Below are 115,343 nucleotides of genomic sequence, written 5' to 3' on the forward strand. Positions count from 1 at the left end.
CAAGATTTAGCTGCAAATGTTTAAGAAATTTACCAAGCAGAAAAAAAAGACAAAGAATCCCCGAGTTAGCTAGTCCTTTACTATCTCTGTCGAGTATTGGCATTTTTTGATGTCTTGTAACGCTTTATAAGCGCGTTCAGCTTATTTAGATAAAAATCTAGATGTAGATGAAGTTTTGTAAAGACATACAGTATCTATATACTGCAAAAAATTGAACATAAGACGCCGATACATTAAGTAATCCTTACCTTTTAATCTGCAGATTGGCGAAAGCAAATACAATAGCTTCAGTTTCATGATAAGGGGGCTGGCGGAGTTTGTCAAGGAAGTTTTTCGTTTCTGTGAACCACCTGCTAACCGACAGCTAACATTAACTACCGATATCGTATCTGAAGAAGCCCCCTGGCCATTCTAAAAAATTTAATGCTGAGTACACCTTACTTTTGGCTTCCTCTATAGTGCTCCCTTCTGCTACTATATTTAGCACTCTTCCGCCATCGGAAACTAAGTTACCACTTTCATCGAATTTAGTACCAGCATGAAACACCAACACACCAGGAATGCTTTCAATCTTATCTAATCCTTTAATTACTTCTCCCTTTTGATAATCACCCGGATAGCCTTTACTTGCAACAACTACACAAACTGTAGATTTGTTGTTAAGTTCCACCATTTTGACATTTAACTTTCCTTCTGCAACTGACAACATCAATTTTAACAAATCGCAATTTGAATCAAATCTAGGTAATATAGATTGCGTTTCTGGATCACCGAATCTAACGTTATACTCGAGAAGTTTTGGGCTATCTTTGCAAATCATTAAACCAGCAAAGAGTACTCCTTTATAAGACGTACCCATGTTAACCAATGCTTGAGCTGTAGGGTATATTATTTTTTGGATAATTTTTTGCTCCATGTCCTTACTTATAATTGAAGGTGATGAGTACGACCCCATACCTCCAGTATTTTGGCTTTCATTACTTTCATCAACTCTCTTATAATCTTTTGCACACCCAAGAGTTACTACTTTCAACCCATCAATAAGAGCAAAAAAACTTACTTCTTCTCCAATTAAAAATTCTTCTATGATTATTTCTTCACCTGATTCACCAAATTTTTTCTCCACTAGCATTGAATCTATTGCTGAAAAAGCTTCGCTTTCTGTATTACATATAACCACCCCTTTTCCTGCTGCAATTCCATTTGCTTTCACTACAAGTGGAAACTTTATTTTATTGCTACGTACAAAATCTTTAGCTAACCCTTCATCAACAAAACACTCGTACTTGGCAGTTGGTATACCATATCGTTTACATAGTCCCTTGGTGAAAGACTTCGATCCCTCAAGTTTTGCAGTTGCTTGACTTGGAGCAAAAACATTTATTCCCTCTGCAACTAAATCATCAGCAAGCCCATCAATTATTGGTTGTTCTGGACCAATAACAACCAACTCTATATTTTCTCTCTTGCAAAATTGTGTAACATCCACTGAATTTTGAATATTTACATCCACAAGAGCCCCAAGATCTTTCATAGCTTGGCGACCAGGAGTTACATATAACTCAGTCAAGATAGGAGATTTTTTTAGAGCCCAAAGTAGAGCGTGCTCACGCCCACCAGAACCTATAACCAGAACCTTCATCTTTATTTCCTCGCTTTTCTATATGTCAAAATTATTATTTGCTTATAACAGTATCATTACTCATGTATTTTTGCAACACGTTTGGTATTGCAATCGACCCGTCAGAATTTTGATAATTCTCCATTATGGCAATAATCGTTCTTCCTATAGCTAAAGCTGAGCCGTTTAAAGTGTGAATATATTTTTTCATCTTTTTATCAGTTTCTGAAGAGTATTTAGCGTTCATCCTTCTTGCTTGAAATGCACCACAATTTGAGCAGCTTGATATTTCTCTATATTTATTTTGCCCAGGTAACCATACCTCTATGTCATAAGTCCTTTGTGCAGCAAAACCCATATCGCCACTGCAAAGCAGCATTACTCTGTATGGCAATTCTAATTTTTTTAATATCTCTTCAGCAACACTCGTCATACGCTCAAGCTCATCATTTGATTGGTCTTCAGTTGTGATGCTTACCAACTCCACTTTACCAAATTGGTGTTGCCTTATCATGCCCCTGGTATCGCGACCTGCACTACCTGCTTCTTTACGAAAGCACTCCGAATATGCAGTAAAGCGAATAGGCAGTTCTTTTTCTTCCATTATTTTGTCAGCAACTAAATTTGTTAAAAACACTTCACTTGTGGGAATCAACCTCAATTCGTCGGTAGTTAAATACGAATCGTCAGAAAATTTCGGTAGCTGACCAACATTATACATAGCTTCGTTTTTCACCAAAGCCGGGTGGTACACCTCAGTATAGCCAAATTCATTAACATGCATTTCAAGCATACAATTTATTAGCGCTCGTCCAAGCTTAGCTAACTGTCCTTTTAATATCGTAAATCTTGATCCGGAAATTCTCGCCGCTTGTTCGAAGTCCATTAAACCTAATTTTTCTCCGAGTTCATAATGAGATTCTGGTACAAAATCAAACTGTCTTTTTCCTCCATATCTTCTCACCTCTAAATTAGAGTTCTCATCTGCGCCTATTGGCACATCTTGCGCAGGAATATTCGGCAAGTTAGATAAAACATTCACTAACTTATCCTTTTCTGCTTGTTCTTTTAAGCTGATTGCCTCTATCTCATTTGTGATGCTTTTTGACAACTCTATTTGCTCTTCACAGGGGCTCTTGCTCATTTTAAGCTTTTTTATTTCCTCTGTGATTTCATTGCGCTGCCTATTCAAATCCTGCAGTTTAGTGGTTAATGATCTTTTCTCGTGATCGATTTCTAATATCTCTTCCGCAGTAGATTCTCTAATTCCCCTGCTTTTCATTGCCTTTTCAAATCCTTCAGGGTTTTTGCGCATATATTCTATATCGTGCATATATTGTGCTATTACTAACATTGTTACTGTACTCCAAAAGCTCTTAATATTCAATATATTCTCATACTACTAAAATTATTATGGTTGATTTTTTTGTTAGAATTTGTTTAAATTTAATTAACTTAGCGTTCATAGGGTGTAGTATGTTGGGCATTACAAAAAATAATCAGAAAGAGAGCACTTACTTTGCTGGTGAGGAATTCGTTATCTACGCTACTTGTGTATGCCTAGCAGCCACATTCGCTGCTGGCTGTTTAGGGGCGGTAATAGGATCCCCTCTATTGACCTTTCCACTTGCTATGCTCATCTCTAACCCCGTAGTTTGGGTTTTAATGGGAACAATTCTTACAGTAGCATACAAAATGGTTGTTGAACCTTTATTTTACTTAGCGAAGGGTTATATTAATGGAAAAAGAGCAAGTCAAGGTGAGCAAAAAACTCCAGATGAGGATAGTGGTATTTTTCCTGGACCAGATAATGAAGATGGGTCAACTGTTTCAGAGAACAGTAGTCGCAGAAGTTCTATTGCTTCAAAAGATAGTGGTTTGGGTGGTAAAGAGTTTCATGAAAATTTGGACACTCTTGTGCATCAGACAAACAGAGGAAATTATGCTTACTGGTTATGTGATGATGACATTACACATATTGCAAGAGTTGTGTATGGGTACTCACAAAGTGAACATAGTAATAATAATGTCTATTTTCTTGCTCCTAGCTATTCTAATGGTTGGGACGAACTCACAAAAGAATTTCTTCAGAATTATAGAGGTGAATTAAAACAAAATTCTAAATTGATATTTACTTCGGTTCTTCATATTAACAACAATCATTGGGTAACTTTGGTTATTAAACCTGATGCAGGTGATAAAAAATTTAGAGCTTATTACTGTGACTCATTTGGTAATCAATTGCCAGATAATGTGCTAAATATTGTTAAAAGAGAACTGCAAAAAGAGGAATGGGTATTAGACATAAGAATTTCCCCAACTAAGCAGCAAAGTGACGGGTATAACTGTGGAATATTTGCGTTAGAAAATGCTCATAAAATTACACAAATGCTTAACGAAGACAAATCATTTGACGAAATTGACAAAAAGTTATCAGAATATAAATTTGATTTGAATGAGAAAAGAGAAGAATTTACAAGAGCGCTTATGGAAGATGAGAAATGTAAGGAAGATCTAAGAAATCGTAAGCGTCCGCCAAGGACGAAAACATCTCAGTCTTCTATTTCAAGGGAGAATGCAAGTTTGTATTGCATTATGTAATCAATGAAAAATTACCATTGACCTTATGCCCCTCCAAATAGGAAATTTGACAATTGATTCTCCAGTTATTTTAGCTCCAATGTCTGGAGTGACTGATTATCCGTTTAGAAGTATTGTGAAGAAACTTGGTGCAAGTTTGTTAGTTTCAGAGATGATCGCAAGCAGAGCTATGATTATGCAAACTCGCCAGAGTTTGCAAAAAGCAAAAGTCGATGCATTAACTGCTGTGCAGCTTGCTGGGTGTGAGCCAGATGTTATGGCGGAGGCTGCAAAATTAAACGAGGACATGGGAGCAAAAATTATAGACATAAACTTTGGTTGCCCTGTTAAAAAAGTTGTAAACGGTTATGCAGGATCAGCGCTAATGCGTGATGAGAAAAAAGCCGCTGAGATAATTGAAGCTGTGGTCAAAGCAGTGAATATGCCAGTTACGGTGAAAATGCGCACTGGATGGAACGATGAAAATCGCAATGCCCCGAGACTTGCGAAAATTGCCGAAGACTTAGGAGCAAAAATGATCACTGTGCATGGAAGAACAAGAGCGCAGCTTTATAATGGTCAAGCAGATTGGAAATTCGTTAGAAATGTTAAAGAGCAAGTGAAAATTCCAGTTATAGTAAATGGCGATATTAAAAATTTAAATGATATTCAGAATGCTCTCAAAGAATCTGGAGCAGACGGAGTGATGATAGGTCGTGGTGCCTACGGTAAACCTTGGCTGATTAATCAAGCAATGAACTTTCTCAGTGGAAGTGAAACTTCTGAGCCAACAGCTTCAGAGAGATTAAGCATCATACTCGAGCATTACGACAATATTCTTGAGTACTATGGAAATGACACAGGAATAAAGATGGCCCGCAAACACATAGGTTGGTACAGTAGCGGGCTTCAAGGCTCATCTGAATTTCGTGTGAGAGTAAATAACATGACAGATAGCACAGAAGTGAAAGAAAATATTATTGGCTTTTTTGGTCAAGAGACACACTAGCTGTACTCAATTCGACTGATCGTATGCCACTACGCTCTCTTCCTCACCAGAGTGTAAATGACAACCATTATCCATCAACCATTCCTCGTCATAAGTTTCAATATCAAAATATTTTTCATATTTATCCACATTATCACAAAGTGAAAGTGCTCTGATCTTATTCATAATCAAACCTGTACCAGCAGGAATTAATCTTCCTACTATAACATTTTCTTTTAATCCACTTAAAGGATCACTCTTCCCGCAGAATGCTGCTTCTGTAAGTACTTTTGTTGTCTCTTGGAAAGAGGCAGCAGAAATAAAGGAGCTAGTTTCAAGACTTGCCCTAGTAATCCCCTGCAGAATAGGAAGATAATGAGTAGGCCGTTTGCCAGAGTTACTCATAGCATCATTTTCCCTATCAACTTCCAGCTTGTCAATGCTTTCGCCAACCAAGTACATAGTATCACCAGGATCAGTAATTTCCACTTTTTGTAGCATTTGTTTTAAGATCACCTCTAAATGCTTATTGTCTATACGAACACCCTGCAATCTATAAACTTGCTGTATTTCAGAAATCATATAGTGCGCTAAAGCTTCTAACCCAAGCACACGTAAAATATCATGGAGATCAGGGTCACCATCCATCAATAGATCACCTTTACGTACAAAATCACCTTCATTGACTATTACATGCTTACTTCTTGATACCAAATATTCAACTGGAGAAATTTGTTCATCTACAGGTTTAATTAATATACTGCGTTTTCCTCTACGGTCTTTTTCAGAAAACGCTACATAGCCATCTATCTCACTAACAATAGCATGCTCTTTAGGACGACGTGCTTCAAATAACTCTATAACCCTCGGTAAACCACCAGTAATATCACGAGTTTTAACTGACTCTCTTGGTGTTCTTGTAATAACATCACCTGCATGAACCTTCTGGCCATCTTGTACATTGAGCACTGCACCGATTGGTATAAAATAACATGCTTCAACGCCACTTGCGAGTGTCATTACTTTACCATTATCGTCAAGCAGCACAATACGAGGACGTAAATTAGCTCCACCAGAATGCAATTTCCAGTCTTTTACTACTTTGCTTGATATTCCTGTAGATTCATCCATCACTTCAGTGATCGAAATTCCATCTCTTAATTCCTGATAAGACACTGTACCAGTCTTCTCCGTGATAATAGGCAATGTATAAGGATCCCATTCCGCAACTTTATCGCCAATTTTTACTGACCCACTCTCATCTACATAAAGCTTAGCGCCGTAAGGTACACTGTGCTTCAACTTCTCACTACCAAGGCTATCAATCAACACGACTTCACAGGAACGGCTTATCACAATTTTATTTCCGTTTCTATCTATAATTATATTACTATTGTTTAACTTTATTTTAGCATTAATAGAAGCTATAATATTCGAGGATTCAACGCCTCTAGTCATTACTCCACCTATATGAAAAGTACGCATCGTTAACTGAGTACCTGGCTCTCCAACAGATTGAGCAGCTATAACACCAACTGCTTCACCTATTGAAACAATTTTACCAGTTGCAAGGTCTCTTCCATAACATAAAGAACATACACCAGGACTTATTTCACAAGTTAAAGGCGATCTAATTTTTACAACATCAAGACCTGCAATGCTGATTTGCTTTACTTTATCCTCATCAATTAATTCCCCTGCTTTTACTAATAATTCTTTTGTCACTGGGTTATATATATCATTTGCAGCTGTTCTACCCAGCACAACACTCTCTAGAGATGCAACTATAGTACTTCCTTCAACTGTAGCTCTCACAACAAGACCATTTTTTGTTTTACAGTCATGCTTTGTAACTATGCAATTTTGAGATACATCAACTAAACGACGAGTTAAGTATCCAGAGTTTGCAGTTTTAAGTGCAGTGTCAGCTAAACCTTTACGCGCACCGTGAGTAGAATTAAAGTATTCAAATACGTTCAATCCTTCACGGAAATTAGAAATTATAGGTGTTTCTATAATCTCACCAGAAGGTTTGGTCATGAGCCCTCGCATTCCTGCTAGCTGTTTCATCTGTGAAGTAGAACCCCTTGCACCAGAGTTAACCATCATATACACTGAGTTGTACTTACTATTTCCATCATATATAGATATTGCTTTTAACATATCATTAGCTATCATATCCGTACACTTAGACCATTCATCTATAACCTTGTTATACCTCTCACTTCTAGTTATTAGCCCATCTTGATATTGCATAGAGAATTTCTTAATTTCACCCCTCGCGTGATCAACATGTGTAGCTTTAGTTTCAGGTATAACCATATCACAACGACCAAAAGAGACACCAGAAAATGTGGCATACTCAAAGCCAAGTACCATTAATTTATCAGAAAATGCCACTGTAGCACTTTGACCACAGTTACGATATACCAAATCAACTATACCAGTTATTTCCTTGACTGTTAATATCTGATTTATTAGATCGAAGCCTAGATTCTCATGCTTAGGAAAAATTTGCCATAATATTAAACGGCCAGGAGTTGTACAAACAGTTTTATAGTGAGTTTCACCGCTGCTATTAATATACTCCATCCTATACTTTATACTAGAATGAATATGTAAAGTACCATCACTCAAGGAATGCTCAACTTCACAAAAAGCACCAAAAGATGGTAAATTATCTTCCTTAGGTTCTTGTAAAGTCAGATAATATATACCAAGTACTATATCTTTACTAGGAACTATAATCGGTCTGCCATTAGAAGGACTTAAAACGTTATTAGTGGACATCATCAACACCCTAGCTTCAAGCTGAGCTTCCAATGAAATTGGCACATGCACTGCCATTTGATCACCATCAAAATCAGCATTAAACGCCGTACAGACAAGCGGATGAAGCTGTATTGCTTTGCCTTCAATAAGGATTGGCTCAAAAGCCTGAATACCAAGTCTATGTAGCGTAGGCGCTCTATTCAACAAAACAGGATGCTCTTTTATTACCTCTTCAAGCATATCCCAAACTTCTGGTTTTTCTGCTCTTATCAACTTACTAGCAAACTTAATAGTTGGAGCCATACCATACATCTTAAGCTTTGAGTAAACAAAAGGTTTGAATAGTTCAAGAGCCATTCTTTTTGGTAATCCACACTGATTTAGTTTCAAAGTTGGACCAACAACTATTACAGAACGTCCAGAGTAGTCTACCCTTTTTCCTAAGAGGTTCTGGCGAAAACGACCCTGTTTTCCTTTTAACATATCACTAATGGACTTTTTATATCCAACAGCACCAGCTTTATTTACCAAAGTATTACGACGACTATTATCAAAAAGAGAATCAACTGCTTCTTGTAACATCCTTTTTTCATTACGAATCATAATCTCAGGAGGATTTAAGCTCAACAATTTCCTCAACCTGTTATTTCTATTAATAATATTCCTATAATGATGATTCAGATCAGAAACTGCAGGACGACCACTCTCAAGCGATACCAAAGGACGCAAATCAGGTGGTAAAATAGGTATAGTTGTAAGTATCATCCACTCAGGCCTATTTCCAGATTTAATGAAGTTTTCAACAATACGCAATCTCTTTATAATTTTCTTTCTTCTTATCTCAGAAGCAACAGATTCTAATTCTAGTCTTAAATCCTTCCTAATTTCATGTAAATCAAGGCGCGTTAGCAACTCTCTTATAGCTTCAACACCTTGCATAGCTACAAAACTATCGATCCCATAGCTATCTTTAGCTTCATTATAAGCTTTTTCACTAATAATCTCACCTTTTTCAAAAGGCGAAACAAGAGGATCTATTACGATATAATTATCGCTATATAAAATATTCTCAATATCTCTGAGAGACATATCCAATAATGCTCCAATTCTTGAAGGAAGCGATTTCAAAAACCATATATGAGCAACAGGAGATGCAAGCTCTATATGACCCATCCTTTCTCTTCTTACTTTAGAAGATGTAACTTCTACTCCGCATTTTTCGCATATGCGACCTCTGTGTCTTCTTTTTTTGTATTTTCCACATAAACATTCATCGTCATTGACAGGGCCAAAAACCTTAGGGCAAAATAATCCACCTTTCTCAACTTTGAACGTACGATAATTTGCAGTTGAAACATCTTCTATCTCACCACAAGATATACGCTTAATACTTTCAGGGCTAGCAATCGATATGCTAACCTCATTAAAAGGTTGTGCAATGTTAGTGTGAGATATATCTTCAATCACTACATCATTTTGCTTTAAATCTACATTTAAACATAAAGAACGTAGTTCTTTTATCATCACATTAAAGGATTCAGGAATTCCACATTCAAAATTACTGTCACCTTTTATTATCGATTCATAAATCTTAACTCTACCATTAATATCATCAGACTTCACAGTTAACATTTCCTGCAAAGTATAAGCAGCACCATAGGCTTGTAATGCCCAACATTCCATTTCACCAAAACGCTGACCACCAAAATGAGATTTTCCTCCAAGAGGTTGTTGAGTAACCAAACTATAAGGCCCTACTGAACGCGCATGAATTTTACCATCAACCAAGTGGTGCAACTTAAGCATGTACATGTAACCAACTGTAACCTTGCGGTCGAATTTTTCACCACTGCAACCGTCATATAATACAGCTTGTCCAGAGTTATCTAAACCAGCAAGTTCAAATAATTTTGCTATTTGTTCATCTTTTGGACCCTCAAATACAGGTGCAGCAACAGGAACGCCATCACGTAATTTGCGTGCAAATTCAATGAGATTATTATCACTAATATTACGAATATCATTACAGATAGATACGTTACTGCCATAGCTATAAACCTCAATCAGGAAGTTACGTAAATTGCTGTATGAACTTTTACAAGAGTTCAAATAGTTCTCTACTAACTCATTCAACTCGTCATTTAGTGCATTCTTATTAGGTGTATTTAAAACAGAAGCCGTTATTTCATCATCATCAATATTTTCAATTTTTTTATTATCAAGGTATGCTACTGCAAATTGTGTAAAATTATCATCGTTAAGGGACCTAATTCCCTTGCAAAAAGCACTTTTGATCTTATTGATCTCATCGAGAATATTACTTACCTTTTCCCCTAATTTTCTACAAGCCCAACCTACATGCGTTTCCAGTATTTGCCCTACATTCATTCGTGAAGGAACACCAAGAGGGTTAAGAATAATATCAACAGGAGTACCATCTTCCAAATAAGGCATATCTTCCACTGGCACAACTCGAGAAATCACACCTTTATTTCCATGTCTACCAGCCATTTTATCCCCTGGTTGCAGACTATGTTTCACAGCAATGAAAACTTTTACTGACATCGACACACCTTGAGGCAGGTCATAACCTTCATGTAATTTTTCTACTTTTCGCTTAAACTGTGCTATTGCATGTGATACTTTTTCATCAAAATCTTTTTTTAAGCTCTTAACTTGCTCAGAAATGGATTGGTTTTTTAATCCTATACCCCACCATTGCTCACGTTCAATAGAGTCAAATTTTTCTCGATCTTGAGAACCAGAATTAATAAGAAGTTTCTTCAGTTCATCATAGAAATATTCACTAGTAACATTGATTATATAATCTCGCTCTTCCTCAAAGTCATTTATCTCTTCTTGTTTGATGAGTAATGCCCTTTCATTTTCTTCAACCCCCCTGCGTGTAAAGACTTGTACATCAATTACTGTCCCTTCAACATCTGGAGATGTATATAAAGAGGAATCCGCACAATCGAATGACTTTTCACCAAAAATTGTCATTAATAACTTCGTTTCAGGAGGCAATGAAAGAGAAGGTTTAGGTGTAACTTTACCTACCAGAATATAGCCTGGACCAACTCTTGTACCAATTTTCACTATACCACTATCATCCAAGTGATATAGATTTTCTTCATTAACACCAGGTATAGCACGAGTTATTTTTTCTGATCCTAAAGGGGTATCATGTACAACACAGTCAAATTCTTCTATATGAATAGAAGTAAAGAGATCTTTTTTAACAACTTCACTAGAAATAATAATAGAGTCTTCAAAATTATAACCTTGCCAAGACATAAAAGCGACTAGCAAATTTTTACCAAGCGCCAACTCACCACTGTTAATTGCAGGACCATCAGCTATTACATCACCCTTTTTAACATAATCACCTACGCACACTAGCGGTCTTTGATTAATACAAGTATTATGGTTAGAACGCTGAAATTTCCTTAGATGATAAATATCTACGTCCAAGTAGTTAACCCTTTCTTTATCAAAAGCACGTATAACTATAGAGTTACTATCAGAACTATCAACTATGCCATCGCGTTTTGCTAAAACTACAGCACCAGAGCCAGAAGCTACAAAAGACTCCATACCAGTAGCAACCAGAGGAGCGGTAGGCTTCAATAAAGGTACGGCCTGACGTTGCATATTTGAGCCCATTAATGCTCTATTAGCATCATCATTTTCTAAAAATGGAATCAAGGAAGCTGCAACTGATATTACCTGCTTAGGAGATACGTCAATGTAACTAACTTGGTCGCTACTTACCATGACGAAGCTACCAGCATATCTACAGTATAGCATGTCATCAACAAAGCAATTATTTTCATCAAGCTTTACGCTAGTGTCAGCTATATGATGTGAGCCTTCGTCTATAGCAGAAAGATACTCAATTTGATCAGTAACAACCCTATTGACTACTTTTCTATAAGGGCTTTCAATGAAACCATATTTATTAATACGCGCGTATATAGCTAAGCTGTTGATTAACCCTATATTTTGCCCTTCAGGAGTCTCAATAGGGCAAATTCTTCCATAATGAGTTGGATGAACATCACGCACCTCAAATCCTGCCCGTTCTCTTGTTAAACCGCCAGGACCTAACGCGGATAACCTTCTTTTATGTGTTATTTCAGATAACGGATTAGTCTGATCCATAAATTGAGATAATTGAGAAGAATTGAAGAAATCTCTTAAGACATTAGTTAACACTTTTGGATTAATAAAATCAGATGGAGAAACTTTATCTAAACTAGAAGTGGACATAGAATCAACTATTGCGCGTTCCAATTTCAACAACCCAGTTCTAAATTGATTTTCTATAAACTCTCCAACTGATCTTACTCTTCTGTTTCCTAAATGATCAATATCATCTACAGATCCTTGACCGTCACGTAACAATACTATTTTTTTCACAATTTCAATAATATCTTCATGCGTTAAAACAGTTAAATCCTCATCATAATTTAATCCAAGGTAAGAGTTAAGCTTCAACCTACCAATGTTAGACAAATCATAATATTCCGGACTGAAGAAAAGATTACGGAAAAACTCTTCTACTATCTCTAAAACAGGAACTTCACCAGGACGCAAAACTCTATATATTTCATATAGTGCATCCTGATAAGACATGTTTTCATCTAAGAAAAGCGTATTTAATATATAAGGTCCAACAAACAAATTATCTATGTTCAACACTGATATTTCATCTACAGATAATAACTCAAGCTTCTTTATGTCTTCCAGCTTTATAGATTCACCAGCAGATAAAATTTTCGTAGAGCTAGCACTATCCATTAAATCTTCTGCGAGGAATAAACCACATATAGAATTAAACGGAACCAGATACTCTTTCAATTCATTATCATATAGCTTTTTAGCTAGTCTTGAGGTAATACGAACGTTAGCTTTAAGCAGCACATTACCTTCAATATCCATTAAGTCGAAAGGCAGCCTCACTCCTTTAAATTTATCAGGAACAAAAGGCACTTTCCAACCATCTTTATGTTTTACATACTTTATTTTCTCATAAAATCTATCGAGTATATCATTATTTGATAGACCCAACGCCTTTAATAAAACTGAAATTGGCAATTTTCTTTTTCTATCAACACGAAAATACAAATGGTCTTTAACATCAAATTCAATATCAAGCCAAGAACCCCTATAAGGAATAATTCTAGCAGAATAGATCAATTTACCAGAATTGTAAGTTTTTCCCTTATCGCTATCAAAAAATACACCAGGAGACCTATGCATTTGTGAGACGATAACTTTTTCCACACCATTAATGATGAAAGTGCCCTTATCAGTCATCATAGGCAACCCACAAAAGTGGACTTTCTGCTCTTCTATAGATTTTACAACGGTTGCAAGTTTAGAATGATCTCCACTCTCTTTAATCGATTTATATTCATCAAGAGAAATACCATCCTGCATAACAACAAGACGTATAGAAGCAATAACCTGAGCAGAAAAAGTTACACCACGCTTTATACACTCAGATTCATCATACTTAGGATCATCTACCCTACAACTTATAAACTCAATAGTAGCCCTACGCAAAGGATCATTTATTGGAAAGATTGTATGAAAGATAACTTCAAGTCTTTCATTACCCTTATTCTTAGGAGTAAAAGAATCATATGATTCTTTTTGAACCTTAACCAAATCCAATAAAGAATCTTTTAAATCAATCGACCTAGAATAAGAAACTCTAGGAACAAAAGCACCAGAAGCGTACATATAAGAAGAATCAACCATTAAAATACCCCAAACTAATTAAAAGAGCTATATCAATATAAAATTAATACATTAAATATTATTCAAGCTCCACTTTAGTTGCTCCTGCTTCAATAAGTTTTTGCTTGATTTTTTCTGCTTCGTCTTTAGGAACATTAGCAGTCAAATCTTTAGGTAAAGATTCAACCAACTCTTTTGCTTCTTTTAAACCCAATGTAGAATTAACCTCTCTCACAGCTTTAATAACTCCTATTTTTTTACTCGCATCAATTTCTTTAATCACAACTTTATACTCAGCTTTTTCTTGAGCAGCAGGAGCAGCAGCATTATCACCAATAGGCGCCCCAGCACCAACAGCTCCACCAAGAAAAGAACCAGCAGGCAACCCTATTTTCTCTTCTAAAACTTTTACAAGTTCAGAAGCCTCTAATAGGTTTAAAGATAATATTTTATCAACCAAATCACTTGTTACATTACTCATAATTACCACCTTACTTAACAACAAATTTATTTTTTAGAACTATAATAATCCAAAACTCTCATAAGCCTCATAGAAGATGAATTAATAGACAACGCTAACCGAGCAGGAATATCATAAGATATTAAACGCATAATTTTAACACGCAATTCATCCAGAGAAGGCAACTTAGCCAGTTTATTAACATCTTCCACTGTTAACAATTCATTTAAATGAGCTGCGCAAATCACAGACATTTTTTCTTTGTTAGCATTAGTAAAATCAACTATTAATTTTGCAGCTTCTACTATGCCACTAGAGTATATAATAGCAACAGGACCGGAAAATTTGCCTGATAAATAAGAGAATTTACCAGTCCTTTCCAAAGCCAAGCGCGCTAGAGTGTTTTTAACTACTAATACCCCACCTGCTATAGACTTCAGACTATTCCTCAGAGTTAATGAATCATTAGCATTTATAGATTTAAAATTTACTAATATCAAGAAATCATTATTTACAAATACGTTTATTGTGCTCTGTATAAATTCATCCTTATCTTTACGCTTCACGGTATCACTCCCTTAAATTATATCTTCCACTTTGCCTATCTTATAAGCTTTACCCATAGTTGAATTTAAAAAAACACCCTTAAAGTAAATTCCTTTCGCAGAAATAGGTTTATTATCTTTAATTACTTTAAGAAAGGCTTTTAAATTTTCTAGCAAGTCATCAATATCAAATTTAATATTTCCTAATTTACCATGAATAACACCATTTTTATCTGTTCTAAATTTTACCTGACCAGACTTAATGGTTTTAATAGCTTCTGCAATGTTAGAAGTCACAGTACCAAATTTAGGGTTAGGCATCAGCCCTTTAGCACCCAATACTTTTGCAATAGGAGTGATTTTTGCCATAAAATCAGGAGTAGTAATGCACCAATCAACATCTAACTTTCTACCTTTTTTTATTTCTTCAACTAAATCCTCTCCTCCTGCAATATCAGCACCAGCTTTTTCAGCTTCTAATAAATGTTTATCTTGAGCGAAAACAGCTACTTTAATATTCTTCCCGATACCTTTAGGCAAAACTACTGTACCACGCACCTGCTCTTCAGATTTACGTGAATCTACGCCTAAATTGACTGCAATATCAACTGATTCATTAAATTTTGCTGAAGCAGACTCAACAATCTTCTTCAAACACTGCTTAGGATTATCATTATATGTATTCATTTACCTAACCTTCCACAACTTCTATACCCATAGATTTTGCAGTGCCTACAACCATTTTCACTGCTGAATCTTCATTATCCACTTTCATATCAACCATCTTGCACTTTGCTACTTTAATTATAGCAGACATAGGTAATTTAGCCACTAATTCTTTACCAGGATTACCAGAACTTTTACTTAATTTAGCCTCCTGCTTAAGTAAATAAGCCACAGGCGGACCGCTGACAGTAAAATCATGAGAGCGATCATCCTTTATGGAAATTCGCACTGTTACTAAATCGCCTACTTTATAATTAGCGTTAGCAGCACTAGTAACTTTATTAAAAGCTTCACAAAACTTAGGAACAGGTATACCACGTGGACCAAGTACTGAAGCAATTTTCGGTCCTGGAACTGCTTTCCCAGCTTCCATAAGTAAGTTAATCTTAGCAACTATAACACTCATAATTAATCCTCTATTTTCTCTACTTGAGCCAGATCAAGCTCTATTATTGTCGGCTTACCTAAAATCGATACTTCCACATTAATAATTTTTTTCTCATCGTTTACCATATTTACCTTACCAGTAAAATTTTGAAAAAGACCATCATTAATTTTCACTTTTTCACCTTTTTCATAACCATAACCTAACTTCTTTGTCTCTTGAGCATTATAAAGTGCATTACACATTGAGTGAATCTCATCATCCAAAATCACCCTTGGAATATTACCGTTTTTCAAAAATCCATAAACCTTAAGAGATTTTGGTATATTATTGATAAAATTCAATACTTCATCGCATAAATTCACGTATAAAAAGACATAACCAGGAAAGCATTTCCTTCGTGTAGCAATTTTCTTAGATTTCAACTCTACTTCACTTAGCTCTTCATATGGAATAAAAACTTCCTTAAAGTAATCATTAACACCCAATCTCATAGAATTTTCCAATATATGTTGGCGCACTTTCTCTTCACAATTGGAAGCAACTCTCAAGATATACCATTTATATCTATTAAATTCTTTACACTTTAAACTTATCTCATCATCTGAAATCATCTCAAAATCACCAGATTCGCCACTGCAGAATCCAGGCGTTTGATTCAAAATATTTTTGCTTTCATCACACAGATGCATATATACATACACTTCACATAATTCTTTTATATCAGACTTTGAATTACATACCGTTTGATAAGGAATAAACACTTCCTTAAAATAAACAGCATTACTTACCAATTCGCGTATGTTTTGCTCATATCCATAATCAACTTTAATGATATACCATTTATATTCACATTCCATAAATAATTCCAAATAAAGCCTTAATTACGTAAAGAGACATAAAATCCACAAAACAGAAGAAAATCGAAAAGCATAATATAACAATCATTACAACAAATAGAGATGACAACACCTCCTGTTTCTTTACCCAAGCAATTCTTCGTATTTCTTGCTTTATATCACAGAAAAAACCACACAAACTTTTTAACATTTCCACCACAACATTAATGCAGGAGCGATAGGAATTGAACCTACAACCTCTGGTTTTGGAGACCAGCGCTCTACCAATTGAGCTACACTCCTATAACTCAAACTCTCACTCCAAAATTTCAGAAACAACACCAGAACCAACAGTTCTACCGCCTTCTCTTATCGCAAAACGCAATCCCTTATCCATTGCTATCGGTACTTGCAATTCTACTTCTACACTCACATTATCTCCTGGCATTACCATCTCCTTCCCATCTAGCAATTTTATGCTCCCAGTTACATCCGTTGTCCTTAAATAAAACTGTGGCTGGTAATTCGCAAAAAATGGTGTATGCCTTCCTCCTTCCTCTTTCTTTAATATATAAACCTCCGCCTTAAACTTTCTATGCGGTGTTATCGTCCCCGGTTTCGCTAATACTTGCCCTCTCTCCACTTCTTCTCTTTTTGTTCCTCTTAACAATATTCCTACATTGAGTCCTGCACTTCCCTTATCCAGCAACTTCTTAAACATCTCAACACCTGTGCATATCGTCTTTTGCGTCGCTTTCAGACCTATTATCTCTATCTCTTCTCCCGTCTTTATCTCTCCCTTCTCTATTCTTCCTGTTACCACTGTTCCTCGCCCCGATATCGAAAATACATCTTCGATTGGCAATAAAAATGGTAAATCCACAGGCCTTGGTGGAACCGCTACATATTCATCTAACTTTTCCATCAATTTATCTATTGATTTCTTTCCATATTCGCTGCTGTCATCCTCCAGCGCCTTGAGCGCTGAACCAACCACCACAGGCACTTCATCCCCTGGAAATCCGTATTTACTCAGTAATTCCCTCACTTCCATTTCTACTAAATCTATCATATCAGCATCAGCAACATCAGCTTTATTTATATACACCACGATATATCCAACACCTACCTGCTTCGCCAGCAATATATGCTCTCTCGTTTGTGGCATTGGCCCATCAACCCCCGACACTACCAATATCGCCGCATCCATCTGTGCTGCACCTACTATCATGTTCTTTACATAGTCAGCGTGTCCAGGACAATCAACGTGTGCATAATGCCTTTTTTCCGTCTGATACTCAACATGCGCTGTTGCTATCGTTATCCCCCTCTTCCTTTCTTCTGGCGCTTTATCTATCTGATCGTACGCTACAAAATTTCCATAATGCTTCGTTATCGCCGCTGTTAACGTCGTCTTCCCATGATCCACATGTCCTATTGTTCCCACATTTACATGCGGCTTTCCAAATGCTTCCACTACTGCTGTCATAATTATTACCCTTAATTATACTCTAACTTTAACTCATCAACCACATATTGTGGCACTTGCTCATAACAAGAAAAATGCATACTATACTGCGCCCTTCCCTGAGACATAGAACGCAAAACGTTGATATAACCAAACATATTTGCAAGAGGTACCGAAGCAGTAATTATTTTACTATTATTACCTAAATCGAGCATATCAGCAACATTTCCTCTTCTACTATTTATATCACCCATAACATCACCCATATATTCTTCAGGAGTAATGATTTCAACTTTCATTATAGGCTCCAGCATTTTTGGACCAGCTTTATTTGCCATCTCTTTAAAAGCACCTTTAGCAGCAAGTTCAAAAGCTAAAGGACTAGAATCAACCTCATGAAAAGCACCATCAAGAAGGGTAGCCTTAAAATCAATCAACGGAAATCCCGAAATTATACCACCTTCTTTTATCAACTCCAAGCCATTTTCTACCCCAGGAATATACTCTTTTGGAATAGCACCACCTACAATTTTACTTTCAAATTGAAACCCAGAACCAGGCTCAAGAGGTTCAAATTTTATTTTAACCTTAGCAAACTGACCAGCTCCACCAGATTGTTTTTTATGAGTGTAATCAATTTCAACAGATTTAGTGATAGTTTCACGATATGCAACCTGAGGAGCACCGACGTTAGCCTCAACGTTAAATTCGCGCTTCATTCTATCAACAATAATCTCAAGATGGAGCTCACCCATGCCTTTCAATATAGTCTGGCCACTTTCCGCATTTACTGACATTCTCAAAGAAGGATCTTCTGCAACCAACCTATTTAGAGCAATACCTAATTTTTCCTGATCTGAAGTGGTTTTAGGTTCTACAGCAATTTCAATAACAGGCTCAGGAAATTCCATACGCTCCAATAATATAGGAAAATCAACAGAACATAAAGTATCTCCGGTGGTTGTTTTCTTTAGCCCAACTAAAGCAACTATATCTCCAGCCCTAGCCTCAGTTATATCTTCTCGGTTATTTGCATGCATAAGTAACATTCTGCCAATCCCTTCAGTTTCGTTTTTTAACGCATTTGAAACGGTAGATTTAGACTTTAATTTACCAGAATAAATACGGATAAACGTCAAGCTGCCTACAAATTTATCCGTCATCACTTTAAATGCAAGAGCAACAAATTTCTCTTTTTCTGAAGGTTTGACCTCAATTTTCTTTTCTGAATCTTTAGGATCAATTCCAACAATTACATCAACATCAATAGGAGAAGGTAAAAAGTCAACCACAGCATCTAAAAGTGGTTGTACGCCTTTATTTTTAAAAGCTGATCCACATAACACAGGAACAAATTTTCCTTTAATGGTCCCATTTCTCACGCATTTTTTCAGTAAATCCACTGGCAGATCATTAGACTCAAAGTAAGTATTCATCGCTTCATCATCCATCTCAGCTGCAGCATCTAATAAAAGATTTCGATATTCTTGAGCCTTATCAAGCAAATCAGAAGGAATATCTTCATAAGAAAATTTAGCGCCCAACGTTTCTTCTTGCCATATAATGGCTTTCATAGAAATAAGGTCAATTATACCTTTGAAATCTTTCTCACTCCCTATTGGTAAATGAATAACTAAAGGTGCTGCACCAAGCTTCGTCTTTATCATATCAACACATCGATAAAAATTTGCCCCTATTCTATCCATCTTATTAACAAAGCAGATACGAGGAACGCTATATTTATCAGCTTGACGCCACACTGTCTCAGATTGAGGTTCAACTCCAGCAACTCCATCAAATACAGCAACTGCACCATCCAAAACCCTTAAAGATCTCTCAACTTCAATAGTGAAATCAACGTGACCAGGAGTGTCTATTATATTGACCCTATGATCATTCCAAAAACATGTTGTTGCAGCAGATGTGATTGTAATACCACGCTCTTTTTCCTGCTCCATCCAATCCATAGAAGCTGCACCATCGTGCACTTCACCAATTCTATTTTGCTTACCAGTATAAAATAAAATACGCTCTGTTGTGGTAGTCTTACCAGCATCTATGTGAGCCATTATCCCTATATTTCTGTATTTAGATATTCCAATTTCCATATCACAATTAATTAGCTAACATTAAAAACGAAGATGAGAAAATGCCTTATTAGCTTCAGCCATTTTATATTTTTCTTCGCACATCTTAAACGCACCACCGCGTTTATTATAAGCATCCAGTATTTCAGATTGCAAACAATCAACAGTGGTTTTTCCACTCTTTTTTCGAGCAGCAGAAGTTGCTTTAGCAATCCACCTTAACGCTAAAGAAACCGCTCTATCTTGTCGAACTTCAACAGGTACTTGATAAGTTGCACCACCAATGCGTCGAGAACGCACTTCTATAGAAGGAGTAACATTTCCTACTGCTGTCTCAAAAATTGATAACCCACCTTCGCCTATTTTCTTTTCAGCTAAAGACAAAGCGTCATAGATAATCTTTTCTGCAGTAGATTTTTTACCACATTTCATGATTGTATTAATGAAACGCATCAGCAAAACACTGCCATAACGCGAATCAGGACTTATTTCTCTTTTTTTTGCTTTATTCCGACGAGCCATAAACTTTAACCAGATTTCTTTACACCATATTTTGAACGAGCTTTCTTTCGATTTTGCACACCACGCAGATCAAGGGCACCTCTTATTATGTGATAACGCACACCTGGCAAATCTTTAACCCGCCCACCACGTATCAAAACAACAGAGTGTTCTTGTAAATTATGACCTTCACCAGGTATATAAGCCGTCACTTCACCATACCCACTAATTTTTACTCTGGCTACTTTACGGAGTGCTGAGTTAGGCTTTCTAGGAGTTGTAGTATACACCTTAGTGCAAACACCTCTCCTTTGAGGGTTGCTTTCTCCCAAAGCTGGTACCTTTTTCTTATGGGTCAATCCTAATCTACCCTTACGTATTAATTGATTTATCGTAGGCATATGTTATAAACTCAAGCTCATTAAAATAACTAAGTTTTTAGTTATAAAATAATAAACCTCAATAGTCAATATAAAAATAAACATTACTACTCTAATAATTAAGCTCAACTGCCTTGAAAGCCATCAGTAGACTTCTTGCACTACCTCCCAAGCCACAACTTTCATTCAGTAGAAACGAAAAAACTTACTTGACACCCTTCGCCAGCCCCATTATCATGGTACTGAAGGTATTCATTTATCTTCAATCTGTGCAGATTAAATGACAACAGTATTACGTAATTGGCGTCTTATTTTTAATTTTTTGCACTATGCACACTTTACTTCTTCACAACATTTCTGGGTTTTTACCTATATAAGCTGAAACGCGCTTATAAAGCGTTTAAGACAGTATAGTACGCCAATTTGCAGGATTAGAGAGTGACAACTAGCTAATACGGGATATCTTTTGCCTTTTTTTTGCTTGGTAAATTTCTTAATATTTATGGCAACATGAACTGGGCAGGAAGGTGTCATTCCAGTGCTTGACACTGGAATCCAGTTTTCCATATAATCTCATCGAAAATGTTGTAACCACTTTCTGTGCTAGTTTGCTTGCTAAGAGGTTGTCCGGAAACAAGTAAAAGGCTATAATATCTGAAATTTTAGTACGGGGTAAAGATGAGAAAAAAGTATCCAACAGATCTAAGCGAAAGGGAATGGGCAAGAATAGAAAAACACTTCAGAGTATCATACAAGAAAGGAGGAAGGCCGCCAAAGTATAGCAAAAAAGAAATATTAGAAGCAATTTTCTATGTATTGCGTACAGGGTGTCAATGGCGGTATTTACCAAATGATTTTCCGCTATGGAAGACTGTGTATGAGCAGTTCAGGCAATGGAAGAAGCAGGGAATTTTTGAGAAAATGAATTATGAAATTACAAAATATAGTAGAAGAAAAATAGGAAGGAATGAGCAGCCGAGTGCCTGTATAGTAGATAGTCAATCTGTAAAGACTACAGAAAAGGGGGGATCAAAGGCTATGATGGAAGTAAAAAAGTAAAGGGTAGAAAAAGGCATATAATTACAGACACTCAGGGTTTTATACTAGGTTGTTACGTAGGCGCTGCTAACGAAAATGATAGAGATGGTATTAAAATAGCATTAAACAATATGAGAACAAAATATACTAAAGTTAAAAAAATGTGGGCTGACATGGGATACCAAGGAAGAAATTTAAAGAATCACATAAAGGAAGAATATGACATAGATATTGAAATTGTTAAAAGGCCTCCATGTAGATTTTGGGTGCACAAAGATACGCCACCTGAGCTACTACCAACAAGAGAACAAGGGTTTAAAGTACAGCCAAGAAGATGGGTTGTAGAAAGGACTTTTGCTTGGGTTAATAGGAATAGAAGGCTATCGAAGGAGTATGATTTACTCACAACATCCACTGAGAATTTCATATACCTAGCTATGAGTAGGGTTATGTTAAAGAGGGAATATGCTTGAATTTACTAGTTTCCGGACAACCTCTAAGACGAAAATTCTTCCAGTTCATATTCTTCTCACATGCATATTATGTGAGATAATGTGATAAAAGTCAATAGTAAACTTTATATGCACAGCAGAGCTAACTACAAAAATTATACATTTTCAAGTGATCCTAACCATATCAAAAACTACAGGGCAAAGCTGTTAGAGAAAGGCTTAATTAGTTAAAAATTTCAATCTTATGTAAAATATTGTCTTATTTTGTAATTTTCTTGTTGACTAACGAGACGATATCTACTTTTCAATAAACTCCATTTGCATTTCTTGTATACTGCTTTCTATTTGCTTTATTTGTTCTATCAACCTTTCCTCTAAGTCAAGATTACCGCTCAGCCTCGCTTCGGTTCTTTCTTTTCGTAATGCATTTAACTCTTTTAGTAACACTATATTATTCCACACAATTTCTGCAGATTTTCTCTCGTTCAGTTGGCTATTTAGTACACTAGTTTTTTCAAATACATACTTTATAACGTTAAACTGTTTCAATTCTTGTAACAAAGCCTCTTTATCGAGTTTGCTTTTGTTACTTATTACATCAATTATACGCTGTTGTAATCTTTTCATCTCATTAGTAAATTCAAAATGAGAAAATTGCTCAAAAAATATAGGACGGTTCAAGATTTCAGGAAATTCTACGGCTATACGCAAAATTACGGCCTGATTTTGCTCTGCTTCAATTAGCTCTGGAGACTTGTTATGAAGATACTCACCTTTTGTTGCTCTAGTTTTACTATTAAAAATCTGTTTTTTGAAGCTACTTCTTAGTTCACTAGCCTTATTGTAAAAATAATCTCTGTAATACCTTCTAATACTGCTGTTGCTAATAGTATTTACATATTCCATGAACTTGTGCTCAAGAATTGAATATTTTTCCGGAGCAAATTTTTCATAATTTTGCAAATTGCTATCGATTATGTGATGCCATAAATATTCAGAATGCAGTTTTGTTGAATGGTCAAGAGCAGTCAACACGTCTTCTTTCTTGTATGCCAGTTCGTTACATATATCGTATGGATCTTTATTACTTGGCAAAGTCACAAACTTTAACGTGTATCCAGGCTCTAATATTGGCAGAGCAAGTTCTGCAACTCGAGTAGCAGCATGACGTCCAGCACTATCGCCATCCATACAGATGGAGATTTCTTTAGCAAATCTCCATAGATTTTTTATCTGTTCTGCAGAAATTGCGGTACCAAGCGGAGCAACTGCATTACTAATTCCTGCTTGATGTAGCGCTATAGCGTCCATATATCCTTCAACAACGAGTATGTGCTGTTTTTTACGTATTTCGCTTAAAGCAAAGTTTAATCCGTATAAATTCTCCCTCTTCTTGAAGAGCTGACTCTCTGGACTGTTTAAATATTTCGGCTGTTGCTCAGAACTTAGCGCACGTCCGCCAAAACCAATAACTCTCCCTGCAATGCTCTGTATAGGAAATATCAGCCGGTCATAAAAATAATCATGAAAATTTTTGTTTACTAATCCAATATCAATCAAAATTCTGTCTTCAATACCTGAAGAGTTTAAATACTCTTTCAAACCAGAGCTTGGTGCATAACCTATCTTAAATTTATCTATGATTTTAGGTAAAATCTTACGCTGCTTTAAATAATCTACAACACCTTGATTTTTTTGTGCAAACCAATTTGCAGCTAAATCAAGCGCTAAAAATAGTTTATTGTCCTCTTTTGTAATACTAAGATTTTTGGGCAGTTCAACACCTGTAACCGATGCTAATTTTTCCAATGCTTCTTTAAAGCTTAATCCTTCAGTTTGTGAAATAAATTCAAATGCATCACCACTAGCCAAGCAACCAAAACAGTAATATAACCCCTTAGTATTGCTCACCGAAAAAGATGGGGTTTTTTCGTTATGAAATGGACAGAGCCCAACAAAACTATCTCCTCTTTTTATTAATCTGACTTTTTTACCTACTATGTCGGATAATAATAATTTTGATTTTATAATATCTATATGATCCATCTTGTTAAATTAGTAGTAGGATAAAAATTATATAGAATTTATACACATCTGACTCGAAATTTATTTCTATAACTAAAGCAATTTAGATTTACCGACAATGTAGCTATACAAATTCAAGAGCAATCCTGTCATCCAGGTAGCCCACAGAAACAAAAAACTTACTTGACAAACTCCGCCAGCCCCCTTATCATGAAACTGAAGCTATTTATTTATCTTCTCTGTACAGATTAAATGACAAAAAAACTCACGTATCTGGCGTCCCATGTTTAATTTTTTGCACTATGTGCACCTTATGTCTTTATAAAATTTCTAGGTTTTTACCTAATATAAGCTGAAATGCGCTTATAAAGCATTTAAAACATCAAAAAACGCCGATTTAAAAAATGGATAGTGAATAACTAGCTACCCTAGGGTTTCTTTTGCCTTTTTTTCTGTTTAGTAAATTTCTTAATGTTTATAATTTAGATTAGTTGCGGCTTAAAAGCAACTGAATCGCGGTTATTAAACGTTTAGAATAAAAAAACGCCATACTTGAAAGTATAATGTAAGTAATTAGCCAACCACGGGGCTTCTTTTGCCTTTTTTTTTCGTTTGGTAAATTTCTTAATATTTATACAGAAGGTGTCATTCCAGTGCTTGACACTGGAATCCAGTTCTTATTATACAGCTATCTGGTGTACTTATTTAAAATTAAGTTTTCTGGATCTCAGTGCCAAAGCACTGGGATGACACCCTTCCTGGCGGAGATTATTCTCAAATCACAATGTTCGTACAGTTGTGGAATGAATTGCGGTATGACGTAGGAAAACCTTAGCTATAGCTTTAGAACTCCCAAAAGGTCAGAAGCATTGAATGACTTGACAGAAAGTTCAAACCCATATAAAATGTCCTTATTTCTTATATGTTAGGTATAGTATCAATTGCCTCAGATCATGCTGGTTATGAATTAAAATCAGAAATAAAACCTTACCTGGAAGCCCTAGGTTACAGAGTAGTAGATCAAGGCTGCACTGCTAAGCAAAAGTGTGTAGATTACCCAAACTATGCTGTTAAAGTTGTAGAAGATATAACAAGCAAAAAAGCAAATTATGGGATATTAATTTGTGGTACAGGTTTGGGCATGAGTACTGTGGCAAATCGTTTTGAAGGAATCTACGCTGCTTTATGTAACAGTGTTGAGATCGCAAAATTAGCTCGCGAGCATGGCAACGCAAATGTACTGTGTCTTGGTGCAGGGTTTACTGCGAGTGGATTAGCAAAAGACATAGTCAAACAATTCCTCGAAACAGAATTTTCAAAAGAAAGCAGACATAAAAAACGCCTTGATAAACTCAGCAATATAACCTCTAAGAAAAAAAAAACAAAAACTTATAACGAAGATGAAATATCAAAATTCGCTAAAATGGCAGGCCAGTGGTGGGATGAGAACGGCAAATTCAAACCATTGCACATGATGAATCCTGTTAGAGTATCTTACATTATTGAGAAAATAAAAGAGTTAAAAAAATGCAATTTGAAAGAATTATCATTGCTTGATGTTGGATGCGGTGGTGGCATTTTGTCAGAGTCAATGGCACGCGTTGGCATTAACGTTGTGGGAATAGATGTATGTGAAGAAAACATAAAAGTAGCGCATTCACATGCAAAAAAAGTAGGGTTAAATATAGAATATATACACACCAGCATTGAAGAGCTAAGCAATGACAAGAAGTACGACGTGGTTCTGCTGATGGAAGTAGTTGAACATGTGGATAATTTAGAGCTTTTCATGAAAAAAGCGATAGAACTGCTAAAACCGGAGGGGTTAATCTTTATATCCACAATAAATAGAACTATTAAATCCTTTTGTCTTGCAATAATTGGTGCAGAGTACATATTAAATTGGCTGCCAAAAGGTACACATAACTGGAATAAATTTCTCAAGCCGTCAGAAATTGCAAATCACTTAAGAGAAAATAATGTAACGCTGCAAAACATGGCTGGCATGGAGTACAACGTAATAAAGCGTGAGTGGAATCTAACTAAAGGCGTGGATGTTAATTATATACTCTGCGGTTTGTTAGATTTAACTCTATAAAAGCACCATTTTCACTTCCAATACTTTGAAGGATCTTGGCCAGCTTTTATACAGTAGCCTTTATTAGTTAGCGCCCAACCGGAACGACAAGCATAACCTGTACCTACACGTTCATATCCAGGAGCAGCAACACACTTTCCATTCTCCAAGGTTTGACCTTTAAAAAGACAACAAACTTCTTTTTCTGTTACCTTTGTTACAATTTGAGGAGCACCAAAAAACACAGCAACAAATATACCTAGTGCGAAAAGTGCAGGCCAAGGCATTCTGCCAAATATTGCAAGTAAGCTTGAACCAATTATTACCACTGTAATCATTGGTCCACCTATTCCATGAACGTAACCTATTACATTACACATTACATCTGTTGCTCCATCAGCGTGTGCATCAAATGCATAGAAAACTATAAATAGAATTACAAGAAAATTTCTCATTGTTCTTTCAATAATCATGCCTGATTGTTTCTTATTTTAATAAAATTTCAGTAAATAGCTTTTTTCAAAAATTATGCTTAACCCAATCAATATTTATTTATTACTGCCTTTTTAATACTATAATTAACTCAGTTGATTTTTATCAAAATGCTAAACCATGGAACAATTCGAGAACTTTTACATCACCACGCCAGTATATTACGTAAACGATAAGCCGCATATTGGTCATGCATACACTTCTCTCTTGTGTGACGTGGTGGCAAGGTTCATGAAACTAGCTGGGAAAAATGTCAAATTTACCACCGGTACAGATGAACATGGACAAAAAATAGAAAAAGCAGCTAAAGCAAAGGAAATGCAGCCAAAAGAATTTACAGATGAAGTGAGCGTTTCATTTAAAGAATTGGCTAAGTTCATGAATTTTGAGTATGACGATTTTATTCGCACTACGGAGGAACGTCACAAAAAAGCAGTTATAGCTTTATGGAATAGACTTGAAGAGAGAGGGCAAATATATTTGGATTCCTATTCGGGTTGGTATTCAGTTCGTGATGAAGCATTTTATCAGGAGTCAGAGCTGATAGATGGCAAAGCACCAACAGGTGCTGAGGTCCAGTGGATAAAAGAAGAGAGTTACTTTTTTCGCTTATCAAACTGGCAAGAAAAATTACTGGAACTCTATAAAAATCAGCCAAGTTTTATCTTTCCTGAGAGCAGAAGAAATGAAGTGATATCGTTTGTAAGATCAGGGCTCATTGACCTCTCAATCTCTCGCACTAGTTTTAACTGGGGAATAAAAGTACCAGGTAATGACAAACACGTAATCTATGTCTGGATAGATGCATTAACCAATTATCTTACATCAATAGGTTTCCCTAGTACTGAAGGTGAGGAATATAAGAGGTTTTGGGCAGAACCAGAAACACAGATTCCAGTGTCAAGCACTGGAATGACACCAAACCAAGGGAAAACGCAGATTCCAGTGTCAAGCGCTGCAAACCTAGCTGACAACTCTTTCAACGTTCATGTAATCGGTAAAGACATATTGCGCTTTCATGCTGTATATTGGCCAGCGATTCTCCTTGCAGCAGACCTGCCACTGCCAAAACAAATTGCAGTTCATGGTTGGTGGTTGAACGAGGGAGAGAAAATATCCAAGTCCCTTGGTAATGTCATAGATCCAATTGGCCTCGCTCAAGAGTTTGGTGTTGATCAGCTACGCTATTTTCTCCTCAGGGAAGCAAGCTTCGGCCAGGATGGTAACTTTAGTAAGAAAAATATGATCAGCCGGATAAATTCAGAACTGGCAAACAACATAGGCAATTTAGTACAAAGAACAATTTCATTTTTACACAAGCAATGTTCTGGAATTGTACCAACAATCGATCAAAGCCTACTTAAAGGTGAAGAAAGTTTGCCAAATTGCAAAGCTATACTAGGTCAAGTGATAGACCATTTATCAAAGTATGAATTTAACCATATCATACTTCTAATCATCAACATCTCTTCTGAAGCAAATGCCTACATAGACAAAAGTGCACCCTGGACACTAAGCAAAACTGACAGAGAGCGCATGAATTTAGTAATTTACAAGTTACTGGAATATATCAGGATAATAGGCATTTTATTGCAGCCAATTGTCCCGAGGTCAGCGGAAATGATACTTGATCAACTGCAAATCCCGAAAGAGCAACAAGATTTAAAATCTCTGTGCAACGCATGCGTAAGCTTAGGCATTACGCTGCCTAAACCTACGCCGGTTTTTTTGAGGGTTGATGCTAAAGAGGAGAAATAGTGTAAAAACTATTTCTCCTGGATGGGATTATCTTTAGTTAACAACGGTGCACACCGCTGTCTACATATTCAAGTTAGGTGGCAAGTGCCTTAGTTACTTTAGCAAAATATGGTTTAGTAACATCAGCATCTATCACTACTACTTCAGTCATTGCCGACTTAACCTTTCCTAGGCTCCATGCAAACCAGCCTTGACCATTTTCTTCTTTAAGTTGGCTGACTTTCTGGGCTAGAAATCTCAGTACCTTTTTCATCACCAGATTCTGCATCATAAAATACATCCTGATCCTCAGAAAGACTCATTAAATAACTTTTAGCAGCATCAACATTTAAATGATCAGGTTGCTTAGGAACGTTATCAATATTTAAATAATCCAAACTATTAGCTCGTTGCTTTTGCTCACTGGAAAGAACCTCAAGATTTAAATAATCCAAACGAGTTAGTTCTTGCATGCTAGGTTTAGATCCATCTTCACGCTTAAACTGCTCTTCCGGACTAGAAACCTTAGTACCATAAATCCTACTGTACAAGCTGCTTCCAACGCTGTTAAGTGCTCCTCTTACAGATGCAATTGACGCATCATAAGTATTTTTCAAGCCACCTCCAATACCACTAAGTGTTCCTTTTGTAGACTCAGTTGATGGCACATAATTATCGTAAGCATATTTGCCAGAATACAAGACACCATTAACTGCTTCTTTTGCAAGCCAAACAGCGCTATTAACTGTTCCTTTTGCAAGCTGAACAGTGCCATCAGCAATTGCCACTTTTAATTTGTCTTCTTCTATCTTTTTATTTTTTTCAGCTAGTTGAGTTTTTTGCTCAGAACTTTTCTGCTTTTGAGTGCGTACTTGATCTTTTAACTTAGAATTTTCTTCCTCTTGAGCTTCTACTTTATTTTTTAACTTAGAATTTTCTTCCTCTTTAGCTTTTACTTCCGCTTCTTTTTTAGCTAGTTGAGTTTTTTGCCCAGAAATTGTTTGCTCTTGAGCTTTCATTTTATTTTTTAACTCAGAATTTGTTTTGTTCTCACTAATTGCTTTATACGAAAGTGCAATAGTTACAACAGAAAACACAGCATAACCAATAATAAATGGCAGGCCAACACTTAATGCTGCAACTGGAGCTAAGAAACCAATATAAGGAGCTGCAGCAAACACTCCCGATGCTAACAAAGTTGCAGTAGCCAGAGCACCAGCTATAAGATAGGGTACATTGTTTTTATTCATCATCTCACGTATTATAAAATATAATACCATTATAAAAGGATTTTTAAGAAGTTGTCAAGCTATCTTTACATAAAAAAATAATTGATAAACTTGGGAACAAGAAGATTGCTGCCAAGCTATGAACTATGCCTTTCCGTGTAATCTTTAAATGCACCTCTGTTAGAGTCAAAATATAGCTTCACACTGCCAATTGGTCCATTTCTCTGCTTTGCAATAATGAGCTCTGCAATGTTTCTAATTTTTTCCATTTTCTCTTGCCATTCCCGATGTTTATTGTTTCCTTCATTTGGCTGTTTTCTTAGTTCATAATACTCTTCTCTATAGAGAAACATTACTATATCTGCGTCTTGCTCTATGCTCCCTGAATCACGTAAATCAGAAAGTTGTGGTTTTTTATCATCCCTCTGCTCAACAGAACGAGAGAGCTGAGATAGTGCAACAATGGGAATATTTAGCTGCTTTGCAATTGCTTTCAAACCCTGCGTCACTTCCGAGATTTCTTGCACTCTATTTTCATTACTCCTTTTTGTTGTTCCTCTGATTAGCTGCAAATAATCAATGAATACCACTTCTACATTATATAATTGATACAGCAAGCGTATTCTGGTGCGAAGGGCACTAATTGATAGCGCAGGGGTGTCATCTATGATGAAAGGCAGTTCAGATAATTCTGTACTAGTATTGATAAATTCATGCAATTCAAAATCACTAATTCTCCCGGTTAATGCCTTATAATAACTAATTCCTGAATCTATAGTGATCAGCCTTGCAGTTAATTGCTCTGCTGACATTTCAAGCGAGAAAAACGCTACATAGTGTTGCTTATCTGCTCTTTTTTGCAACATCTTACAAGCATTAAGTGCGATGTTTAGCGCCAATGCTGTTTTACCCATAGAAGGCCTTGCAGCTAAAATTAATAAATCAGATTTTTGTAGACCACCAAGAAGCTGATTTAGATCTTGAAGTCCGGTTGTAACGCCTAGCGCTTCTGGATTATTTTTCAGTGTGCTGATCTTCTCAACTACATCTTTAATTGAACTTGCAAGTTTTATATATGTTTTCTCACCTTGTTTTTTTACTGCCAAATTGAACAATTTTGTCATTGCTTGTTCAATTTGCGCCTGTGCAGGATTTTCAATATCGTAGTTGTAGCTATCACCAACTATTTCTTGCCCGAGCTTAATTAAACATCTCCTTAAGTAAGTATCACGGATTATTCTAGTCAAACTATAAATATCAAGTGCAATACTTGCCTTCGCTGCAAGCTTTGCTAAGTACTCTACCCCACCACACTCGGTAAATGCTTGGTCGTTTTCAAAAAACATTTTAAGGCTCAGTTCATTGGCAACTATGCCATGTTTTCTGGTTTTAGATATTTGCGTAAAAATACTTTGATGCAGTGGATCATAGAAATTTTCTGCTGTAATTGTGTCTTCAACTGCATCACAGATTCTATTATCACGAATCATTGCACCAATAAGCATCTGTTCAGCTTCTAAATTATGCGGTAATTTACATATTTCCTTGTCTACACTTCTTGAACTGAGGAGATTGGCTAATTCATTCATTTTAAGTTTTGAGAGTAACTGTTGATTATTGTAGAATATTTAGTCCTCATTTGAAAGATGTAAAGGCAAAAAAATTTGACTAATTCCGTGTTGCCTATAGCATTAAAACTTAATGCCCCTGTGGTGGAATGGTAGACACGGCAGACTCAAAATCTGTTGCTTGCAAAAGCATGCTGGTTCAAGTCCGGCCAGGGGCACGTTAAATATTGGAAAGTATATATATGTTACATAAATTTTTTAATCGTTTATTTTCTATTTTTTCTTCTATAAATGTTATTCAAAAGGTAAAGAAAGATGAAAATGGGATATGTTATGTAACGGGCCTCAGGCGCTATATATCAGTATTGCTTGATTTAATTATTATCGTTTTGTTCTTGCAGTTTTGCAGCCAAGCCTTTAATCAGCTCTTTACAAACTCAGAGGATAGCAAAATATTCAGCCAAGTTGCTGCAAAATCCCCAATGCAAGTGCCACTTTCTATAGAAGAAAAGGCAATGCAGAGTAGACTTGTAAAATTAATGATTCTAAATCAAATAGTCCAGTTTATTATGCTCTTTTGCTATGTAATATATATGTGGGTAAAGTTTGCTACTACACCTGGAAAACTATTATTTGGGCTTAGAGTTGTGGATGCACAAACTTTCGAAAAGATGACCCTAAAACAAGCAACAAAGAGATTTTTTTCCTTTATATTGTCAGTTGCACCATTGTTCTTGGGCTTTTTATGGTCAAATTTCAACAAACGCTGTCAAACTTGGCACGATAAGATCGCAGGCACAGTGGTTGTCACGAGTAAAAGCCTTAGAAGGCAGAGCTAAAAACTACTTGACACCCTTCGCCAGCCCCTTTATCATGATAGTGAAGGTATTCAGTTATCTTCATCTGTGCAGATTAAACAGCAAGAAAACAACGTAGTTGGCGTCTTATTTTTAATTTTTTGCACTATGTGCACCTTATGTCTTCACAACATTTCTGGGTTTTTACCTATATAAGCTGAAACGCGCTTATAAGTCGTTTAAGACAGTATAGTACGCCAATTTGCAGGATTAGAGAGTGACAACTAGCTAACGCGGGGTTTCTTTTGCCTTTTTTTCTGCTTAGTAAATTTCTTAAACATTTAAACTAAGGTGAGTTGCATTCAAAAGCAGCTAAATTGCAGTGTTTAAGATTTAAAAAACGCCAAATACTGAAAATAGACAATGACTAGGGCTTCTTTTGCCTTTTTTTTCATTTGGTAAATTTCTTAATGTTTGTAGCTAAACGACAACCGTCATCCCTGTAAAGATCAAGTATCCCGCTACTTGTTAGCGGGACCTAGAGATACCGCGAATGAATCGCGGTATGACGGTTCACGGTGGCATGACGGTTAAGTAATTCGTCATCCCGCTACTTGTTAGCGGGATCTCTTGTTAGCGGATGAGATACCGCGAATGAATCGCGGTATGACGGTCTGCGGCGGTATGATGGTCTGCGGCGGTATGACGTAGAGCTCGCGTCAGCTACTTTCATGACACCATTTGCTGTCTTTAAAAATGAATGTTCTTACAATTGTGCGTCATGCGCTTTATTAAATATTTTACTTAAAAATCTAATTTCTTATCATACAAGAGATAAGCAATTCATTGATGATGAAAAATTACAAAAAGGGGCATAGAAAGCGCCTAAGAGAGAAAATTATTTTAGATAATGGACAATCATTACTTGATTATGAAGTTTTAGAGCACATTTTATATTCAGCATATAGTAGAATTGATGTAAAACCGGTGGCAAAGAGTTTGATAGAAAGTTTTGGCAGCTTAAATAAAGTTTTTAATGCTGACCTGGAAGCGCTGCAAAACGTTGATGATGTCAGCAATGCAGCGATATCTGCCATCTTTTGTGTAAAACAAGCCTTTGTTCGTTCTGCAAGAGAAGAAATAAAAAACCTGCCTGTAATCGATAACTGGGAAAAATTGCTTGATTATTTAAGAATAAGTATAGGAAGCCTCAATAAGGAAAATTTTCGTGTCATCTATATGAATAAAAAGTATCGTCTAATAGCGGAAGACTTGCAAAATATTGGTACAGTAGATCAAACTCCTCTTTATGTCAGAGAGATCATCAAGCGCGCACTTTTGATTGGTTCAACATCCATTGTAATATCTCACAATCATCCAAGCGGAGATACACAACCTTCAAATAGCGATATATCTCTCACTAGACAACTAGCAGAAGCTTGCCAAAGTATAGGAATAGAATTAATAGACCACATTATTATTACATTCAGTAGCTATTTTAGTTTCAAGGAAAATAGGTTGTTGTGAAAGCCTTTATAGCTACAGTAACTTAGATTTACCGACAATCGTCATTCCGCTACGTGTTAGCGGCTAAGAGATACCGCGAATGAATCGCGGTATGACGTAGATTGCTGTCATCCCGCTGCTTGTTAGCGGCTGAGATACCGCCGCGGTATAGTAACTCGTCATCCCGCTACGTGTTAGCGGGATCTATCCGCGGTGGTATGACGGTAAGTTTTATTGTGGTATGATGGTGTAGTATAATGTTGGTAAACCTCAGTTACTTTAGCTATAAACGATTAAGATGAAGTTATCATATATCTATATACTTACAAATAAAGCTAATAGCACATTATATATTGGTGTAACTGCAAATTTGATCAAGAGGATTTGGGAACACAAAAACAAAATTGTTTCAGGTTTTACATCAAGATATAATGTAAATAAACTTGTATATTTTGAAGAGTTTGAAGATATAAGTTTAGCTATTGCAAGAGAAAGGCGCCTGAAAGAATGGCCAAGGCAGTGGAAAATTAATTTGATCAATCAAAAGAATCCTAGCTGGATTGACTTATATTACTTAGCTTTAAGATAGCTATGCTGAGATCCCGCTACTTGTTAGCGGGATCTATCCGCAGCGGTATGACGTAGGACTGCTGTCATTCCGCTACGTGTTAGCGGCTGAGATACCGCGAATGAATCGCGGTATGACGGTCTGCGGCGGGATGACGGTTCGCGGTGGTATGACGTAGCAGCTATTTCTTGCAATCAAGTTTCGTTAAAAGTCAGATTGAATGGTTAAATCTTCCACCCAAATAACCACGCACTCTACTTGCTTGTTTGGATATATTTCTTGTACTAAGGTTTTATAGATTAACATCTGTTTTTTTATTTCATTTAATAAGGAAACAGAAACGTTACGGTGTGATTTGTAGTCAATTATGATTGCTTTATCTTGCGTTATGCATAGCCTATCTAGTCGTACTAATACTGACTTGCCATCAATTGTTCCACTCAGTGTAATCTCTGATTTGCCTTCCAAGTCAAACAAATAGCCATATTTTTCATTAAAGGCTAATATTTTACTGTAAATTTCATCCTTATCTTCGCTGATGTTATCAAGGTATTTTCTGACCCAATTTTTTCTCCTTTCTTTTTCTATCTTGGGCATATACTGCAATATGCTGTGAATAATCAGGCCTCTTGCATAACCATCTGTCATCCAAGTAGCTGACACTGGGATCCATTCTGCTCCTTCTTTTTCACTGGATTCCAGCGTCACGCGCTGGGATGACACCGAAGAGTGGGCTAAAGCTGGTGGAAGGGAAATGACCGGAACGTCAAAGTAATCACGTTTTTTATAAATGTAAGGGTAGTTTGCATTCACGCATAATACTTCAACTTTTTCTTTAAATATTGGCCGTAAACCCCTTTGTTTCTTTTCATATGGTTCTCCATACTTAGTGATTAGATCATACCAAGAGCCCTTTTGCACTGGCTCTTTACTTAAGATGTATAACTCATCTTCAGCACGCGTGAGTGCTACGTATAATAAACGCAAATATTCATTATAATCCTCTAGTTTTTTCTCTCTTTTTACTTGATCGCAATAAGCGTTGTTGTTTTTTCCACACCAAAATGGCACTTCTGTTCCATCAAAGATAATGCTTTCACTGTTTCTTGGCACTGTGTTTGTATCAACCAAAAATACTATGGGAGCTTGCAGACCTTTTGATTTGTGAATTGTCATTATTCGCACAGCATTGCGTTCTGATTGCATATCATTCTTAATCTCCGGATTATTCTCCTTGATCCATTGAACAAACGCTTGAAGAGATGGGTTTTCAAATTGCAACACGAGGTTCATAAATTCGTCTAGGACCTCAAAGCACTCAAGACCTAGCCTTGCAGCAAATTTCTTCTTACCTGTACGCAATATATGTGTAAATAGTGCAAGAGGAGACTCTATGCGAGATAAGTTAATGAGATAGTTTAATTCACTATAGATAACCACAGAATAATCCTGAATTCTTTCCCATAGTGAATGCTCTTTACGGTCGTATGCAATGTTAAATAAATCATCCTCGGTAAAATTAAATAGCGGTGATTTTAAAGCATTTGCAAGAGCTAAATCATTTGCCTGGAGGAGTAAAAATTCGGCCAAAGCTATTAAGTCCTGCACGGCTATATAGTCCATAATTCTAAAATAATCCCGGCCTACAACTGGCACATTTGCTTTTTTAAGTTCGCTTATTATGTAATCAACTAACACGTTTCGTTGTCGCACCAAAATCATAATGTCTCTTGGCTCTATATGGCGATCTTTAGCGACTAAAATTCGCCCTTCATTTAACCAATTGTGAATTCTGTTAGCTATTGTTTGAGCAAGTAATCGATCTGCTATTGTATAACCTTCCTTGCATGTCAGAGGAATTTGTAAAGCTCGCTGTTCTTTCTCTTTGCGCCTTGGTAACGCTGGCCAAATTTCAATATATCCTTGGTCATTTTCTCTATGTGGAACATGTTTTATTTCATTATCATTAAAAGATATTTCTGCGCGGAAGTTATTAAATATTCTATCTACAAGCATCAAAACTTCTGGAGTTGAGCGAAATGACTTTTCAAGTTGGCATGATATCCAATCTCTACCACCAGTTTTCGTATGAAAGTATTGTTGCATATAGTTGAATAGATGGGGATTTGCTCCTTGAAATCTGTATATGGATTGTTTTACGTCACCAACAACAAATAAGGTTCGCTTTTCATCATTACCGGCAAAAAATTCATCGCAGAGATTTGTTATAATTTTCCACTGGCTGATGCTATTGTCTTGTGCCTCGTCAATAAGGATGTGATCTATTTTTTGATCCAAGTTAAACAATATCCAATCTTTATAGTTTGGATTGCTAAGAAGATTTGTTGCTAAGTTGATTATATCATTGTAGTCAAGCAGTGCATTTTTTGATTTTTCACTATTATACAAATCAACATATACTTTAAATACACCAAGTAAGCTACTGGTTCTCTTGAATATTTGATAAGAGTTCATGTCTCTTATATGGGTAAATACTACATTCTGAACGCTCTCTATTATTTGCTCTGCATCTTTGAATTTCTCCAAAATACTTTTTGTTGCAATGGATGATATGCTCTTTTTTTCGTGCGATTCTGATTTTAAAAAGACCTTGGCTAGGTTTTCTACTTTAGTGTCATTCCAGCGCGTGACGCTGGTTCTTTTCTTCTGGATCCCAGCTGGGATGACAGTAGAATAAAGTATTTCACTATAACTCTGATCTCTTTTACTGCCTTCACTTAATATCTCGGCTAGTCTTTCCACGTGCTCAATTGTTTCACTCTGTAAGTCATGAATTTCATCTGGGGCGCTCAATTTATCTTTGATATATTTCGAATCATTTGCTGACGCTGATCTTTTTACACATAAAGTATAAAGCAAATCGCGTAGTTTATTTTCATCAATTTCAGTTGCAATAAGGTTGATATCATCCTGCACAGTTTCGTTATGAAGCACTTTATTGAATATGATGGAATGTAATTCTTTACATTCACTCAGCGTGCAATTTGGAGCAATGCCAGCTTCTATAGGAAAGCTGGAGATTAATTTGTAACAGAAAGCGTGTATGGTTTGTATAGTTAGACCAAGATTTTCCAGTTCAGAGAAAAGCCTTCTTGCTCTTGTTAAATAATCTTTATTTTTTCTGGATCCCAGTGTCACGCACTGGGATGACATTGGAAAGAAATCTAGTTGTTCTAGATCTGCTGCCAACACACTATCTGAACATATTGCCCACTTACTGAGTATGCTGTGAATGCGATTCTCCATTTCGTTTGCTGCAGCATTGGTGAATGTTAAGCAAAGAATATTTCTTTTGTTTTCTAATAAAAGTCTCAATACTCTGTCTATTAAGATTTTTGTTTTGCCTGTACCAGCGGACGCATTTACCCACACAGAGAAATTAGGATTTATGGCATTTGATCTCATCAGAAGTGCGAGAACCTTATAAAAGTTGACTAGAATAGCATTATACATATAATGTAAAAATAGTGTTAGTGAAGATATATAATGAAAAGTTTTTGTGTAAAGGCGCCTGCAAAAATCAATCTTTTTTTGCATGTTGTAGACAAAAAAGAAACAGGGTATCACTTGATTGAAGGTTTATTTGTCTTTGCTAATCTCTCTAATTTTTTGGAAATAAAAGTAGGTGAGAAGGATTCTAGATACGATAACTCTACAGTTGAATTTATAAACTCCGAGTCTAGAATAAATAACCAGTATAACACTGTAATGAAAGCGGTTAATCTGCTGCTTAGGCATGCTCCTGTACGCACTAAAGTCACTGTAAAGGTTGTAAAAAACATACCAATTGCTGCAGGACTTGGTAGCGGATCCTCAGATGCTGGAGCTGTGGTACGTACGCTAGGGAAGCTGTGGGAGATTGATAGGACGATTTTAAATGAAATAGCCTTAAACGTTGGTGCTGATGTTCCCGCAAGCGTAGATAGCAAGCCAGTTTTTGTTAGAGGTATTGGCGAAGAATTATGCCACATTAAAAAATTCTCTTTACCTACAAATGTGGTGCTTGTGAAACCGAAAAAAAGGTTTTTGAGTACACCAGAGGTATTTTCCAAACATGAAGGAAAATTTTCTGAGCCAATTAAATGGAGCGATGACGCTGAAAAGGATTTGTTGAAGTTTCTTAAAGAGACGAGAAACGATCTTCAAGAAATAGCAATAAGCTTTGTACCTGAAATTAAGGATGTGATATCAACACTTGAGTCACAAGAAGGCTCTATACTTTCTCGCATGTCAGGCAGTGGTGTATCATGTTTTGGAATATTCGATAGTGAGGAAAATGCAAAAGCTGCTGCAGTTAATATCGGAAAAAAGCAACCAGAATGGTGGGTATGTGACACTCAATTAATAGTTTGACTTATGCCCTTAATTTCCGAGAATAAAAATCTTATAAATGGTTACAGGGAAGGAAAATTTTTGGTGAATAATAGAGAATATTGCGGCTCAATTATAATTTTTCCTGAAAAGGTGATAAAATTGAAAGAAAGTGATATAAACAGCAAGGAGTATTTTGAATCTTTTTTAACAGAGGAAATAGAAATTTTGTTAATAGGTACTGGTAAAACACGCAATATACTAAGTTCTTCAGTGAAGTCCTATCTTATGGAACAAAAAGGTTTAAATTTTGAATTTATGACAACAGGTTCTGCATGCAGAACCCATAATATTCTGATATCCGAAGATAGATTTGTTGTCAGTTATCTAATAGCCATATAGCATGCTTACCCAGGACTTTTTCATCAATAGTCTAGTTGCAGTAGTTGTAATTAGCCTAGTAACAGGCGCTTTAGGATCGTTTATGATATGGCAAAGGTTATCTTATCTTGGTGATAGTTTGTCCCATTCTTCGTTGCTTGGTGTTGCACTTGCTTTAATCTTTAAGATTAGCCCATCGCTTAGCATAATGCTCATTGCAATTACATTTGCTATACTACTTTCTCTTAATTTTAACAGATTATATTCTGCTGATACGATATTGAACATTGTTACCAATGTAGTTTTATCATCGAGTTTAATACTTATGTCTTTTCTTCCATCTGGCAATAATAGTATTATTAGCTCACTGTTTGGTGATATATTAACGCTCGATCAAAGTGATATAGTATTGATTTTTTTAACCTCTGCAGTAGTTACTTTGATATTAATATTTAGATGGCGTTATTGGTTAATGATTTCAATTAATCAAGATTTAGCAGTAGTTGAAAAAATTAATGTTACCTTTGTTAGACTAGAATTTTTAATCACTCTTGCTATATTTATAGCAATTGCTGCCCAACTAATAGGAATATTACTCATTGCTGCATTTTTGCTAATACCAGCAGCATCTGCAAGGCTCATTTCGAAAACTCCAATGCAGATGATTATTGTTGCAACAGTTTTTTCTGTGATCTCTGGGATATCAGGTCTCATGTTATCTGCAAGTTTTGATTTGTTAACTGGACCTGCAATTATACTTGTTGCAGCGGTATATTTAATTATCGCTTATTTTATAAGGCTAGTATTAAGCAGGTTGGCTTAATTTTGATCTCGAATGTTAATAATTTTGTAATATACTCATTATAAAACATCACTATCTTAGCACAAAATAGTTTTTGCTATACTATTATTTATATGCTAATGATAAGTTGTTAATTTTATGGAGTAAGCAATATGAGCGAAGAAGGATTTTTTTCCAAATATATATCTCAACCTGTGAAAAAATTTTATAATTATATTACAGGAAAAACAGAAGAGTCAGATGATGTAGCAGGTGATGTGCATAATATTGCACAAGGAGACTCAGAGTCTTTGGATACTCATGTACAGTCAAATGAGAATGATATCATATAGATAGCATGAGGGTCACACCATCCAAAGTTAAAAAATTCCTAGAGAAACCTGATGCTTTACGTGGTGTGTTAATTCATGGAAGTGATAACAGTAGGGTTGATTTTTATGTACAAGAAATAATTGCTAATTTGGGTGAGTATTCAGTTCAGGTGATGGATTTTGCAATAGTGCATAAGTCACCCAGTTTACTGTTTTCTGAATTGGCAAACGTTTCGATGTTTACCAGCAAAAAATTAATTAAGCTGATAAATGTGAGTGGAGGTATATCCAAGGAGTTAAAAAATGTATTGGATTATAACGCAAGTGGTCATTATGTAATGATGGTAGCAAATGATCTTCCATATAATTCTGCGACTAAAAGTTATATGGAGAGTTCAAAAATTTTTGGTGTGATTGCTTGCTATAAGGACAGCAACAGCAATCTTTATGACATTATATCAAGTTACTTAAAACAAAATGATATAAAATGCACAAATGAGATAATCTACCATTTGCAATCTTACTTTAATCATAGCAAGCTGCCTATATGTTCAGAACTTGAGAAGTTAGTTTTATACTTAGGGGAGAGAAAAGACCTAAAACTTACTGATATAGAATTATGCTTTTCAACTTCCGGCAACGACTATGCTACACTTGATGATCTATGCTCTGCCATAGCAAGTAAAGATATGTCGCGTTTCATTAGAATTTCTGATGCATTGATATCGCAAGAAAATTTTTCACCGATAGCACTAATTCGCATTATATCAAATTATTTCCTACGCCTTGAAAACGTTTTGCTGTCAGTGCAAGGTGGAATGAGTGAGCAGGCTGCGATTGATCAGCTAAGCCCTCCATTGTTTTTTAAACAATTGCAGAGTTTTAAATCTCATTTGAAAAGTTTGCAACTTTCAGAACTTAAGAAGATCTTGGAAAAATTGATAAGCTTAGAAGTTACCTGTAAAAAAACTGATTTAGATCATAAAATGATTTTTCAACATGCACTGACGGGTAGCTGACTACTCGGATCCAGCCTTTCTTATAATTTCATCAAAATGTTGTATTTTAACATAAAATAGCTGCTTTTATGCCTACCAAAATTCATTCTTTAGTGTGTGTCTCACAAGTATTCTTTGCTAATAGGATATTTTCGAATATAATTGAATATAACTAGATAAAAATACAGATATGTTTGACATTTCAAAAATTGTAATAACACCTAAAATGTTAAAATTAGTTGCTGAAATTGATGAATTTAAAGGAGCATGGCAATTGTTTGGTAATTTAGCTCCAGAACGTTTACAAATGCTCAAGAAAATTGCAACAATTGAAAGTATTGGTTCTTCTACTCGTATTGAAGGGGCAAGATTATCAGACCGTGAAGTTGAGCAATTACTATCCAAACTTGATACACGTTCATTTCGTTCTCTAGATGAACGAGAAATAGCCGGATATGCGTATGTGTGTGAAGAAGTATTTCAAAACTTTAACAAGATGCCATTTACAGAAAACACTATAAAACAGTTTCACATCTGGCTTTTACAATTTTCATATAAAGATCAAAGGCACATGGGAGAATATAAAAAATTCCCCAATCATGTTGAAGCGTTTGATGAATCTGGAAAAAGCTTGGGCATAGTTTTTGAAACAGCCTCTCCATTTGAGACAGCAACACAAATGCAAGAACTTATTTATTGGACTAGCCAGCAATTAGAGGTGAAATCGTTACACCCTCTATTAATTATTGGCATTTTTATAGTTACTTTTTTAGCTATTCATCCCTTCCAGGATGGAAATGGCAGATTATCACGCATTCTCACAACTTTCTTGTTACTAAAGTTAGGGTATATCTATGTACCTTACAGTTCCCTTGAAAGTATAATTGAAAGTAATAAGGAGAGTTACTACTTAGCTTTGCGTCGTACTCAACAATCCTTGAAGACGAGCAGCTATGATTTTAATCCATGGCTTATATTCTTTTTAAGGTCACTACAAAAGCAAAAATTTCATCTTGAACAAAAGGTGTCACATGAAAAAGTGTTAAATCTCTATTTACCACCACTTTCTGCTAAAGTATTAGCACTACTCAGCAAACATGGACGTCTTACAATTAAGGATTTGGAAAATATTACTAAAGCAAACTGCAATACCTTAAAGAAGCACGTATCTAATCTCGTAAAGAGTAATCACATCACTCAGCATGGAAAAGGCAAAGCAACCTGGTATGTAATATAGAGCTCAATAGGATATGTATTCATTTTGAATTGTTAAATTATTCAGCTATAGAATATAGATCACAGCTGTACAAACATTGTAGTTTGAGCCCACTAGATCCCAGTGCCCTATTCTTGTCATCCCAGTGCCCAGACACTGGGATCCAGCATTTCACGCAATCCCATCAAGAACGTTGTATTTTACATAACACTTTTATGCTTACCAACTTAATAAAATTCCTGGATCCCAGTGTCAAGCACTGGGATGACACCATAGGGGCACTGCCGTCATAAAGGAACCAGTGTCAGCTACTTGATGACATCATAGGGGCGCTGGCCTGACAACCGTCATCCCGCTGCTTGTTAGCGGAATCTGCTGTGGCGACATAAACTCAAATCATTTCAAATTTCAATCCAAAGAGGTATCATTATGTCAAACAACTTCAATTTTAAAGAATTTTTTAACCACTATGAAACAAATAGTACGTCAGATGATATACAAAGGTATTATTTGCTGTGGAAATCAGTAATAGCGCAGGCAATGATTGATGCAGCAAGTCACTGCAAAAAAACAGAAAGCTTGGTAGAAAAACGTAAGGCAATTTCTTGGTTATCAGACTTTAGTCAAGATTTTGTGCACACATGTATATTGGCTGATTGTGATCCGGTATACGTAAAAAATAAAATACAGCCAACCTTAAAAAGCCTTACTAGATAAAGCCTTTTTATATACTTAATGAGGTTTACTCCTTTTACCGAAAAAAATATAATTCAATCTCCTATCTATAGTTGCCTCTATATCTTTGATTAATAGCTGCTTTATCATGTTTACTTTTCGCTTTGCATCTTGAGCTTGACGCTCATTGTTACCACTGTTATTGCTGTAATTATTCTTATCACTATAACTACTGCCACTTGGTTTGCTACTGTTACTGAACTCACTACCCTTTTTTCTTCTTGTGTTGAGTATCTGTATTATCTTTTCCTTTAAAAAGGACTTCCAGCCTGTGCCAAGTAATAATTTATAGAGAAAATGCGGAGTAAGAAACGCCACTAATATTCGAATAGAAATTCCGTAACCGAGATCTTCCCTATTTTCATAATACCACTTGCAATATTGAAACAAACGGTAAAACGCATTTTTGAAAGAGCAAAATTCTACAGCATACCAAAAACCATTGCTGAGAAACATGAGCACAATGCTGAATGTGTAAAGATACATTGTGAAGAGAAACAGTTTCACAATTATATCTTTGAGACTACCTAATATATAATTCAATAATCTTAATTTATAGAAAAGTGATATCATTTCACACCCACTTCAATATGGCTGGGGTGGAAGGATTCGAACCTTCGCGTGGCGGTATCAAAAACCGCTGCCTTACCACTTGGCTACACCCCAATACTACTTACATCAATAACACTATTAGCCCAATTAGTAAAAGATTTATTTGCTTTTTCTATGGGCATCACAGCAATAGCTGGCTGATCATAAGAATGCATTGCTTCGATTTTTTCTACAATTTTATCAACTTGATCATTCCTGCTCTTCATAATTGCCACTACTTCACAACTATTACTAATTTTACCTTCCCATAAATACAGAGAATTCACTTCGGGAAATATATTTACACATACAATTAATTTCTCGTTTAACAATTCTTCAGAAACAGTTTTAGCCTCCTCAAAATTTGAAAAAGTTGTATAAACCAAAACTAAATTATTCATTAGTAGCTACATAAATGCATTGCTACTATACTCTACCGAGATTTATTCATCAAGAGAAAATAACGCCAGCGCGTACTGTATGAACATTTGTTTGCAAAGGTAGTATGTTAAGTGTTATAGCTAGTTTGCCTCAAACGTAAAGGTGTCATCCCAGTGCCCCTGTGATGTCATTCCAGTGCTTGACACTGGAATCCAGTTTTCCATATAATCTCATCGAAAACGTTGTAACCACTTTCTATGCTAGTTTGCTTGTAAACAAGCAAACTTTCCTGGATCCCAGTGGGCTTTGTTGCATCGCTAGCTATGATGGATTAAAGATAAAAAAGATAGGGAATATCAGTAGCTTATTATTCTGGTATTTATAACAAGAACGGTCAATGAATACCTAAATTTGAGTAAAAGAAATTTCACTACCATTTACCAATCCGGCTAAAATTCAAGAATTTCAATGCTTTAGCTATTTTCAATAGAATTAAATTTATTAATATAAATAACAAATTACTATTCTTAAATTTGATCAGATTGATTGCAAAAAAACAAGATTTTCAATAGGTTGCTTATAATCCTAACTATAGTTAGCCTTTCATAAGTAGCGATGCAACAAAGCCATCCCAGTGTCAGCTACTCGGATGACACCTTTCCTAGCAGAGAAATCACAATGTTCATACGGTTGTACGCATACCGCTGGGATCTAGGATTTTTCTATAGTTTAAAAACAAAAAAAGGACGTTACTCATTGAGTAACATCCTTTTGGAGAAGGTAGAAGTTTTACTTATTACACTGTTCCTGGAGTTGCTGTAGCTCTTGAGTTGACAGGTTCTGCACTAGGTTGATCTAGAGATGCGCGTCGTTTTGCCAACTTTTCTTCGAGTTCTCTGTCAAATTCTTCTTTTAAAGGAAGAACTTGTTTTCTTGTTAGCGTAGAAGAACCAGAACCCATTCCACTATCAGTAGAATTACTGTGAGTGAGAGTTCTGTTACTCAAACTATCCAGGTTTTGCTCCACAATAGGATCACTGAGAACATCTTCACTGAAAGAACTTTGTCCATTTAAGTTAGTCAATGAGGCGCTTCTAGGTAGTTCTGGTGGAGCAACTGGAGTAAGCTTAGGAGTTAAGCTACTAGATGAATTGCTTCTACGGACTGTTGCAAAGTTCTGAGAATCTGAATCAGAGACAGTAGCAGTACTTTCAGTTCCTATAGAATTTAGTGAATTGCTTTTTGACAAGCTGTTAGATTGTTCAGAGCCTTTTCTTCCCAGTGAAGAGAATGATGATGACACAGACCTAGTTAAACTTTTGACAGAAGGCCTGTTAGCTTTTTTCTCTGCTCTGTCAAACATATTGCTTACGCTTGAGTACAAATGATTTTCTCTACATTCTTTAATAACCTTCTTAATTTCATCGTGATGTTCAGAGAAAACACTGTCGATGAAATAACTACCTTTAGGTAATGACCTTTGTGTTAACAAGTTATGCAAGCTTTTTTCATTTAAATTATTAATGAATTCTTTCTGTACTTGCCATCCAGAAGTATGTTCAATCTCCCCTGATTTTGCCTTCTCTGCCATTTTTAAATCAATTTCTGACGATATTCCAGAAAGTATATTTTTCACTAACCCAGAATTATTTCCTTTATCAGCAAAAATTGCTTTCATATCATTTCTTATTTCGTCAGATTTCTTAATTGCATCTGGAGTAAACCTTTTTACCTTATCTAAATAGTCCGTCTCACCAGATGCCTTATGGAACTTATTTGCCACTCCTTCGCCTACAAAACTAGCGCCTTTTTTCAGTGAATCTACTGAATGTTCATAACCTTCTTTCACCTTATCTTTAACATGCATAGCACCATCTCTAACTTTTCCGGCAGCGTATGTTGATGCGTCCTTAACTTTCCCAGCAGTATATTTCGCCCCATCAACTGTTTTTTCTGCTGACCACTTGAGCCCTTTATATCCAGATTGAACTGCTTTTACAGCGACTTTTACAGCGAAATATAAAGCAAGACCAACTATAGCACCCGGTATAGCAAGTGTTGCACCAACTGCCAAAAGTGGTAGTACTGCCGTAAATAACCCACTTGCTGTACTTACTACAAGAATCTTATCTCCTTGTTTCATCTTAGAGAATTCTGTATCTCCTTTTAACAGGTCAGTCATTCTTTCTTTTAGCTTCTTGTGATCATTAGCAATATCTGAATTTGGTAGATTTTGCATCGTTTTATTCAAATCAAAACTATCTTCTGGTTGGTTTTGTTGAGTTCCAACAGAATTTGAATTTTTTTCATTATGTAACATTTTAAACCTCACTATTAATTAAATATATTATATTGTACACCCTCGATTCTTAAGTTAGTGTTAAATTGATTGCCAGTATTTATTTGTCTTCAAATAATTTCGCTTGACGTGTTTTGTGGTAACATAGAAAATTAGGTCAAGAAGCTGCAGCATTTATGAAGTATAGAAAAAGAACACTCATCTTTTTGGCTGTTATAACTTTAATAATAATAGCTTTACTATTTAGGTATAATTCCCATTTTCACAAAGACGTAGTGCACTTAAAGAGTGACAACAAAGAATTCAAAAAAAAGCCAGAAAATTCCATAGAGTCGACCATATTACATAGAGAAAAGGAAGTGTACGATCATGTTTTCCATCCTGATGATTAATTTGTAAATAAAATAGCAATTTATGTTTGCATTTTCTTATTAAAGAAGTAATATTAGCGTATTAATTATAGAATCAATCATTATGTTTGATGATAATAATCCTTGGAATCTGGGAAAGAAACCGGTAGGGAACAAAACTCCTAATAATGAAGATATTTTAAGTAAAGCTGTATCTGATATAAGGTTCTTTCTTAATGGATTAACCAGAAACAGGGGCAAAAAACCTTATTTCATCATTTTCATTATTTTGCTGTTCTATGCTTGCACTGGCTTTTATATTGTCCATCCTAGTGAAGAAAGTATAGAACTTACCTTTGGTAAATATTCTAATACAGAAACACCTGGTTTGCGTTATCACTTCCCCTACCCTATTGGCAAGGTTTTTAAAGTGAACGTTAAGGAAGTAAATCGTGAAGAAATTGGGGTAAGTAGTTCTTATGGGCGAGATACAGATCGCGGTGAAGGCGTGATGCTAACTGGAGATGAAAATATAGTCAACGTTAACTTCGAGGTTCAGTGGCGCGTTAGAGATGCTAAGGACTATTTATTCAAAGTGCGGGATTACAAACCCGGTTTCAGTGTTAAAAATGCTGCTGAAAGTGCCATGAGAGAAATAATAGGTAAAAATACGATCTCTTTTGCACTTGGTCAAGGCAGACCAGAAATTTCTAGAGATACTAGAATTCTATTGCAGCAGATTCTTGATGGATACCAAATGGGTATAGAGATTTTATCTGTTCAAATGAAAAAAATTGATCCACCAGAAAAAGTAATCAGTTCGTTTAGAGATGTACAAAGTGCTCGTGCAGACAAAGAGCGTACTATAAACGAAGCATATGCTTATAATAATGATATTATACCTCGAGCAAAGGGTGAAGCGATAAAGATAAAATTAGATGCACAAGCATATGAAAATGAAATAATAAATGAAGCAAAAGGTAATGCAAATCGCTTTTTATCTCTTTATGAGGAATATAGACAGAATCCTTCTCTCGTTAAGAATCGTATTTATCTTGAAACTATGGAAAATATTTTCAGTAAGGTAGACAAAGTTGTTGTAACTGATGATCTGAAAGGTATGTTTTCTTATTTACCTCTTACAAATTTAGGAAAATAACCATGAGTAGTAATATTAAAATTGTTTTTGTTTCTGTATTTGTTGTTTTATTGATTGTTTTATTTAATTCAATATTTGTTGTGCAAGAAACAAAGCAAGCGATAGTTATACAACTCGGTAAAGTTGTAAGGGATGTTAGGGAAAGTGGCTTATATTTTAAGTTGCCATTCATAAATAGTGTAGAGTTTCTTGATAAAAGAGTTTTAGATTTAAGTCCTGATAAGATCCCAAGGGAAGTGATAACAGCGGATCAAAAACGTATTATAGTAGATGCATATGCAAAATATAAAATAACAAATCCTGTTATTTTTTACCAGGCTGTGAGGAATGAATCAGGGCTGGTTAGAAGATTATATCCGGTTATAGAAGCACACATAAGAGAAAATATAGGCAGATTTTCGTTGATTAGCTTGTTGAATGAAAAAAGATCAGAGGTTATGCAATTGATTCAGCGTGGAGTTTATTCTGAAGCTGAAAAATTTGGCATAGAAATAATAGATGTAAGAATTAAGAGAGCAGACTTACCAGAAGAAAATAGTTCTGCAATATTTCGCCGTATGCAAACTGAAAGGGAAAAAGAAGCAAAAGAAATTAGAGCAGAAGGAGAGCAAGCTGGGCAGGAAGTTAGATCAAAAGCTGATAAATTAAAAAGGGAAATTATCTCTAGTGCAGTAAAAGAATCGTACGAAATAAGGGGCCGTGGTTATGCTGAAGCAACTAGAATTTATAATGAGGCATTTAAGGTCGATGAAGAGTTCTTTAACTTTTATCGCTCTATGAGCGCTTACAGTAAATCATTTGCCGAAAATAATACTAAATTTGTACTTTCACCAAACAATAACTTTTTAGATATTTTAAATAAGGGGTGGAAATAGTCTATGAAAAGTAAGGCATTTATTTTATCTATATTTGCATATTTTCTAATTGCGTTTTCTTCGTATGCTAATATGTTTGATTGGAATGCAAAAAAGGTCGTTGATGCTAGCACTACTGCATGCAACTGTAATCAAGGACTTGCCGATTTAGTGGAAGAACTCATTCCTGCGGTTGTAAATATTTCAAGCGAACAAATCATCAAACAAGAAAATAACAGCAGAACTAGAGTTCCATCTATGCCAGGAAATAATTTTTTTGATGATTTTAGAGAGTTTTTTGAGCATTTTGATCAGTTTTTTATGGATAGGGGCCCTAGTGTTAACAAAGAGGTGGTGTTGCTTGGTTCTGGGTTTATTATAGATAAAGGTGGAACTATAGTAACCAATTATCACGTTATTAAAAACGCCAAAGATATCACAGTTACTATGAACGATAATACTTATTTCAAAGCAGAAGTTTTAGGCTATGATGCAAGAACTGATCTTGCTGTGCTTAAGATTAATTCTGATAAAGATCTTTCTTCTGTTGCATTTGGTGATTCTGATAAAGCAAGGGTTGGTGATACGGTTATGGCAATAGGTAACCCATTTGGTTTGGGTGGCTCTGTAAGCACAGGAATTATATCTGCAAGGTCCAGGGACATTAGTATTGGCACTATGAATGAATTTATTCAAACTGATGCTGCAATTAATAGGGGTAATTCTGGAGGACCGTTATTTGATTTAAATGGAAAAGTTATAGGTATTAATACTGCTATCTATTCTCCATCTGAGTCTGGCGGCAACGTGGGTATAGGTTTTGCCATACCATCTAATTTAGCTATGTCAATTATTGACACATTAAAAAGTGGCAAAAAAATAAAACATGGTTGGCTTGGTGTGCAAGTTCAGCCTATAACGAAAGAATTTGCTGAGTCCTTGGGTTTAAAAGATATAAAAGGCGCATTGGTTGCAAGTATAGTAAAGGATAGTCCTGCAGAAAAAGGTGGGATTAAAGTAGGTGATATATTATTAGAATTTGACGGTAAAAAAATCGATAGAATGACACAATTACCTCAAATGGTTTCAAGAGCTGGACCTGAGAAAAAAGTGCAAGTTAAGTTACTTAGAAAGAGCAAAGAGGTTAATATTAAAGTTGTGATCGGAGAATCTACAAATGATGGCCAAGATAACAATCAAGAAGAAAATAAATCAACATCTGATTATGTAACCGGTTTAACTGTTTCAAATCTGCCAAAAGAATCAAAAGAAAGTAAAAATAATGTACCTACAAAAGGTGTGATAGTTACCAATGTAGATAGTAACAGTAATGCCACGTTGCGTGGTATTAAAAAAGGAGACATTATTATCCAATTAGATGGAACCGATATAGAAAATACTAATGATTTTCAAAAACAAGTTGATTCAGCAGTAAAGAAAAACGGTAAAGATTCAATAATGTTGCTCATTTACCGCAATGGAAATCAATTCTTTACTTCGATAAAGTTGAAGAAATAGCACTCGTAGGTTATTTACTAAATTAGCAGCATTGTAAGCCTGTCACTGTAACACCTCAATCTTACAAGACAAATCAAAACTATTAAAGTCTACATTCCATTCACTAAAATACACATATGGATAATATAAATTTTCTAAAATTCATTGAACTGTGCTTTCAAACAGTGGTGCCGGGATGTGAGTATAATGATTATCAGTACATAAAAGTCATAGCAGACAGGCTGGAAGCAGCGAATGCTGGCGAAGTAAGGCGCATAATATTCAATATGCCTCCGCGTTCAATGAAGTCCATATGTATGAGTGTTGCGTGGCCCGCATGGATACTGGGAAATCAGCCAACTGCAAGAATAATAGTTGCAAGTTATTCTAAGTTGCTTAGTGAAAAACATTCGCTTGATACCAGGTGCATAATGCAATCTGATTGGTATAAAGAACTATTTCCAGAGGTAGAACTATCCAAAGACCAGAACACTAAATATAAATTCCAAACAGTGCAGAGAGGATACAGAATCGCAACATCAGTTGGAGGAACATTAACCGGTGAAGGTGGTGACTCTATTATTGTGGATGATCCGCTTAACCCTGCTCAAGCTTTGAGTGAAACATTTAGAAAACGTGCCACAAACTGGTTCGATCAGACTTTAGTAACGAGACTCAACAATAGAAAAAAAGGAGTAATTGTGCTTGTGATGCATAGGCTCCACCTGGAAGACTTAACTGGGCACCTCTTATCTAAGCCAAAAAACATATGGCATCACATTTGTTTGCCAATGATTTCTGAAAATAAGGAGGTTATTTATTCAATTAATAACCATACTGGTGTCATTCCACCCCCCCCTCCTGTCATCCCAGTGCCCAGACACTTGTATCTGGGATCTCGTTCCTTAACTTTATAGTGTAAATTATTTCAAATTGTGTCTAGCTGCAAGTATAATAATTTCCATTTATAGATAAAGTATGTTGCAAATGTTATGCCAAAGAGTATAATAAAATCTATATCAAATACTTTACAAGAAAAAGTGGGATAGAGGCAAAAGCAAATATTAATAAGGATAATTTAAGAAAAGCGCATGCTAGAGTTTGAAGAAGCAGTAAAAATAAAAAATATTATTGAAAGGTTAAATAGCACATGATATAATATATATATAGTGTAAAAATGTAAATAATTTTATTGACATCTTTACATTAATAGTTCTTAAATATTTAGTACTGTAGAATTAAATTATTAAGTTTTATGAAGGAAGTAAAAATGGTGGAAGGCTTTTCAGGTAATAATAAAGATAGTAATTTTATTGAGGGGGCAAAAATAATGGAAAATTTTTCAGATAATAACGGAAACGGTAGCTCGATCTTCCAAGGAAAAATCAGGGAGCAAGATTTCTCTGCAGAGCAGAAGCTAAATGAACTAAAAGCAGCCATAGAGGAGCTCACCAGACAAGATTTGCTCAGGAGGCTCGAGTGTGAGCGTCAGGCTTCTAGTTGTATCGATGAAATATCATCTCAAGCAGAGCTACATATCGGAGAAGGTGATGATGAGAATTACTTCACTGGTGAAAAAGGAAGAGTACTCGGAGATTTCTGGAATTTCTTTGAATCTCTCTTCAACCTTTTTGAAGTAGATGTAGATGATCCGAAAATCTACCAAATGCTCAAAGAGAAGAAAGAAAAAAATTGGCTTCTTTCGATAATTGAATTTATGTGTGACAAGCTTAAGGAGTTAATCAAGAAGATTTTTGCACGCGATTTAAGTTTCAATCAGAGGTTGGACAAAGAGATAAAAGAATTGCAGGAAAAATTAGGCAGTGGTGAGTTATCAGAAGAAGAGTTTGCAAGGGCGTTAGAAAGATTAACTGCATTGCAAGATCTGAAACTCAGGTTACAAATGGCCGTTGTCGGATGGATTGTTACAATGTTCGCAGAGATGTTTGGAGTTGAGTTGGCGGCTGCGGTAGAGGCATCTACAGAAAAAGAAGATAAAAAAGCAGAAAAAACATCATTAGAAGCAATTAAAGAAGTTCATAAAGACGTAGAAATCAAGGTAGATGAAAGAGAAAAACCTAAAGTGCCAGTTTTCCTTTTTGAAGTTTCACCAGGATTTGTAAGACCGGTTGTTCTGAGCAAACCAGAACTTGAAATTGCGTCAGATCCTTTGAAACATCTATTGCGTCTTACTGAGCTTGAAAGAAAATATCATGAAAATTCACAAAAACCAAAAGTGGAAGAAGAGAAAAAAGCGAAGCAGGAGGAACCGAAGAAAGAGGTGTGTCCACCTGCTCCAAAAACTGCAACGAATACGACGGGGACGGGGCAGAGGAGACAGGATGTTCAAGGATGCGATAGTAGTAAGGAAAGAAAGAAAAACCACGATGAAAATAATAATAAGCAAGCTCCAAACCAACCTACTCAAGGCTCTGTTCCTAACGGAAAAGCTTCGAACCAACCTATCCCAAAATCTATGTCTGACAGAAAGGCTTCAGAGCAATTTGTTAAAAATCCTGTTGCTGATTGTAAATATGATCTTACAGTTGGTTTTTGGAATGGTCCTGAGAATGAAGGTTCTGTGAGTAATGCTCAACCACCAAAAGAATTGACTAATGATGTAAAAGTTGAGAAATGTGCAGAAGGTCAGTCAGTAGGAAAGACACCATAGTGGGGATAGCTAATACTTAGATGACAAAAAAGGGTGTCATTCCAGTACTGGAATCCAGGGGCATATAGATAGATGTCGACAGTTCGTCATTCCGCTACGTGTTAGCGGAATCTATGCTTGAGATACCGCGAATGAATCGCGGTATGACGTAGGGAACTTAGGGTTGCCAATGACTTGTCATTCCAGCGCGTGACGCTGGAATCTTGAAATTTGTGTTTTATGAAAAAGAGTGAATAAAATTTTTTGAAAAAAAATATAAAAAACTGCTTGCACTTAATTTTATTTTTAGTATACTAATTACATAATATTTTTACTGGAGGGTAATATGCCGAATGATAATGGTAAGGAAAGTTTTAAGGGAGAAAAAGAGTGGGATCTCCGGAACAAGGGGCTAGGTGGTGGAATAGTGACGTATGTTAAAGGAGCAAGGATTGATGATCATCGTGATGCACTTAAGGACGTGCGAGAGAAGCTACGTCAGCCTAGCAGTTCTATGAGCGGGTCAAGCTCTAGTGGAGTTGGTAGCGGTAATAAAAGGTAGTAATAAAAAATAGTTGTTGTAATTTAAAAATGGGGAGGTTGGTATGCCTAATATAGAAACAGTAAGGGCGTTGATTAACGCTTTTAATGTACATAATTATTTTTCTAATACAGTTAAAACTAATTTTAAGCTGCAAAGCGAGGGCAAGAAGAACTATATCGTAGTCTCATTTGATAAGAGTATGGATACGTATCAGTGTAGAAGATATCTGGACAGTATAAAAAGGAAGATAATACGTGAATTCTACGGCATTGAGGAAAGTAATGATGCAGAAATATTGGATACAGCTAAGCTAATTTTTGATGTTAATTCTTTTCCGTTTGATATCAATGATAGAGACTGGTCTTGGGATAAACAGCATGGGTTTAAGTTTGTAACACCTGTAGATAAAGGTGTAATTTTTAATCTAAAGTCTCACTTAGCTTCTTCACTTAAAAAAGATGTTCTAGAAGGTATGCCAACTTGTAGCATATTCACTAATGCATTTGACAAGAAAAAATATTTATGGTGCGGTGAATTTGATAATGAAGAATTAAGTCAGCAATTTAAGAGTAAGTTTTTATCAAGGATGAGAAAAAGATATAAAAATGTTCCTAAGAGCCCTCTGAAGGTTGAAGGTAATGATGTATATATCAAAGATGTTTTTGATGACGCTCGTTTTATTGATAGTGTAACACGGTATAAGGCATGGCTTATAGGTATGGACCTTGGAGTTGGCAATGATGTTGATCATAGTGTGAAGTCATTTAAAAATATGATAATAAGATCTACTTATTCGGCGACAAAAGTGATGGTAGATGGTTTTATACTTGCTCCTCCTTTAAATGGGAGAGTAGTTTCAATTCTTACACCTATTACACAAAATGGTAAGGGGATTAAATTGTTAACAAAAGAAGAGGTACGTGCTATAAATCGTGCATTTAATCATGCTGTACTTGATGATATTAGTGGTAGAACTCAAGCAAAATTATCAGTGAATGGAAGCAGTGGAATATATGGCATAGACTTTTCCAATCCGTACATTTCTCACTGTGTGATAACCAAAATAATAAAAAACTCTGTAATCAACAAAGACCATGAACTGGCCATTGACCCTGAGCTTCGTTTTCGAGCATTGTCGCGATCACCATCGACTGAACTGTCAGATATGAAATGGGAGTCTCCCACGCGGAGTCAGGGTGGAGTAAAGGATTCTCCCAGGCAAGGATCAGAAAGAGAGAAAGAAACAGAGCCTTTTCGGGGGGTGCTGGGGGAAGAGATAGGTCAGGCTAGTACTTCTTCTCAGCAAACGGACATGCCATCCAGTTCATACACGTACATAGATAAACGAGATGAAAGTATGCCAGAGGATTCGTACTTTTTGCCATCAACGTTAACTTCTTTTCCACGTGTTATAACTCCTCCAGTTCATTACACAATATCGACGAAACCAATTCTACTTACGACAAAGAATGATCAAAAGTCCTCAAGTCTTGAGTTTTCTGCACGTTCTCCATGTTTGAAAGATGTGAACATTTTGGGTATGAAATCTGAAGAACATGATAAAAGCGAGCAAGGGGCTTGCTCACAGGTGGGTGTGAGAGCATTGGAAGGTGATCAGGCAGATGATGAAAGTATGCTAATAAAGATTCAGGGTCAGCAAGTGAGCTATAGGCCATCATTGACTCCTTTTCCTACAGCATGGGATAATTCAACATTCTTAAATCTTGAGGTTTCTAATGAGGAATCTGAAAAACAGCAAGTTACTGATAAAAGTGATCGAAAAAGTAGTAATGAGTGTTTTAAAGCGAAGCCACAAAAGAATGAATCTTCGAAGAAACATGGGGGTGGTGTTCAAAAAATGAAAAAATGGCTCTCTTCAACTTTTAGTAAGCAATATGACGTAAACCTTAAGCGACATGATGAAGGGCGTGGTACAACGCGAAGTACTCCTGTAAGTTCTCTAGATGGTGATCCAGGCCCGTCACAAGGTACTATTTCGGGGAAAGGGGAGGTACTACCTGTAGAGTATAGATCTGATAACTCTAGTTCTAAAACAGCAGTTGATAGAGATAGTGGTTTTTGTCCTACGGGTTCTCCTGCTGCGCAACATAAGGGAAGTGTCTCTTCAGAGCTTAAATATCTGCAACAGGTAAAGAATATATCAGAAGCTTTGAGGAAATAAATTTAGGTTTTTAGATATATCTTAACCATCTAAATGGTTTATTAGGGTTGGGGCCAAAGTCCCTGACCCTGAAAGCACTGGTGTTAGTTTTTCTCATCCATTGCAGATATTGCGCGGTACTAAATGTTTAAAAAGTATTAATATAAAGATATCAATAAAATTATTTACACTTTCATGCTATGCTCATAGCATCATATATTACTTAACCTTACAATAATTTTTTTATTCTTGCTGCTTCTTCAAACTCCAAATTTTTAGCATGCTCTATCATTTGCTTTCTCAAATCATCCTTATTAGTATTTACTTTCGGTTCTGCTATTGCCCTCTCTTGTAAGGTGTTTGATATAGGTTTTATTATAGTCTTCGGGATAATATTGTGCAATATATTATGTTCTTCTTGTTTTTTTCTTCTTCTTTCGGTCTCTCTTAATGCACGGTCCAGAGAACCAGTGATTTTATCTGCATACAAAATTACTCTACCTTCAGCATTACGCGCAGCACGACCGATCGTTTGAATTAATGAAGTTTCCGATCGCAAAAATCCTTCTTTATCAGCATCCAAAATTGCAACCAACCCACACTCTGGAATATCAAGACCTTCCCTCAGCAAGTTAACACCTACTAAAACATCGATTTCTTTAGATCTCAATTTGTATATAATTTCTATTCTCTCCAGCGCAGCAATATCAGAATGCAAATAACTCACTCTCATATTCAATTCACTCATATATTCAGCTAAATTTTCAGCCATTTTTTTCGTCAATGTAGTGATTAAAACACAAAATCCCTTCCCTATTGTCACTTGTGCCTCATGAATTACATCATCAATTTGACTCTCTATTGGTTTTACAATGCAGATTGGGTCTATAAGCCCTGTTGGACGGATAACTTGCTCTATAAATACATTACTGGTCTTTGCCAACTCATACTTTCCGGGAGTGGCTGAAATGTAAACAGTCTGCGGCCTAACTCCCTCCCACTCTTCAAATTTTAATGGACGATTATCAAAAGCGGAAGGGAGCCTGAAGCCATAGTCGATCAATTTCTTTTTACGCGCCTCATTACCACTGTACATCGCACCAACCTGAGGAACGGTGACATGACTCTCATCAACAAATAAAATTACGTCTTTGGGTAAATATTCAAACAAAGTAGGCGGTGGATCCCCAGCTTCCATTCCATAGAGATAACGCGAATAATTTTCAATACCTTTACATATTCCTGTTGTTCTCATCATTTCGATATCAAAATTAGTGCGTTGCTCGAGGCGCTTTGCTTCAACAATTTTTTTCTGTGAATAGTAATAATCCAAGCGTTCATGCAGCTCTTTTTTGACTAGTTCAATTGCCTGCAACAAAGCCTCACGCGGGGTTATGTAATAGCTATTTGGAAAAATGGTGATTTTATTTACGCCTTTGGTAACATTGCCCGTTATAGCATCAACTTCAGAAATTTCTTCTATTTCATCGCCAAATAACGATAAACGCCAAGCTTTATTTTCATAATGGGAAGGAAATATATCAACAATATCGCCGCGCACTCTGAAATACCCTCTCTCAAACCTGGCATCAGAGCGCTTGTATTGAAGATCAGTTAAGTTGCTCAGGAAATCATTAATACGAATTTTATTTCCAACACTAAGCGGTATGATCATGCTGCGGTAGCTCTCAGGCGAACCAAGACCGTATATGCAGGAAACACTGGCAACTACGATCGTATCCCTGCGCTCCAAAAGGGAGCAGACGGTGGAATAACGCAGCATCTCAATTCTTTCGTTAATTGCAGAATCTTTTTCGATATAAGTATCAGTTTGTGGTAAATAGGCTTCAGGTTGATAATAATCATAATAAGAAATGAAGTATTCAACAGCATTATGGGGAAACAATCCTTTCATTTCCTCATAAAGCTGTGCTGCTAAAGTTTTATTGTGTGCCATAATTAATGCAGGCCTGTTTGTCCTTGCAATAACATTTGCCATAGTAAAAGTTTTCCCAGAACCAGTAACTCCAAGCAAAACCTGATCTCTTTTATTGATATTTAGCCCTGCAATTAAGCTATCGATTGCCTGTGGTTGATCCCCAGCCGGTTGAAAATGTGTAGCGATTTGAAATTCCATAGACTTTACTTACTATCTTTGATTCATTGTATAGTAAACACTATATTGCTTTTAAGATAAGTTGTATAGCTATCGTAAAGCCATAAAACATTAACCAACAATGTCATGCAAGTAGCTGACACTGGAATCTTGTTTCAATGTTAAACAAAATACCATAGAATTCAAGAAGACAATTCCTAAAAAATCCCTACATCCAAAAAAAGGCAAAATGCTGCTTGAATAAGCTAAATTTTTTTAGATGCAAAAACAATAAAACATAGTTGATACTAAAGTTATAGTACTCCTATGACAACGTTACAAAAATTAAGGAAATGGATAGCTCTGATCAATTGGAATAGTATTTTCAGGTACCGGTGGTCAATATGACATTTTTAAAATAAAGATTTAGAACCTGTTTAAAATCTTCTCAATAGAAGAGAAATGAAGGAAAGAACGACCATTTGTAGGCTAGTGTTAAGTTTTCGCTCGCAATTTTTCCACAATCGTCTGCATTTTTCTAACCAAGCGAAAGATCGCTCTACAACCCATCTTTGTGGCAATACAGCAAAGGAATGTAATTCACTTCGTTTTATTACTTCTACAGTTGCTCCAATAATCGTTTTTATTTGAGTTGCAAAATTTTCTCCTGTATAACCTGCATCAACCAGTATATTTTTAACTTCCGAGAGGTTTTCTTTTGCGCTTTCAACCATTCTCACAGCACTGCTAACCCCAGTTGTAAATTAGAAAAAATAGAAAAGGTAAGGAAATAGGGTAAACTCCGAGGTATTTGATATTCATTCCTAAAATAGGAGGTTACCAATGAAAGAGAAAGTAACAGAAATCTTTTGTATAGTCGATGATTTTTGCAATACAGTCGATGAAAATTTTGCAGAAAAACTTCTACCAAGTGGCAAAAAACCAACCAGGACGCCAGAGATTACGCATTCAGAGATTTTTACCATAATATTGCTATATCAAGTGCGACAATTTTAAAATTTTCTATGTGCATTATTTGAAATTATTATACGAATCAGCGTTTCCAAAATTGCCATCCTATAGTAGGTTTATCAGGCTAAAATCGCGGGTTTTATGGTATTTAGCGCTCTTAATGCAATGGTTTTGCGAACAGTCAAAAGTGACAGGGATTTCGTACATAATCTATCGCTGTTTGCCATCCAAAAAGGACCTCGAGAAACAAAGTTTTCAAAGGGTTGGCAAAGATTGGAAAGACTACTTATGGGTGGTTTTTCGGTACATCTAGTAATCAATGAAACTGGCGAAATTCAAGGGGTTACGGTGATAAAAGGCAACGTTGATACCTGTGCCAAATTTAACTAAGAAATTGACTGGATTATTGTTTGGAGATAAAGGATATATCAAAAAAGATCTTTTTCACGAATTATTCGATAGAGGGTTAAAGCTTGTAACCAGTATAAAAAAGGGTATGAAAAACTCATTAATGGCGCTAAATGAGAAGATTTTGTTAAGAAAAAGATCGATTATTGAGACAGTTTTTGGCTCTCTGAAAAACAAATTTGAGATTGAGCATACTCGCCACAGATCACCGATAAATTTTTTGGTACACATTTTTTCTACGCTTGTTTCATATTCCATGCAGCCGCTGCATTTCTAAGCTTTACTTCGTTGGCTAATCCGCAACTGGGGTATATAGGGTTGACACCAAGGCAATATTCTTCTGGAGAAGTTGATCGGCATGGCAGCATATCAAAGATGGGACCAGCGGAATGTAGAAGTATGTTATATGAAGCTGCACAAACAATGCTTACAGTTACCAAGAGGACATTTAAATTAAAAAACTGTGGTTGCGAAGAAAAAAGGAATGAAAAAAGCAATTGTAGCAGTAGCAAGAAAATTAGCTGTAATTATGCATAGGATGTTGGTTGATAAAACAGAATTTTATTATCAATAAACATCAAAAGAGCATAGGACAATAATTTTATTGAAAATAAAGATAGCAATGCCGATGGAAGGGACAAGCAAGAACTTAGTTAGACTTCGTGGTAAACATGTTGCCGTCCACTTCCGCCTAACAAGTATAATGCGGCTTGACAAATTTATTGTCATCTCAGACCGCGGAGAGAACCATATGCTACTTTTAACTTATGTAAAATTACCAAGGATTATGGAGAAGATATGCTGTTTTGATTTGTGTGAAAATTATTGTTGACTTATGTGCAATTAGAGAACCTAAGTCACTTTAGCTATATATAAAAGGTTTAAGTGGTTGTATTGATGTATCTTTGTATTAAAAAACACCCAATAAGCAGAGTTGTAAGTGGAATAAACCACAAAATGTAAGTGCTAGATTTTATAGGCGGTACGATTATAATTGAATTGCCGTAAGAATTTTTTAACTCTGAGATTATCTCTTCATCTGTGTATCCATCATTGATTTTTTTACGAATTGCTTCTCGCATATCATACGCGATCTGAGATCCAGATTCAGACAATGATTCGCCAGAACATATTGGACACCTTATTATTTCAAATAAACTTGTTGCTCGTTTTTCCATGCTTTTATCTCTGAGTTTATTATCCAGAGTAAAAGCATTTACGCCTGAGTGAAATATCAATATGAAAAGTAAACTAACTACTGCTCTCATCCTTGGTTAATTGGGTTGAGTTGGTTCATAAAATCAGTGATGGATAACTTTCCAATAAAGCTTGACCCTACATCATCATCGTACTTTATTGAAAATTGAACGCTGTCATCAGTTGTTTTTTCCGATAAGGAAGATATTAATTTTTCGAACGCATCTGAAATTTTTGAGTCATCAGTCATAACCGAGATTAATTCTTTATAATTTGATATGGCCACGTTAATCTTGTCTTGAAATGAAGACGTAACCAAATTGTAATTTTGCACTCCACCATCTGCAGCAAGAGAAAAATTATTACTTTGAATTAAAAATTTTTCTATATTGAAATTAATTCTGGAAGCTGAGATGTGGTTTACAAATTCAAAATCAAATTTAGTGTTGATACAACTTTCAGGACTTGCAGTACTTTTATACCGATAAGTATAAAAATCAAATCCTAGCTTAATATTTCCATTCAGTTCTTTATTGAGATGAAATTGAATGTAATTACTTTTATCATTCACCTCGGTTATAACACTTTGCTGATTTTCTGAAACATCACATTGTAATCCATAATCTTCGTAACGAAGTGTATCTATATAGTCTATTATTGTACTATTTCTATCAAACCTTAGCGAAGATGGTAAATCATTTAGTCTAACAACAAAGTGGCTGCTATCGTTTGTGTGGCATTTTATATTCTTTTTCTCATCACCATGAACAGTAATATCAACTTCATTACTTGGTGTATAAATATATACTGATTTATCAAATAATCTATTTTTTATCAATAAAGCATCAGATGAGATGGTTAATTGCTCATTGGAAAATTTTGGGTTTGTCACACGAAAAATTAGGTTAGAAGGAAATCCACTAAAATCATGTGAAATATCAAATTTTTCGTCGTTAATGTATAGTATTGTTTCAGCTAAAAGATTTTTTACCTTACATGCAGAAAAATACCAAAAACCACTATACGCTACAGGAATAAACAAAAGTAAAGAGATGATAATATAGATAAAAATCTTACGCATAGCTAATCACTCCCCTGTTTATCCAATGATATATTTCTTGTACCCCTTGGTATGGTTACACACAAGCCGTCGATATCTTTTGTGATTTTTATTTGGCACCCAAGTCTTGATGTCTCTGTTAAGCCGAAAGCTAGGTCTAACATATCATTTTCCTCATCAGATATGGGATTATGCGTTTCTACAGCATCATAAGATTTTGGATCAACAATCACGTGGCATGTAGAACAAGCAAGAGAGCCTTCACATGCACCTTCAAGCAGATCTGGATCACTTCTATGGGCTAAATTGAGCAGAGTTTCTCCCTCTGCAGCTTCATAGCTTTTCTTACTCCCATCAGGTAAAATAAAAGTAACAGATGGCATATTATTCCTATTAAAATCCTTACTAATTTCTCTATATCCTACAGGTAATAACTAATATTTGCAAACTCTTTACAATTCCAGTGCCTATTTTTTGTTATCCAAGTAGCCGACACTGGTTTCCAGAAAAAAGGGTGTTATGCAAGTAGCTGACACTGGTTTCCATCCAAGACGGCAGTGCCCTCTTCTTGTCATCCTAGTGCCTTCTTCTTGTCATCCCAGTGCCCAGACACTGGGATCCAGGAATTTTATTAAGTTAGTAAGCATAAAAGTATAGCTAACGCGAGCTCTACGTCATACCGCCGCGGTATCTCTAGATCCCGCTAACACGTAGCGGGATGACGAACTGCTATACCGCCACGAACCGTCATACCGCGATTCATTCGCGGTATCTCAGCCGCTAACAAGAGATCCCGCTAACAAGTAGCGGGATGACGGTTGTTGTTTAGCTACAAACGTTAAGAAATTTACTAAGCGAAAAAAAAGGCAAAAGAAGCCCCGTGGTTGGCTAATTACTTACATTATACTTTCAAGTATGGCGTTTTTTTATTCTAAACGTTTAATAACCGCGATTCAGTTGCTTTTAAGCCGCAACTAATCTAAATTATAAACATTAAGAAATTTACTAAACAGAAAAAAAGGCAAAAGAAACCCTAGGGTAGCTAGTTATTCACTATCCATTTTTTAAATCGGCGTTTTTTGATGTTTTAAATGCTTTATAAGCGCATTTCAGCTTATATTAGGTAAAAACCTAGAAATTTTATAAAGACATAAGGTGCACATAGTGCAAAAAATTAAACATGGGACGCCAGATACGTGAGTTTTTTTGTCATTTAATCTGTACAGAGAAGATAAATAAATAGCTTCAGTTTCATGATAAGGGGGCTGGCGGAGTTTGTCAAGTAAGTTTTTTGTTTCTATTGAATGACAGTTGTAACCTACGAAAGAAGTCTGTTGTAATTTGTACGATATCTTTATAAAATGGTTCGCATAAGTTATCTAGCAGTGCAACTAAACAAATACAAAAATCAAAACGTCGCGGTTTTTGGTCTTGGTAAAACTGGTTTATCCGCCATTAACGCTCTAACAAAGAGTGGTGCAAGAATATATGCATGGGATGATCATGAAGAGCAAATAGCAAATGCAAAAATGATGTATAAAAAATGTAATTTTATTCATCCCAAGGAATACAATTGGCATGAGATCAGTGCATTGGTTTTAAGCCCTGGAGTGCCAACAGAGCCACATTGGATAGTAAAACTTGCAAGGAGATTTGATTGCAAAATAAAATCAGACATTGAGCTATTTCTTGAAGCTAAAACTACGAACCAGAAGGTAATAGGCGTCACAGGAACAAATGGTAAATCAACCACTACATCACTAATAGGGCACATATTAAAATCTGCAGGGAAAAAAGTAGCTATTGGTGGAAATTTAGGCGTTCCTGTTTTGGATCTAGAAAGAGATGCAGAAATTTATGTAATCGAACTCTCCTCTTTTCAATTGGAGTTGATGAATGAAATTAACGTGGACATTTCAGCACTGCTCAATATTACACCAGATCACATAGATAGGCATGGAAGTATGGAGAACTACATAGCAACTAAATTAAAACTGATAAACGGTAGTGAGGTTGCCGTAATAGGATGTGACAATGAGATTACTGCTGATATATTCAACAAATTCACTGGAGACAAAATTCCAATCTCAGTAACATATTCCCCGATGTCATTCCAGCGCGTGACGCTGGAATCCAGAAAAGAAAAACCATTGCCAACTACTCAGATGACAGAGGGTGGTGCAAGAGATCTAATATCATTGGCAGGTAACAATTTGCTTGATTATAGTGAACAGATTACTGGTATAGATCGAAATTATCTGGATCCCAGTGTCAGCTACTTGGATGACAAAAGGGGCACTGGGATCCAGAAGATCTCGTTAAAACTAGAGAATCATAGCTTATCAGTAAGCGACGTGAAAATAAACCTAATATCCAACGCAGAAAACATAGCAGCCACATATGCCGTATGTAAGGTACTTGGAGTAGATAGCAACACTATTATCAATGGAATCAAGTCCTTTTCAGGACTGAGGCATAGGAATGAACTGCTTGGCAAAATAAGAAATGTGTTTTTCGTGAACGATAGCAAAGCAACTAATGCAAAATCGAGCGAAAAGGCGATCTTATCTTATGAAAACATAAATTGGATCGCTGGTGGAAGAAGCAAAAAAGGTGGAATAGAATCATTAAGCAAGCATTTTACAAGGGTTAGAAAAGCTTTTCTTATTGGAGAATCAACCGAAGCTTTTGCAAATGTTATGGAGAATAAAGTAGATTATGTTAAATGTTGCAATCTAGAAGATGCATTCAGATTGGCTTTTGAAGAGGCCTTAAATAGCGCAGAAGAAGTAACAATATTACTTTCTCCCGCGTGTGCTTCTTTTGATCAATGGAAAAATTTCGAGGAACGTGGTGAAGCATTTTGTAGAATGTTTGAAAATCTCAGGTACAATCACACATGCTGTTTAGTATGATGTTGCGTGGAACAAAAGTTAATAATAGATAAGCTAATTAGGGTTATTCCATTTGAAGGGATAAGCGATGAAACCCTATTAAAGGTGTGCACTGACCTTAATCTAGCTAATAGCTTTTGCAAATTTCAGAATGGAATATATAGCGCTTTGGAGCACATAGCAGAGGACTTAAATAGCTCAATGGAAGCTGAATTAAGAAATTCTAATTTAGAAGATATGAAAGTGCGAGAGCGAGTAAAGTTAGCTATTCAAATACACCTTTCAAACTATGCTAAGCTACCGAATTATAGAGAACTTTTAAAAAATGTTTTATCATTCTCCGTATCACCAAAAAATACATATTTTTCTAGTAAACTTTTATACAGAACTATTAGTGCGATTTGGTATGGCATTCATGACCAATCAACAGATTTTAACTACTATACAAAAAGAGCAATATTAGCTGGAGTGTACTTAAGTACGATACTTTTTTTTATCAATGATTATTCAGAAGATTTTGTGGATACTTTATCGTTTCTTGATAACCGTATCAACAATGTCATGACATTTCACAAATTCAAAACTCGCTTAAAAGGAATCATAGGAAATTTCTTATAAGCTATTGATTGTTGGTAGAAAAGTACTTGAGCACGATCCTGAAAAGGTTTGTGAAAATAAAAATATTCATGCTGATCATAAAGAACATTTAGTTTATTGTGAGGATAATAATGGTACAACAAAATACACCAGTTACGAAGAAAAAGAAAATAAATTTATTGAAGAAGCACATGAATATTTAATAGACTCTGAATTTAATAAAAATTTTGATCTAGGGCAGTACAGAATAAGTAATTTCTCCGGAAACTTGACGAAAATAGAACTGGAACTCATCAATGAAAAGTATATGCAAGTTTAAGTTGATAGAGAAAGAAAAATTATTCTTGCTATACCGTAAATACGTTCCAAGATTATACTAAAGTCTTTATTGCACTCAAAACCTTCGTTTTTCCTAATCTCTAGAATTATCAATGCATCATCACTTAACCAGCCTGAGTTAGCTAGTCCATTCAACGTTGATTCAACTAGATTGCTATTGTAAGGTGGGTCTATAAAAACTATGTCGCATTTTGAAATAGGTTTTGGTAAGCAGTTAGCACTGCAGCAAATTAGCGTAACATTGTCCGTAATTCCAAAATCTTCTGCTGTTTTTTTAGGCAGTTGCAAATTGTAATAATCTGAATCCACCATGAATGCATGTTTAGCGCCGCGAGAAAGCGCTTCAAATGAAAAAGAGCCACTTCCGCAGAACAAATCAAGTACATTCAAGTTATAAATAGGTTTTCTTGAGGAAAGTATACTAAATATTGCTTCTCGAACAATACTCATAGTTGGTCGTGCAGCTAAATGCTTACCTGTAGTTATTTTTCTTCCGCGATATTTGCCTGCAATGATGCGTAGCATATTAAATAAGCTCCAAAATAATTAATTATTTATACTATATGATTAATGTCAATATGGCTTTAGCAGTTTAATAGAGAGAAGCTATCGAGTCGCTTGTAAGAAAAACACAAACACAAGACTCATCAGTTATCTTTTTCTGATTTGCCTGCTGCATTAATTGCTTGACCAATCTCATCTTGTAAATCATCATGATCATTTTTTTCATCATGATTTAGCCCTTCAATTCTGCTTTCTAACTCTAACTTAATTATAGTATTGATTTTATCTATATTATCAAGAAAGCCTCTACATTCTTCTTCACTATACTCTTCACCAGATGCTTTTTTTTCAATAAATAGGTTTTTAAATCCTGCTAGATCAGAATTCTGATCGGTATTTAGTACAACATTTCTCTCTATGAAGCTAAGATCTGACAGCAGTAAGCTAACCTCTAACAGATCTTCACTTTTCACGCTTTTAAGGTCTTCAAGACTTTCTAAAATACTAAACACCTTAATCCTTTCTTGTACAATCTCTTTGTCTTCCTTATCAAATTCAGACAATAAACTATGATTATCTACAAATTTCTCACTCAAAGCTTTATTCAATTTAGCAAAATTGACATCCTTGTCAAGTGATGTGTTATCCCGCAACAAGTCTACCCTTGCCCTACGCGCATTTAAAATGTCGTCGTAGTCATTTAACTTTATGTTGCCATCTTTGTCTTGCTGCAATTTATAATAATCAAGGCCTTTGAAATTTTTATTAGTCTTCATCTTCAATCCTCTTCTCATCTCCTTTTGCATCTGGTTTCCTCATTGGTTCCGGTAATTTCCTTTTACTGTCTTCTCGATTTCTTTTTTCCTCTCTTTCAGCACGTTTTTTTATAGCTTCCTGGGTATTCATTTCAAAAAGTGCCTTAACGTACTCTTCTGGATTTTTTGGTTCTTTAAATAAAGGCTTAAGATTATAAACTTCGTCTTTTCGATCTCTTTCTTCTTTTCTTCTAGCTCTTTCAGCACGTTTTTCTACAGCTTCTGGAGTGTTCATTTCAAAAAGTGGTGAGAGGTTGTAAACTTTATCTTGATTTCTTCTGCCTTCTCTTTCAGCACGTTTTTCCATACCTTCAAAAGCAGATCCAAAATCATCAATTTCATCTGAACCTTTTGGTTCCGTGCCTAAATTTCGTGTCACTTCATTTGATTGATCAGGCTTATCTTCTTCTGTTGGCTGATCATGCTGTAGTTGATTAGGCTTGTCTTCTTGTTCTGTGCTTAGTTCTCGTACTACCTTATCTGGCTGACCTCCCCCTCGTAGTCGAAGAGGGTCGCCTTCTTCTAGTGGCTGATCATGGTTATCTCTTACTAGTTCCGTGCCTAACTCTCGTTCTACCTTATTTGATTGATCAGGATTGTCTTTTTCTGGTTCTCTCTTACGGCCGATAGTGTAATCATGAAGCTTCTCTAAGAAATCTCGCCTATATTCTTTTGCTCTATAGAGTAGGTTATGATCATAGCCATGCTTTCCTATAGAGTCAAGACCATGCTCCCAAGTAAACTTCATAGCATCTTCTATTGTATAGCCCAAATGTGATCCTACGTATCCTTTATAATAATCTAAATATTTACCGATCCTTCTGTGTGTAATATCTTCCTTATCAACTCCAAATGCCCTGTAAATTTTTTCCTCGAGCTTATCAACATCATTTTCAGGCGATGTTGCAAACTTCGTTGCTTCAATAGTAGCACCTACAAATTTACGTGGCACATCAATAGCGTATTTCAGCACTCCTCCAACTCTTGGTACTCTCCCCAGCAGATTAGCTGCACCTCCGGCTAATCTATCCGGTAAATGAGTAGCCCAACTGCCTAAAGACTCAAGTCCTCTACCAGCAAAATTTTGCCACTGCTGTTTGAATCCTTCCATTATGCCAGTCAAAGGCGATGCCTGATACATACTAGATATATTGTAAACGCTGAATCCACCACCAGCGATACTTGAGCCCATTTGTTGTACGAACGTGCGTAAGGAGAACATTAAAAATGAAAGCAAGAATAGTATAAAGATTTCCCCTGCATTGATTAAATAACCTCTCTGTATGTCTTGCACCCTTTGGTAATCGCTATTTTCTTGATAATTTTTGCAATCCTCACAATCTTTACATTTCTGACAGTATTCACTGTTGGGATCCTTATATAAATCATGAAGTTTCAGTATTCTACAACCTTGTTTTTCTACCGCACTCCGCACTAAAGATCTTATTTCATTAATTATTTCCCTATAACTATTGCATTTATTTATATCTTGACAGTAGCGTTTTATTATTTCACTAACATCACCTATCCTTTTCTCTATATTGTTGATCAGTAATATAATGTCAGCCCTCTCTGATGCATGAGATAAACTATTTGTTAAGCGCACTAGATCTTTTTCACTACAGCCATTACTAACTACCATATCACTTTCTGCAATATAATGGTCTGCTGGATTCTCTTTAGTACCAGGAATTGGGTTAAAGAAAGGATAATCTATATAACGAAACCCTTTTTCAATGTAATCCGGTGGAAGAGGAATATACCCAGCACCGCCAGTAAATTTTATTGTACCACCTTCTCTGCTTATCTTTTCTATACCTTCTATGTTCTTATCTACGTTCAGCGGAGAAGCTTCTCCAAGAGTGTAAGGTACGAAAATTTGCCCTGGGGTCCAACCAAAGTACTGCTTATCAACGATACAAAAACCACCAAACACCCATTTTGGAGCACATAACCTTACCTCAAACCATTTATTGTAGCATACAGTAAAACCTAACTGCCTATAAAAGGTATTCATTATAATGGAAGCCAGTAATGACAAGAGAGCAAATATCATAATCGACTGTAAACAAAAGCTGATGCAGAATTTTATCCAACCTTCAAATAGACTTTTCAGCGGTGAAAATAAAATAGAAATTAGAAACAGTGGCATAATGGCTATAAGAAAAGCTATACCCATAAAACCAGAGAGAAATATTATGTAAGCATATAAGCACAGCAAGAAGTATAGCACAATCCCTATGAAAATTGCCGGTATCATAAGAAGGCTTGCCCACATTTGGTAATGTAAAAACGCTGCAAACTTTTTCCAAACAGAATAAGCAAAAAACTTATTGAACATGTCCTCCATGAAGCTAAACAACTTAGCTTCATCTCCTTGAGCAATACTTCCGGTGTTCATGTTGGGAGCAAAATTAGTAATTATACTTATCAATTGTTCAAGACCTTTAACGAATAAAACAAGAAAATGATCATAGAAAAACCTAAAACTTCCAGGAGATATAAGCACTATTACTAGAGTGATTTTCATCATTCTGATGAGCATATCATGCTTAGTTTCTTGTATCATGCCAAAAAGATAAAGAAGCGATGAAATCATTACAAATAGAACAAGCAAGGAAAGAACAAAATTGTGAAAGCTCGTACTTTTTTCAGCTATATTTTCGAACATAGCTTGTGCAACTGCAGGATCATTGCTATTAAAATGTTCTTTGCAATTTTCGTTAATCAATAATACACATTTTAGATAGTTATAAATGTAATCAAAAAACCCAAAACTACTTGGCTGCTGCACTCCACTTAAGAACTCAAAAGAGTAGCCACCTACATTATCTAAGTAATATCTATCTAATATTTTTACATATATTTTCCATCCCTTTTTTAACTTCAACTCATTACAATTTCTGTCCTTTAATTTAGTGTTATCTCTGTCTAAAGTAAAAAATCCATTGTCGCCCTCTGCTGTGGAGTTATAACCTAGATGTACAGTAGGATATTGAGGATCGCGCATTAACTTTAGATTTTCGTTAGGATCATCTTTCCCCGTTTGAAACAAAAGATAAGCACCATGACCATTGGTAAACCAACATGGAGCACCACGTGATACTGTATTTGCGCTATCATCTTCATTAATGCACTTGCAATTTACAGTGCAACTTGTATCAGACTTACTTGAAAATTTTTGTATGCTAGGTTTATAATCATTACAAACTAAGTGAAAATTAGGTAAACTATTATCACTTTGTTTACCTTCAAATTTAGTTGCATATTTTAACTGCTCCAAGCTTTGTAAGGTATAACTGCCTTTTTTAGATTCCTTCTTGTTATTATTACTCCAAGATGTCCATGCACCATTAACTCGCACTTTTAAACTATCTCCATTGGTTTCGAGTCCGGTATCCTCCCACTTCACCACTTGGTTATGGTGAAAACCATAATTAATTTCGCCAGTTTCAGGATCAATAACTTCTCCATCTCCTGGAATAAACGCATCGTGGTCGCTTGAAAAATGAGCGCTTACTGCAATAGGTTTAGGACCAAAATAGTCAGCAGATATACACCTTGGAAAAGGCATATCGTTTTTACTACAACCTGTGATCAGCACATAAGCTGCAAGAAGTAATACCCTAAACCAACATTTGCCTAAACGTGATTGCATATCTAAACTTTTTCCAAATACAGAATAAATTTCTAAAACTTTACTTAAAATATCTTTTTAATTAGTTACTCCATAATATCATTTATATCTTACTCCTCTCCATTTTCTTCCTTGTTTTTAGCTTTAGCACTAGGATCACTTCTTATTGTTTCATCAGAATTTTTTTGCTGATCTGATTGTTTTAATGTTTTAGGTCTATCACTCGTTGTTTTATCAGAACTTCCTTTAGAATCTTCTTTTTTGTCTGGTTGCTTTGGTGTGTTAGGTAATTTAGCCTCAATTTTTCCCCGATCTTTACTCATTTTCTGCTTGATACTCTGTATCATACTTTGGGTCTTATCATCAAGGCCAACGGTTGACAGCATAGCTTGCGATGCGCTCTTAGCAACTGTACCAACACCGCCAGTAACTCCATAACCAGAGCTAAATAGTGTTTGTACCATAGTTTCCGATATAGAAACAAAAGCTTCCATTGCACCGGCAATAATGAGGTATATAAACGCCTGGATTAGGTCTATAGGTAATGCTGCAAAGTGTCCACCAGCCCTTTCTCCGGTACTGAGTGCAACATCAACGCTAGTGCCAGGACTGTATCCAAGAGGCAGTATTGATTTCATCAAGCACAGATCATACGATAAGAAATTTACGCTAATTAAACATTGATAGCATGCAGAAAAATTTGTGAGGTTATATAAAACTGAATACATCAACTGATTTAAAAGAGATAAAAATGAAAATAAAATGACTGGTTCTAATGAAACATGAGCCAACGTTTTTATCCAATTATCAAACAAGGGTTTAGTCTTTTGAAATAGAATAAATACGATAAATAAAGGTGTTAATGACAGTAAAAACGCCACTAGAACAGTAGATATTACATATTTAAACGTAGCGCTAATAATGCATTTTAAGAACATAAAAGTAGCATAGAGTATTGCCAAAAATGCAATAAAGCCAAAAGGACCAGAGAGCATCAACGATAAAAACTTTAGCCAAGTTTCTGTTGTGAATAATACTCCTGCTGTCAAGTCTAAGAATGCAAATTTTCTCCCCCCTTCCCCTATATAGCCAGAAAAGCTATCAACTAAATAAGTGCTACCATCTACAAAAAGTCTGGATAAAGTTGTACCAAAGAGTTCCCAGCTTCTATCGCTAAAGGCAAAAGCTATAAATGCTATCTTGAACATCCTTACAATGAAATCAAATTTACTTAGCTGTATTGTTCCAAGCATATAGCCAATGACAGTAAATATAACGTATAGAGTAAGTAAAGCTCTTACCCCCTGAAGAAGACCTCTTGCATATCCTTTGTATGAATCTTTAACGCTGTCCCCAATTACTTCTTCTTTTATAAATTTAAATACCCCGTTTACATTCGATGAAATAAAATCATTAATTTTTCTTTTGACAAATAAAGTTACACTATACTTATTGTTTTCGTAATATTTGCCATTTTTGTCCGTAATGTCATCTTTCTCTACGTTGCTTACATTGATGCCGAAATATATCTTCTTAGGTTTGCATTCATCTGTTATAGGTTTTTTGTCTTTGCATTCATCTGTTAAAAGACCTCCATCTATTATATAATATACCTTATCCTTTGTTTTATCTAAGTGCTCTACTTTTTTGAAATCATTAGTCTTTGGAGCAGATGGATCCCCTGGCGGGTTATCACCCAAATACACATACAGTTTTTCACCATTGATATATTCACACGATCTAGTCACTTTAACATGGTACCCGCCCCTATTAGCTCCATAGTAACCATAATCTGCTATAGCAAGCATCACACTACTACCATATTTTACATTGTCATTTACTGCATAGTCACTATTTAATTTCAGAGAAAAATCCTCGAAATTGTCACTAATTTGCGAACACACATTATCCTTTCTTGCACCTACTTCATTATCTGGAAGACATTGCATACCTTTATCAGTATCTTGATCACCAAGATCACCAATTTTTGCAACAAGAGCCTCAGCCCAAGATTTATCATCTTCAGTAAAACTACCTGCTTTAACATTCCCTTCCATTTTTTCTAGATAAGAATACATATCACATTTATTTCCTTTATCGTACTTCTTATACCTTATAGAGGAGACACAGTTCCGTTCTCCTGCTCGACCTGAATCATAGCTCCATATACCTTTTCTAGTATAGCATATATTCTGATAGTAACAATTAAGCTCATAAGAACTGTACTTTTTTTTCTCATCCAAACTACAGTTTTTTCCATCACATAACTCATTCAATCCTATTTTAGCTCGGCGTAAATCGAACAGCGAGCCATGTATCCATGGTTCGTTGTTTTTAACATAACCTTTATTAAAATGTACCTTATTATCATATGGAGTGTACCCATTGCCAACTAGCACTTTGCTTTCCTTTGCTTTTGTTTTATCAAGAGGTAAAAATTTTATTTTATTTCTCTTTCCATCCTTGCCCTCACAAAAAAATTCCTCTCCCTCTTGCTTGCTAACATTCAATATTTCACTTGCTGACACTTTTTCACCTCCTTCTTCAGCTCTATAACAATTGTCATCAAAGCTGATACCTTTCCCTCCTGGATTGTCATAATCAATTGTTATTTTTCTGGGAACTAAGCTAAAGCTTAACTTATCACCAGGATTTACTTTAATTCCAGTGTCTACATAACGTCTATTGCTGCCAAATCCTTTACCACCGCACAATTCGTTTTTATTTACGCCTTTTTCATCAACGCCATAATTATTAGGCACATCGTTAATATTTGCAGCTTTACTATAATTTGGTTCTGAGCCATCAGCACAAAAGCTAGCTGGCACAAGTACTTTCCTTGGATTTTTGTCTTCTTTAAAAGGGCAAAAATTTACTGATCCATCGAGGGTGAATTTGATTTCCTCACCCTTACTAATTACTTGACCAGAATCAACCCAATGAATTTTAACTTCTTCACCAGCTTTATGAACTGGAACATCCACGTTAACACTAGTGTTTCTGCTCTGCAACCCAGGTTCGACACAATCCATGTTACAACCAGTGATTGCAAGACACAGTATCAACAATAGTGATCTTTTACTTATCATTGCTGTCTTCCTGGTGGTGGTATCTGAGGCGTTGACCTTTGAGTCCCTTGTGGTATTTGAGGTCTTGACGTACCTGACTGTTGAGAAGCACCTCCTCTTTCTCTTCTTTGAACGCTTTGTTCATCTAACCCTACTGTTCCCATTAAGCTTTGTTGATACTGTCTTCCAGGTTCGCTTGCTACATAAGCACCAAACAACGAGTCAGATATTGTCGAAGAAGCTTCAACTAAAGCTTTCATAGCGTGTCCCAAAATAACAAAAGCCATCATAGCGGTAATATTAGGTGTATATTTGGAAGCATAACCATAAAAAATACAAGGGTTAAAAATCTTTAAGTTAATATTAAGTATACATGTAGAGCAGACCTCAAAATCAAATACTGAATACACAATATAATCCATAACCTGGCTTATCAGTGATATAAAAATTAAAAGCACTACTGGATGAATCGCAAATCTTGCTAAATTTTTAACCCAGTTGTGAAACATCTGCCTAGTATACGCAAATAAAAGACAAATAATAAAAATAGGTGCTAAAGAAAGCAATAACGCAACTATTGCTATAGATGTAATAAAAGAAAATAAGGCATTAAAAATAGATAAGCTCACTGTGATTAAACCCCAAATCACCAAGCAAAAAGATACAATGCCCAAAGGGCCAGAAAATATAAGAGATACTATTAACAATACTGAATGCGATGACAAGAACCTATTGAGCGGCAAATCAAGAAACTCAAAAACATTTGAAGTAGTGCCTCTAAAATTTGCTATTTCTATTAGTTGTTTTGGAGTGTTAATAAATATAGAGAATGCGTTGTTATAAAAAAAGTCCCAGCTATTATCCTGCAATAGCTGGGCGATGATTCCTATCTTTACGCATATAATTAAAAACTTATATATAGAAATATGAGTTAATCCAAAAAAGTAATAAAGAGTATATAAGATTATATATAGTACTAATAGTGATATTATAGTAGATCTAATGGTATTTGTTCTGCTTGATTTTATAAAACTTTCGTAAAGAGACTTTACAGGACTAGTATCAGAGTGAATTGCGTTAGGGTCTTTATAATTAGAGCCGAAAAATGCAGTTTTCACTTTTTCATCAAAGAAATTATATATTGCACTAAAAGTTTTTGTAGGTGGCTCTTTAGTTGTTAGGTTAATACTAAATTGACCTTCATTTTTGTAATCGCAGCCATGGTCTCTTATTCCGTAATATATGGTGCCTGTTTTGTCTTTTAATTTTCCTTTCAAGTTTTCCATGTCATGAACTTTGCTGATATCTACAGATATATCCGCTTGATTTTCACCAGGCTTATGCTCAGGGAATTTATCGGAAACACTTATATACAAGCTATTTTCCAGACTATGGTTCTTCGTTACTCTTATGTTGAACCCGCCTTTGTCATTTGTATTGTAGCAGCTCTTGTCATTTCTGCTACATAGACTAAAAGTTAAACTTGGTATTTGATGGTCATTCTCCATCTTATGATCACAACTAGTACATAAACCACCACCTGGAATGTGTTCAAGAGTTTCATTATCCATACCAACTTTTAGAAATGTAATGTCAGTTTTTACCTGCTTTCCCTTTAATACGTTACTAATAATTTCAGCAACAACAGATTCACCACTAGAATTTAAAGCATTGAATAGCTCAATTTCTATATTATTATATTCAATATACACGCAATCCTCGCCTCTACGACCAGAAGAAAATTTACATATACGTCTACAGAGTGAATTTAAAATGTGCGTATCTATCTTACTTGCACTGCTCTCTGAAAGCTTACTGCAATCTATATTCTCTCCTTGTTTTATAGAGTTAATAATATTTTCAATTTCCTTTTTTCTTTCATCTTGATCTAACTTCGAAAACCAGTACTCTCTTCCACTCAACCATTGCGCATCGCCTATTATATATTTATTAGGACATATCCCATCCTTGCCACCTTGGCATTTCTCTTGATTTAAAACATGTGCAAAATGTTCCGTTTCTTGCTCGCTACACTTTTCGTCGATTTTCAAATACCTGATTTTTGTCTCACTCTCTTTATCTTTACACACTTTACTTCCAATCACACTAAAGCTTATCGTATCGCCTTTTTTAAGTGCAAATGGTAATGCAACGTCATTTCTCCCAGGCCCAATTGCAAAATCTGCATACTGCTTAGGACAAAAATTAACCTTACTAGGCACTATATCAATCTCTGTTACTCTTATTCTATCTGAGATATTAACACCAGAATCAACCCATTTCTGCTCTGTTGACACTATATCTAGTTTTTCACGCAAACCTGATAAATTTTCTGGCTTAATACAGTGATGTTCCCCGCAGCCTGACAGAAAAAAAAACGGTATTATCAGCAAAAATTTTAGCATAAATCCAACTCATTCAGTGCTTTTGTTAACACTCTCGGAGCTACTAGAACCAGAACCTCGAGATTTACTCTTGTCTCCACCACTCAACTTCTTAGCAGCAGCACCAGCAACTCCAGCAACACCCCCAGCAGCAGCTTTGGCAGCAGATAAAGCTTTGCCCACCATTTGTCCAGGTGTCTGACCTGAGCCAAGTGCTGCTCTATGGTTACCAGCAAGTTCAGCAGCCATGCCAGGAAGAATGTTTAAAAAGTGGTAAAAGAGGAATAATACTAAACACAATTTTAATAATTCTCCGATGAGAGAGCTGCCAAACTCCATGTATGTAAAGTCGAATAGACCAAGTATGCTGCTCTTTTTAAAGCTATAATTTTGCATCATACATGCAAGAGTAGTTTCATTTTTATCACATTCCCCATCTTTCAATTTAAACCACTGTTTTTTCTTACTATATGAGATTTCTGCTTGTTTCTTTTCATATGACTTGTCCGGTTGTTCATTTTTATATGACTCGTCCAGTTCAAAATTTAAATTTTTAAAATAGATTTTATCACATGCTATGAACATAAAGGACAAAAACGCAAAAAGGATAACCGGGTATAAGCTATAGGTAATCAACTCTTTCACCCAGCCTTCAAAATATCCTTTGGTGTGTTGGAATAAAACCATAGGAATGAACAAAGGTGATAAAATGATGATTACACTTAAAGCAACTAGAGATAAAATAAATACATAGCACAGCCACAAAATAACCATCATCATCAGAACGGCCATAAATATACAGACAAGAGCTACTAAAATTTGTCCACCAGCAAAAATAATACCGATTACCGAACCTGCAACTAATAAGACAGGAGCAGCACCAAGCAAGACTGCTAACGTTGCAACACCTCCAGTACCAATTTTGCCACCAATTCCATCTAAAGGGGCACCTAAATAAAATAAAATTCTACAATCAAGCCTATCCCAAGGTGCAAGATAACTGTAAGATACCCTCTTTCCTGCACGAGTATATTCATAATCTGTACCTGCTTTATAATTACATATGCCTTTACTTTCAGATGATGCTTTTAGCACTATCTCTGACAAACCATTTGAGAGACGAGTTAATTCTCCATAATAATGAGACATGGTACTGCCTGTTGTGAAGTAAATCACTAAAGCGAATTTTATGATCAACATATACATTTCTTGAGGCCTCTGAACTCCACCAGACATGGCTTTTATAGAGAACAGTATTAAAGCTAAAACTAAAACAGCAGTTACAGTGTTTTTCAGCCTTTTCTGTGCTACAGATATAAAACTCTCACCATTTGGTGCACCTTTACCTGCAACTAAATTATCTAACGATTCCTTAATGCATTGCACTATCATAGAAGTTACGGGAATAGGAGCTAATGATTTACTCCCTGCCTGGTTATAACAAGCTTCAGAAACATACGAGCTAAAACAGCCAGCATTATCATAACCTACAAAAATTTTCCCCCCTTGTCCGTTGAGTCTTTTTTCTTTAGATCTGATAATAGTTTTATAGTCATCATTATTACCAATAGGAACTTTTTCCTCTCCTGTACCATCTTTATTTTTGAATATCATCACAGATTTTTCACACATAGGAGCAAGTGGGTCAGGTGGCAATTCCGTGCACCCCATATCAACCCCTTGCGGCCAAGGAGTCATTTCGATACCAAGCATGCTAACACTGGCTAACTCCACACATAATCTGCCCGTTTTTCTCACTGCTTTGAATGTAGCTCCATGTATGGGTTCGCTCTGTCCTGCTTTGAGAACTCTACATTCCAGACCACCATCAACCTTCGAGGACCATGACCCATCTACGTATCCAGTGTCTTTCTCCCTGACATCAAAGTCTATGTATCCAGGTTTTCCTCTGGAATTAAAGTCTACCTTATTAAAAAGATTACCAAAAGTTAAAGGGTTTCGATGACATACTTCTATATATTCACTGTATTGCACACCATTTTTTGGCCAGTAATAACTCTCTGTACTCTCCTGAACGTTAGAATTTAAGGCTTCTTTTTCTGCTCTTTTCCCGTCATAATCTTTTTTGTTCACGTCTTCCCGAGCTTTATTTTGCAAACAAGAAAAATATTCCTCTTCTGTTTGGTAATTTTCATTGGTGCAGCCACTATAACCTGTGTCTTCTAATTTAAAATTTTTGTATTTTCCATCATGATCACATGCAACTGGGTGTTTAACAAAACTATGTTCACAAACAACAAGCCCTCCTATCGCTTTCCAGACTCCAACAATTGCAGCTATCATTCCAACAATAACAAGAGCGGTAAACAAACCAGCAGAAGAAACGATCAAAACAATGCCAGTAAATATTGCGCCAACAGCAATCGCTATTCCAGCAAGTGCTGCAGCTGTTTTAAACGCTCCACAATCAGGATTAGAGGCACGACTAAAACTGCCAGTGGAATTAAATCTGCTAACAAATTCTGTCTTGTCAGTACCACTTACTCCATCTGCAAGCACTGGATATGAGAGTAAAAAGTCTATATTTAGTAAAAATATCGCAATTAATAGCAATGACAGCTTAGTCTTAAACATTTTTTACCTTCTGATAAAATATAGGCAACCATACTTTTGGGTTGTCCCCAACTTCATTTAATATATCGTGTAACAATAGAACACTTTCTGCACGTCCGGATAATACGTTGATTATATCATCCAGGCCTTTTAAGTCTATTCTAGCTACTACAGCATTGACTCCTTGTTTCACCAAAAAGAATCTAGTACTCGGATCTGTGTGCTTAATTAATATATATTCACGTTCAGTTAACATAAAAACATCCCGATAGACACTAGTAGCTTTCAGATTTGGTAAAAAAATCTGTGTCGCTGTTTGTTGTACAAGCGTATCGCTAATAGTACTTTTACTTGCATCCTCAACACTCTGAGTAGCAAAAATCACAAAAGCATTTAGTTTTCTCAGTACCTTCAACCAGTCTTTTATCTTGGGTGCAAAAACTGGATTATCTATTAACGCCCATGCCTCATCAAGAACGATAATAGATGGAGTGCCATCAAGAGATATACTAATCCTATGAAATAAATAAATCAAGACCGGTCCAAGAGCAACAGGATCTTTGAGCAAGCTAGCCATCTCAAAACCAAATACTCTTGCTCGTGAAAAATCTAGCAAATCTTCTTTATTGTCAAATATTGCAGCATGAGAACCATTATCATGCCACATAGATATTGCCCCAGCTAGAGTATCAGGACCTGCAAGCCCTAAAAACGGTACGAGGTTTCTCAAGAATCTGTCTTCTTTTCTTAATTTAAAATTTCCTTCAATTGCATCATTAATTCGTGCAATATCTTCTGAAGTAAATTTATCATTATATACCGAAATTAAAGACTTTATCCACTCCATTAAAAATGTTCTATTATCAGAGGTATCATCAAGTTGTAAAGGATTAAAATTTGTTTTAGTTCTTGGTTCTATTACAGTATAGATACCACTAAGTGCTCTTAAGAAAATCTCTGCACCGCGATCTTTATCAAAAAAGAATATCCTTGGAGAAAACTTCATCGCTTGGGCACACAGGAAATTCATTAAAACAGTTTTACCAGCACCAGTTGGGCCAATTATCATAGTGTGTCCAACATCCCTTATATGAAAGTTGAAAAAAAATGGAGTACCAGATGTCGTGTCAAAAACTGTAACGGCATCTCCCCAGTGGTTATTGAATTTATTACCAGTAGGATAATTATGTTGAGATGCAAATCCAGCCAAATTAAGACTACTTATTGTAGCTTTTCTCACTATATAATCGAAATTACCAGGAATTTGCGCCCAAAATGCTGGTTCAAGGTTAACTCTCTCACGTATAGGGTAAACACCGCAATTAGAAAGCTCTGATTCTACCAACGACAGAGCGTTATCCAATGATTTAGGACTTTTTTCTATACATAAAATAGTCAGGTGATGTTGACCAAACGCAATCTTACCACTCATTGCGTCATCAAGCGCTTGAGAAATTTCTGCTATTTGAGAAATAGCTTTATCTGCAGACTGTATCATTCGATTTTGCTGTATCTGCATTTTTCCAATCGCCATTTGCCTGTTTATAAATTGAAAAGATTGCGTAATTATAAACTCGTAAGGAAGTTGTAAAAACGAATCAAGCATTCCTGCAGAAGTATGATTTCCATATTCTTTGATACTAATTATTCCAGCATATTTACTCTCATTATGAGTCACAACCTGTATCATCTTACGGCCAAAGAATAACCTATGTACTGGTAAGTATCTTGATATTTCAGTTCTTAGCGGAAAAAGCGTATTTGTAACGAAGCCACAATTTACGATTCTAGATAGAAACTCCATTATTTCGCAGAACAAACCATCTGGAGTTTCTTTTACTCCAAGAATTTTAGGCGAATAATTTCTAAGGCTTGTCACTACACGATTTGTCGTTTCCTCTAAATCTTCATACGTGGCACGTATATCACTTTCCCAAGCATGTTTTGAAGTTACATGTCCGAATTTTTTTAGTAGATGTGACAAAAATTCTACTCCTTTTGTGTCCGCTCTACGGATAATCGTAATGTATAGGTCATTAATAAATGATTGCCTTGTTGCGTGTTTTTCTCTCCATTTTAGATTTACGTGATTAGCGAAAAAATTCGGCAAACCTTGACTTGCAAATTCATCAGAAAAAATATTTTTCTTACGTCTGATAGTATGAAAATACAAACTAAATGCCGGAGATGAAATGCTTCTTAGCATCTGATTCCTGATGTTGTTCTGTATGACTAAATCCTCGTCATCGGCAGTTTCAAATGCAAAACCACTTAATTTTATAACCTTAACCAACCAATTTTCTTTTGTCATCAAGGTTGTGCTATTCCAATAGCAAGAATAAGGAATAAATTCAGCAGCGTGAACTTCCCTGTTCAGAGTAGATTTATTCTTTGATTGAATAGCCCTAAACCTCAGCATCACACAACGTTAAGCAATATCATAAGAATTGGCTCCATGGTAAAAACGATTTAAACATTTCGAGCACTTTCCCAATTTTACCATAAATAATTCAATAAACAACGGTTCTTTTGCAGAAGCTATATAACCAAGTCCATGTATACCTGGTAACATTAAGAGAATCACTCTTAAATCATTTGAATTAATGAAAATTAGCATGCAAATCAGGACGTTTAATATTGCAAACATATAACTCACACCAAAGAGCATTGCAGGTCTTGTAAGACCTTTAAATAATTGATCTGTTTGTATACTACCTGTGGACATATCTTTAACCTTCTAATAATAGCTCTAACACTAATACTATATCATTATATTAAAAATCCATTGAAACTAGTAGCACTTTAAGTTAAGATACATTATTTAATCCCGATAATGACAAATTGGCCATTTCAAGAAGCAGAAAAAATATTGCAAGAGTTTCCTAATAAAAAAGAAATAATATTTGAAACTGGTTATGGACCCTCTGGTTTACCCCACATAGGAACCTTTGGAGAGGTTTTCCGCACTACAGTTATTGTAAATGCATTAAAAAAAATAGCTCCTGGTATAAAAACCAAAATCATTGCAGTTTCAGATGATATGGATGGTTTGCGAAAAATACCAGATAATGTGCCAAATCAAGAGATGCTAAGAGAGCACTTAAATAAACCATTGACTATGATACCTGATCCATTTGGCACTCATCAGAGTTATGGTCATCATATGAATTCATTGTTGTGTAAATTTCTTGATATGTTTGAATTTGAATACGAGTTCAGGAGTGCAACAGAGTGTTATAAATCTGGCGTTTACGATGAAAAACTTTTACTCTTACTGAAAAATTATGATAAAGTGATGGACGTAATGCTTCCATCATTTCGGGAAGAAAGACAGCAGACTTATAGTCCATTCTTGCCAATATGCCCAAAAACTTCTCAAGTTTTACAAGTTCCAGTAATTGAAACAAATACAGAGAAAGGAACAATCACATATGAAGACCCAAACGGGGAAAAAATAGAAGTTCCAGTGACAAAAGGAAAATGTAAACTGCAATGGAAACCTGATTGGGGAATGAGGTGGGCCGCATTTGGAGTAAATTACGAAGCTCACGGAAAAGATTTAACTCCATCTGCTGTGCTTTCAAGTCAAATATGTGAAATACTTGGAGAAAAGCCACCACTTCTGTTTTGCTACGAGCTTTTCCTTGATAAAGAAGGAAAGAAAATATCAAAATCAAAAGGAAATGGCATTTCAATTGAAGAGTGGCTAACTTACGCACCAACAGAGAGCTTAGCATTGTACATTTTTCAGAGTCCTAAAAAAGCTAAACGTTTATATTTTGATGTGATACCAAAATCAACTGATGAATATTTAGAATTTGTAAAGCGTTATCATGAGAACAAAGAAAAGGATATAAATAATCCTGCTTGGCACATTCACCAGGGCAATGTTCCCAGTATAGAAACTTCAGGCATAAATTTCTCACTACTTTTAAACCTAGCAGCAGCTTGTAATGCTGAAAACAAAGAGATCCTATGGGGTTTTATATCCTCTTATGCACCAAACGTTACACCAGAAAATAATAAAATGCTTGATAGACTTTCAGACTTTGCAGTAAAGTATTATCACGATTTTATCAAGCCAACAAAATCATATAAAACTCCAAATGAAAAAGAAAAAGCAGCGTTACTAGATTTGAAGGACACTTTACATTCTCTATCTACAACTGCTACTGCTGAAGAAATTCAATCTCAGGTATTTTCTATTGGAAAAAAATACGATTACACCAACTTACGTGACTGGTTTCAGCTATTATATGAAACGTTACTTGGCCAAAAAACCGGTCCAAGAATGGGATCTTTCATAAAGCTTTACGGAATAGGTAATACGATTTCTCTCATAGAAAGCGCTACTAAATGTATACTTTAGAGTTTACCTCCTTTCATTTGAGCTCTTTAGTTTTAATAAGAATTCCTTGACAAACTCCGCCAGCCCACTTATCATGAAACTGAAGCTATTGTATTTGCTTTCGCCAATCTGCAGATTAAAAGGTAAGGATTACTTAATGTATCGGCGTCTTATGTTTAATTTTTTGCAGTATATAGATACTGTATGTCTTTACAAAACTTCATCTACATCTAGATTTTTATCTAAATAAGCTGAACGCGCTTATAAAGCGTTACAAGACATCAAAAAATGCCAATACTCGACAGAGATAGTAAAGGACTAGCTAACTCGGGGATTCTTTGTCTTTTTTTCTGCTTAGTAAATTTCTTAAACATTTGCAGCATAGGTTAGTTGCAATTAAAAGCAGCTAAATCTTGCTTGTCAAGCGTTTAAAACATAAAAAACGCCAATATTTTAAAGCAGATAATAACCCCAGGGCTTCTTTTGCCTTTTTTTTCGTTTGGTAAATTTCTTAATGTTTGTGGCTGAACGACAACCGTCATCCCGCTACTTGTTAGCGGGATCTCTTGTTAGCGGGATCTCTTGTTAGCGGCTGAGATACCGCGAATGAATCGCGGTATGACGGTTCGCGGCGGCATGACGATAAGGTTTATACCTTGTCATCCCAGTGCTTGACACTGGGATCCAGCTTTCTTTATAAATTCACCAAAAGTGCTTCATTCTATAACGCAAAACCCATACTCACCAAATCCAATGCATTACTTGCAATTAAGTTTCCTGGATCCCAGTGTCTGGGCACTGGGATGACACCATAGGAGGCTGCTTGGATGACAAAAAAAGGAGCACTGGAATGACAGCAATCTACGTCATACCGCGATTCATTCGCGGTATCTCTAGATCCCGCTAACAAGTAGCGGGATGACGGTTGTCGTTCAGCCACAAACATTAAGAAATTTACCAAATGAAAAAAAAGGCAAAAGAAACCCTGGGGTTATTATCCGCTTTAAAATATTGGCGTTTTTTATGTTTTAAACGCTTGACAAGCGAAATTCAGCTGCTTTTAATTGCAACTAACTTACGCTGCAAACGTTTAAGAAATTTACTAAGCAGAAAAAAAGACAAAGAATCCCCGAGTTAGCTAGTCTTTTACTATCTCTGTCGAGTATTGGCATTTTTTGATGTCTTGTAACGCTTTATAAGCGCGTTCAGCTTATTTAGATAAAAATCTAGATGTAGATGAAGTTTTGTAAAGACATACAGTATCTATATACTGCAAAAAATTGAACATAAGACGCCGATACATTAAGTAATCCTTACCTTTTAATCTGCAGATTGGCGAAAGCAAATACAATAGCTTCAGTTTCATGATAAGGGGGCTGGCGAAGGGTGTCAAGTAAGTTTCTATATAATATTTTCTAAAATAAATAGACTTCTCGCATCCAATTTTGGCAGCGCGCGACACACAACTGCAATGACAAGGTGTCGCAAGATAAACATCATATTCACACGAAGTACTTGACTTCACTTGTACTAAGAAGCATTTTATATATGTTGTGTGCCCGTAGCTCAGCTGGATAGAGCAACAGCCTTCTAAGCTGTGGGTCGTAGGTTCGAATCCCACCGGGCACACTCTTTTATCAATACTTTCTATAAATCTTCAAGTACTCTGGCACCACATTTTCAATTGCTAATGGTCGAACCTTCATTGTTTCAAGGTCAACTGACTTTTCGATTGAACTATTCATCATAACTTTCACCTGATCTTGAGTAAGCATAGGGTTCGTATCTCCGGTTATTGGTTTTAGCAGCATAGAAATAATTTTATTTTCTAAAAAGAAAGCTATTAACTTTGCCATTGGAAAAGATACATTGATCAACAAACACTTTCTGTTAGTAACATTCAGAATAAACTTCAATAAGCTTTTGAAAGAGTAAACCTTTGGTCCACCCATGTTATAAATTTTCTTGTCTTGCTTATTAAAACTGATAATACGATATACCACTTCAGCTAAGTCTGTTACACATATTGGCTGAAATTTAGTTGTTCCATTGCCAATTAGTGGTAAGAAAGGAAGAATAGTTGCTAATCTTGCAAATTTATTAAAGAAGTTGTCTTCTTTACCAAATACAAGGCTTGGCCTAATTATTATTGCTTTTTGAAATGCTGAAGTTACAGCTTTTTCACCTTCCAATTTACTTTTGGCATATTTTGACAACTTGCTATTTTCTATTCCCATAGCAGAAAAATGTATCATCATAGGTACATTTTTCATTTTTGCAGCTTTTGCTATCCTTTCAGCTATTTTAACGTGAACAGCGTAAAAATCGTGCTTTTTTGCTTCATATAATATTCCCACTAAGTTTATAGCTACATCACATTCTTCCATACCATCCAGAACTGATTTTTCATCAAAAAAATCGCCTTTAAATATTGATATTTGTCCTAAATTGCCACACAATTTTAAACAAGCAGCTTTTTCCTGATTACGAGTGAATATCTTTATTAAATATCCTTCTGCTGCCAAGCGTCTTACGATGTGTTTCCCTATAAACCCCGTTCCACCAAAAATAATTACACGTTTTGTCACAATTAAAGTTCCTAATAATTTGTTACTGTAAATTAATACAATGATTTCGCTTAATATTTTATTACGAATTCCCGTACAATAAGATCCATTTTCATTCCTCGTGAGCCTTTAACTAGAATTGCGTCATTATTCTGAATAATGTTAGCTAAATCACTTTTCAATTGATTAGAATCATTAAAATGCGTGCCTCTTATATTATCTGGCAAAAGCTCATGCAATTCTAACATAAATTTACCAACTGTATAAACTTTATCTATATTATTTTCTGTGATAATCTTAACCAAATCTGTATGAAACTCTATGCTTTCATCACCAAGTTCCAACATATCACCAAGCAAAGCTACTTTTCTCTGATTAGAATATGTACTCAAAGTTTTTATTGCAGTTTTCATCGAAGCAGGGCTGGCGTTATAGGAGTCATCAATTAAATGTATATATTTTTTATTGCATTTGACCTTATGAATATTGCCTCTACCTTTCGCTACACTAAAATTCTTAAGTGCAAGTGGTAATTTTGATAAATCAAGTCCGAGGCTTTGCACAACTGCTGCAACAGCAAGTAGCGAATAAGCAAAATGCTCACCTTGTACACGTAAATTACAGTTTATAATTTGATTATCACTCAGCCTGATTTTTAAACTTAATCTATTAGCAACTCGGTTTGATGTCATTCCAGCGCGTGACGCTGGAATCCAGTCTTTATTATACAACCGTCTGATATGCTCATTTGCAATTGAACTTCCTGGATCCAAGTAGTCAAGCACTGGGATGACAGAAGATAGTGCTGAAATGACAGAAGATTCATCGTTTCTTATTAAGTTTAGTAAACAAACTTCAGCATTTTTATCTTTACCGAAGCTTATTACATTTCTATTGGCGTGTGATGAGAGATAATCATAATATTTATTATCTCTGCTTAAAACCAAAGTACCGTTATTTTTCATACCATACAGAATTTCTAACTTCGCTTGTGCAACGTCAAATAGTGATGAAAAATTTTCAGTATGTGCAGGTTCGATGTTGGTAATAACTGCAATATTCGGATTACTAATTTTTGATAATTCTTTTATTTCACCAGCTTTATTCATTCCCATTTCAAGAATTAAGTACTGGCAGTTTTTTGGAGCTTTCAGAATTGTCAAAGGCAATCCTATATTATTATTTAAGTTACCTTCGTTTGCATGGGACACTCCATATTGCGATAAAACAGTATGCAGCATATCCTTTGTAGTGGTTTTCCCGACACTGCCTGTAACTGCAATAACTTTAGCATCAATAAGAACATTTCTAATGTAGTATGATGCCATATCGTGCAAAGCTTTCAGGGTATCTTGTACAATCATGAGAGGGAAACTTTTATATTTACCCTCACTCACTATTGCAGCGACAGCCCCTTTTAAAAACGCTTCATGCAAAAAATTATGGCCATCAAAATTCTTTCCCTTGAGGGCAATAAATAAATCACCTTTTTTTATGCTTCTTGTGTCCGTTGAAATATTTGAGCTATGTATCGAATTACAACCATTTACGTCTCTTCCGCCAGTTGCATCAATGATATTATTTGTGTTCCATTTAAACATAATTTAGAGTATTCTTTATAATAAATTGAACAATAAAAGTAGCGAAAATACTACATGTTTTAGACAATGTGCAAATAATGGTTGCAATCCCTATAATTCTATCTTATAATGGATATAGAAGTTTAAATTTTTTCGTCTATAATTAAAATGTATTTAGTTATAGAAACTACCTTGGAGGTATGTATGGCAGAATCTATTTGGGCTAAGATAGGCGGAGCAGTTAAAACAGGTGTAGAAGCTACAGGTCGGGTGTTTGCTCTTGTGCCTAAAGCACTTATTTACCCTATAAAGAAGCCGTTTGCTTCAACGGGTGAAATGAAACATGATGCTACAGTTTCGTTAAAGAAAGCTGTTGGTATAGATGTACCTGAAGAAGAAAGGGAATATGATCCACCTATAGAAACCACACAGGCTAGTAAGGATCTTGGTGTACAAATAACAGAGCAAAAGAAAGGGATAGGAAAGGTAAGTTTTTTAGTGTCAAGAACTCTGACGGGAGATATACCTTATTTGAATGATGAACAATTGAATAAAATAAAAGCACTAAAAAGTGAGTATTCAAACATCACTATACATAGAGAAGAAAATAAAATTGTAATTGAAGTTGATGTTAAAAAAATAATTGAAGACATTAAAACTGACTATAAAGGAAAGAGTCCAGAGGAGATAAAAAAGCTTGCTATTGAAGAAATTAAACAAAAAGTTGACGGTAACCTTAAAGATCTAGCAAAAATTACTGGTGGAGAATTTAAAGTTCACACAGACTTAAAATTGCTGTATGGTATTGCAGAAAAATTGTATAAGGAATATGATAATCAAAAGCAGTCATCAGACAAAGTTGTGAAGTCTGATGTTGGTCAGCCTTCAGAAACTATAGCTTCAGGTGAGAAAAAATGGGCGCAAGAAGCTATAAAAGCAGGTAAGTCGCAAAGTTGTGGAATGCAAAAATAAGTTATAGGGGAGTATTATGAGTGAAGCTAAAAAAATAGAGGAAAGACATCATAGTCTAACTGTTCCTGGGGATATGTATCACTTACAACCAGGAGTTATTACTGGAAAAAGGGTAAGTGGAATAGAACCCTTTTTGAAAGAACAGCAGGACATGGTAAAAGTAAGGGAACTTGTAAGCTCTTTAAATCTTGAAGATGCTTCTGGTGAAGCGATAAAACCACTATCTACACCTAATGTAGAGAAAAACGAAGAAAGAGGGAAAGGTCGCTCTTAAAATATGAGCAATGAAGTTTATGATAGCGATAACATCTTTGCTCAAATATTAAGAGGTGAGTTACCTTGTGAGAAGGTACATGAAAATGAAAATGTACTAGCTTTTCATGATAAGTACCCTGACGCACCAGTTCATATTTTAGTTATATCAAAAAATCAATATATTTCATATGATGATTTCATTCTAAAAGCTCCTGAAGAGGAAATAGCGGATTTCTTCAAAACTGTAAGAGAGATAGCACACAAATATAATCTAGAAAAAACAGGATATAGATTAGTCACTAACTACGGTGAAAATGGAGAGCAGGTTGTACCACACTTTCACGTGCATATTTTAGGTGGTAAAAAGTTAGGAAAGCATGTAAACTCATAGTGTTATATGTTTTGTTAAATGAGCGAATATTTAACCATAGTAATCTTTATCTGCGTATCAATTGTAGTATCTTTTGCTTTAGGTATATTGCCTATGTTTCTTGCAGTGAGTAAGCCAGATGGTGAAAAGCTTTCCACATATGAGTGTGGCTTCAATCCACTATCCAGTGCAAGGAAAAATTTTGACATTAAATTTTACCTAGTTTCAATATTATTTATAATATTTGACTTAGAAATTGCTTTTCTTTTTCCTTGGGCTGTTTCTTTATCTAAGATAAGCTATGGTGGATTTTGGTCTATGATGGTATTTCTTGCAATACTCACTATAGGTTTTATCTATGAATGGTGTAAAGGTGCATTAGAGTGGGAGTAGTTTATGACAAATCAAATTCTATCTAATGATAACTGGGGTCGTTATAAAAAAGAAGGGTTTCTTGTCACTAAATTTGGTGATTTAACAGATTATGTAATGAATTGGGCAAGGTCTGGTTCATTGTGGCCAATGACATTTGGTCTTGCATGTTGCGCAGTTGAGATGATGCATACTGCATCCAGCCGTTATGATCTTGATAGATATGGTATAATGTTTCGTGCAAGCCCACGTCAATCAGATGTGATGATTGTTGCTGGCACACTAACTAATAAAATGGCAGCAGCATTGCGCAAGGTTTATGATCAAATGGCAGACCCGAAGTATGTTATTTCCATGGGAAGTTGTGCAAATGGTGGTGGTTATTACCATTACTCTTATTCAGTAGTCCGAGGCTGTGATAGAATTGTGCCAGTTGACGTGTATGTCCCTGGATGCCCACCAACCGCTGAGGCGTTGCTATATGGAATGCTATGCCTACAAAACAAAATAAAACGGACTCGGAATGGATAAAACTGCAAAGTATATACAAAAAAAGACCAAATGCGAGTGCATTCAAAAAGATGATGGCATTATTGTAATATATTCAACTTTAGATGAAATTGAAAAGTACCTATTCTTTCTACGTGATGATGAAAAGTGTAGGTTTGAACTATTAGTTGATATTTTTGGGGTTGACTATCCAAATAGAGAGAAGCGTTTCGAGCTAATATACAATCTGCTCAGCATTGTGCATAATATTAGAGTACACATAAAGCTTCAGTTATGTGAAAGCGACATGCCTCCAAGTGTAGCGAAGATATTTAGTACGGCTTTGTGGTTTGAGCGTGAAGTGTTTGATATGTATGGAATAGAGTTTTCTGATCACCCTGATTTGCGTAGGATTCTAACAGACTATGGATTCAAAGGTCATCCAATGTTAAAAGATTTCCCTCTCACTGGTTATGAGGAAGTAAGATATGATATAGAGACAAAAAAGGTTGTGTATAATCCTATAGATTTACCGCAAGATTTTCGTATGTTTGATAGCTTATCGCCTTGGGAAGGTAAAACCATAAAAGTAAATACAAAGGAGTAGAAAATGACAGTACAAAGAAAAAAAATATCTTTAATCGGTGCAGGAAATATCGGTGGAACTCTCACCCATATGATTGCACTAAGGGAACTCGGTGATGTTGTTTTACTTGATATTAGTGATGGAATACCACAAGGTAAAACACTCGACATAGCAGAATCATCCCCTATTGATGGATTTAATGTCAATATTACTGGCACAAATAGGTATGAAGATATAAAAAACTCCGATGCAATTATAATAACCGCTGGCATCGCTAGAAAACCTGGAATGAGCAGGGATGACCTCCTGCAAACCAATGCTAAAGTAATGAAGGAGGTTGGCGAAAATATTAAAAAATATTCTCCAAACGCGTTTGTAATAGTGGTTACCAACCCTTTGGATGCCATGGTTTCAGTGGTGCATAAATTTTCAAACCTTCCAACTAATATGATTGTTGGCATGGCAGGAGTGCTTGATTCTTCCCGTTTTCGTTACTTTCTTGCAAGTGAGTTAAATATCTCAGTTGAAGATATATCTGCTTTTGTGCTTGGAGGACATGGCGACACTATGGTACCACTAATCAATTGTGCTTCAGTTGCTGGAGTTCCACTTACTCAAATTATCGATATGGGTCTTATCACACAGAAAAAAGTCGATGAAATAGTTGAACGCACTCGCAATGGCGGTAAAGAAATAGTTGATCTGCTTAAGTCTGGATCTGCATACTACGCTCCTGCATCTTCAGCTATATGCATGTTAGAATCATATTTAAAAGATAAGAGGCGCATATTACCATGTGCTGCTTACCTTAATGGTGAATATGGTGTAGAAGAGTTGTTTATTGGTGTTCCTGTAATTATTGGAAAAAACGGAATTGAAAAGATCCTAGAAGTTAAAATGAATGATAGTGAACAAGAAATCTTTAATAAGTCTGTAAACTCGGTGAGAGAGCTGGTGAAATCTTTAGGTTCATAAGCAAATTAATGGTTTTATAGAGCTTCTTTATAGCTCAAACAGCCTAAAAAAGTTGCTTGTGGTTACCTTCGCTACTTGTTCTGGTGACTCATTCCACAACTCTGCCAAACAATCAACAACGTATTTCACCATTGCTGGTTCATTCTTTTTTCCCCTATAAGGCTCAGGTGATAGATATGGTGCATCAGTTTCGACTAAAACACGCTCGCGTGGTACATTTTGTGCAATTTCTCTGAGTAAGCTCGCATTTTTAAAAGTAATAATTCCAGAAAATGAAATATATAACCCCAAATCTATAGATTGATAAGCAAGTTCTTTAGAGGAAGCAAAGCAGTGCATTACTCCACTAAAAGCACCGGCTTTCATTTCTGACCTTAACATATCGATCATCTCATTATCAGCGCTTCTTGTGTGAATAACTAAAGGTAGTCCAGTTATTCTTGACGCTTCTATATGTAATGCAAAACTTTTTTTCTGATTGTCTTTGTTGTCAGATTTATAAAAATCTAACCCGGTTTCACCGATACTAATTACCTTTTGGTTCTTGGTAAATTCAACTAATTCATCAACATGTATACACTCACCGTTTTCTATAGCAGCATCAAGCGGATGTATACCAACAGAGGAGTAGACCTGATCATAGGATGAAGAAATTTTTAATAACTTAGGAACATCGTCAATGCTTACGCATATGTTATGCAAAACCTTTACACCATTTTGCTCTGCCCTTGAAATTACTTTTGGTATTTCATCGTCAGAAAAATAAATCAAGTGGCAATGAGAATCTACTATCATGAGCTTATTGTTGAGGCTTTTATTATAGAAGAAAACTCTTCTATCACTGTTTTATAAACTTCTTTTTTAAATGATATAGCACTGGCTACTAAACTATCTATACCTTGCCAACGCCACTCTTTGAACTCTGGATGACCAGTATAATTAATATCAATGTCCTCATCCTCTCCGCAAAACTTCATTAAGAACCACCTTTGCTTTTGACCAGAATATTTTCCATTCCAGCATATTGGTATAACTTCTTCAGGCAAGTTGTAGTATATCCAATCCTTGCTTTTAGTTATAACCTTTACTTTATTAGTACCAACCTCCTCTAGCAACTCACGTAACGCTGCTTGTTCCAGTTCCTCACCATCATCAACACCTCCTTGTGGCATCTGCCAGTAAGAATCGCTATCAAAGCGTTTTCCAATAAAGGCATGTCCTTGTCTGTTAAATAGCATTATGCCAACACAAGGACGGTACTTATCTTTCTGCTCAACCACGAGTACGCTCTGTTTTTAAATGATTTGTTACAGAAGTTTTAATTAATTTTCCATTTTTTTCTTTCTTCATCTCTTCAACAATTTTCTTTGCAACTTCCTTTGCACTCAAGTTCGAGTTATCAATTTCAAGCGAACCCTCAGGTATAAATAGCCTTTTCCCTTCAATTTTCTTTATAGCAAAATCCGGATCAGTAATTTTATTTTCCTGATATCTCTCTTCTGATTGGACACGTCTTACTAGTTTTTCATTATTACAATGTAATACTACAGAAAAAATTTCCATGTCCATTTTTTTACTTAAATTTACCACTGAGTTATATAATCTTTGGTCATAGGGATCACCCTCTATCAATTCATTTGTAAATATATAATGTTTTGATTTTACGTAGTGTTTTTCCAGTATTGCTAATACATTTTCCCTAACTGCAAAAATTTTTTCCCATAGGTCATCTGGAACTTCAGCGTTTTGTAATTTAACAATATCAAATATAATATTATTGAATAGATTATTGCTTACTATTACTGCACCAATGATTTTACACAGTTCCTTTGCAGTAGTAAACTTACCACTGCCTGGAAAGCCGATTAAGTAGATGAGAGTCTTGCCCATAATGAATACTAGTAAAAAGCTATTTTCAATTATATAAAAAGTATATACATTGTACATGCTAAAAACATGATGATAAAATAGATGCAGGTAATACCTTTAACAAGTAGTTGCGTTGAAAATAGTTCATATTTAGAAATTTTGAGTATATAATTATAAATGAATCATATAACCTGTAAACAATGCTTAGCGATATGGAATCGATAAGAAGTACAATTGAAGAGATAATAGATCAAAATAAAGGTCATGATATAGTAACTTTTGATGTGCAGAATAAAACCGTTATTGCAAAATATATGATTATTGCATCTGGTGATTCAAGCCGTCACGTTAAAGCTTTAGCTGAGCACGTAATAAAAAGCCTCAAGCCACATGATAAAATAGATGTAGAAGGTATGGATGAAGGCAATTGGGTAGTTTTGAATTTTCAAGGCATAATGGTTCACATATTCAGGCCGGAAGTAAGGGAGTATTATAAAATAGAAGAGTTATGGAACTGATTGCCTGGATAGCTGGTGCACAACTGCACAAACGTTGTAATTTTGAAGGCAACTCCTGCACAGGTAGTGGTGTCATGAAAGTAGCTGACACTGGAATCCAGTTTTTCATGCAATTTCATCGGAAACGTTGTATAGTGTGCTTGTTTATAATTAAGTTCCAGTGTCTGGGCACTGGCTTCTCTATTAGGGTTACCTTCGGCATTAATGACAGGATAGACTGGGGTTTATAAAATGAAACACGCATCTGAATTTTTAAATTTCATCCAAGAAAGAGGGTACCTATACCAATGCACAAACATTGAAGGACTAGATCAATTATTATTGCAGAGCAATTATATAGTTGCATACATTGGGTTTGATTGCACAGCACCAAGTCTTCATGCTGGTCACCTAATTCAGATTATGATGCTCTGTCACCTACAAAAATTTGGTTATAAGCCGATAGTCTTACTTGGAGGTGGCACAACAAAAATTGGTGACCCATCCTTCAAAGATAAAGCAAGAAGCATCTTGCCTGTAGAGAACATCAATCAAAATACATCCAGTATAAGGAGAATATTAGAGAAAATGGTGTCTTTTAATGACAGCAAGACTGGTGCAATGATAGTAAATAACGCAGATTGGTTGGATAACATAAAATACATAGATTTTTTGCGTGATATAGGAGCTTATTTTTCTGTAAATCGTATGCTAAGTTTTGATAGTGTGAAAACCAGGCTGGATAGAGAGCAAACCTTAAGCTTTCTAGAATTTAATTACATGCTATTGCAAGCTTACGACTTTATTGAATTAAACAAAAAATATGATTGTCGTCTGCAGATTGGAGGGTCAGACCAGTGGGGAAATATAGTAAACGGAATTGAACTTGGAAAAAAGTTGAATTTACCTGAGCTATTTGGCCTTACCATGCCTCTTTTATTAAATGCACAAGGAAAAAAAATGGGCAAAACTGAAAGTGGAGCAGTGTGGCTTGATGATAATATGCTAAAGCCTTACGACTACTGGCAATATTTTCGCAACGTTGATGATCAAGATGTTGGACGTTTTTTAAGATTGCTCACTGATGTGCCAATTGATGAGATTAGAAAATTAGAGTCTTTAAAGGATCAAGAAATAAATGAAGCAAAAAAGGTCTTGGCAACAGAAGTGACAAAAATATGTCATGGTGACAAAGAAGCGGAACTTGCACAATTTGCTGCAATTTCTGCTTTTGAGAATGAAGATAGCTCACTACTTCCTGATTACATCATAAAAAAAGAACAAGTTGCAAGCGGCATATCCTTAGTAGACCTACTACATGACACCGGTTTTGAACCTTCAAAAGGCGCTGCAAAGCGTTTAATACAGGGCAACGGATGCAAGATTAATGATAATGTTGTAAACAATATTGATCATGTAATAAATTTCGAAAGCTTTAAAGATCAGCCATTTATAAAATTATCTGCAGGAAAGAAACGCCATATAAAAGTTGTGGTAGATTAGGTCTCGAAGTAAGAAAACAAATTTTATACAAGTGAGAAATTAGATATGGAGCAAATTTTCAAAATTCGAGAATTATGTATAAAACAACTGGAAAGATAGTAGAAAGCGAAATTCTATTATATATAGCTAAAGTGGCTTAGGTTTACCTACAATTTGAAAAACAACAAATTCGTCATTCCGCTACTCATTAGCGGAATCTATACCGCGAATGAATCCATAACTGTACGGACATTGCAATTTGGGCCTACCAGGAGGGCAATGCCTCTTATCCAAGTACCCTCTTCTTGTCATCCCAGTGCTTGACACTGGGATGGCTTTGTTGCATAGCAACTGAAAAAATCTGGTGGCTACTGACAAAATTCATTATAAAATAGCCATTTAACCTTGAAAGAAAAAATATGCCACAAAAAATGAGGGTCAGTAACCATAGCGAATATAACAAATTTCTAGAAAAAAGAGGAAATATTTTTCATTATATCAACGAAGCCATAGAAAAGTGGTACGAGAATGGTCCAAAAATACCAGGTGGCAACAATATTTATAGCGATAAAGTTGTAATTTTGGTGCACATAATAACTTGTTTATTTAGAATAGGCCTGAGGCAAACAGTTGGGTTTATAGCAGGATACCTTGAGCAAATTGGGAAAAATTTGCAAGTTATCAGCTATTCACAATCATCAAGAAGGTTTAAGAAACTCAATATTAAGATCAATGATTGCAGAATTGATAAAAATAATATGGAAGATATCGAAATTGCTATAGACAGTACAGGAATTAGTATATACAACAACACTCCTGGTCATAGCAAAGAAAATAGCGAAGATAGAAAGTATCGCAGCTATGAACAGACAAGAAAATTGCATGTAATGTTGAATACAAACAGCAAAAAAGCCATAGCTGTAAAATACAGTAACGGTGTCTACTCTGATCACTATGGAGCTTGTGATTTGCTAAAAGAAGTCGATTTTCAGTATGTCATAAAAGTACTATATGCAGATAGGGCATATGACAGAGAAAAGCTCTATAAGCTGTGTAATCAATATGGTATAAAAACGAAAATTCCTCCGAAAAACAACGCAGCAGAGCATCCAAAGTTAGACTATATGGCTGAGAGAAATTCTGCAGTCAAGCTCATAAAGTCATATGATGAAGATGGTATAAAGAAGTGGAAAAAAGAGATGAGTTATGGAAAAAGATCTTATATAGAAGGTTTTTTCTCGCGATTAAAAAAGACATTTGGATTTAGTTTTAGGAACAAATCTGAAATGAATCGTGAGAGGGAACTGCTACTCAAATGTTATTTGCTTAACAAATTTACTGAAATAGGCATGGCTAAATTTGAGATAGCTTCATAAATTTATTGTGCGTTACCTACTATCCGAAGAGAGATGCAACAAAGCCCACTGGGATCCAGGAATTTTATTAAGTTGGTAAGTATAAAAGTAGCCGTTTTATGTTAAAACACAACGTTCTTGATGAGATTACGGCAAGGCTGGATTCCAGTGTCAGCTACTTTCATGACACCATTTGCTGTGCAATTTACCTTCAAAAATGAATGTTCATACAGTTATGGAATGAATCGCGGTATGACGTAGGGAAACCTTTCTTGAGTTAGCTATAGCACTATAAAATTGTCCGCAGGGCCATATAAAAGTCGTGGTGAGTTAATAAATTTTTATGGAAGAAAGGATATATTAGAAAATTGAGGGTTTTAAAGGAGGTAAAAATGAGACTGTATTATAAAGATATCACAGGTCTTATCAAAGAACCCTACCGCTCCAGAGGAAGGGATTATTTTGACAAAAGAAAGGTACAGATTATATCTGTTAATGAATCTCAAGCTAAATCAAAGGTAGTTGGATCAAATGTATATCGAGTAACACTAAAGCACGATGGTCCTCTTTTGAGTGGAACATGTTCCTGTCCTGCATTTGTGTATTATGGTCCATGTAAGCATATGGCTGCAACAGGTTTTGCTTTGGTTGCACTTGATAGAAAGGAGTATCGATCGTCTGCGCGCCCAGATGAACAGACTCTCTTTGAAAGGTTTTACTAAGAAAAACAAAGCAAGAGCTAATTTCAATAATTACTCGTTCCAGTAAACATTATCCTGAGATTTTTGAAGAACTAGAGGATAAAGAATATGAGCAATTTATTCAAAGTGAACTTTCAAAATCCGAGAATTATGTATAAAACAACCGGAAAGATGGTGAGATCAGGTAATCTATGGCTAAGACGTCATACCGCCGCGGTATCTCTTAGCCGCTAACACGTAGCGGGATGACGAGATGCCACCACGAACCGTCATACCGCGCGATTCATCCGCGGTATCTCTTAGCATAGATCCCGCTAACAAGCAGCGGGATGACGGTTGTCGTTTAGCTATAAACATTAAGAAATTTACCAAACGAAAAAAAAGGCAAAAAAAGCCCCATGATTGGCTAATTACTTACATTATACTTTCAAGTATGGCGTTTTTTTATTCTAAACACTTAATAACCGCGATTCAGCTACTTTTAAACCGCAACTAATCTAAATTATAAACGTTAAGAAATTTACTAAACAGAAAAAAGGCAAAAGAAACCCTAGGGTAGCTAGTTATTCACTATCCATTTTTTAAGTTGGCGTTTTTTTATGTTTTAAACGCTTTATAAGCGCGTTTCAGCTTATGTAGGTAGAAATTTTATAAGACATAAGGTGCACATAGTGCAAAAAATTAAACATGATACGCCAGATACGTGAGTTTTTTTGTCATTTAATCTGTACAGAGAAGATAAATAAATAGCTTCAGTGTTTATGATAAGGGGGCTGGCGGAGTTTGTCAAGTGGTTTTTTAGCCACGTTTCCCTGTTATAATGTTCGTTTGCTTGACCTAAGATCCGGGAGTATTTAAACTGAACTCTATATAGTGTTAAAAATGATAGGAAATCTAAGCGGAATAGTTGATGAAGTGCGCAGTGATCACATAATCCTGAATGTGAATGATGTTGGCTATATGGTGTATCTTTCAGCCAAAACTTTAAGTGCTTGTGCAATTGGAAGTAGAATCAAATTACTTATCGAAACCTATGCAAATAACAGAGAAAACACTACTCAGCTATATGGTTTTATAAGCGAAGAAGAACAGCAGTGCTTGAGGTTGCTAGTTAAAGTAAGCGGCGTTAGCTATAAAACTGCAATGTCAATTTTGGGCAAATTAACTCCAGAACAGCTATTTTTGGCAATTATGAATGAAGATAAAGTAGCACTCAAGATGAGCGGACTTGGCCTGAAACTCATAAATCGAATCATCACTGAATTGAGTGGCAAAGTGAGTAAACTAGAAATAAATAACAATAATTTTCATCCAATTAATGAAGATGCCCTTTCAGCATTGATCAATCTTGGGTATGAAAAAATGAAAGCTTATGATACGATAAAAAAATACAGGCCAAATCTGGACACTAAGGATATTATTCGCATGGCGCTTAAGGAGCTTTCAATACTATGAAATCAATATCGTGCGGTAAAGAATATACTGAAGATGTGCACAATATCAACATCAGGCCTGAACAACTTGATGATTTTGTCGGGCAAAAAGACTTAATACAAAATTTAAAAGTGTTTATAAACGCTGCACAGACGAGAACTGAAGCTTTAGATCACGTTTTATTATATGGTCCTCCAGGGCTTGGCAAAACAACTTTAGCACAAATTGTTTCTAAAGAATTAAGAGTTAGCTTTCGCGCAACTTCTGGTCCTTTACTTAGTAAAGCTGGAGATTTGGCCGCAGTGCTTACCACTTTAAATGCAAAAGATGTTCTATTTATCGACGAAATTCATAGATTAAATCGCAGCATCGAAGAAGTTTTATATACTGCTATGGAAGATTTTTGCCTGGACATATTAGTAGGTGAAGGTCCATCTACTCGCACTTTAAGGATAGATCTACCACCATTTACGCTAATTGGAGCAACAACACGGCTTGGATTACTTTCTGCGCCACTCAGAGATCGTTTTGGCATTCCTTTGCATCTTGAGTTTTATTCCTTTGAGGAGCTGGTTAATATTATAAAAAGAGGCGCAAGAGTTCTTTCTGCTGAAATTGAAGAGGATGCAGCACGGGAAATTGCCTGCCGTGCGCGCGGCACTCCAAGAATTGCTTTGAGGTTACTCAGAAGAATAAGGGATTTTGTTGAAGTGAAAGATGATAAAAAAATTACTTATGAAGTCGCTGATTCTGTATTACTAAAATTGGGTGTAGATAAAATGGGACTCAATAAACTTGATATGAATTATCTAAGATTTTTATTCAACACTTCAGGCCCTGTTGGAATTGACACCATATCTATTGCGCTATCCGAAGATGTTGGCAATATTGAAGAAACAGTAGAACCTTATTTAATCAAAATTAGTTTTGTAAAGCGCACACCAAGAGGGCGCGTTCTAACCGATCAAGCAAAGGAGTATTTGAGCTTTCAACATTAAACATCATAATTTATATTGACTAATTGGCGTGGTATCTATATGCTAACATTTATATATTAAAAATAATGGAGGCATATATGTTAACTAATAGCACTGAAACTGTATCTTTAATTGAAACTTCTTCTAATCTAAATATCAGTCCTTCTGATAATAATTCGATTTCGGATACTAAAAATGTACCTAAATCAACACTAGATGAGAATGTACCTAAATACGTCACTCCTAATAATGCAGAAGAATGGAATGAGTTCTTTATAATGCAGAACAACACTTCTACTAATACCACTAATAAAAAGAAACCAAAACCTTATATTCATAAGGATAGTAATGGTATATGTACATATACTGCTCGGGATGAGAATAAATATGGTGGTAAGAACATTATAGGCAAAATTGCTGAACAAATTAAAGAAGAGATATCTAAAAATATAGAAAATAATGATATAGAATTTATAAAACTTAAAGAAAGCAAAAATGAAGATAATATTATTGAGCCTGCCGTAAGAATTGCGATAGGTAGTAATACAAAAGAAATAAGCATGAGTGACATTCTAAATAACGATTTGTGTAAACAATATGGCGTGAAAGCAATTACATTATTGCTACCTCAAAGTAAAGCAAGGGGGCTACGTTGCCGGGTTGATGAACATGGAACAAGAATTTATGAAGTAGCTAATGGGTCATATCAAATGACTTTAAAGTGGAATGCTCAAGGAAAAGAATGTAATATTAAAATTAATATTCATGATAATGGCTCCGTAGAACTTATTGAGGGTAATGGTGTTACTATGGAGCAATTAGCTGCACATAAAGAAGTAAAAGTAGGAAGGCAATATGAAGCAAAGCCTTTACATGAAGTGTTAGCATCACAATTGCCACAAACACAATTACAACAAAGCTCTGAAGAAGTAAAATTTTTGGAGCAGCATTCAACAAATGTAGAAGACTTGAGCGGCGCATCACAAAAGCATCAAGCTCCTGCTGCTTCAAAATAGGTAAAGTAGTGAAAATTCAGTATAAGTTGCTTGCATCTGCAAGTAACTTATACTTTTATGATGAGCAACACAATACTACCAAGAAATTTCTACGAGCGGCCAACTTTGGTTGTAGCCGGGGAGTTACTAGGAAAGATGCTGAAATTTTCTAACTTTAGTGGAATAATAACCGAAGTTGAAGCCTATATAGGAATGAGTGACCCAGCTTGTCATGCAGCTAAGGGTTATACTAACCGAACCTCAGTAATGTTTGGTATGCCGGGGTTTTCATATGTGTACTTTATATATGGAATGTATTACTGTTTAAATATTGTAACAGAAGCAGAAGGGTTCCCAGCAGCAGTGTTAATACGGGGATTAAAGCTCATTGAACCGCTTGAGGCAAATTTAGGTGGGCCAGGAATATTGTGTAAAAGATTAAATATTACAAAAGAACATAACAAACAGGACCTTACTATAAGCCACGAATTTTGTGTTTATGAATCTCACCTCAAACCAGATTATGTGTGCACTCCGAGAATCGGAATTAGTAAAGGCCAAGAGAAATTTTGGCGGTTTAAAAACTTAAGATCTTGCGTAGACTATTTGCCAATTGGATAATCACCAGTGAAACAAGCATCACAATATTGTGGTGTAGCATTGTTACGCACTTCTCCTTTAACAGCCTGATATAATCCATCAATACTCAAGAAGGCTAGGCTATCTACTCCTATAACTTCCTTAATTTCCTCTACAGATTTATTTGCAGCAATTAAATCTTTGCACTCTGGCGTATCTATTCCATAAAAACAAGAATGCTTAATTGGTGGGCTTGAAATTTTGAGGTGAATCTCTTTTACTCCTGCATCCTTTAGCATAACTATTATATTTGTTAACGTACTACCACGCACTATACTATCATCTATTAAAATTATGTTTTTACCTTTCAAAGTGTGCTTATTAGCATTGAATTTTAATTTTATTCTAACTTTACGTACTTCAGCGGTTGGTTGTATAAAAGTTCTTCCTATGTAATGATTACGAATTATTCCCAGTTCCATAGGTAATCCTGAATGCTTTGCATATCCAATAGCTGCAGGTATTCCAGAATCAGGTATTGGTACAACCATATCTACATTGTTTTTTGGTGGGCTCTCTTCTGCAAGTATTCTTCCTATTTCTTTTCTTGTATCGTATATAGACCTATTCTCCATTATGCTGTCTGGTCTTGAAAAATAAACGTATTCAAAAATACAAAAACTTGATTTTTGCTGTGGGAAAGGAAACATTGAGGCTAGCTTACTACCCGAACTGATGGTAACTAATTCGCCTGGTTCTATTTCTCTAACAAACTCTGCATTTATTATATCAAGAGCACAAGTTTCAGATGCAAGAACGTAAGAACCGTTTAACTTTCCTAAAACAAGAGGCCTGATTCCAGATGAATCACGTACTCCAATAACTACTTCTTGATTGATTGCAACAAAAGAATAAGCACCTTGTATTTGCTTTAATGCATATATAAAACTCTCTAAAAAGCTATCTTTTTCACCGCTTGCTGTCAGATGCACTACTACTTCTGTATCAATATCTGACTGAAAAACGCACTCTTGTTTAATCAATTGTTCGCGTATCGGAGAAATATTAATTAAATTACCATTATGTGCTATGGCGAAATCCCCAAATTTGCCACTTTTGCTAAACATGGGCTGCACTCCAAATTTATTACCACTTGTTGAGTATCGAACATGACCTATTGCACAATCTCCAGGTAAGGATTTCTTTATTTCATCTATATCATCAAATACGCTGCTCACTTGACCTTGAAAGTGATAAGAGTGCAGCTTATCGTTGTTACTGGTTACTACGCCAAAAGACTCTTGACCTCTATGCTGCAAAGCGTGGAGAGCAAGTATAGAGTTAAAAGCAGCACTTTGGTTGCAACTTATGCCAAATACCCCACATTCCTCACGCATTTCATCTAGCATAAAAACTATTAAGTAAAATTTAATTTTACTTTAGCATAGGTAAAATACAAGCATTTTGTTGTTCATCTGCTTTTATTGCCAGCAATAATCCTATGCATATTAAGCTTGCAGCAGTTGTACTTCCTCCATAGGACAGAAATGGCAATGGGTCGCCTATCACAGGTAAGAGGCCCATTGTCATTCCGATGTTTATAAAGAAATGAGCACTAAAAAAGGCGAAAATGCCGATAGATACCGACTTAGAAAAATAATTTTTCGACCTATAAGCGATAGAGAAAATTATGCCAAGTAATGAGGTATAAAGCAAAATTAAAGCCATGCTACCTAAAAATCCCCATTCCTCACTCAGCACTGCAAAAGCAAAATCTGTACGTTTCTCCGGCAAAAATCCAAGTTGAGTTTGACTTCCGTTAACAAAGCCCTTACCAAGCAAACCTCCTGAACCAATAGCTATCTGAGATTGCTGCGCATTATAACCTATTCCAAGTGGATCCACTGATGAATCCAAAAACGACAATATCCTTTGCTTGTGATAAGGACGTAAAAAAGGCCAAATAGCCGGTACTGCAAAAATGCCAAGCGTTCCACATATTACCGAATGAGATCTTTTTATTATTGCTGTGAATATAATTGATATCCCTATAAATAACATTATCACAGCTGTGCCTAAATTAGGTTGCTTTAACACCAAGAACACGGGTAAGAAAATAATTATAAGTGCCTTAAGCAATCTTTTAAATTCCATCATTTTATATACACTCTGCTTATCAAAATAGCGAGCAAGCGCAAGTATTAAGCCTACTTTTGCAAATTCTGATGGTTGCAAACTAATTGATCCAATTCTTATCCACCTTGTTGCACCCATTATGTGTGAGCCAAAAAAATTCACTACTAATAGCGAAATCACTGCTGCTACATAAAAAAAGTAGGCGTGCTTCAAATAAAAATCTAGCTCTATGAATGACATAGCTATAGCAAGTAGGAAAAAGAAGGAGAATATGACCAGTTGGTGAATCGCAAATGGCACCCACTTTCCTCCAGCAGAAGAGTATTGAACAACAATGCCAACGCAAAACAGCGCTATCACGTTAATGACTAACAACCAATGAATCTTCTTCAGTCTATCCACAATAAAGACCTTATAACCTTAAAGTATAGTAAAATATGAAACAAAGATAAAAATCAAAAAACCAACTTCTCAACTACTAACCGAATTGGAGTGCTATATATTCCAGTTACTACTGTTAAAACTGCCATAAACAATAGACAGAAAAGCATAGGAAATGGCACATCATTAATTTTGTCCGGTGTCATTCCAGTGCGTGACGTTGCATCATTTTCAAAATACATTTTCTCTACCATCTTCCACATATATATCAATGCAAGGAAAGAGCCAGCAGCAAATGTTACAAGGGAAATCCACGCATGAGATTCGATAATTGCTTTCATTATATACCACTTGCTTACAAAGCCATTTGTTAAAGGCACACCGATTAATGCTAAACTGAGTAGAGTGAACGCAAGTGCTGTATAAGGCATTGATTTCTTGAGTCCCGATAAATTCTCTATTTTTGTTGTATCAAATTTGTAAGAAATACATCCTGCAGCCATAAATAAAGATGTTTTTATTATGCTGTGGTTTACTATGTGAAGAATTGCTGCAAATACACCTGTTTTTGAGTTAAAACTCAGTGCTAAAATTATATAACCAATTTGGCTAATACTAGAGTGAGCAAGCAGTCTTTTTATGTCTTTTGCGGTTATTGCAAATATCGACCCAAATATAACAGCGCAAAGTGCGAGGATAATTATCACGTTGCTTAGTGATGGTTTAAATAAGAAGAAATTTTGATGAAAAACAGTATAAAAGATTCTGATGAAAACATATATCATCACTTTTGTCACTGTGCCTGAAAAGAATATGCTAATGAAACTTGGCGCCTCACTATATGCATTAACCAGCCACCTGCTTAATGGAAACAGTGCCATTTTGATTGAGAGACCAATAAAAATGAACAACGTGCCAAGTTTTATGATGTTGTTATCGTGTAATGGAACTATTCTTTCAGCCATGTCAGACATATTGAGCGTTCCAGTCATTGAATACAAGAGCCCGATGCCAAATAAATAAAATGTTGCGCCTATTGTTCCACTAATTAGATATTCAAATGCTGCAACCAAGGCTTTTTTATCCCTTCCCATTGAAACTAATACATAAGAAGAAAGAGATGAAATTTCCAAGAAAACGTAAAGGTTAAATATGTCGTTTGTTACTAGAATCCCGAACAGTCCGCTTAAGCACAGTAGAAATAGAGAGTAAAAACCAGTGATTTTGTTTTTGCTAATTTCTTTTTCGTTAATATAAAAGCTATAAAGCACGCTAATCAGCGCTATAAAATTCACCAAAGTTAGAATCAAGGAGTTCAACACGTCGATTCTTAACTCTATGCCGTACGGGGGAGCCCAATCCCCAAGGTGATAAGTTATAATTTCGCCTTTATATGTTTTAATGAGTAGTATTGATGAAATGATAAGAGTGATTGTTGTTGCAATAAAAGAAATAAACCAAGATACCTTGTGTTTCTTGGCAAGAAAGCAAAACATTGATGCAATTATTGGGATAATAACTTGTAAAATTGGTAATTGCATTAAATTGTTGTTAATATATCGTTAAAGTATTAGTATATATAATACTTTTTGTTTTAATACCCTTATGTTATCTAAAATTTATAACGCAATAAAACGCCTATTACGAAGAGAAGATAAATTTGTAGGAAGAGATGAAAATGGAAATTCTTACTATGAATCAAGTAAAGGAAAAAGGTGGGTTATGTATAGCAGTGTCTCTGAGCCTACAACAGTGCCTCCGGAATGGCATATATGGCTTCACTATACTGATAATGTAGTACCAGTTAATAATAAAAAAAGAAAAGTAAAACATACTCCTAATTTAACGGGTACAAAAGATGCATACTATCCAAACCAAAAAGTGAAAAATTACTATAAAAGCTGGAGTCCTGATAACTAAAGATGCGAAGGTCAAATATACTTGAAATAACCGCTGGATTATTTGTATTAATTTTCACTATTTTTCTGATTTTCTTTGCTATTGATAAGCTATCTTACATAAAGAAAAACTATAAGGATTGCAATAAAATATATGGTCTTTTTGCTAACGCTAACGGTATAGGAGTTGGTGATAGTGTCAAGATCTCTGGTGTAGATGTTGGAAGCATAACTGGTGTATCACTTGACAAAGCTACCTACGTAGCACGAATCGATATGTGTATAAGCAAAGACATAAAATTGCCAATTGATAGTTCAGCTCTGATCACTAGCAGTGGAGTTGTTGGCAGTAAATTTGTTAATATATCACCTGGATCAGATATTAAACTAATCTTGCATGGTGGTAAAATAGAGTATACTCAAGCTGAAGCAAATATGGGTGGAATAATGGACAGAATTCTTGGTATGTTTACAAAGTGAAAATGGCAGGATTCCAAGTATATCCGTTCAGGTAAAGCCTCCTGTAGTTCTAAAGTATTTAAGGAGTTTGCCTTATTTCTTGCCTTTTCTACCGCTTGCTTTGGGGTTTATAGTATAGAAAGTGCCTTAATAGTTGCAGTGCATGTCTATCAATGATAAAATGAAAATTAATTTATTTTGATATTATGATTGGTTTACTGTTTGCCGTACTGTTGTTCCTCTGTGGTAGTGATGCACTTGCAAAACAGGAGCCACGTTCAATAGCTGGAGATAATCACATAAAGGTGATAAATTATAACCCACAAGCTATACATAAGTATACGGGTTTTTATGGTTATCAGTCCAGTATATTGTTTGAACCAGGGGAGGTAATACAAAACCTTTCAATGGGTGATTCAACTGGTTGGCAACTCCTTCCTCAAGGTAATAGATTGTTTATTAAGCCTATAGATGATATTGCCGATACTAATGCAACTATAATTACCAATAAAAGAGTTTATTACTTTGAACTTCATGCTGAAGAAGCAACTGGACTAGATGATCCAAGATTAGCATATGAAGTAAGGTTTCTTTATCCACTATTTAGCAGTGATGAGATTTACACAACAAATAACGGTGATATCTTCGAACAAGCTAGTCATACCATTATTCCTGATATCAATGATATTGAAGTTGTAAAGAAGGGATTAAATTTTAATTATTCCATCTCGCACGTCAAAGGTAGTCAGTCAATAATACCAATTAAGGTTTTTGATGACGGAAAATTTACATATCTACAATTCAATAAAATAAACTCTGATTTTCCGGCAGTTTTTATGGTTGATTCTGCAGGATATGAGTCTTTAGTAAATTTCCGTACAGTTGATAACTACCTGATAATCGAAAGGGTAAGTTCAGTGTTTACCTTAAGGAATGGATCGAGTACAGTTTGCCTATTTAATGAAACCATACCTTTCAAAAAAGGGTAAAGGCTATAATGCCCGAGATATGGGTGCAAAATTTTTTCTATGATGTTCTGTAATTCCATAAAGGCCAATAGCGTTAAGGTGCTCTTTTGTCCCATATCCTTTATTTTTATACCAATTATATTCAGGATGCTTATTATGCAATTCTTGCATAAGCCGATCTCTCGTAACTTTTGCAACGATTGAAGCTGCTGCAATTGATGTACTCAAATTATCACCATTTACTATGGATTTCACTTGCCATTTCACTTCAGGTGGTTGATTACCATCAACTAGTACATAATCTAATTCTAGGTCCAAGTCTATCAACGCACGTTTCATTGAAAGCTTTGTTGCTTGCAAGATATTGTATGAATTTATTTCTTCTACGCTTGCCATTCCTATACCAAATTTTGCAACGGATGTTATTTTTTCATATAGGACTTGCCTACATTGAGGAGTCAACTTTTTCGAGTCGTTGATTCCATCAATAATTGTATTTCTATCAATAAACACTACGGCTGCGGATATTACTGGACCAGCTAGCGGACCTCTTCCAACTTCATCCACTCCTGCTATCACTCCTGATAATTTATTTTCTAATGTAAAGTCTGGGTATTTCATAGGTTTTTATAATAAGAAAGTTATAGTAAAAACTGAACAGATAATAGAAATTATCCAAAATTTCATAACGATTACATTTTCTGACCATCCCTTCTTCTCAAAGTGATGATGTATTGGTGCCATAAGAAAAACTCTTTTTCCTTCTCCATATTTAAACTTTGTATATTTAAAATATGATATCTGAATAATAACAGATAGAGTCTCTATTACAAAGATTATTCCAATAATGGCAAAAAGCATTTCTCTTTTAATTAGGACACTAGTTAACCCTAAAGCCGCACCTACCGACAAGCTACCAACATCACCCATAAATATTTTTGCTGGATGTGTGTTAAACCACAAGAAACTTAGAATAGCTCCTATAAATGCAATGCAGAATAAAGTAATATTCATATCTGCCTGAGTTATATATGCAATTAGCCCCAAAAAAGTAAAGGAAGTGATAACTTGAGTTGCAGCAAGGCCATCCAAACCATCTGTGAGATTCACAGCATTAGAAGAGCCGACAATTACAAACGCAGCAAACGGAACATATAGATAGCCAAAATCTATTATTACTCCTTTAAATAGGGACGTTTTTGTAAAACATTCAGCAGAGTATAGCTTAAGTATAAACACACCAACCAGAGCAACAATAAACTGAATAAGTATTTTGGTTTTTGCACTTAAACCTCGATAGTGATTTGTCTTCAATTTTAAATAATCATCAATAAATCCAAGTAGAGCAAAAAATAGAGTTATCAATATCAGCAGCAAAATTTCTGGTGTTAACTGAGCCCAGAGTAAAATTGGTAATAAAGAAGAAATCAGTATTATTATTCCGCCCATAGGTGGTACATTCTTTTTTGTTATTAAATGACTTTCTGGTCCACATGATCTAATTGGTTGCCCATCTTTGCTTATTTTTTTTAGAAGCTTTATAAAATAGGGAAAAAGAATAAACCCAAAAACAAATGAGGTAAAAAATACTTTTGTAGCTAAGATCATCTACTTACTTAAATTGACTAAGTGTCATACCACCTATAGCTAATAAAGTCAACTTCTGTCATCCTATAGCCTGACCCACAACTGTACGAACATTGTGATTTGGGCCCATCAGTAGGGTGTCATCCCAGTCTGGAATCCACAACTGTACGAACGTTGTAGTTTGGACCACCAGTGGGGTGTCATCCCAGTGCCCAGACACTGGTTCTATGCAACTTAATTAAAAACGTTTGTTTTAGTGTAAGACAATTACCTTTAGCTTATCAGCTCAGTTATAAGCAAAATTTCTGGATTCCAGACTGGAATGACACCATTTGCTGTGCAATTTACCTTCAAAAATGAATGTTCGTACAGTTGTGAACCTGTGGCAGGTATTACATAAGAGCATTTCCCTCTTCTAAATTAAAACGCACTTTTGCCTCCTTTGCAGTCTATACTTTAGATGTATTTAATTTACAAATACTAATTATTTATTAATAATGGTGATATGTAAATATAGTTATAAAATAATTGTTACACTTGAATTCCTTCCTGGTTTCTGTTGTTATCAGAACATTTAAAACACTTTAAGAAAGCTGCTTAGTTAAATTAACTTAGACAAGTAAATAGCAGTTTTGCAGCCTGTTTTTATGAATGATGATAAAATGTTGTAGCCAAATGCGCTTTCAGCATTGTGCTGAATTGCAATATCTTTGTGCTCTAACTCCTCGTCGCGAAATTTACTTATAGTTTCTCTTAATTCCCCATCTTCTAAATGTGAAACTTGCTCTTTGTAGTGCTCCCCGATAACTTCTTCAACTGCAGCAGTGCAAGCCATAGCAGCTTTTTTGCCCATAATGGCAGTTGCAACGCCAAGCGACACTCCTAAAACACGCCAAACAGGCAACAAAACAGTAGGACGAACTTTTTGCTCTTTGATTTTCTCATTAAAATAGTGAAAATGCTTTTTTTCCTGCTCTTCCATTTCAATTATTTCATTGATTATAGAAGATTTCTTAAGAATAAATTTTTGACCAGAATAAATGCAAATAGCTCCATATTCTCCAGCGTGATCTACTCTAATTGCCTGTTGCAAGAACTGATTGTTGCTGTACCTTAAATTATTTAGATTTCTTTCTTTCTCCACAATACACCTTACCTGATACGAACAGAGCTACTATGAGATAAATTAGATTCCATGTTGCTAAGGAAACACCTAGAACGTAATGAGGTCTGTCACAAGATGGAGAGTAATTAGGATTTAGTAGATTATTTCTGAGCTCTTCTATACTAACGTTACTACTTGCTTGCTCTGTACAACCTAAAACATCATGAAATAAGTGGAGTTCAAGACCTATATGATAAAAAGATATTACTGCACCTATGAGGTAGCTGCAAAACATTGCATAGATTAGAATTTTGTTGTCTTTAAGCATGCACGCTACTGCAAGTAATCCAGCGATATAGTAAACTATTCGCTCGTATGTACATAACTTGCATGGCAGCATGTTGAAAAAATATTCTAGCACATATGCAAAAATTAGAGCAGCGGCACTCGACAGCAGAAAGATTGCAGGAATTCTGGAATTATTACACATAACTTTAAGTAAATTATCCCTGAAAGTATAAAGCAGAGTATTCATTTTACATAGGGATTTTTATTTTTTTTCAAAAGCAATCTAACTGGCACACCGTCTGCAAAGAAATTTTTTCTGAGATCGTTAATTAAATAGCGTTTGTAACTTTCATCAACACTTTCAGGTATGTTACATATCAAAGAAAAAGCTGGAGGTTTAGTACCAATTTGAGCGATATACTTCATTTTAACTGCTTTGCCTTTTACAAGAGGGTGAGAATGTTTTCCTACAGCATCTATGAGCCACTTATTCAGTTTTGCAGTGCTGATCTTCTTGTTCAAGGATTCACTCACTTCAAGACACTTATCTATCACATCACCGCAGCGCATGCCTTTTAACGCAGAAATTGTTATAGTTGGCACTTCCAAGAATAACCTGGTTACTTCCTGTTGTTTGACAAATTTTATTAACCTGCTTCTGTCATCCTTACCTATTAAATCCCACTTATTTAAAACAACAATAATCCCTTTCCCTCCCTTAATTGCAGCTTCACCAATTGATAAATCCTGCTGCTCAATACCAACTAGGGAGTCTAGCATTAAAACTACCACATGAGAGCGCTTGATTGATTCCATGCTTTTCTCAACAAATCTTGATTCTAAGCCATCTACAACATTCGCCTTTCTGCGGATTCCGGCAGTGTCAATTAGAGTAATTAACTCTCCATCATGATCATATGTAATATCCACAGAATCACGTGTGGTACCTGGCTCTGAACTTGTTATTAGTCTGTTTTCTGCAAGTAAACCATTTAAAAAAGTTGATTTTCCAACATTCGGACGGCCGATGATCGCGATCCTCAGCCTACTCAGTTCATTGTTAGGTAACTCAGTGTTCTCGTTAAAATTTTCAATAACACCAGCTAATGCATCATAAAGATCAACCATGCCAAGATTATGCTCGGCAGAGATATACACCGGGCCAAGAAAATCAAAAAACTGCAAATAATCAACATTTTCGGATTTATGACTCTCGCATTTATTTGCTACTAGTATTACAGGTTTATTTATTTTTCTCTTCAGCCACTTTGCAAACTCTTCATTTCGCTCATTTTGCACTTTTGCATCAACAAGAAAGAAAATTATGTTTGAATTGGATAAAGAAAATTCGATTTGTTCAATAACTTGTAGTGAAAAATTAGTTTGGTCGTTCCATCCTCCTGTATCTATAACTTTAAACTCCAAATCGCTAATTCTCCCCATTCCCTCTCGCCTATCCCTTGTCACTCCTGGAATGTTACTCACTACTGCTGCTTTTCTTCCTACTAATCTGTTGAATAGGGTCGATTTTCCAGCATTTGGTAGGCCTACTATGGCGATTTTTAGCATAATTCAAGGGCATGTTCTATATGAAGTAAATTATAACCGAAACTTTTCAATTTAACTATTGACTTCGTAGATTATATAAGCATACTACAGTTAGAATTTTTTTATTTCGTTATGTAAAATATGGGGTAGTTATGCTAGTGTCAGAGCAAATAGAGAGTGTAGATAGAGAAGAATTAAAGCAACAAAATCATATACATAAAGATACAGAGTATTCGGAAGAGACGACAATATATGGGCATATTAATCAACATATGGAAAAAAACATCTCAAATACATTGCATGAAATATATGATGCTCTTATGTCATATAACGAATCGGAACAGCCAATGGCGTCAACTTAAGAACTTTCATTAGCAAACTCTCCTAAAGACATGATGGCGTTTAGGCTTATCTACTTTATTGCGGCTGTCCCGGTCGGATTTTAACTTTAGCGCGTATACTTAAAAAGGGCTTGAAAGTTTTTTGGCGCAATAAGTACCTGATAGAGTTTCTGTCTCATTACACTAAATAAAACTGAAAAATTTAAACGATACTCAGTAATTTGATCTGGGTTCCAAGGCCCTTGTGCATCACATATATGAAGCGATAATATATTGCACATGACCAAGTTTGCCCAAAATTCTTGTAATACAGCCTCTCCAGAAAAATTCTCTAACTCTGCTCCTACTTTGAGTCGTTTATAGCACTCCTCTATGTGCCACCTTAACACATAAGCTTTGCTCCAAAGTCTCGGTCAAAAACTCTGTTTCTCAGTTGGCTAATGTCAGCACTATAACTCTTACTTTCTGTCCTTTCATTTTATTTTTTAGCTTTTCATTTTCTAATATAAAATCAAAATCTAATTCGCCAGCGTTCCCATAGCTTACTATAATTTCTTTTTTGCAAGCGAAAAATAAAATCTACTTCCAAATTATAATGCTGCTGAATGAATTTTACTGAAGACGATCATAGATAAATAATAATTTCTCTTGATTTAATAAACGCATTTGAGTGATAACTTCGGGTAATTGCTCTGCCGCCAACGTTTGTTCACCTATATTCCAAGCTGCAAGACGAGCACTGCAAATCAATGAAGTACACAAATCAACAAACAAATTGCCAATGGTGCCTGTTGTTCCATTTGGTTCAAACTCGGATACAATTTCCCCAGAGCTGGGTAATCTCATACCAGAACCATCTGCTGCAATAAGTCTATAGCCTCTCCAACTCAGGTTCATCCTGATAGGCTGTTTGGATGCTTAAATTCTTGAAAGCCTGTATGGCAAATCTTATACCTTGCTTTAGAAAAAGCTTGCTTTGAGGGTACATGTCAATGGCTCCATAAGTTCACATTCTATTCCCAAACTTTTTTTAACTAACTTTAAAATCATAGAAAATACTGTCGAAAAAGGAAGTTTTCTTGTTCGTGTAAAACTCAACACAATGGATTTTCTGAAAAGTTTTCGAGTATATTGCATTTTTAATTTGTAAGATAAGATCTTTTCCTTTTTGCATGCCTCACCTAAAAAAGACACATTTTAAACTTTTTTGTTGCAATAAAATAGAAACAAAAGTGCTGTCCCTTGCACTCTTTGGATAATTTAATGATAAAAAATTTGGAGAGAAATTTTATACACTATCGCTGATATTTTTCCTTAAGTTGACGCCATTGCCTGAACACTTACCTAATGATGAAGCTATCGAAAACATAGCAAAGAGACTTCAAAAATCTATAGACGATGCAAAAAAGCACAAGGTCATGTTTAGTGTTGATGTATTCCAAGGAGAAAAAAGTCATCAATAATAGATTATTCGATACTGATCTTATACCACCTCATGGAGCAAGATAAAAATGTTACTGAGACTGGAAAAGAAAAACTACGGCCTCTTATGTTAGAAATGTTTAATCTAGTTTCAACAGGCACTGATGTGAGCCAAGAAGTTCGGAGATTATTGCCAGAAGATATACTGAAAGAACGCGGCGAATATTTGTCACGTCTAAAACAAATTGTAAGTGATAGTATTGAAAATGACAAAAAAAAGGAATTGTAGTAGAAAGAGATAATAAATTTTATTATGTACAGTGTCCAGAAAAAAGTGTGATCACTCCTGCAAAATTTATGAACTCCCCGGAATTTAAGGACTTAGAATATGGTGCATTGCGAATAGGAGAAGGAGATAATCTAATCTGAATAAAAAGCTGGCAATATCATGATATGCAAGGCAAAGTAAAAATGACCTTTAGGGTAGGCGATGAAAAGATCGAAATGATTTTATCTTCTGAAAAAGCTGAAAGTTTTGGTAAAATAATGGTACATATGGATGACAAAAGTTGTGAAATCTTCTCAAAGTACCTAAAAGAGCTAGAAAAAGAACCTCGTATAAGCAAGGTTGTTGAAGCTGCTAAAAGTTTTGCACAAACGAAAAGCAGTGCAGTTAGTCCACCTCTTTCTAATATGAAAAGTGTTGACACATCGCAACATTTTCAAAGTAGTGACCATGAATCACCAGAGCATTAACAATTATCATACATACATTGTTGCATATAGCAATAGTGTATGTGTATAGTTAGTAGGGTTTGTAAACTTAATAAAGTCTACAACTAATTTGAAAACTACTTTATTGTATGCAAGACTTTAAAATACTAGAAAATCTAAAAACCAAAGCACTAGAAGCTGAAAAAGGAGGCGGTTCTGACAGGATTACCAAACAACATGAAAAAGGGAAATTAACTGCTAGAGAAAGGCTCAGTATATTGCTCGATGAAAGTTCTTTTGCAGAATACGATAAATTCGTAAAACATCATGCAAATGATTTTGGCATGCAAAATGCTAATTTTTTAGGTGATGGGGTAGTGATTGGTCATGGTACTATTTATGGCAGAAAAGTTTTTGTTTATTCTCAGGATTTTACTGTCTTTGGTGGTTCACTTGGTGCGTCACATGCAAAAAAAATATGCAAAATTATGGATATGGCAATTAATGCCAGAGTTCCAATTATCGGACTAAATGATTCTGGTGGAGCCAGAATTCAGGAAGGAGTAAATTCTCTTGCTGGTTATGGAGAAATTTTTCAAAGAAACGTAAATGCATCGGGTGTTATACCACAAATTTCTTTAATTATGGGCCCATGTGCAGGAGGTGCAGTTTATTCCCCAGCATTAACTGACTTTACTTTCATGGTGAAAAACAGTTCATATATGTTTATAACCGGACCAGATGTAGTAAAAAAGGTTACCTACGAAGATGTAAGTTTCGAAGACCTTGGTGGAGCAAAAATTCATACAAGCAAAACAGGAGTAGCGGATTTTGCATTCAATAATGATGTTGAAATGCTGCTAAAAATGCGTGAATTCTTTACTTTCTTACCAGCAAATAATCAAGAATCACCAAAATCTGCACCAATCTGTAATGATGTTAATGAGATTGATGAATCTTTAAATACTCTGATTCCTAGCAATCCTAATACTCCTTATGATATGTATGAACTCATTGAAAAAGTTTGTGATGAAAGGAATTTCTTTGAACTGAAACCTGATTTTGCTCGTAATATCATAACTGGTTTTGGTAGAATTGGAGGAAATACTGTCGGTATTGTTGCAAATCAACCTATGCACCTTGCAGGATGTTTGGATATTGATTCTTCAAGAAAAGCTGCGAGGTTTGTAAGGTTTTGTGACGCATTTAACATTCCGATCATCACACTTATTGATGTTCCAGGATTTTTGCCGGGTACAAATCAAGAATACAATAATATAATACAACACGGAGCGAAATTGCTTTACGCTTACGCTGAAGCGACCGTGCCGAAAATTAGCCTTATCACTAGAAAAGCGTATGGTGGTGCATACATTGTTATGAATTCGAAACATCTAAAAGGTGATATAAATTATGCCTGGCCAACTGCTGAAATAGCTGTGATGGGCCCTGAAAGTGCAGTTGAGATTATATTTCGACACGAAAAAGATCAGCAAACGTTAATTAAAGAATATAAAGAAAAATTTGCTAATCCATTTTTTGCTGCATCACATGGATACATTGATGACATTATAGTGCCAAGTAAAACAAGGCATCACTTTCACAAAGCATTAGAGCTACTCAAAAACAAGAAAGTAGAAAGGATATGGAAAAAGCATGATAACCTGCCTCTGTAACTTTCTTTTAAGCCTTGCTTGCA

General features: G+C 35.5%; 100 protein-coding genes, 4 tRNA genes and 6 pseudogenes. 58 read left to right on the forward strand and 52 right to left on the reverse strand.

What is annotated here, in order from left to right:
- Positions 1–370: 370 nt before the first annotated feature.
- The gene (gene purD / locus ABWU74_RS05845; RefSeq protein ID WP_209473161.1) at positions 371–1,642 is read right to left on the reverse strand and encodes a phosphoribosylamine--glycine ligase; all 1,272 of its coding nucleotides are present in this window, start codon (positions 1,640–1,642) and stop codon (positions 371–373) included.
- A 34-nt stretch (positions 1,643–1,676) separates the two neighbouring features.
- Positions 1,677–2,954 carry a serine--tRNA ligase gene (gene serS, locus ABWU74_RS05850; protein WP_353289455.1) on the reverse strand — a complete coding sequence of 426 codons (1,278 nt, stop codon included), beginning with the start codon at positions 2,952–2,954 and terminating at the stop codon, positions 1,677–1,679.
- 143 nt (positions 2,955–3,097) lie between these two features.
- On the opposite strand from serS, the gene ABWU74_RS05855 reads away from it, so the two are divergent.
- Both ABWU74_RS05855 and dusB read left to right on the forward strand, forming a co-directional pair.
- On the forward strand, positions 3,098–4,222 hold the full coding sequence (locus tag ABWU74_RS05855) for a Ulp1 family isopeptidase (protein ID WP_353289275.1): 1,125 nt from the start codon (positions 3,098–3,100) through the stop codon (positions 4,220–4,222).
- 25 nt (positions 4,223–4,247) lie between these two features.
- Positions 4,248–5,210, forward strand: a complete 963-nt coding sequence (dusB, locus tag ABWU74_RS05860) for a tRNA dihydrouridine synthase DusB (protein ID WP_010962313.1) — start codon at positions 4,248–4,250, stop codon at positions 5,208–5,210.
- Positions 5,211–5,216: 6 nt separating this feature from the next.
- On the opposite strand, the gene ABWU74_RS05865 is transcribed toward dusB, so the two are convergent.
- From ABWU74_RS05865 to rpsL, 12 genes are all read right to left on the reverse strand, one after another.
- Positions 5,217–13,730, reverse strand: a complete 8,514-nt coding sequence (locus ABWU74_RS05865; RefSeq protein ID WP_353289276.1) for a DNA-directed RNA polymerase subunit beta/beta' — start codon at positions 13,728–13,730, stop codon at positions 5,217–5,219.
- 58 nt (positions 13,731–13,788) lie between these two features.
- Entirely contained in the window at positions 13,789–14,190 is a 402-nt protein-coding gene (gene rplL / locus ABWU74_RS05870) for a 50S ribosomal protein L7/L12 (RefSeq protein WP_007551887.1), read from the reverse strand.
- Positions 14,191–14,216: 26 nt separating this feature from the next.
- Positions 14,217–14,735, reverse strand: coding sequence for a 50S ribosomal protein L10 (gene rplJ / locus ABWU74_RS05875; protein WP_006279539.1), 519 nt, complete (start codon positions 14,733–14,735; stop codon positions 14,217–14,219).
- Between the two features lie 12 nt (positions 14,736–14,747).
- Positions 14,748–15,401, reverse strand: a complete 654-nt coding sequence (gene rplA / locus ABWU74_RS05880) for a 50S ribosomal protein L1 (RefSeq protein WP_065094732.1) — start codon at positions 15,399–15,401, stop codon at positions 14,748–14,750.
- Between the two features lie 4 nt (positions 15,402–15,405).
- Positions 15,406–15,846 (reverse strand): 50S ribosomal protein L11, encoded by a 441-nt coding sequence (locus tag ABWU74_RS05885; RefSeq protein ID WP_006279541.1) that lies wholly within the window; start codon positions 15,844–15,846, stop codon positions 15,406–15,408.
- Between the two features lie 2 nt (positions 15,847–15,848).
- Positions 15,849–16,685 (reverse strand): transcription termination/antitermination protein NusG, encoded by an 837-nt coding sequence (gene nusG, locus ABWU74_RS05890; protein ID WP_353289277.1) that lies wholly within the window; start codon positions 16,683–16,685, stop codon positions 15,849–15,851.
- Positions 16,675–16,875 (reverse strand): preprotein translocase subunit SecE, encoded by a 201-nt coding sequence (gene secE / locus ABWU74_RS05895; protein WP_022626186.1) that lies wholly within the window; start codon positions 16,873–16,875, stop codon positions 16,675–16,677. The genes nusG and secE overlap by 11 nt, the downstream gene beginning before the upstream one ends.
- 19 nt (positions 16,876–16,894) lie before the next feature.
- Positions 16,895–16,967: transfer RNA gene (locus tag ABWU74_RS05900), tRNA-Trp, on the reverse strand.
- A gap of 13 nt (positions 16,968–16,980) precedes the next feature.
- Positions 16,981–18,153, reverse strand: coding sequence for an elongation factor Tu (gene tuf / locus ABWU74_RS05905; protein ID WP_010962309.1), 1,173 nt, complete (start codon positions 18,151–18,153; stop codon positions 16,981–16,983).
- Positions 18,154–18,164: 11 nt separating this feature from the next.
- A complete protein-coding gene (gene fusA / locus ABWU74_RS05910) occupies positions 18,165–20,240 on the reverse strand; it encodes an elongation factor G (protein ID WP_353289278.1) in 2,076 nt (691 codons plus the stop codon).
- 21 nt (positions 20,241–20,261) lie between these two features.
- Positions 20,262–20,741 carry a 30S ribosomal protein S7 gene (gene rpsG / locus ABWU74_RS05915; RefSeq protein ID WP_007549313.1) on the reverse strand — a complete coding sequence of 160 codons (480 nt, stop codon included), beginning with the start codon at positions 20,739–20,741 and terminating at the stop codon, positions 20,262–20,264.
- A 5-nt stretch (positions 20,742–20,746) separates the two neighbouring features.
- Positions 20,747–21,121: a 30S ribosomal protein S12 gene (gene rpsL / locus ABWU74_RS05920; protein ID WP_006279787.1), complete on the reverse strand. Its 375-nt coding sequence runs from the start codon at positions 21,119–21,121 to the stop codon at positions 20,747–20,749.
- Positions 21,122–21,778: 657 nt separating this feature from the next.
- On the opposite strand from rpsL, the pseudogene ABWU74_RS05925 reads away from it, so the two are divergent.
- A pseudogene (locus ABWU74_RS05925) lies at positions 21,779–22,611 on the forward strand (IS5 family transposase).
- Between the two features lie 276 nt (positions 22,612–22,887).
- On the opposite strand, the gene dnaG reads toward ABWU74_RS05925, so the two are convergent.
- Together dnaG and ABWU74_RS06730 are read right to left on the reverse strand one after the other, a co-directional pair.
- Positions 22,888–24,636, reverse strand: a complete 1,749-nt coding sequence (gene dnaG / locus ABWU74_RS05930; RefSeq protein WP_209472835.1) for a DNA primase — start codon at positions 24,634–24,636, stop codon at positions 22,888–22,890.
- Positions 24,637–25,255: 619 nt separating this feature from the next.
- Positions 25,256–25,342 (reverse strand): annotated as a pseudogene (locus ABWU74_RS06730) (WPE palindromic element domain-containing protein); the annotation flags it as partial.
- Between the two features lie 195 nt (positions 25,343–25,537).
- On the opposite strand from ABWU74_RS06730, the gene ubiG reads away from it, so the two are divergent.
- The gene (ubiG, locus tag ABWU74_RS05940; protein ID WP_015589098.1) at positions 25,538–26,713 is read left to right on the forward strand and encodes a bifunctional 2-polyprenyl-6-hydroxyphenol methylase/3-demethylubiquinol 3-O-methyltransferase UbiG; all 1,176 of its coding nucleotides are present in this window, start codon (positions 25,538–25,540) and stop codon (positions 26,711–26,713) included.
- 11 nt (positions 26,714–26,724) lie between these two features.
- Here ubiG and ABWU74_RS05945 read toward each other — a convergent pair whose 3' ends face one another.
- A complete protein-coding gene (locus tag ABWU74_RS05945; RefSeq protein WP_244663072.1) occupies positions 26,725–27,147 on the reverse strand; it encodes a TrbC/VirB2 family protein in 423 nt (140 codons plus the stop codon).
- 157 nt (positions 27,148–27,304) lie between these two features.
- Here ABWU74_RS05945 and metG point away from each other — a divergent pair, with 157 nt between their 5' ends.
- Positions 27,305–28,942 carry a methionine--tRNA ligase gene (gene metG, locus ABWU74_RS05950; protein WP_209472839.1) on the forward strand — a complete coding sequence of 546 codons (1,638 nt, stop codon included), beginning with the start codon at positions 27,305–27,307 and terminating at the stop codon, positions 28,940–28,942.
- Positions 28,943–29,148: 206 nt separating this feature from the next.
- Here the strand turns inward: metG and ABWU74_RS05955 are convergent, their stop codons facing one another.
- Both ABWU74_RS05955 and ABWU74_RS05960 read right to left on the reverse strand, forming a co-directional pair.
- Entirely contained in the window at positions 29,149–30,174 is a 1,026-nt protein-coding gene (locus tag ABWU74_RS05955) for a hypothetical protein (RefSeq protein ID WP_353289279.1), read from the reverse strand.
- A gap of 113 nt (positions 30,175–30,287) precedes the next feature.
- A complete protein-coding gene (locus ABWU74_RS05960) occupies positions 30,288–31,739 on the reverse strand; it encodes a replicative DNA helicase (RefSeq protein ID WP_353289280.1) in 1,452 nt (483 codons plus the stop codon).
- Between the two features lie 114 nt (positions 31,740–31,853).
- On the opposite strand from ABWU74_RS05960, the gene ABWU74_RS05965 reads away from it, so the two are divergent.
- From ABWU74_RS05965 to ABWU74_RS05980, 4 genes are all read left to right on the forward strand, one after another.
- A tRNA-Leu gene (locus ABWU74_RS05965) sits at positions 31,854–31,936 on the forward strand.
- Between the two features lie 24 nt (positions 31,937–31,960).
- Positions 31,961–32,557, forward strand: a complete 597-nt coding sequence (locus ABWU74_RS05970) for an RDD family protein (protein ID WP_190321214.1) — start codon at positions 31,961–31,963, stop codon at positions 32,555–32,557.
- Positions 32,558–33,367: 810 nt separating this feature from the next.
- Positions 33,368–34,042 carry a RadC family protein gene (radC, locus tag ABWU74_RS05975; RefSeq protein WP_010962534.1) on the forward strand — a complete coding sequence of 225 codons (675 nt, stop codon included), beginning with the start codon at positions 33,368–33,370 and terminating at the stop codon, positions 34,040–34,042.
- A gap of 277 nt (positions 34,043–34,319) precedes the next feature.
- Entirely contained in the window at positions 34,320–34,610 is a 291-nt protein-coding gene (locus ABWU74_RS05980; RefSeq protein ID WP_010082530.1) for a GIY-YIG nuclease family protein, read from the forward strand.
- 183 nt (positions 34,611–34,793) lie between these two features.
- On the opposite strand, the gene ABWU74_RS05985 is transcribed toward ABWU74_RS05980, so the two are convergent.
- Entirely contained in the window at positions 34,794–38,015 is a 3,222-nt protein-coding gene (locus ABWU74_RS05985; protein ID WP_353289281.1) for a UvrD-helicase domain-containing protein, read from the reverse strand.
- An 81-nt stretch (positions 38,016–38,096) separates the two neighbouring features.
- Here ABWU74_RS05985 and ABWU74_RS05990 point away from each other — a divergent pair, with 81 nt between their 5' ends.
- From ABWU74_RS05990 to ABWU74_RS06025, 8 genes are all read left to right on the forward strand, one after another.
- The gene (locus tag ABWU74_RS05990) at positions 38,097–38,963 is read left to right on the forward strand and encodes a 4-(cytidine 5'-diphospho)-2-C-methyl-D-erythritol kinase (protein ID WP_209472850.1); all 867 of its coding nucleotides are present in this window, start codon (positions 38,097–38,099) and stop codon (positions 38,961–38,963) included.
- A 3-nt stretch (positions 38,964–38,966) separates the two neighbouring features.
- On the forward strand, positions 38,967–39,323 hold the full coding sequence (locus tag ABWU74_RS05995; RefSeq protein WP_209472851.1) for an Mth938-like domain-containing protein: 357 nt from the start codon (positions 38,967–38,969) through the stop codon (positions 39,321–39,323).
- A 1-nt stretch (position 39,324) separates the two neighbouring features.
- A complete protein-coding gene (locus ABWU74_RS06000) occupies positions 39,325–40,125 on the forward strand; it encodes a metal ABC transporter permease (protein ID WP_010962536.1) in 801 nt (266 codons plus the stop codon).
- A 131-nt stretch (positions 40,126–40,256) separates the two neighbouring features.
- Positions 40,257–40,436: a hypothetical protein gene (locus ABWU74_RS06005; RefSeq protein WP_010082539.1), complete on the forward strand. Its 180-nt coding sequence runs from the start codon at positions 40,257–40,259 to the stop codon at positions 40,434–40,436.
- A gap of 5 nt (positions 40,437–40,441) precedes the next feature.
- On the forward strand, positions 40,442–41,434 hold the full coding sequence (holA, locus tag ABWU74_RS06010) for a DNA polymerase III subunit delta (protein ID WP_265042721.1): 993 nt from the start codon (positions 40,442–40,444) through the stop codon (positions 41,432–41,434).
- Between the two features lie 169 nt (positions 41,435–41,603).
- Entirely contained in the window at positions 41,604–42,650 is a 1,047-nt protein-coding gene (locus ABWU74_RS06015) for a Fic family protein (RefSeq protein WP_353289282.1), read from the forward strand.
- 83 nt (positions 42,651–42,733) lie between these two features.
- Positions 42,734–42,922: a hypothetical protein gene (locus tag ABWU74_RS06020; protein ID WP_353289283.1), complete on the forward strand. Its 189-nt coding sequence runs from the start codon at positions 42,734–42,736 to the stop codon at positions 42,920–42,922.
- Between the two features lie 136 nt (positions 42,923–43,058).
- Complete coding sequence (locus tag ABWU74_RS06025) at positions 43,059–43,346, forward strand: hypothetical protein (RefSeq protein ID WP_007549783.1); 288 nt, start codon at positions 43,059–43,061, stop codon at positions 43,344–43,346.
- 15 nt (positions 43,347–43,361) lie between these two features.
- On the opposite strand, the gene ABWU74_RS06030 is transcribed toward ABWU74_RS06025, so the two are convergent.
- The 4 genes from ABWU74_RS06030 to walE1 form a co-directional block, all read right to left on the reverse strand.
- Positions 43,362–43,820: a hypothetical protein gene (locus ABWU74_RS06030; RefSeq protein WP_022626355.1), complete on the reverse strand. Its 459-nt coding sequence runs from the start codon at positions 43,818–43,820 to the stop codon at positions 43,362–43,364.
- A 135-nt stretch (positions 43,821–43,955) separates the two neighbouring features.
- Positions 43,956–44,030: transfer RNA gene (locus ABWU74_RS06035), tRNA-Gln, on the reverse strand.
- Positions 44,021–44,356, reverse strand: coding sequence for a divalent-cation tolerance protein CutA (cutA, locus tag ABWU74_RS06040; protein ID WP_006279213.1), 336 nt, complete (start codon positions 44,354–44,356; stop codon positions 44,021–44,023). Before cutA ends, ABWU74_RS06035 begins: the two co-directional genes overlap by 10 nt.
- A 776-nt stretch (positions 44,357–45,132) precedes the next feature.
- Complete coding sequence (walE1, locus tag ABWU74_RS06045; RefSeq protein WP_010082451.1) at positions 45,133–46,656, reverse strand: actin bundler; 1,524 nt, start codon at positions 46,654–46,656, stop codon at positions 45,133–45,135.
- A gap of 155 nt (positions 46,657–46,811) precedes the next feature.
- Between walE1 and ABWU74_RS06050 the strand changes: the two genes are divergently transcribed.
- The 8 genes and pseudogenes from ABWU74_RS06050 (at position 46,812) to ABWU74_RS06085 (ending at position 55,871) form a co-directional block, all read left to right on the forward strand.
- Positions 46,812–47,027, forward strand: a complete 216-nt coding sequence (locus ABWU74_RS06050) for a hypothetical protein (protein WP_006279848.1) — start codon at positions 46,812–46,814, stop codon at positions 47,025–47,027.
- A gap of 82 nt (positions 47,028–47,109) precedes the next feature.
- Positions 47,110–48,144 (forward strand): FtsH protease activity modulator HflK, encoded by a 1,035-nt coding sequence (gene hflK, locus ABWU74_RS06055; RefSeq protein ID WP_010962866.1) that lies wholly within the window; start codon positions 47,110–47,112, stop codon positions 48,142–48,144.
- 2 nt (positions 48,145–48,146) lie between these two features.
- The gene (gene hflC, locus ABWU74_RS06060) at positions 48,147–49,019 is read left to right on the forward strand and encodes a protease modulator HflC (protein WP_182319521.1); all 873 of its coding nucleotides are present in this window, start codon (positions 48,147–48,149) and stop codon (positions 49,017–49,019) included.
- A 3-nt stretch (positions 49,020–49,022) separates the two neighbouring features.
- Positions 49,023–50,516, forward strand: a complete 1,494-nt coding sequence (locus ABWU74_RS06065) for a DegQ family serine endoprotease (protein WP_010962868.1) — start codon at positions 49,023–49,025, stop codon at positions 50,514–50,516.
- Positions 50,517–50,632: 116 nt separating this feature from the next.
- Positions 50,633–51,370, forward strand: a pseudogene (locus ABWU74_RS06070) (hypothetical protein); the annotation flags it as partial.
- A gap of 395 nt (positions 51,371–51,765) precedes the next feature.
- Positions 51,766–53,166: a hypothetical protein gene (locus tag ABWU74_RS06075; protein ID WP_410542103.1), complete on the forward strand. Its 1,401-nt coding sequence runs from the start codon at positions 51,766–51,768 to the stop codon at positions 53,164–53,166.
- A 325-nt stretch (positions 53,167–53,491) separates the two neighbouring features.
- Entirely contained in the window at positions 53,492–53,707 is a 216-nt protein-coding gene (locus ABWU74_RS06080; RefSeq protein WP_353289285.1) for a hypothetical protein, read from the forward strand.
- A 43-nt stretch (positions 53,708–53,750) separates the two neighbouring features.
- Positions 53,751–55,871, forward strand: coding sequence for a hypothetical protein (locus ABWU74_RS06085; RefSeq protein ID WP_353289286.1), 2,121 nt, complete (start codon positions 53,751–53,753; stop codon positions 55,869–55,871).
- Positions 55,872–56,079: 208 nt separating this feature from the next.
- Here ABWU74_RS06085 and uvrB read toward each other — a convergent pair whose 3' ends face one another.
- Positions 56,080–57,987, reverse strand: coding sequence for an excinuclease ABC subunit UvrB (uvrB, locus tag ABWU74_RS06090; protein WP_353289287.1), 1,908 nt, complete (start codon positions 57,985–57,987; stop codon positions 56,080–56,082).
- A gap of 395 nt (positions 57,988–58,382) precedes the next feature.
- Positions 58,383–58,655, reverse strand: a pseudogene (locus ABWU74_RS06095) (transposase); the annotation flags it as partial.
- A 133-nt stretch (positions 58,656–58,788) separates the two neighbouring features.
- Here ABWU74_RS06095 and ABWU74_RS06100 point away from each other — a divergent pair.
- Positions 58,789–59,602: pseudogene (locus tag ABWU74_RS06100) on the forward strand (IS982 family transposase).
- 41 nt (positions 59,603–59,643) lie between these two features.
- Positions 59,644–59,862, forward strand: a complete 219-nt coding sequence (locus ABWU74_RS06105) for a transposase (protein ID WP_209472609.1) — start codon at positions 59,644–59,646, stop codon at positions 59,860–59,862.
- A gap of 344 nt (positions 59,863–60,206) precedes the next feature.
- On the opposite strand, the gene ABWU74_RS06110 is transcribed toward ABWU74_RS06105, so the two are convergent.
- The 3 genes from ABWU74_RS06110 to ABWU74_RS06120 are packed head-to-tail and all read right to left on the reverse strand — an operon-like array spanning position 60,207 to position 61,965.
- On the reverse strand, positions 60,207–60,593 hold the full coding sequence (locus ABWU74_RS06110) for a cytochrome c-type biogenesis protein CcmH (protein ID WP_015589263.1): 387 nt from the start codon (positions 60,591–60,593) through the stop codon (positions 60,207–60,209).
- The gene (locus ABWU74_RS06115; protein ID WP_264705958.1) at positions 60,590–61,603 is read right to left on the reverse strand and encodes a hypothetical protein; all 1,014 of its coding nucleotides are present in this window, start codon (positions 61,601–61,603) and stop codon (positions 60,590–60,592) included. The genes ABWU74_RS06110 and ABWU74_RS06115 overlap by 4 nt, the downstream gene beginning before the upstream one ends.
- 2 nt (positions 61,604–61,605) lie before the next feature.
- Entirely contained in the window at positions 61,606–61,965 is a 360-nt protein-coding gene (locus tag ABWU74_RS06120) for a ferredoxin family 2Fe-2S iron-sulfur cluster binding protein (protein ID WP_155969176.1), read from the reverse strand.
- 136 nt (positions 61,966–62,101) lie between these two features.
- On the opposite strand from ABWU74_RS06120, the gene ABWU74_RS06125 reads away from it, so the two are divergent.
- From ABWU74_RS06125 to ABWU74_RS06140, 4 genes are all read left to right on the forward strand, one after another.
- Positions 62,102–62,239 carry a hypothetical protein gene (locus ABWU74_RS06125; protein ID WP_010962879.1) on the forward strand — a complete coding sequence of 46 codons (138 nt, stop codon included), beginning with the start codon at positions 62,102–62,104 and terminating at the stop codon, positions 62,237–62,239.
- A 704-nt stretch (positions 62,240–62,943) separates the two neighbouring features.
- A complete protein-coding gene (locus ABWU74_RS06130; protein ID WP_007549232.1) occupies positions 62,944–64,497 on the forward strand; it encodes a Mur ligase family protein in 1,554 nt (517 codons plus the stop codon).
- A gap of 6 nt (positions 64,498–64,503) precedes the next feature.
- Entirely contained in the window at positions 64,504–65,094 is a 591-nt protein-coding gene (locus ABWU74_RS06135) for a COQ9 family protein (protein ID WP_209472602.1), read from the forward strand.
- Between the two features lie 4 nt (positions 65,095–65,098).
- On the forward strand, positions 65,099–65,392 hold the full coding sequence (locus ABWU74_RS06140; protein ID WP_010082415.1) for a hypothetical protein: 294 nt from the start codon (positions 65,099–65,101) through the stop codon (positions 65,390–65,392).
- Here the strand turns inward: ABWU74_RS06140 and rsmD are convergent.
- From rsmD to ABWU74_RS06180, 8 genes are all read right to left on the reverse strand, one after another.
- Entirely contained in the window at positions 65,389–65,937 is a 549-nt protein-coding gene (rsmD, locus tag ABWU74_RS06145) for a 16S rRNA (guanine(966)-N(2))-methyltransferase RsmD (protein WP_010082416.1), read from the reverse strand. The genes ABWU74_RS06140 and rsmD overlap by 4 nt on opposite strands.
- Positions 65,938–66,059: 122 nt before the next feature.
- The gene (locus ABWU74_RS06150) at positions 66,060–66,692 is read right to left on the reverse strand and encodes a hypothetical protein (RefSeq protein ID WP_010082417.1); all 633 of its coding nucleotides are present in this window, start codon (positions 66,690–66,692) and stop codon (positions 66,060–66,062) included.
- On the reverse strand, positions 66,682–70,389 hold the full coding sequence (locus tag ABWU74_RS06155) for a type IV secretion system protein (RefSeq protein WP_353288409.1): 3,708 nt from the start codon (positions 70,387–70,389) through the stop codon (positions 66,682–66,684). The genes ABWU74_RS06150 and ABWU74_RS06155 overlap by 11 nt, the downstream gene beginning before the upstream one ends.
- Before the next feature lie 89 nt (positions 70,390–70,478).
- Positions 70,479–73,457, reverse strand: a complete 2,979-nt coding sequence (locus ABWU74_RS06160) for a type IV secretion system protein (protein ID WP_209472598.1) — start codon at positions 73,455–73,457, stop codon at positions 70,479–70,481.
- Positions 73,454–75,841 carry a type IV secretion system protein gene (locus tag ABWU74_RS06165; protein WP_353289288.1) on the reverse strand — a complete coding sequence of 796 codons (2,388 nt, stop codon included), beginning with the start codon at positions 75,839–75,841 and terminating at the stop codon, positions 73,454–73,456. The genes ABWU74_RS06160 and ABWU74_RS06165 overlap by 4 nt, the downstream gene beginning before the upstream one ends.
- Positions 75,842–75,850: 9 nt before the next feature.
- Positions 75,851–78,415 carry a type IV secretion system protein gene (locus ABWU74_RS06170; protein ID WP_353289289.1) on the reverse strand — a complete coding sequence of 855 codons (2,565 nt, stop codon included), beginning with the start codon at positions 78,413–78,415 and terminating at the stop codon, positions 75,851–75,853.
- Positions 78,408–80,813, reverse strand: coding sequence for a VirB4 family type IV secretion/conjugal transfer ATPase (locus ABWU74_RS06175; RefSeq protein ID WP_010962886.1), 2,406 nt, complete (start codon positions 80,811–80,813; stop codon positions 78,408–78,410). The genes ABWU74_RS06170 and ABWU74_RS06175 overlap by 8 nt, the downstream gene beginning before the upstream one ends.
- Before the next feature lie 9 nt (positions 80,814–80,822).
- Positions 80,823–81,119 (reverse strand): type IV secretion system protein VirB3, encoded by a 297-nt coding sequence (locus tag ABWU74_RS06180; RefSeq protein WP_007548615.1) that lies wholly within the window; start codon positions 81,117–81,119, stop codon positions 80,823–80,825.
- Positions 81,120–81,227: 108 nt separating this feature from the next.
- Between ABWU74_RS06180 and ABWU74_RS06185 the strand changes: the two genes are divergently transcribed.
- The 4 genes from ABWU74_RS06185 to ABWU74_RS06200 all read left to right on the forward strand — a co-directional run bounded on the left by ABWU74_RS06185 (position 81,228) and on the right by ABWU74_RS06200 (position 84,371).
- A complete protein-coding gene (locus ABWU74_RS06185) occupies positions 81,228–82,763 on the forward strand; it encodes a lysine--tRNA ligase (protein WP_010082403.1) in 1,536 nt (511 codons plus the stop codon).
- Positions 82,764–83,398: 635 nt separating this feature from the next.
- Entirely contained in the window at positions 83,399–83,557 is a 159-nt protein-coding gene (locus ABWU74_RS06190; protein ID WP_353289290.1) for a hypothetical protein, read from the forward strand.
- Between the two features lie 146 nt (positions 83,558–83,703).
- A complete protein-coding gene (locus ABWU74_RS06195; RefSeq protein WP_353289251.1) occupies positions 83,704–83,880 on the forward strand; it encodes a hypothetical protein in 177 nt (58 codons plus the stop codon).
- 417 nt (positions 83,881–84,297) lie between these two features.
- A tRNA-Arg gene (locus tag ABWU74_RS06200) sits at positions 84,298–84,371 on the forward strand.
- An 8-nt stretch (positions 84,372–84,379) separates the two neighbouring features.
- Here ABWU74_RS06200 and ABWU74_RS06205 read toward each other — a convergent pair.
- Together ABWU74_RS06205 and ABWU74_RS06210 are read right to left on the reverse strand one after the other, a co-directional pair.
- Positions 84,380–85,330 carry a complex I NDUFA9 subunit family protein gene (locus ABWU74_RS06205; RefSeq protein WP_010082395.1) on the reverse strand — a complete coding sequence of 317 codons (951 nt, stop codon included), beginning with the start codon at positions 85,328–85,330 and terminating at the stop codon, positions 84,380–84,382.
- Positions 85,331–85,380: 50 nt separating this feature from the next.
- Positions 85,381–86,910 (reverse strand): UDP-N-acetylmuramoyl-tripeptide--D-alanyl-D-alanine ligase, encoded by a 1,530-nt coding sequence (locus ABWU74_RS06210; protein ID WP_209472528.1) that lies wholly within the window; start codon positions 86,908–86,910, stop codon positions 85,381–85,383.
- A 183-nt stretch (positions 86,911–87,093) separates the two neighbouring features.
- Here ABWU74_RS06210 and ABWU74_RS06215 point away from each other — a divergent pair, with 183 nt between their 5' ends.
- From ABWU74_RS06215 to mdh, 7 genes are read left to right on the forward strand one after another with little or no spacing between them, the layout of a single operon-like run.
- Positions 87,094–87,861 (forward strand): hypothetical protein, encoded by a 768-nt coding sequence (locus ABWU74_RS06215; protein ID WP_353289291.1) that lies wholly within the window; start codon positions 87,094–87,096, stop codon positions 87,859–87,861.
- Positions 87,862–87,877: 16 nt separating this feature from the next.
- Complete coding sequence (locus tag ABWU74_RS06220) at positions 87,878–88,135, forward strand: hypothetical protein (protein ID WP_006279579.1); 258 nt, start codon at positions 87,878–87,880, stop codon at positions 88,133–88,135.
- Positions 88,136–88,138: 3 nt separating this feature from the next.
- The gene (locus tag ABWU74_RS06225; RefSeq protein WP_010082356.1) at positions 88,139–88,507 is read left to right on the forward strand and encodes an HIT domain-containing protein; all 369 of its coding nucleotides are present in this window, start codon (positions 88,139–88,141) and stop codon (positions 88,505–88,507) included.
- A gap of 18 nt (positions 88,508–88,525) precedes the next feature.
- Positions 88,526–88,879, forward strand: coding sequence for an NADH-quinone oxidoreductase subunit A (locus ABWU74_RS06230; RefSeq protein ID WP_006279576.1), 354 nt, complete (start codon positions 88,526–88,528; stop codon positions 88,877–88,879).
- Positions 88,880–88,882: 3 nt separating this feature from the next.
- The gene (locus ABWU74_RS06235; protein ID WP_353289292.1) at positions 88,883–89,389 is read left to right on the forward strand and encodes a NuoB/complex I 20 kDa subunit family protein; all 507 of its coding nucleotides are present in this window, start codon (positions 88,883–88,885) and stop codon (positions 89,387–89,389) included.
- Positions 89,382–89,954 (forward strand): NADH-quinone oxidoreductase subunit C, encoded by a 573-nt coding sequence (locus ABWU74_RS06240; RefSeq protein WP_006279573.1) that lies wholly within the window; start codon positions 89,382–89,384, stop codon positions 89,952–89,954. Before ABWU74_RS06235 ends, ABWU74_RS06240 begins: the two co-directional genes overlap by 8 nt.
- Positions 89,955–89,957: 3 nt before the next feature.
- On the forward strand, positions 89,958–90,908 hold the full coding sequence (mdh, locus tag ABWU74_RS06245) for a malate dehydrogenase (protein WP_353289293.1): 951 nt from the start codon (positions 89,958–89,960) through the stop codon (positions 90,906–90,908).
- 27 nt (positions 90,909–90,935) lie between these two features.
- Here the strand turns inward: mdh and ABWU74_RS06250 are convergent, their stop codons facing one another.
- Genes ABWU74_RS06250 through ABWU74_RS06260 form a run of 3 tightly spaced genes read right to left on the reverse strand, consistent with a single transcriptional unit; the run spans position 90,936 to position 92,798 of the window.
- Entirely contained in the window at positions 90,936–91,703 is a 768-nt protein-coding gene (locus tag ABWU74_RS06250; protein WP_010082353.1) for a TatD family hydrolase, read from the reverse strand.
- Complete coding sequence (locus ABWU74_RS06255; RefSeq protein ID WP_007548581.1) at positions 91,700–92,146, reverse strand: RNA pyrophosphohydrolase; 447 nt, start codon at positions 92,144–92,146, stop codon at positions 91,700–91,702. The genes ABWU74_RS06250 and ABWU74_RS06255 overlap by 4 nt, the downstream gene beginning before the upstream one ends.
- A 34-nt stretch (positions 92,147–92,180) precedes the next feature.
- Entirely contained in the window at positions 92,181–92,798 is a 618-nt protein-coding gene (locus ABWU74_RS06260; RefSeq protein ID WP_022626414.1) for an AAA family ATPase, read from the reverse strand.
- 179 nt (positions 92,799–92,977) lie between these two features.
- Here ABWU74_RS06260 and rsfS point away from each other — a divergent pair, with 179 nt between their 5' ends.
- Genes rsfS through tyrS form a run of 3 tightly spaced genes read left to right on the forward strand, consistent with a single transcriptional unit; the run spans position 92,978 to position 94,777 of the window.
- The gene (rsfS, locus tag ABWU74_RS06265) at positions 92,978–93,295 is read left to right on the forward strand and encodes a ribosome silencing factor (protein ID WP_006279567.1); all 318 of its coding nucleotides are present in this window, start codon (positions 92,978–92,980) and stop codon (positions 93,293–93,295) included.
- Complete coding sequence (locus ABWU74_RS06270; protein WP_010963049.1) at positions 93,286–93,525, forward strand: hypothetical protein; 240 nt, start codon at positions 93,286–93,288, stop codon at positions 93,523–93,525. Before rsfS ends, ABWU74_RS06270 begins: the two co-directional genes overlap by 10 nt.
- Before the next feature lies 1 nt (position 93,526).
- The gene (gene tyrS, locus ABWU74_RS06275) at positions 93,527–94,777 is read left to right on the forward strand and encodes a tyrosine--tRNA ligase (protein WP_007548582.1); all 1,251 of its coding nucleotides are present in this window, start codon (positions 93,527–93,529) and stop codon (positions 94,775–94,777) included.
- Positions 94,778–94,957: 180 nt separating this feature from the next.
- Here tyrS and ABWU74_RS06280 read toward each other — a convergent pair whose 3' ends face one another.
- Entirely contained in the window at positions 94,958–95,134 is a 177-nt protein-coding gene (locus ABWU74_RS06280) for a hypothetical protein (RefSeq protein ID WP_264705856.1), read from the reverse strand.
- A 41-nt stretch (positions 95,135–95,175) separates the two neighbouring features.
- On the opposite strand from ABWU74_RS06280, the gene ABWU74_RS06285 reads away from it, so the two are divergent.
- The 6 genes from ABWU74_RS06285 (at position 95,176) to ABWU74_RS06310 (ending at position 100,839) form a co-directional block, all read left to right on the forward strand.
- Entirely contained in the window at positions 95,176–96,132 is a 957-nt protein-coding gene (locus tag ABWU74_RS06285; RefSeq protein ID WP_338482730.1) for an IS5 family transposase, read from the forward strand.
- A gap of 371 nt (positions 96,133–96,503) precedes the next feature.
- Positions 96,504–96,833 (forward strand): SWIM zinc finger domain-containing protein, encoded by a 330-nt coding sequence (locus ABWU74_RS06290; RefSeq protein WP_007548583.1) that lies wholly within the window; start codon positions 96,504–96,506, stop codon positions 96,831–96,833.
- A gap of 861 nt (positions 96,834–97,694) precedes the next feature.
- Positions 97,695–98,267, forward strand: a complete 573-nt coding sequence (gene ruvA / locus ABWU74_RS06295) for a Holliday junction branch migration protein RuvA (protein ID WP_209472514.1) — start codon at positions 97,695–97,697, stop codon at positions 98,265–98,267.
- Positions 98,264–99,244: a Holliday junction branch migration DNA helicase RuvB gene (gene ruvB, locus ABWU74_RS06300; RefSeq protein ID WP_264705936.1), complete on the forward strand. Its 981-nt coding sequence runs from the start codon at positions 98,264–98,266 to the stop codon at positions 99,242–99,244. Before ruvA ends, ruvB begins: the two co-directional genes overlap by 4 nt.
- Before the next feature lie 77 nt (positions 99,245–99,321).
- Positions 99,322–100,239: a hypothetical protein gene (locus ABWU74_RS06305; RefSeq protein ID WP_353289294.1), complete on the forward strand. Its 918-nt coding sequence runs from the start codon at positions 99,322–99,324 to the stop codon at positions 100,237–100,239.
- A gap of 60 nt (positions 100,240–100,299) precedes the next feature.
- Positions 100,300–100,839 carry a DNA-3-methyladenine glycosylase gene (locus ABWU74_RS06310; RefSeq protein WP_038199418.1) on the forward strand — a complete coding sequence of 180 codons (540 nt, stop codon included), beginning with the start codon at positions 100,300–100,302 and terminating at the stop codon, positions 100,837–100,839.
- Here ABWU74_RS06310 and purF read toward each other — a convergent pair.
- Genes purF through ABWU74_RS06325 form a run of 3 tightly spaced genes read right to left on the reverse strand, consistent with a single transcriptional unit; the run spans position 100,821 to position 104,855 of the window.
- Positions 100,821–102,206 (reverse strand): amidophosphoribosyltransferase, encoded by a 1,386-nt coding sequence (gene purF / locus ABWU74_RS06315; RefSeq protein ID WP_010082377.1) that lies wholly within the window; start codon positions 102,204–102,206, stop codon positions 100,821–100,823. The two genes, ABWU74_RS06310 and purF, sit on opposite strands and share 19 nt — an antisense overlap.
- Positions 102,207–102,231: 25 nt before the next feature.
- Positions 102,232–103,335, reverse strand: a complete 1,104-nt coding sequence (gene rodA, locus ABWU74_RS06320) for a rod shape-determining protein RodA (protein ID WP_253303503.1) — start codon at positions 103,333–103,335, stop codon at positions 102,232–102,234.
- Positions 103,336–103,388: 53 nt separating this feature from the next.
- Positions 103,389–104,855 (reverse strand): proton-conducting transporter membrane subunit, encoded by a 1,467-nt coding sequence (locus ABWU74_RS06325; protein WP_264705939.1) that lies wholly within the window; start codon positions 104,853–104,855, stop codon positions 103,389–103,391.
- Between the two features lie 64 nt (positions 104,856–104,919).
- On the opposite strand from ABWU74_RS06325, the gene ABWU74_RS06330 reads away from it, so the two are divergent.
- The 3 genes from ABWU74_RS06330 (at position 104,920) to virB9 (ending at position 106,660) form a co-directional block, all read left to right on the forward strand.
- Complete coding sequence (locus ABWU74_RS06330; RefSeq protein ID WP_209472502.1) at positions 104,920–105,234, forward strand: NADH-ubiquinone oxidoreductase subunit NDUFA12 family protein; 315 nt, start codon at positions 104,920–104,922, stop codon at positions 105,232–105,234.
- Positions 105,235–105,236: 2 nt separating this feature from the next.
- The gene (locus ABWU74_RS06335; protein ID WP_010082331.1) at positions 105,237–105,692 is read left to right on the forward strand and encodes an outer membrane lipid asymmetry maintenance protein MlaD; all 456 of its coding nucleotides are present in this window, start codon (positions 105,237–105,239) and stop codon (positions 105,690–105,692) included.
- A 185-nt stretch (positions 105,693–105,877) separates the two neighbouring features.
- Positions 105,878–106,660 (forward strand): P-type conjugative transfer protein VirB9, encoded by a 783-nt coding sequence (gene virB9, locus ABWU74_RS06340; RefSeq protein WP_010082330.1) that lies wholly within the window; start codon positions 105,878–105,880, stop codon positions 106,658–106,660.
- Positions 106,661–106,663: 3 nt separating this feature from the next.
- Here virB9 and ABWU74_RS06345 read toward each other — a convergent pair whose 3' ends face one another.
- The 5 genes from ABWU74_RS06345 to der all read right to left on the reverse strand — a co-directional run bounded on the left by ABWU74_RS06345 (position 106,664) and on the right by der (position 111,188).
- Positions 106,664–107,260 (reverse strand): ribonuclease HII, encoded by a 597-nt coding sequence (locus ABWU74_RS06345; RefSeq protein WP_010082329.1) that lies wholly within the window; start codon positions 107,258–107,260, stop codon positions 106,664–106,666.
- 6 nt (positions 107,261–107,266) lie between these two features.
- The gene (mraY, locus tag ABWU74_RS06350) at positions 107,267–108,247 is read right to left on the reverse strand and encodes a phospho-N-acetylmuramoyl-pentapeptide-transferase (protein ID WP_353289295.1); all 981 of its coding nucleotides are present in this window, start codon (positions 108,245–108,247) and stop codon (positions 107,267–107,269) included.
- A 580-nt stretch (positions 108,248–108,827) separates the two neighbouring features.
- Complete coding sequence (locus ABWU74_RS06355; RefSeq protein ID WP_006279362.1) at positions 108,828–109,370, reverse strand: demethoxyubiquinone hydroxylase family protein; 543 nt, start codon at positions 109,368–109,370, stop codon at positions 108,828–108,830.
- Positions 109,345–109,866, reverse strand: coding sequence for a disulfide bond formation protein B (locus tag ABWU74_RS06360; RefSeq protein ID WP_010963042.1), 522 nt, complete (start codon positions 109,864–109,866; stop codon positions 109,345–109,347). The genes ABWU74_RS06355 and ABWU74_RS06360 overlap by 26 nt, the downstream gene beginning before the upstream one ends.
- On the reverse strand, positions 109,863–111,188 hold the full coding sequence (gene der, locus ABWU74_RS06365; protein WP_010963041.1) for a ribosome biogenesis GTPase Der: 1,326 nt from the start codon (positions 111,186–111,188) through the stop codon (positions 109,863–109,865). The genes ABWU74_RS06360 and der overlap by 4 nt, the downstream gene beginning before the upstream one ends.
- A 131-nt stretch (positions 111,189–111,319) precedes the next feature.
- On the opposite strand from der, the gene ABWU74_RS06370 reads away from it, so the two are divergent.
- The gene (locus ABWU74_RS06370) at positions 111,320–111,529 is read left to right on the forward strand and encodes a hypothetical protein (protein ID WP_010081834.1); all 210 of its coding nucleotides are present in this window, start codon (positions 111,320–111,322) and stop codon (positions 111,527–111,529) included.
- Between the two features lie 9 nt (positions 111,530–111,538).
- Here ABWU74_RS06370 and ABWU74_RS06375 read toward each other — a convergent pair.
- Positions 111,539–112,682 (reverse strand): annotated as a pseudogene (locus ABWU74_RS06375) (transposase).
- A 321-nt stretch (positions 112,683–113,003) separates the two neighbouring features.
- Here ABWU74_RS06375 and ABWU74_RS06380 point away from each other — a divergent pair.
- The 3 genes from ABWU74_RS06380 (at position 113,004) to ABWU74_RS06390 (ending at position 115,320) form a co-directional block, all read left to right on the forward strand.
- Complete coding sequence (locus ABWU74_RS06380; protein ID WP_233641024.1) at positions 113,004–113,219, forward strand: hypothetical protein; 216 nt, start codon at positions 113,004–113,006, stop codon at positions 113,217–113,219.
- 164 nt (positions 113,220–113,383) lie between these two features.
- The gene (locus tag ABWU74_RS06385; RefSeq protein ID WP_231115838.1) at positions 113,384–113,686 is read left to right on the forward strand and encodes a hypothetical protein; all 303 of its coding nucleotides are present in this window, start codon (positions 113,384–113,386) and stop codon (positions 113,684–113,686) included.
- Between the two features lie 107 nt (positions 113,687–113,793).
- The gene (locus ABWU74_RS06390) at positions 113,794–115,320 is read left to right on the forward strand and encodes an acyl-CoA carboxylase subunit beta (protein ID WP_209472540.1); all 1,527 of its coding nucleotides are present in this window, start codon (positions 113,794–113,796) and stop codon (positions 115,318–115,320) included.
- Positions 115,321–115,343: the final 23 nt, after the last annotated feature.

It is taken from the genome of Wolbachia endosymbiont (group A) of Paraperithous gnathaulax (assembly GCF_964028485.1).
In the GTDB taxonomy this organism is placed as follows: Bacteria; Pseudomonadota; Alphaproteobacteria; order Rickettsiales; family Anaplasmataceae; genus Wolbachia; species Wolbachia pipientis.

Coding starts and splice junctions, on each gene's coding strand:
- purF (WP_010082377.1), bottom strand. CDS start 102,206: ATGCTAGATGAAATGCGTGAGGAATGTGGGGTATTTGGCATAAGTTGC.
- mraY (WP_353289295.1), bottom strand. CDS start 108,247: ATGATCTTAGCTACAAAAGTATTTTTTACCTCATTTGTTTTTGGGTTT.
- ABWU74_RS06345 (WP_010082329.1), bottom strand. CDS start 107,260: ATGAAATACCCAGACTTTACATTAGAAAATAAATTATCAGGAGTGATA.
- ABWU74_RS06305 (WP_353289294.1), top strand. CDS start 99,322: ATGTTAACTAATAGCACTGAAACTGTATCTTTAATTGAAACTTCTTCT.
- ruvA (WP_209472514.1), top strand. CDS start 97,695: ATGATAGGAAATCTAAGCGGAATAGTTGATGAAGTGCGCAGTGATCAC.
- ABWU74_RS06285 (WP_338482730.1), top strand. CDS start 95,176: ATGCCACAAAAAATGAGGGTCAGTAACCATAGCGAATATAACAAATTT.
- rplL (WP_007551887.1), bottom strand. CDS start 14,190: ATGAGTAATGTAACAAGTGATTTGGTTGATAAAATATTATCTTTAAAC.
- ABWU74_RS05990 (WP_209472850.1), top strand. CDS start 38,097: ATGAAAAGTTTTTGTGTAAAGGCGCCTGCAAAAATCAATCTTTTTTTG.
- ABWU74_RS06065 (WP_010962868.1), top strand. CDS start 49,023: ATGAAAAGTAAGGCATTTATTTTATCTATATTTGCATATTTTCTAATT.
- uvrB (WP_353289287.1), bottom strand. CDS start 57,987: ATGGAATTTCAAATCGCTACACATTTTCAACCGGCTGGGGATCAACCA.
- ABWU74_RS05885 (WP_006279541.1), bottom strand. CDS start 15,846: ATGAGTGTTATAGTTGCTAAGATTAACTTACTTATGGAAGCTGGGAAA.
- cutA (WP_006279213.1), bottom strand. CDS start 44,356: ATGAATAATTTAGTTTTGGTTTATACAACTTTTTCAAATTTTGAGGAG.
- ABWU74_RS06270 (WP_010963049.1), top strand. CDS start 93,286: ATGGAACTGATTGCCTGGATAGCTGGTGCACAACTGCACAAACGTTGT.
- ABWU74_RS06370 (WP_010081834.1), top strand. CDS start 111,320: ATGCTAGTGTCAGAGCAAATAGAGAGTGTAGATAGAGAAGAATTAAAG.
- ABWU74_RS06185 (WP_010082403.1), top strand. CDS start 81,228: ATGACAAATTGGCCATTTCAAGAAGCAGAAAAAATATTGCAAGAGTTT.
- dnaG (WP_209472835.1), bottom strand. CDS start 24,636: ATGGATCATATAGATATTATAAAATCAAAATTATTATTATCCGACATA.
- ABWU74_RS06115 (WP_264705958.1), bottom strand. CDS start 61,603: ATGCGTAAGATTTTTATCTATATTATCATCTCTTTACTTTTGTTTATT.
- ABWU74_RS06195 (WP_353289251.1), top strand. CDS start 83,704: ATGAAAAAAAAGGCAAAAGAAACCCTGGGGTTATTATCCGCTTTAAAA.
- ABWU74_RS06390 (WP_209472540.1), top strand. CDS start 113,794: ATGCAAGACTTTAAAATACTAGAAAATCTAAAAACCAAAGCACTAGAA.
- ruvB (WP_264705936.1), top strand. CDS start 98,264: ATGAAATCAATATCGTGCGGTAAAGAATATACTGAAGATGTGCACAAT.
- ABWU74_RS06220 (WP_006279579.1), top strand. CDS start 87,878: ATGAGTGAAGCTAAAAAAATAGAGGAAAGACATCATAGTCTAACTGTT.
- dusB (WP_010962313.1), top strand. CDS start 4,248: ATGCCCCTCCAAATAGGAAATTTGACAATTGATTCTCCAGTTATTTTA.
- virB9 (WP_010082330.1), top strand. CDS start 105,878: ATGATTGGTTTACTGTTTGCCGTACTGTTGTTCCTCTGTGGTAGTGAT.
- purD (WP_209473161.1), bottom strand. CDS start 1,642: ATGAAGGTTCTGGTTATAGGTTCTGGTGGGCGTGAGCACGCTCTACTT.
- ABWU74_RS06015 (WP_353289282.1), top strand. CDS start 41,604: ATGTTTGACATTTCAAAAATTGTAATAACACCTAAAATGTTAAAATTA.
- ABWU74_RS06225 (WP_010082356.1), top strand. CDS start 88,139: ATGAGCAATGAAGTTTATGATAGCGATAACATCTTTGCTCAAATATTA.
- ABWU74_RS06230 (WP_006279576.1), top strand. CDS start 88,526: ATGAGCGAATATTTAACCATAGTAATCTTTATCTGCGTATCAATTGTA.
- ABWU74_RS06175 (WP_010962886.1), bottom strand. CDS start 80,813: ATGCTGAGGTTTAGGGCTATTCAATCAAAGAATAAATCTACTCTGAAC.
- tuf (WP_010962309.1), bottom strand. CDS start 18,153: ATGACAGCAGTAGTGGAAGCATTTGGAAAGCCGCATGTAAATGTGGGA.
- ABWU74_RS06180 (WP_007548615.1), bottom strand. CDS start 81,119: ATGTCCACAGGTAGTATACAAACAGATCAATTATTTAAAGGTCTTACA.
- ABWU74_RS06165 (WP_353289288.1), bottom strand. CDS start 75,841: ATGCTAAAATTTTTGCTGATAATACCGTTTTTTTTTCTGTCAGGCTGC.
- ABWU74_RS05865 (WP_353289276.1), bottom strand. CDS start 13,730: ATGGTTGATTCTTCTTATATGTACGCTTCTGGTGCTTTTGTTCCTAGA.
- ABWU74_RS06385 (WP_231115838.1), top strand. CDS start 113,384: ATGCAAGGCAAAGTAAAAATGACCTTTAGGGTAGGCGATGAAAAGATC.
- ABWU74_RS06125 (WP_010962879.1), top strand. CDS start 62,102: ATGCAAGTAGCTGACACTGGTTTCCATCCAAGACGGCAGTGCCCTCTT.
- ABWU74_RS06120 (WP_155969176.1), bottom strand. CDS start 61,965: ATGCCATCTGTTACTTTTATTTTACCTGATGGGAGTAAGAAAAGCTAT.
- ABWU74_RS05960 (WP_353289280.1), bottom strand. CDS start 31,739: ATGAATGAATTAGCCAATCTCCTCAGTTCAAGAAGTGTAGACAAGGAA.
- ABWU74_RS06025 (WP_007549783.1), top strand. CDS start 43,059: ATGTCAAACAACTTCAATTTTAAAGAATTTTTTAACCACTATGAAACA.
- ABWU74_RS06110 (WP_015589263.1), bottom strand. CDS start 60,593: ATGAGAGCAGTAGTTAGTTTACTTTTCATATTGATATTTCACTCAGGC.
- hflC (WP_182319521.1), top strand. CDS start 48,147: ATGAGTAGTAATATTAAAATTGTTTTTGTTTCTGTATTTGTTGTTTTA.
- ABWU74_RS06360 (WP_010963042.1), bottom strand. CDS start 109,866: ATGAATACTCTGCTTTATACTTTCAGGGATAATTTACTTAAAGTTATG.
- serS (WP_353289455.1), bottom strand. CDS start 2,954: ATGCACGATATAGAATATATGCGCAAAAACCCTGAAGGATTTGAAAAG.
- ABWU74_RS06240 (WP_006279573.1), top strand. CDS start 89,382: ATGGATAAAACTGCAAAGTATATACAAAAAAAGACCAAATGCGAGTGC.
- ABWU74_RS06330 (WP_209472502.1), top strand. CDS start 104,920: ATGTTATCTAAAATTTATAACGCAATAAAACGCCTATTACGAAGAGAA.
- ABWU74_RS06005 (WP_010082539.1), top strand. CDS start 40,257: ATGAGCGAAGAAGGATTTTTTTCCAAATATATATCTCAACCTGTGAAA.
- rpsG (WP_007549313.1), bottom strand. CDS start 20,741: ATGGCTCGTCGGAATAAAGCAAAAAAAAGAGAAATAAGTCCTGATTCG.
- ABWU74_RS06155 (WP_353288409.1), bottom strand. CDS start 70,389: ATGCAATCACGTTTAGGCAAATGTTGGTTTAGGGTATTACTTCTTGCA.
- nusG (WP_353289277.1), bottom strand. CDS start 16,685: ATGGAATGTGAATATAAATGGTATATCATTAAAGTTGATTATGGATAT.
- ABWU74_RS05955 (WP_353289279.1), bottom strand. CDS start 30,174: ATGATGAATAAAAACAATGTACCCTATCTTATAGCTGGTGCTCTGGCT.
- ABWU74_RS05995 (WP_209472851.1), top strand. CDS start 38,967: ATGCCCTTAATTTCCGAGAATAAAAATCTTATAAATGGTTACAGGGAA.
- ABWU74_RS05855 (WP_353289275.1), top strand. CDS start 3,098: ATGTTGGGCATTACAAAAAATAATCAGAAAGAGAGCACTTACTTTGCT.
- ABWU74_RS06080 (WP_353289285.1), top strand. CDS start 53,492: ATGCCGAATGATAATGGTAAGGAAAGTTTTAAGGGAGAAAAAGAGTGG.
- ABWU74_RS06085 (WP_353289286.1), top strand. CDS start 53,751: ATGCCTAATATAGAAACAGTAAGGGCGTTGATTAACGCTTTTAATGTA.
- ABWU74_RS06250 (WP_010082353.1), bottom strand. CDS start 91,703: ATGATAGTAGATTCTCATTGCCACTTGATTTATTTTTCTGACGATGAA.
- ABWU74_RS06255 (WP_007548581.1), bottom strand. CDS start 92,146: ATGCTATTTAACAGACAAGGACATGCCTTTATTGGAAAACGCTTTGAT.
- tyrS (WP_007548582.1), top strand. CDS start 93,527: ATGAAACACGCATCTGAATTTTTAAATTTCATCCAAGAAAGAGGGTAC.
- walE1 (WP_010082451.1), bottom strand. CDS start 46,656: ATGTTACATAATGAAAAAAATTCAAATTCTGTTGGAACTCAACAAAAC.
- ABWU74_RS06310 (WP_038199418.1), top strand. CDS start 100,300: ATGAGCAACACAATACTACCAAGAAATTTCTACGAGCGGCCAACTTTG.
- secE (WP_022626186.1), bottom strand. CDS start 16,875: ATGTTAAAAAGTTTGTGTGGTTTTTTCTGTGATATAAAGCAAGAAATA.
- ABWU74_RS05945 (WP_244663072.1), bottom strand. CDS start 27,147: ATGAGAAATTTTCTTGTAATTCTATTTATAGTTTTCTATGCATTTGAT.
- ABWU74_RS06150 (WP_010082417.1), bottom strand. CDS start 66,692: ATGAAGACTAATAAAAATTTCAAAGGCCTTGATTATTATAAATTGCAG.
- ABWU74_RS06160 (WP_209472598.1), bottom strand. CDS start 73,457: ATGATAAGTAAAAGATCACTATTGTTGATACTGTGTCTTGCAATCACT.
- ABWU74_RS06130 (WP_007549232.1), top strand. CDS start 62,944: ATGGTTCGCATAAGTTATCTAGCAGTGCAACTAAACAAATACAAAAAT.
- ubiG (WP_015589098.1), top strand. CDS start 25,538: ATGTTAGGTATAGTATCAATTGCCTCAGATCATGCTGGTTATGAATTA.
- ABWU74_RS05985 (WP_353289281.1), bottom strand. CDS start 38,015: ATGAGATCAAATGCCATAAATCCTAATTTCTCTGTGTGGGTAAATGCG.
- der (WP_010963041.1), bottom strand. CDS start 111,188: ATGCTAAAAATCGCCATAGTAGGCCTACCAAATGCTGGAAAATCGACC.
- ABWU74_RS06260 (WP_022626414.1), bottom strand. CDS start 92,798: ATGGGCAAGACTCTCATCTACTTAATCGGCTTTCCAGGCAGTGGTAAG.
- rsmD (WP_010082416.1), bottom strand. CDS start 65,937: ATGCTACGCATCATTGCAGGCAAATATCGCGGAAGAAAAATAACTACA.
- ABWU74_RS06325 (WP_264705939.1), bottom strand. CDS start 104,855: ATGCAATTACCAATTTTACAAGTTATTATCCCAATAATTGCATCAATG.
- ABWU74_RS06215 (WP_353289291.1), top strand. CDS start 87,094: ATGGCAGAATCTATTTGGGCTAAGATAGGCGGAGCAGTTAAAACAGGT.
- ABWU74_RS06335 (WP_010082331.1), top strand. CDS start 105,237: ATGCGAAGGTCAAATATACTTGAAATAACCGCTGGATTATTTGTATTA.
- ABWU74_RS06210 (WP_209472528.1), bottom strand. CDS start 86,910: ATGTTTAAATGGAACACAAATAATATCATTGATGCAACTGGCGGAAGA.
- mdh (WP_353289293.1), top strand. CDS start 89,958: ATGACAGTACAAAGAAAAAAAATATCTTTAATCGGTGCAGGAAATATC.
- ABWU74_RS06050 (WP_006279848.1), top strand. CDS start 46,812: ATGAAGTATAGAAAAAGAACACTCATCTTTTTGGCTGTTATAACTTTA.
- rsfS (WP_006279567.1), top strand. CDS start 92,978: ATGCTTAGCGATATGGAATCGATAAGAAGTACAATTGAAGAGATAATA.
- holA (WP_265042721.1), top strand. CDS start 40,442: ATGAGGGTCACACCATCCAAAGTTAAAAAATTCCTAGAGAAACCTGAT.
- metG (WP_209472839.1), top strand. CDS start 27,305: ATGGAACAATTCGAGAACTTTTACATCACCACGCCAGTATATTACGTA.
- hflK (WP_010962866.1), top strand. CDS start 47,110: ATGTTTGATGATAATAATCCTTGGAATCTGGGAAAGAAACCGGTAGGG.
- ABWU74_RS05970 (WP_190321214.1), top strand. CDS start 31,961: ATGTTACATAAATTTTTTAATCGTTTATTTTCTATTTTTTCTTCTATA.
- ABWU74_RS05980 (WP_010082530.1), top strand. CDS start 34,320: ATGAAGTTATCATATATCTATATACTTACAAATAAAGCTAATAGCACA.
- ABWU74_RS06380 (WP_233641024.1), top strand. CDS start 113,004: ATGGAGCAAGATAAAAATGTTACTGAGACTGGAAAAGAAAAACTACGG.
- ABWU74_RS06170 (WP_353289289.1), bottom strand. CDS start 78,415: ATGTTTAAGACTAAGCTGTCATTGCTATTAATTGCGATATTTTTACTA.
- fusA (WP_353289278.1), bottom strand. CDS start 20,240: ATGGAAATTGGAATATCTAAATACAGAAATATAGGGATAATGGCTCAC.
- ABWU74_RS06290 (WP_007548583.1), top strand. CDS start 96,504: ATGAGACTGTATTATAAAGATATCACAGGTCTTATCAAAGAACCCTAC.
- ABWU74_RS06235 (WP_353289292.1), top strand. CDS start 88,883: ATGACAAATCAAATTCTATCTAATGATAACTGGGGTCGTTATAAAAAA.
- ABWU74_RS06030 (WP_022626355.1), bottom strand. CDS start 43,820: ATGTTTCTCAGCAATGGTTTTTGGTATGCTGTAGAATTTTGCTCTTTC.
- rplA (WP_065094732.1), bottom strand. CDS start 15,401: ATGAATACATATAATGATAATCCTAAGCAGTGTTTGAAGAAGATTGTT.
- rpsL (WP_006279787.1), bottom strand. CDS start 21,121: ATGCCTACGATAAATCAATTAATACGTAAGGGTAGATTAGGATTGACC.
- ABWU74_RS06000 (WP_010962536.1), top strand. CDS start 39,325: ATGCTTACCCAGGACTTTTTCATCAATAGTCTAGTTGCAGTAGTTGTA.
- radC (WP_010962534.1), top strand. CDS start 33,368: ATGAAAAATTACAAAAAGGGGCATAGAAAGCGCCTAAGAGAGAAAATT.
- ABWU74_RS06075 (WP_410542103.1), top strand. CDS start 51,766: ATGGTGGAAGGCTTTTCAGGTAATAATAAAGATAGTAATTTTATTGAG.